At 61.2% G+C, this 112,363-nt stretch carries 111 protein-coding genes, 1 tRNA gene, 1 other RNA gene and 3 pseudogenes (1 of these 116 cut by a window edge); 63 read left to right on the forward strand and 53 right to left on the reverse strand.

The window, feature by feature from the left end:
• Window positions 1-129: 129 nt before the first annotated feature.
• Together R3F00_RS10145 and rnt are read right to left on the reverse strand one after the other, a co-directional pair.
• On the reverse strand, window positions 130-411 hold the full coding sequence (locus tag R3F00_RS10145; protein ID WP_371281673.1) for an FmdB family zinc ribbon protein: 282 nt from the start codon (window positions 409-411) through the stop codon (window positions 130-132).
• Between the two features lie 31 nt (window positions 412-442).
• Window positions 443-1,114 carry a ribonuclease T gene (gene rnt, locus R3F00_RS10150; protein WP_371281674.1) on the reverse strand — a complete coding sequence of 224 codons (672 nt, stop codon included), beginning with the start codon at window positions 1,112-1,114 and terminating at the stop codon, window positions 443-445.
• 251 nt (window positions 1,115-1,365) lie between these two features.
• Between rnt and R3F00_RS10155 the strand changes: the two genes are divergently transcribed.
• Entirely contained in the window at window positions 1,366-2,535 is a 1,170-nt protein-coding gene (locus R3F00_RS10155) for an OprO/OprP family phosphate-selective porin (RefSeq protein WP_371281676.1), read from the forward strand.
• A gap of 100 nt (window positions 2,536-2,635) precedes the next feature.
• On the opposite strand, the gene nth is transcribed toward R3F00_RS10155, so the two are convergent.
• From nth to R3F00_RS10180, 5 genes are all read right to left on the reverse strand, one after another.
• Window positions 2,636-3,271, reverse strand: coding sequence for an endonuclease III (gene nth / locus R3F00_RS10160; RefSeq protein ID WP_371281677.1), 636 nt, complete (start codon window positions 3,269-3,271; stop codon window positions 2,636-2,638).
• Complete coding sequence (locus tag R3F00_RS10165; protein ID WP_371281678.1) at window positions 3,268-3,921, reverse strand: RnfABCDGE type electron transport complex subunit B; 654 nt, start codon at window positions 3,919-3,921, stop codon at window positions 3,268-3,270. The genes nth and R3F00_RS10165 overlap by 4 nt, the downstream gene beginning before the upstream one ends.
• A complete protein-coding gene (locus tag R3F00_RS10170) occupies window positions 3,918-4,487 on the reverse strand; it encodes a hypothetical protein (protein ID WP_371281679.1) in 570 nt (189 codons plus the stop codon). The genes R3F00_RS10165 and R3F00_RS10170 overlap by 4 nt, the downstream gene beginning before the upstream one ends.
• 7 nt (window positions 4,488-4,494) lie before the next feature.
• Entirely contained in the window at window positions 4,495-6,660 is a 2,166-nt protein-coding gene (gene metG / locus R3F00_RS10175; protein ID WP_371281680.1) for a methionine--tRNA ligase, read from the reverse strand.
• 108 nt (window positions 6,661-6,768) lie between these two features.
• Entirely contained in the window at window positions 6,769-7,239 is a 471-nt protein-coding gene (locus R3F00_RS10180; RefSeq protein ID WP_371281681.1) for a hypothetical protein, read from the reverse strand.
• Between the two features lie 159 nt (window positions 7,240-7,398).
• On the opposite strand from R3F00_RS10180, the gene apbC reads away from it, so the two are divergent.
• The 6 genes from apbC (at window position 7,399) to R3F00_RS10210 (ending at window position 11,275) form a co-directional block, all read left to right on the forward strand.
• On the forward strand, window positions 7,399-8,490 hold the full coding sequence (gene apbC / locus R3F00_RS10185; RefSeq protein WP_371281682.1) for an iron-sulfur cluster carrier protein ApbC: 1,092 nt from the start codon (window positions 7,399-7,401) through the stop codon (window positions 8,488-8,490).
• 2 nt (window positions 8,491-8,492) lie between these two features.
• A complete protein-coding gene (locus R3F00_RS10190; protein WP_371281683.1) occupies window positions 8,493-9,107 on the forward strand; it encodes a DUF1287 domain-containing protein in 615 nt (204 codons plus the stop codon).
• 52 nt (window positions 9,108-9,159) lie between these two features.
• Window positions 9,160-9,729: a dCTP deaminase gene (dcd, locus tag R3F00_RS10195; RefSeq protein WP_371281684.1), complete on the forward strand. Its 570-nt coding sequence runs from the start codon at window positions 9,160-9,162 to the stop codon at window positions 9,727-9,729.
• Window positions 9,730-9,830: 101 nt separating this feature from the next.
• Window positions 9,831-10,172 carry a hypothetical protein gene (locus R3F00_RS10200; RefSeq protein WP_371281685.1) on the forward strand — a complete coding sequence of 114 codons (342 nt, stop codon included), beginning with the start codon at window positions 9,831-9,833 and terminating at the stop codon, window positions 10,170-10,172.
• A gap of 13 nt (window positions 10,173-10,185) precedes the next feature.
• A complete protein-coding gene (locus tag R3F00_RS10205) occupies window positions 10,186-10,542 on the forward strand; it encodes a hypothetical protein (RefSeq protein ID WP_371281686.1) in 357 nt (118 codons plus the stop codon).
• Window positions 10,543-10,651: 109 nt separating this feature from the next.
• Entirely contained in the window at window positions 10,652-11,275 is a 624-nt protein-coding gene (locus R3F00_RS10210) for a hypothetical protein (RefSeq protein ID WP_371281687.1), read from the forward strand.
• 12 nt (window positions 11,276-11,287) lie between these two features.
• Here R3F00_RS10210 and pcp read toward each other — a convergent pair whose 3' ends face one another.
• The 10 genes from pcp to R3F00_RS10260 all read right to left on the reverse strand — a co-directional run bounded on the left by pcp (window position 11,288) and on the right by R3F00_RS10260 (window position 21,073).
• The gene (pcp, locus tag R3F00_RS10215; protein ID WP_371281688.1) at window positions 11,288-11,941 is read right to left on the reverse strand and encodes a pyroglutamyl-peptidase I; all 654 of its coding nucleotides are present in this window, start codon (window positions 11,939-11,941) and stop codon (window positions 11,288-11,290) included.
• On the reverse strand, window positions 11,938-12,933 hold the full coding sequence (locus R3F00_RS10220) for a 5-oxoproline transporter, DUF979 family subunit (RefSeq protein WP_371281689.1): 996 nt from the start codon (window positions 12,931-12,933) through the stop codon (window positions 11,938-11,940). Before R3F00_RS10220 ends, pcp begins: the two co-directional genes overlap by 4 nt.
• Window positions 12,930-13,640, reverse strand: coding sequence for a DUF969 domain-containing protein (locus tag R3F00_RS10225; protein ID WP_371281690.1), 711 nt, complete (start codon window positions 13,638-13,640; stop codon window positions 12,930-12,932). The genes R3F00_RS10220 and R3F00_RS10225 overlap by 4 nt, the downstream gene beginning before the upstream one ends.
• A gap of 132 nt (window positions 13,641-13,772) precedes the next feature.
• On the reverse strand, window positions 13,773-14,525 hold the full coding sequence (gene pxpA / locus R3F00_RS10230; RefSeq protein ID WP_371281691.1) for a 5-oxoprolinase subunit PxpA: 753 nt from the start codon (window positions 14,523-14,525) through the stop codon (window positions 13,773-13,775).
• A gap of 12 nt (window positions 14,526-14,537) precedes the next feature.
• Complete coding sequence (locus tag R3F00_RS10235) at window positions 14,538-16,325, reverse strand: DUF885 domain-containing protein (RefSeq protein ID WP_371281692.1); 1,788 nt, start codon at window positions 16,323-16,325, stop codon at window positions 14,538-14,540.
• A gap of 70 nt (window positions 16,326-16,395) precedes the next feature.
• Window positions 16,396-17,346, reverse strand: a complete 951-nt coding sequence (locus R3F00_RS10240) for a biotin-dependent carboxyltransferase family protein (RefSeq protein ID WP_371281693.1) — start codon at window positions 17,344-17,346, stop codon at window positions 16,396-16,398.
• The gene (pxpB, locus tag R3F00_RS10245; RefSeq protein WP_371281694.1) at window positions 17,343-18,038 is read right to left on the reverse strand and encodes a 5-oxoprolinase subunit PxpB; all 696 of its coding nucleotides are present in this window, start codon (window positions 18,036-18,038) and stop codon (window positions 17,343-17,345) included. Before pxpB ends, R3F00_RS10240 begins: the two co-directional genes overlap by 4 nt.
• The gene (locus R3F00_RS10250; protein WP_371281695.1) at window positions 18,035-18,448 is read right to left on the reverse strand and encodes an HIT domain-containing protein; all 414 of its coding nucleotides are present in this window, start codon (window positions 18,446-18,448) and stop codon (window positions 18,035-18,037) included. Before R3F00_RS10250 ends, pxpB begins: the two co-directional genes overlap by 4 nt.
• A complete protein-coding gene (locus R3F00_RS10255) occupies window positions 18,445-19,116 on the reverse strand; it encodes a dienelactone hydrolase family protein (RefSeq protein ID WP_371281696.1) in 672 nt (223 codons plus the stop codon). Before R3F00_RS10255 ends, R3F00_RS10250 begins: the two co-directional genes overlap by 4 nt.
• Window positions 19,109-21,073: a diguanylate cyclase gene (locus R3F00_RS10260; protein ID WP_371281697.1), complete on the reverse strand. Its 1,965-nt coding sequence runs from the start codon at window positions 21,071-21,073 to the stop codon at window positions 19,109-19,111. The genes R3F00_RS10255 and R3F00_RS10260 overlap by 8 nt, the downstream gene beginning before the upstream one ends.
• Before the next feature lie 541 nt (window positions 21,074-21,614).
• Here R3F00_RS10260 and R3F00_RS10265 point away from each other — a divergent pair.
• Window positions 21,615-21,821 carry a transposase gene (locus tag R3F00_RS10265; RefSeq protein WP_371281698.1) on the forward strand — a complete coding sequence of 69 codons (207 nt, stop codon included), beginning with the start codon at window positions 21,615-21,617 and terminating at the stop codon, window positions 21,819-21,821.
• A gap of 229 nt (window positions 21,822-22,050) precedes the next feature.
• On the opposite strand, the gene R3F00_RS10270 is transcribed toward R3F00_RS10265, so the two are convergent.
• The 3 genes from R3F00_RS10270 to R3F00_RS10280 all read right to left on the reverse strand — a co-directional run bounded on the left by R3F00_RS10270 (window position 22,051) and on the right by R3F00_RS10280 (window position 23,312).
• Window positions 22,051-22,527: a hypothetical protein gene (locus R3F00_RS10270; protein ID WP_371281699.1), complete on the reverse strand. Its 477-nt coding sequence runs from the start codon at window positions 22,525-22,527 to the stop codon at window positions 22,051-22,053.
• Between the two features lie 528 nt (window positions 22,528-23,055).
• An RNA gene (ffs, locus tag R3F00_RS10275) (signal recognition particle sRNA small type) lies at window positions 23,056-23,152 on the reverse strand.
• Window positions 23,153-23,219: 67 nt separating this feature from the next.
• Window positions 23,220-23,312 (reverse strand) — tRNA-Ser (locus tag R3F00_RS10280).
• 154 nt (window positions 23,313-23,466) lie between these two features.
• On the opposite strand from R3F00_RS10280, the gene dnaX reads away from it, so the two are divergent.
• The 4 genes from dnaX to R3F00_RS10300 are packed head-to-tail and all read left to right on the forward strand — an operon-like array spanning window position 23,467 to window position 26,390.
• Entirely contained in the window at window positions 23,467-25,110 is a 1,644-nt protein-coding gene (gene dnaX / locus R3F00_RS10285; protein WP_371281700.1) for a DNA polymerase III subunit gamma/tau, read from the forward strand.
• A 1-nt stretch (window position 25,111) separates the two neighbouring features.
• A complete protein-coding gene (locus R3F00_RS10290; protein WP_371281701.1) occupies window positions 25,112-25,435 on the forward strand; it encodes a YbaB/EbfC family nucleoid-associated protein in 324 nt (107 codons plus the stop codon).
• The gene (recR, locus tag R3F00_RS10295; protein ID WP_371281702.1) at window positions 25,432-26,034 is read left to right on the forward strand and encodes a recombination mediator RecR; all 603 of its coding nucleotides are present in this window, start codon (window positions 25,432-25,434) and stop codon (window positions 26,032-26,034) included. The genes R3F00_RS10290 and recR overlap by 4 nt, the downstream gene beginning before the upstream one ends.
• A gap of 11 nt (window positions 26,035-26,045) precedes the next feature.
• Window positions 26,046-26,390, forward strand: coding sequence for a histidine triad nucleotide-binding protein (locus tag R3F00_RS10300; RefSeq protein ID WP_371281703.1), 345 nt, complete (start codon window positions 26,046-26,048; stop codon window positions 26,388-26,390).
• Window positions 26,391-26,434: 44 nt separating this feature from the next.
• Here R3F00_RS10300 and R3F00_RS10305 read toward each other — a convergent pair whose 3' ends face one another.
• The 6 genes and pseudogenes from R3F00_RS10305 to R3F00_RS10330 form a co-directional block, all read right to left on the reverse strand.
• On the reverse strand, window positions 26,435-26,953 hold the full coding sequence (locus tag R3F00_RS10305) for a Slp family lipoprotein (protein WP_371281704.1): 519 nt from the start codon (window positions 26,951-26,953) through the stop codon (window positions 26,435-26,437).
• Between the two features lie 39 nt (window positions 26,954-26,992).
• Entirely contained in the window at window positions 26,993-28,984 is a 1,992-nt protein-coding gene (locus R3F00_RS10310) for a DUF3488 and DUF4129 domain-containing transglutaminase family protein (RefSeq protein WP_371281705.1), read from the reverse strand.
• Window positions 28,971-29,960 (reverse strand): DUF58 domain-containing protein, encoded by a 990-nt coding sequence (locus R3F00_RS10315; protein WP_371281706.1) that lies wholly within the window; start codon window positions 29,958-29,960, stop codon window positions 28,971-28,973. Before R3F00_RS10315 ends, R3F00_RS10310 begins: the two co-directional genes overlap by 14 nt.
• Before the next feature lie 67 nt (window positions 29,961-30,027).
• A pseudogene (locus R3F00_RS10320) lies at window positions 30,028-30,925 on the reverse strand (AAA family ATPase); the annotation flags it as partial.
• Between the two features lie 82 nt (window positions 30,926-31,007).
• Window positions 31,008-31,592, reverse strand: coding sequence for a nucleoside triphosphate pyrophosphatase (locus R3F00_RS10325; protein WP_371281707.1), 585 nt, complete (start codon window positions 31,590-31,592; stop codon window positions 31,008-31,010).
• An 8-nt stretch (window positions 31,593-31,600) separates the two neighbouring features.
• Window positions 31,601-32,047: a hypothetical protein gene (locus tag R3F00_RS10330; RefSeq protein WP_371281708.1), complete on the reverse strand. Its 447-nt coding sequence runs from the start codon at window positions 32,045-32,047 to the stop codon at window positions 31,601-31,603.
• A 187-nt stretch (window positions 32,048-32,234) separates the two neighbouring features.
• Here R3F00_RS10330 and R3F00_RS10335 point away from each other — a divergent pair, with 187 nt between their 5' ends.
• The 14 genes from R3F00_RS10335 to R3F00_RS10400 all read left to right on the forward strand — a co-directional run bounded on the left by R3F00_RS10335 (window position 32,235) and on the right by R3F00_RS10400 (window position 44,016).
• On the forward strand, window positions 32,235-32,750 hold the full coding sequence (locus tag R3F00_RS10335; RefSeq protein ID WP_371281709.1) for a YceD family protein: 516 nt from the start codon (window positions 32,235-32,237) through the stop codon (window positions 32,748-32,750).
• Window positions 32,751-32,843: 93 nt separating this feature from the next.
• A complete protein-coding gene (gene rpmF / locus R3F00_RS10340) occupies window positions 32,844-33,038 on the forward strand; it encodes a 50S ribosomal protein L32 (protein WP_371281710.1) in 195 nt (64 codons plus the stop codon).
• 77 nt (window positions 33,039-33,115) lie between these two features.
• Window positions 33,116-34,084 (forward strand): beta-ketoacyl-ACP synthase III, encoded by a 969-nt coding sequence (locus R3F00_RS10345; protein WP_371281829.1) that lies wholly within the window; start codon window positions 33,116-33,118, stop codon window positions 34,082-34,084.
• Between the two features lie 44 nt (window positions 34,085-34,128).
• Complete coding sequence (locus R3F00_RS10350) at window positions 34,129-34,932, forward strand: serine/threonine protein phosphatase (RefSeq protein WP_371281711.1); 804 nt, start codon at window positions 34,129-34,131, stop codon at window positions 34,930-34,932.
• The gene (gene fabD, locus R3F00_RS10355) at window positions 34,929-35,876 is read left to right on the forward strand and encodes an ACP S-malonyltransferase (protein WP_371281712.1); all 948 of its coding nucleotides are present in this window, start codon (window positions 34,929-34,931) and stop codon (window positions 35,874-35,876) included. The genes R3F00_RS10350 and fabD overlap by 4 nt, the downstream gene beginning before the upstream one ends.
• Before the next feature lie 46 nt (window positions 35,877-35,922).
• Window positions 35,923-36,666 carry a 3-oxoacyl-ACP reductase FabG gene (fabG, locus tag R3F00_RS10360; RefSeq protein WP_371281713.1) on the forward strand — a complete coding sequence of 248 codons (744 nt, stop codon included), beginning with the start codon at window positions 35,923-35,925 and terminating at the stop codon, window positions 36,664-36,666.
• A gap of 277 nt (window positions 36,667-36,943) precedes the next feature.
• A complete protein-coding gene (acpP, locus tag R3F00_RS10365; protein ID WP_092404824.1) occupies window positions 36,944-37,183 on the forward strand; it encodes an acyl carrier protein in 240 nt (79 codons plus the stop codon).
• A 210-nt stretch (window positions 37,184-37,393) separates the two neighbouring features.
• Complete coding sequence (fabF, locus tag R3F00_RS10370; RefSeq protein WP_371281714.1) at window positions 37,394-38,632, forward strand: beta-ketoacyl-ACP synthase II; 1,239 nt, start codon at window positions 37,394-37,396, stop codon at window positions 38,630-38,632.
• A 23-nt stretch (window positions 38,633-38,655) separates the two neighbouring features.
• Window positions 38,656-40,023, forward strand: coding sequence for an aminodeoxychorismate synthase component I (locus tag R3F00_RS10375; protein ID WP_371281715.1), 1,368 nt, complete (start codon window positions 38,656-38,658; stop codon window positions 40,021-40,023).
• A gap of 53 nt (window positions 40,024-40,076) precedes the next feature.
• Window positions 40,077-41,132 carry an endolytic transglycosylase MltG gene (gene mltG / locus R3F00_RS10380; protein ID WP_371281716.1) on the forward strand — a complete coding sequence of 352 codons (1,056 nt, stop codon included), beginning with the start codon at window positions 40,077-40,079 and terminating at the stop codon, window positions 41,130-41,132.
• Window positions 41,129-41,767, forward strand: a complete 639-nt coding sequence (gene tmk / locus R3F00_RS10385; RefSeq protein WP_371281717.1) for a dTMP kinase — start codon at window positions 41,129-41,131, stop codon at window positions 41,765-41,767. The genes mltG and tmk overlap by 4 nt, the downstream gene beginning before the upstream one ends.
• Window positions 41,764-42,729: a DNA polymerase III subunit delta' gene (gene holB, locus R3F00_RS10390; protein WP_371281718.1), complete on the forward strand. Its 966-nt coding sequence runs from the start codon at window positions 41,764-41,766 to the stop codon at window positions 42,727-42,729. Before tmk ends, holB begins: the two co-directional genes overlap by 4 nt.
• A 1-nt stretch (window position 42,730) precedes the next feature.
• Window positions 42,731-43,096 (forward strand): PilZ domain-containing protein, encoded by a 366-nt coding sequence (locus tag R3F00_RS10395; RefSeq protein WP_371281719.1) that lies wholly within the window; start codon window positions 42,731-42,733, stop codon window positions 43,094-43,096.
• Complete coding sequence (locus R3F00_RS10400; protein ID WP_371281830.1) at window positions 43,096-44,016, forward strand: ketopantoate reductase family protein; 921 nt, start codon at window positions 43,096-43,098, stop codon at window positions 44,014-44,016. Before R3F00_RS10395 ends, R3F00_RS10400 begins: the two co-directional genes overlap by 1 nt.
• A gap of 17 nt (window positions 44,017-44,033) precedes the next feature.
• On the opposite strand, the gene R3F00_RS10405 is transcribed toward R3F00_RS10400, so the two are convergent.
• Window positions 44,034-46,088, reverse strand: a complete 2,055-nt coding sequence (locus R3F00_RS10405; RefSeq protein ID WP_371281720.1) for a 3-hydroxyacyl-CoA dehydrogenase NAD-binding domain-containing protein — start codon at window positions 46,086-46,088, stop codon at window positions 44,034-44,036.
• 78 nt (window positions 46,089-46,166) lie between these two features.
• Here R3F00_RS10405 and R3F00_RS10410 point away from each other — a divergent pair, with 78 nt between their 5' ends.
• From R3F00_RS10410 to R3F00_RS10430, 5 genes are all read left to right on the forward strand, one after another.
• Complete coding sequence (locus tag R3F00_RS10410; RefSeq protein ID WP_371281721.1) at window positions 46,167-46,688, forward strand: hypothetical protein; 522 nt, start codon at window positions 46,167-46,169, stop codon at window positions 46,686-46,688.
• A complete protein-coding gene (locus R3F00_RS10415) occupies window positions 46,688-49,285 on the forward strand; it encodes an EAL domain-containing protein (protein WP_371281722.1) in 2,598 nt (865 codons plus the stop codon). Before R3F00_RS10410 ends, R3F00_RS10415 begins: the two co-directional genes overlap by 1 nt.
• A 164-nt stretch (window positions 49,286-49,449) precedes the next feature.
• Window positions 49,450-50,037, forward strand: a complete 588-nt coding sequence (rpoE, locus tag R3F00_RS10420) for an RNA polymerase sigma factor RpoE (RefSeq protein ID WP_371281723.1) — start codon at window positions 49,450-49,452, stop codon at window positions 50,035-50,037.
• A gap of 5 nt (window positions 50,038-50,042) precedes the next feature.
• On the forward strand, window positions 50,043-50,711 hold the full coding sequence (locus R3F00_RS10425; protein WP_371281724.1) for a sigma-E factor negative regulatory protein: 669 nt from the start codon (window positions 50,043-50,045) through the stop codon (window positions 50,709-50,711).
• A gap of 6 nt (window positions 50,712-50,717) precedes the next feature.
• Entirely contained in the window at window positions 50,718-51,743 is a 1,026-nt protein-coding gene (locus R3F00_RS10430; protein WP_371281725.1) for a MucB/RseB C-terminal domain-containing protein, read from the forward strand.
• Window positions 51,744-51,751: 8 nt separating this feature from the next.
• On the opposite strand, the gene R3F00_RS10435 is transcribed toward R3F00_RS10430, so the two are convergent.
• Window positions 51,752-51,895, reverse strand: a complete 144-nt coding sequence (locus tag R3F00_RS10435; RefSeq protein ID WP_371281726.1) for a hypothetical protein — start codon at window positions 51,893-51,895, stop codon at window positions 51,752-51,754.
• Here R3F00_RS10435 and R3F00_RS10440 point away from each other — a divergent pair.
• The 7 genes from R3F00_RS10440 to recO all read left to right on the forward strand — a co-directional run bounded on the left by R3F00_RS10440 (window position 51,894) and on the right by recO (window position 58,911).
• Window positions 51,894-53,291, forward strand: a complete 1,398-nt coding sequence (locus tag R3F00_RS10440) for a DegQ family serine endoprotease (protein WP_371281727.1) — start codon at window positions 51,894-51,896, stop codon at window positions 53,289-53,291. The two genes, R3F00_RS10435 and R3F00_RS10440, sit on opposite strands and share 2 nt — an antisense overlap.
• A gap of 172 nt (window positions 53,292-53,463) precedes the next feature.
• Window positions 53,464-55,257, forward strand: coding sequence for a translation elongation factor 4 (gene lepA / locus R3F00_RS10445; protein WP_371281728.1), 1,794 nt, complete (start codon window positions 53,464-53,466; stop codon window positions 55,255-55,257).
• A 45-nt stretch (window positions 55,258-55,302) separates the two neighbouring features.
• Window positions 55,303-56,199, forward strand: a complete 897-nt coding sequence (gene lepB / locus R3F00_RS10450) for a signal peptidase I (protein WP_371281729.1) — start codon at window positions 55,303-55,305, stop codon at window positions 56,197-56,199.
• A 63-nt stretch (window positions 56,200-56,262) separates the two neighbouring features.
• Window positions 56,263-56,601 carry a DUF4845 domain-containing protein gene (locus tag R3F00_RS10455; protein ID WP_371281730.1) on the forward strand — a complete coding sequence of 113 codons (339 nt, stop codon included), beginning with the start codon at window positions 56,263-56,265 and terminating at the stop codon, window positions 56,599-56,601.
• Window positions 56,594-57,286, forward strand: a complete 693-nt coding sequence (gene rnc / locus R3F00_RS10460) for a ribonuclease III (protein WP_371281732.1) — start codon at window positions 56,594-56,596, stop codon at window positions 57,284-57,286. Before R3F00_RS10455 ends, rnc begins: the two co-directional genes overlap by 8 nt.
• A complete protein-coding gene (era, locus tag R3F00_RS10465; RefSeq protein ID WP_371281733.1) occupies window positions 57,283-58,188 on the forward strand; it encodes a GTPase Era in 906 nt (301 codons plus the stop codon). The genes rnc and era overlap by 4 nt, the downstream gene beginning before the upstream one ends.
• 12 nt (window positions 58,189-58,200) lie before the next feature.
• Window positions 58,201-58,911 (forward strand): DNA repair protein RecO, encoded by a 711-nt coding sequence (gene recO / locus R3F00_RS10470; RefSeq protein WP_371281734.1) that lies wholly within the window; start codon window positions 58,201-58,203, stop codon window positions 58,909-58,911.
• A 164-nt stretch (window positions 58,912-59,075) separates the two neighbouring features.
• Here the strand turns inward: recO and R3F00_RS10475 are convergent, their stop codons facing one another.
• Window positions 59,076-59,771, reverse strand: a complete 696-nt coding sequence (locus R3F00_RS10475; protein WP_371281735.1) for a response regulator — start codon at window positions 59,769-59,771, stop codon at window positions 59,076-59,078.
• 168 nt (window positions 59,772-59,939) lie between these two features.
• On the opposite strand from R3F00_RS10475, the gene rlmD reads away from it, so the two are divergent.
• The 4 genes from rlmD (at window position 59,940) to R3F00_RS10495 (ending at window position 63,644) form a co-directional block, all read left to right on the forward strand.
• Window positions 59,940-61,235 carry a 23S rRNA (uracil(1939)-C(5))-methyltransferase RlmD gene (gene rlmD / locus R3F00_RS10480; RefSeq protein WP_371281737.1) on the forward strand — a complete coding sequence of 432 codons (1,296 nt, stop codon included), beginning with the start codon at window positions 59,940-59,942 and terminating at the stop codon, window positions 61,233-61,235.
• A 101-nt stretch (window positions 61,236-61,336) separates the two neighbouring features.
• Window positions 61,337-62,356: a beta-N-acetylhexosaminidase gene (nagZ, locus tag R3F00_RS10485; protein ID WP_371281738.1), complete on the forward strand. Its 1,020-nt coding sequence runs from the start codon at window positions 61,337-61,339 to the stop codon at window positions 62,354-62,356.
• Complete coding sequence (locus R3F00_RS10490) at window positions 62,353-62,892, forward strand: hypoxanthine-guanine phosphoribosyltransferase (RefSeq protein ID WP_371281739.1); 540 nt, start codon at window positions 62,353-62,355, stop codon at window positions 62,890-62,892. Before nagZ ends, R3F00_RS10490 begins: the two co-directional genes overlap by 4 nt.
• A gap of 8 nt (window positions 62,893-62,900) precedes the next feature.
• Window positions 62,901-63,644 carry an S-methyl-5'-thioinosine phosphorylase gene (locus R3F00_RS10495; protein ID WP_371281831.1) on the forward strand — a complete coding sequence of 248 codons (744 nt, stop codon included), beginning with the start codon at window positions 62,901-62,903 and terminating at the stop codon, window positions 63,642-63,644.
• A gap of 6 nt (window positions 63,645-63,650) precedes the next feature.
• Here R3F00_RS10495 and R3F00_RS10500 read toward each other — a convergent pair whose 3' ends face one another.
• The 5 genes from R3F00_RS10500 to R3F00_RS10520 form a co-directional block, all read right to left on the reverse strand.
• Window positions 63,651-65,414: an ABC transporter transmembrane domain-containing protein gene (locus R3F00_RS10500; RefSeq protein WP_371281740.1), complete on the reverse strand. Its 1,764-nt coding sequence runs from the start codon at window positions 65,412-65,414 to the stop codon at window positions 63,651-63,653.
• A 173-nt stretch (window positions 65,415-65,587) separates the two neighbouring features.
• On the reverse strand, window positions 65,588-66,184 hold the full coding sequence (locus R3F00_RS10505) for a YigZ family protein (RefSeq protein ID WP_371281741.1): 597 nt from the start codon (window positions 66,182-66,184) through the stop codon (window positions 65,588-65,590).
• Entirely contained in the window at window positions 66,181-67,137 is a 957-nt protein-coding gene (locus R3F00_RS10510; RefSeq protein ID WP_371281742.1) for a hypothetical protein, read from the reverse strand. The genes R3F00_RS10505 and R3F00_RS10510 overlap by 4 nt, the downstream gene beginning before the upstream one ends.
• Window positions 67,134-67,685 carry an RNA polymerase sigma factor gene (locus R3F00_RS10515; RefSeq protein WP_371281832.1) on the reverse strand — a complete coding sequence of 184 codons (552 nt, stop codon included), beginning with the start codon at window positions 67,683-67,685 and terminating at the stop codon, window positions 67,134-67,136. The genes R3F00_RS10510 and R3F00_RS10515 overlap by 4 nt, the downstream gene beginning before the upstream one ends.
• A 203-nt stretch (window positions 67,686-67,888) precedes the next feature.
• On the reverse strand, window positions 67,889-68,731 hold the full coding sequence (locus R3F00_RS10520) for a hypothetical protein (protein WP_371281743.1): 843 nt from the start codon (window positions 68,729-68,731) through the stop codon (window positions 67,889-67,891).
• A 158-nt stretch (window positions 68,732-68,889) separates the two neighbouring features.
• Here R3F00_RS10520 and ligA point away from each other — a divergent pair, with 158 nt between their 5' ends.
• Window positions 68,890-71,238, forward strand: a complete 2,349-nt coding sequence (gene ligA, locus R3F00_RS10525; protein WP_371281744.1) for an NAD-dependent DNA ligase LigA — start codon at window positions 68,890-68,892, stop codon at window positions 71,236-71,238.
• Window positions 71,235-72,197, forward strand: a complete 963-nt coding sequence (epmA, locus tag R3F00_RS10530) for an EF-P lysine aminoacylase EpmA (RefSeq protein ID WP_371281745.1) — start codon at window positions 71,235-71,237, stop codon at window positions 72,195-72,197. Before ligA ends, epmA begins: the two co-directional genes overlap by 4 nt.
• A gap of 9 nt (window positions 72,198-72,206) precedes the next feature.
• Here epmA and R3F00_RS10535 read toward each other — a convergent pair whose 3' ends face one another.
• From R3F00_RS10535 to sbcB, 3 genes are all read right to left on the reverse strand, one after another.
• Window positions 72,207-73,355 (reverse strand): MFS transporter, encoded by a 1,149-nt coding sequence (locus tag R3F00_RS10535; protein ID WP_371281833.1) that lies wholly within the window; start codon window positions 73,353-73,355, stop codon window positions 72,207-72,209.
• Between the two features lie 39 nt (window positions 73,356-73,394).
• Window positions 73,395-74,081, reverse strand: coding sequence for a DUF2461 domain-containing protein (locus tag R3F00_RS10540; protein ID WP_371281746.1), 687 nt, complete (start codon window positions 74,079-74,081; stop codon window positions 73,395-73,397).
• 82 nt (window positions 74,082-74,163) lie between these two features.
• Window positions 74,164-75,603: an exodeoxyribonuclease I gene (gene sbcB / locus R3F00_RS10545; protein ID WP_371281747.1), complete on the reverse strand. Its 1,440-nt coding sequence runs from the start codon at window positions 75,601-75,603 to the stop codon at window positions 74,164-74,166.
• A 96-nt stretch (window positions 75,604-75,699) separates the two neighbouring features.
• Between sbcB and orn the strand changes: the two genes are divergently transcribed.
• Complete coding sequence (orn, locus tag R3F00_RS10550; RefSeq protein WP_371281748.1) at window positions 75,700-76,299, forward strand: oligoribonuclease; 600 nt, start codon at window positions 75,700-75,702, stop codon at window positions 76,297-76,299.
• On the opposite strand, the pseudogene R3F00_RS10555 reads toward orn, so the two are convergent.
• Together R3F00_RS10555 and R3F00_RS10560 are read right to left on the reverse strand one after the other, a co-directional pair.
• Window positions 76,248-77,409: pseudogene (locus R3F00_RS10555) on the reverse strand (fatty acid desaturase). The gene orn and the pseudogene R3F00_RS10555 sit on opposite strands and share 52 nt — an antisense overlap.
• Before the next feature lie 17 nt (window positions 77,410-77,426).
• On the reverse strand, window positions 77,427-78,533 hold the full coding sequence (locus tag R3F00_RS10560) for a ferredoxin reductase (protein ID WP_371281749.1): 1,107 nt from the start codon (window positions 78,531-78,533) through the stop codon (window positions 77,427-77,429).
• A 133-nt stretch (window positions 78,534-78,666) separates the two neighbouring features.
• On the opposite strand from R3F00_RS10560, the gene fabR reads away from it, so the two are divergent.
• From fabR to R3F00_RS10575, 3 genes are all read left to right on the forward strand, one after another.
• The gene (fabR, locus tag R3F00_RS10565; protein ID WP_371281750.1) at window positions 78,667-79,335 is read left to right on the forward strand and encodes an HTH-type transcriptional repressor FabR; all 669 of its coding nucleotides are present in this window, start codon (window positions 78,667-78,669) and stop codon (window positions 79,333-79,335) included.
• A 207-nt stretch (window positions 79,336-79,542) separates the two neighbouring features.
• Entirely contained in the window at window positions 79,543-81,102 is a 1,560-nt protein-coding gene (locus R3F00_RS10570) for an SDR family NAD(P)-dependent oxidoreductase (protein WP_371281834.1), read from the forward strand.
• A 109-nt stretch (window positions 81,103-81,211) separates the two neighbouring features.
• The gene (locus R3F00_RS10575; protein ID WP_371281751.1) at window positions 81,212-81,649 is read left to right on the forward strand and encodes a universal stress protein; all 438 of its coding nucleotides are present in this window, start codon (window positions 81,212-81,214) and stop codon (window positions 81,647-81,649) included.
• Window positions 81,650-81,822: 173 nt separating this feature from the next.
• Here the strand turns inward: R3F00_RS10575 and R3F00_RS10580 are convergent, their stop codons facing one another.
• Window positions 81,823-82,398, reverse strand: a complete 576-nt coding sequence (locus R3F00_RS10580; RefSeq protein WP_371281752.1) for a lipocalin family protein — start codon at window positions 82,396-82,398, stop codon at window positions 81,823-81,825.
• Window positions 82,399-82,613: 215 nt separating this feature from the next.
• Between R3F00_RS10580 and R3F00_RS10585 the strand changes: the two genes are divergently transcribed.
• Window positions 82,614-83,711, forward strand: coding sequence for a diguanylate cyclase (locus R3F00_RS10585; protein WP_371281753.1), 1,098 nt, complete (start codon window positions 82,614-82,616; stop codon window positions 83,709-83,711).
• A gap of 123 nt (window positions 83,712-83,834) precedes the next feature.
• The gene (locus R3F00_RS10590) at window positions 83,835-86,021 is read left to right on the forward strand and encodes an FG-GAP-like repeat-containing protein (RefSeq protein WP_371281754.1); all 2,187 of its coding nucleotides are present in this window, start codon (window positions 83,835-83,837) and stop codon (window positions 86,019-86,021) included.
• Here the strand turns inward: R3F00_RS10590 and R3F00_RS10595 are convergent.
• Window positions 86,008-87,762: a cytochrome-c peroxidase gene (locus R3F00_RS10595; protein ID WP_371281755.1), complete on the reverse strand. Its 1,755-nt coding sequence runs from the start codon at window positions 87,760-87,762 to the stop codon at window positions 86,008-86,010. The two genes, R3F00_RS10590 and R3F00_RS10595, sit on opposite strands and share 14 nt — an antisense overlap.
• Window positions 87,763-87,837: 75 nt before the next feature.
• On the opposite strand from R3F00_RS10595, the gene R3F00_RS10600 reads away from it, so the two are divergent.
• On the forward strand, window positions 87,838-89,220 hold the full coding sequence (locus R3F00_RS10600; RefSeq protein ID WP_371281756.1) for an FG-GAP repeat domain-containing protein: 1,383 nt from the start codon (window positions 87,838-87,840) through the stop codon (window positions 89,218-89,220).
• Window positions 89,221-89,518: 298 nt separating this feature from the next.
• Here the strand turns inward: R3F00_RS10600 and R3F00_RS10605 are convergent, their stop codons facing one another.
• From R3F00_RS10605 to R3F00_RS10615, 3 genes are all read right to left on the reverse strand, one after another.
• Window positions 89,519-89,746: a hypothetical protein gene (locus R3F00_RS10605; protein WP_371281757.1), complete on the reverse strand. Its 228-nt coding sequence runs from the start codon at window positions 89,744-89,746 to the stop codon at window positions 89,519-89,521.
• Between the two features lie 217 nt (window positions 89,747-89,963).
• Window positions 89,964-90,920: a transposase gene (locus R3F00_RS10610; protein ID WP_371281758.1), complete on the reverse strand. Its 957-nt coding sequence runs from the start codon at window positions 90,918-90,920 to the stop codon at window positions 89,964-89,966.
• Window positions 90,921-91,399: 479 nt separating this feature from the next.
• Window positions 91,400-92,002 carry a hypothetical protein gene (locus tag R3F00_RS10615; RefSeq protein WP_371281759.1) on the reverse strand — a complete coding sequence of 201 codons (603 nt, stop codon included), beginning with the start codon at window positions 92,000-92,002 and terminating at the stop codon, window positions 91,400-91,402.
• Window positions 92,003-93,034: 1,032 nt separating this feature from the next.
• Between R3F00_RS10615 and R3F00_RS10620 the strand changes: the two genes are divergently transcribed.
• The 5 genes from R3F00_RS10620 (at window position 93,035) to R3F00_RS10640 (ending at window position 98,685) form a co-directional block, all read left to right on the forward strand.
• Window positions 93,035-93,592, forward strand: a complete 558-nt coding sequence (locus R3F00_RS10620) for a YaeQ family protein (protein ID WP_371281760.1) — start codon at window positions 93,035-93,037, stop codon at window positions 93,590-93,592.
• A 7-nt stretch (window positions 93,593-93,599) separates the two neighbouring features.
• A complete protein-coding gene (locus tag R3F00_RS10625; protein ID WP_371281761.1) occupies window positions 93,600-94,778 on the forward strand; it encodes an NAD(P)/FAD-dependent oxidoreductase in 1,179 nt (392 codons plus the stop codon).
• A gap of 19 nt (window positions 94,779-94,797) precedes the next feature.
• Window positions 94,798-96,408: an NAD(P)/FAD-dependent oxidoreductase gene (locus tag R3F00_RS10630; protein WP_371281762.1), complete on the forward strand. Its 1,611-nt coding sequence runs from the start codon at window positions 94,798-94,800 to the stop codon at window positions 96,406-96,408.
• A gap of 440 nt (window positions 96,409-96,848) precedes the next feature.
• Window positions 96,849-98,036, forward strand: coding sequence for an AI-2E family transporter (locus R3F00_RS10635; RefSeq protein ID WP_371281763.1), 1,188 nt, complete (start codon window positions 96,849-96,851; stop codon window positions 98,034-98,036).
• Window positions 98,037-98,169: 133 nt separating this feature from the next.
• Window positions 98,170-98,685 (forward strand): hypothetical protein, encoded by a 516-nt coding sequence (locus R3F00_RS10640; RefSeq protein ID WP_371281764.1) that lies wholly within the window; start codon window positions 98,170-98,172, stop codon window positions 98,683-98,685.
• Window positions 98,686-98,707: 22 nt separating this feature from the next.
• Here R3F00_RS10640 and R3F00_RS10645 read toward each other — a convergent pair whose 3' ends face one another.
• The 6 genes from R3F00_RS10645 to R3F00_RS10670 all read right to left on the reverse strand — a co-directional run bounded on the left by R3F00_RS10645 (window position 98,708) and on the right by R3F00_RS10670 (window position 102,629).
• Complete coding sequence (locus R3F00_RS10645; protein ID WP_371281765.1) at window positions 98,708-99,160, reverse strand: molybdenum cofactor biosynthesis protein MoaE; 453 nt, start codon at window positions 99,158-99,160, stop codon at window positions 98,708-98,710.
• On the reverse strand, window positions 99,157-99,396 hold the full coding sequence (gene moaD / locus R3F00_RS10650; protein ID WP_371281766.1) for a molybdopterin converting factor subunit 1: 240 nt from the start codon (window positions 99,394-99,396) through the stop codon (window positions 99,157-99,159). The genes R3F00_RS10645 and moaD overlap by 4 nt, the downstream gene beginning before the upstream one ends.
• Window positions 99,393-99,884, reverse strand: a complete 492-nt coding sequence (gene moaC / locus R3F00_RS10655; protein ID WP_371281767.1) for a cyclic pyranopterin monophosphate synthase MoaC — start codon at window positions 99,882-99,884, stop codon at window positions 99,393-99,395. Before moaC ends, moaD begins: the two co-directional genes overlap by 4 nt.
• 188 nt (window positions 99,885-100,072) lie before the next feature.
• A complete protein-coding gene (gene moaA, locus R3F00_RS10660; RefSeq protein ID WP_371281768.1) occupies window positions 100,073-101,116 on the reverse strand; it encodes a GTP 3',8-cyclase MoaA in 1,044 nt (347 codons plus the stop codon).
• Complete coding sequence (locus tag R3F00_RS10665; RefSeq protein WP_371281769.1) at window positions 101,116-101,886, reverse strand: MBL fold metallo-hydrolase; 771 nt, start codon at window positions 101,884-101,886, stop codon at window positions 101,116-101,118. Before R3F00_RS10665 ends, moaA begins: the two co-directional genes overlap by 1 nt.
• Window positions 101,883-102,629, reverse strand: coding sequence for a 3-deoxy-D-manno-octulosonic acid kinase (locus R3F00_RS10670; protein ID WP_371281770.1), 747 nt, complete (start codon window positions 102,627-102,629; stop codon window positions 101,883-101,885). Before R3F00_RS10670 ends, R3F00_RS10665 begins: the two co-directional genes overlap by 4 nt.
• A gap of 301 nt (window positions 102,630-102,930) precedes the next feature.
• On the opposite strand from R3F00_RS10670, the gene R3F00_RS10675 reads away from it, so the two are divergent.
• The 3 genes from R3F00_RS10675 (at window position 102,931) to mfd (ending at window position 108,533) form a co-directional block, all read left to right on the forward strand.
• A complete protein-coding gene (locus R3F00_RS10675; RefSeq protein ID WP_371281835.1) occupies window positions 102,931-104,010 on the forward strand; it encodes a glycosyltransferase family 9 protein in 1,080 nt (359 codons plus the stop codon).
• Between the two features lie 78 nt (window positions 104,011-104,088).
• Window positions 104,089-104,751, forward strand: coding sequence for an N-acetyltransferase family protein (locus tag R3F00_RS10680; protein ID WP_371281771.1), 663 nt, complete (start codon window positions 104,089-104,091; stop codon window positions 104,749-104,751).
• Between the two features lie 302 nt (window positions 104,752-105,053).
• Window positions 105,054-108,533: a transcription-repair coupling factor gene (mfd, locus tag R3F00_RS10685; RefSeq protein WP_371281772.1), complete on the forward strand. Its 3,480-nt coding sequence runs from the start codon at window positions 105,054-105,056 to the stop codon at window positions 108,531-108,533.
• 160 nt (window positions 108,534-108,693) lie between these two features.
• Here the strand turns inward: mfd and R3F00_RS10690 are convergent, their stop codons facing one another.
• Entirely contained in the window at window positions 108,694-109,437 is a 744-nt protein-coding gene (locus R3F00_RS10690) for a sulfurtransferase (RefSeq protein ID WP_371281773.1), read from the reverse strand.
• 79 nt (window positions 109,438-109,516) lie between these two features.
• On the opposite strand from R3F00_RS10690, the gene R3F00_RS10695 reads away from it, so the two are divergent.
• The 4 genes from R3F00_RS10695 (at window position 109,517) to R3F00_RS10710 (ending at window position 112,063) form a co-directional block, all read left to right on the forward strand.
• Window positions 109,517-109,681, forward strand: a complete 165-nt coding sequence (locus tag R3F00_RS10695; RefSeq protein ID WP_371281774.1) for a hypothetical protein — start codon at window positions 109,517-109,519, stop codon at window positions 109,679-109,681.
• Window positions 109,682-109,773: 92 nt separating this feature from the next.
• On the forward strand, window positions 109,774-110,625 hold the full coding sequence (locus R3F00_RS10700; RefSeq protein ID WP_371281775.1) for a glutaminyl-peptide cyclotransferase: 852 nt from the start codon (window positions 109,774-109,776) through the stop codon (window positions 110,623-110,625).
• A gap of 440 nt (window positions 110,626-111,065) precedes the next feature.
• Window positions 111,066-111,746: a methyltransferase gene (locus R3F00_RS10705; protein ID WP_371281776.1), complete on the forward strand. Its 681-nt coding sequence runs from the start codon at window positions 111,066-111,068 to the stop codon at window positions 111,744-111,746.
• Window positions 111,737-112,063, forward strand: a complete 327-nt coding sequence (locus tag R3F00_RS10710; protein ID WP_371281777.1) for a YkgJ family cysteine cluster protein — start codon at window positions 111,737-111,739, stop codon at window positions 112,061-112,063. Before R3F00_RS10705 ends, R3F00_RS10710 begins: the two co-directional genes overlap by 10 nt.
• Here the strand turns inward: R3F00_RS10710 and R3F00_RS10715 are convergent.
• Window positions 112,049-112,228 carry an oxidoreductase-like domain-containing protein gene (locus R3F00_RS10715; RefSeq protein WP_371281778.1) on the reverse strand — a complete coding sequence of 60 codons (180 nt, stop codon included), beginning with the start codon at window positions 112,226-112,228 and terminating at the stop codon, window positions 112,049-112,051. The genes R3F00_RS10710 and R3F00_RS10715 overlap by 15 nt on opposite strands.
• A pseudogene (gene trxC, locus R3F00_RS10720) lies at window positions 112,225-112,363 on the reverse strand (thioredoxin TrxC); it runs 301 nt beyond the window's last position. Before trxC ends, R3F00_RS10715 begins: the two are co-directional and overlap by 4 nt.

Genomic DNA, 112,363 nt, shown 5'->3' on the forward strand with positions numbered 1-112,363 from the left:
TCAGGCGTCTTGAGGCCGGCTTCCTTCATTCTCACTGACCGAGAATGTAGATCCTGCTTGTGGAAAAGCTAGGACAAACAGGGTATTAAGACGAGAAGCTCGAAAATGCCACTTGTTTCGACTCCCGCGCTAGTCTCCGCTGATGTAATCCGGACCCTTTCCTACGGTCTTTTCATAGACGCCCTTCCCGGCGCGGCGGTACTGGGTAAAGCCATGCTTGCCAACGTGGGACTCACTGGAGCGGTGGGCCTGCCCGGAGACAATCTCAGGGGCACTGATTACCCGATGAACCGGGGCGTGGCAGTCGGGGCATTGTGACAACGGAGGGTCGGACAAGCGCTGCAATGCTTCAATGCCGTTACGGCATTTGTCACATCCGCTGTCATCCGGGAGGTATTGGTAGATCGGCATGCTGCAAGCATGGGTGCTGCGCAGGCCAGGATCAATCCCGGGCCTGGGCTTGCAGGGGGTCGAGCACTTCCTCAGCCCCGGCAAGATCGCTCAGATGCTTCCAGCGGTTGACGATCTGGCAGAACAGCTCGGCGGTGCGCTCGGTGTCATAGACGGCAGAATGCGCGAGGCCGGGATCCCAGGTTTTTCCCGAGGCTCCTACCGCGCGTGCCAGTACGGTCTGACCAAAAGCCAGGCCGGCCAGCGTCACCGTGTCGAAATTGCTGAATGGATGGAAAGGGTTGCGCTTGTGCCCTGTTCGGCGCACCGCCGCATTGAGAAAGGCCAGGTCGAAGCCCGCGTTGTGACCTACCAGGATGGCGCGCTGACATTCCGCAGCCTTCATTGCCTTCCGGACTGGCGCAAACACGTGATCGAGCGCCGCGCGCTCCTCGAGTGCGTTTCGAAACGGGTGGTCCGGATCGATCCCCGTGATCTCCAGGGCCCTGGGATCGATATTGGCGCCCGGGAAGGCCTCGACATGCGTCGAAACCACAGGCTCGGGATACAGGAATCCCTGGCTATCCATGCCAATGACAACAACGGCGATCTCGAGCAAGGCATCGCGGTCCGCATTGAAACCACCTGTTTCGACATCGACGACCACAGGCAGGAATCCGCGGAATCGCTCGGCGATGCGGTGAACAGAAGTGGGTTCGGACATGGCGAAAGCATAGCCGATCAGCGGCATCGGCACGGCTGCTGATTTCGGAGCCAGGTCGAAGCCCGATGGCAGCCATGCTTGCGCCAGCGAACCGGCAGACCCCGTTATTTGACAAGCGAACGAACGTTCCTGCTGTAACAAATGCGATATGCCGCTGACACGCGGCAGTAACAATCCCGCAATAGGCTGCGCATCGCCGAATCAATTTAACGCCTCCTCAACAATTCAATTCCCTCTAAGAGATTCCAATCATGAAACGACCCGCAACCCGATTGCTCGCAGCCGCGATTTTCGTGACGTTTGCCTCGCAAGCCCATGCTGATATAGCCATCGACGTGATCGGTGGTTCCGAGGTCAGCTTCGAAGGCCTGGTTCAGGCTGATGGAAACTGGTTCGACAATGACGGTGTCAACCTGAATGGTGGTTCTGCCGATGAAGCGTTTGGCTCCAGCAGCGCGACGGGCATGCGTCGCGCCGAACTTGTGCTGAAAGGCAAGGGCACGATGTTCGACTGGGTCATGGGCTATGACGCTTACGCCGACAAGTGGCTGGATGTGAACCTGAAGTACAAGATGGGTTCGATGTACCTGCAGGCAGGCCAGTTCAAGCAGCCGAACAGTCTCGAAGAGCTGAGCAGCACGAAAAACAATGACTTCATTGCCAAGGCGATGAATACCAACACGTTTGGCGTCTCTCGCAGGCTGGGTGTCGCTTTTGGTGATGACCACAAGAACTGGGGTTATGTCGTCAGCGGCTTTACCAGGGAGCTCTCCGAGAACCGCAACTATGGTCCCGGCTACGGCGGCCGCTTCTACTATGCGCCCATCGTCGACAGCGGACAGATCCTCCATTTCGGTATTTCTGCAGTCGACTACGACACGGCCAACGACACGCAGCGCTGGCGCACGCGCCCGGATGCCGATCTTGCCAGCGTGCGTCTGGTCGATACCGGCAACATCCTGAACACCGATCGCAATACCACGCTCGGACTCGAGGGCATGTGGGTCAGCGGGCCGTTCAAGGTCCAGGCCGAATACATGGATACCAACACGTCGCGCACCAGCGCCACGACGGCACCTGACTTCAATACGGATAGCTGGTACGTCTCGGGTGTGTGGAACATCACCGGCGAGACCTGGGGATACAAGGGTGGTCTGCCGAGGACGCCCCTGCCCAACGATCCGGCCAAGGGCATGTGGCAGGTCGGACTGCGCTACGACAGCATCAATCTGAATGACGGGCCGATCAAGGGCGGTGAAGAAGACAACATCACCTTCGGCGTGAACTACTACTGGCGCTCGAACTTCAAGTTCATGGTCAACTATGTGGCCGTTTCCAGCTCGAAGTTCAGCTCCAGCGCAGGCGAAAACGTCAACGACGATCCGAACATCTTCGAAACGCGCCTGCAGTTCTACTGGTAAGTCTCGACAAGTAGTTTGTCGATGTGTCACGGAAGGGCGATGCGCGCTGCGCATCGCCCTTCTTCGTTTCAATCGCGGCTGGTCAGCAGCAGCGGCCCTGTCACACGAGTGTCTTCGCCTTGTAGGCACACAGGTCGCGAATCAGGCATTGCGGGCATTCCGGACGACGTGCCTTGCAGACGTAGCGGCCATGCAGGATCAGCCAGTGATGCGCATCGAGGCGAAACTCCGCGGGCACGTGCCTGACCAGCTTGTCTTCGACCTTGCGCACGTCGTCACCTCGAGCCAGGCCGGTCCGATTGGCGACCCGGAAGATGTGGGTGTCGACCGCGATGGTCGGCTCGCCAAATGCAGTGTTCAACACGACATTCGCTGTTTTCCTGCCAACGCCCGGCAAGGCTTCGAGCGCCTCGCGGTTCCTCGGCACTTCGCCACCATGCTGTTCCACCAGGATCCTGCAGGTCGCGATGACGTTCTTCGCCTTGGCGTTGTAGAGACCAATTGTCGAAATGGCCTGCTTGAGGGACTCCTCGCCAAGTTCCAGCATCGCCTCGGGCGTATTGGCGATCGGGAACAGGCGACGGGTCGCCTTGTTGACGCCGACATCGGTGGCCTGGGCGGAAAGGATTACCGCGACCAGCAGCTCGAAGGGCGTCGAGTAGTCGAGCTCGGTAGTCGGCTTCGGATTGAAATCGCGAAGGCGCGTGAACATCTCGATCACGTTCTCGCGCTTCATTTCGACGCGGGTTTCCTGCTTGCCGCGATCTGCTTCCGGCGCTTCGCCTTGCCACGAGCGATGGCTTCAAGCACATCCGCCCGGCTGATCGGTTCCGCTTTGGCTGCGTCCGCTCGTATTGCCGAATCACGTCGGGCCGCGCGCCCGCTTTCCGCGCGCGCCAGGCGAACGGCTCGATTCTCGAAACGACGCCGCGCCACGCTCGCGCGTTCCAGAATGGCCGTTCTTCCAAGCGGCTCGTTCTGGATGAAGTGCATGTCAATGCAGTCGACCGGGCAGGGTGGAATGCAGAGTTCGCAGCCGGTGCATTCCGCGGTGATGACCGTGTGCATGCGCTTGCCAGCGCCGACAATCGCATCGACCGGACAGGCCTGGATGCACTTGGTACAACCGATGCAGACCTCTTCGTCGATCACGGCAACTGCGGGCGCCGTTTCGAGGCCATAACCGGGATTCAGGGGCCTGGATGCGCGACCGAGCAGGCTCGCCAGCGCATCGACACCGGACTGGCCGCCAGGTGGACATTGATCGATGTCCGCCGCGCCTTCGGCAATCGCATCTGCATAGGGCCGGCAGGCAGGATAGCCACAGCGCGTGCATTGGGTTTGTGGCAACAGCCGATCCAGGCGAGTGGCAAGGGACTGGTTCATGCCGGTGTTGCAGTCAAGGCGATATCCGCATCCTTCTGCTGCCGTGCAAACGGAATGCGCGGCAATTCGCGCCAGGCATGCAGGCATTGCGGGCAGCGCATCCTGTTGTTGACGACGTAGCGGACCAGCCAGGGCATCATCATGGCCAGACTGATGACGATCTGGAGGATCAGATAGGGTGCGGGTGTATCGAACGCCAGGATGGAAATGGTTTGTGCAGTGCAGACGAACAGGAAGGCGAGAAAGATCCAGCGGCGCTGTCGATGATCGAAGCCCGCAGAAGAATCGTGACAGGCAGGGCAACTGGGCCCATGCAGTTCCTCATCGGGCAGCTGCAGCGCTCCGCGACGGTAGTCTGTGAGGACTTCGCGCGAGGACTGAAGATCCAGTGCAGGCACTGCTATCCGGAATCCGCCATATGCCAGGATTCTGAACCAGTCTTGTCGGACGAAATTCTCGTCGAACAGTTGCGCGTCAATATCCCTTGACCGGAGCAGGGCGACAAGCACCAGTCCGTCCAGATAGTCCGGGGTCCAGTCGACGCAGCGGATGGAATGCTCGTTCATTCCGGGCTCAGCGAACGGTTGCACCTGGCTCGGCGCCCAGGTCGACGTCGAGAAGCTTGAGGTCGGCGCCACCCGAACCGGCCGAAAGGATCATGCCTTCGGACATGCCGAATCGCATCTTGCGCGGGGCGAGGTTTGCGATGAACACGACATTGCGGCCGACCAGTTTTTCAGGTTCGGAATAGGCCGCGCGAATTCCGGAAAAAATCTGGCGTTCGCCGAGTGCGCCACCGTCAAGCCTGAAGCGCAGCAGTTTGTCGGAGCCATCCACGAACCCGCACTCAAGGACCCTGCCTATGCGCAGGTCGAGCCTGGCAAAGTCATCGATCGAAATGGTTCCGGCTGCACCGTCCGTTTCGCCCAAAGCCTTGTCCGCTGCCTTGGAGGATGCATTGTGAGGGGTCGTACCTTTCCCGCTTGCGGGCGCCGGTTGTCCCGGTGCTGCAAGCGAATCCTTCGATGCTTCAATCATGGCGGCGATCTGTTTTGGGTCGACCCGGGTTGCAAGGGGCTTGTAGCCTTGAATGGAGTGGTCGCCGAGGCGCTCGGAGATCTCCTCGAAACGTTCAAAGCGGCCACCCGGCAGGGCAAGGAATTCCTCGGTCTGCGACACGAGGACCGGCAGGATCGGTTTCAGCGCGCAGGCAATCGCGCGGAAGAGGTTGATACCGGTCGAAAGTACGATGTGCAATTCCCCTCGACGCGATGCGTCCTTGGCCAGCGCCCACGGCGCTGTCTCGGCAATGTATTCGTTGGCCCTGTCCGCGACCTGCATGATGGTGCTGATCGCTCGATTGAAGTCATCGCGGGCGTAGTTTTGCACGGCGTCCGTCAGTTGGGCTTCTGCCTGCTCCAGAAGGGTCCGGGCCTTGCCTGCAGGATCCTCGGCGTTGGTGGTCGACGCCTCTGTCCAGAAGTCCGCAGCGAGCCGGTTGTCGAAATTCGATTCGAGCAACTTTGCGCATCGACTCGCGATATTGACGAACTTGCCGACGATGTCTGCATTGACGCGCTGACTGAAGTCATCGAGATTCAGGTCAAGATCGACCACGCCGCCCGAGGACTTGGCCGCAAAGTAGTAGCGCAGGTATTCGGGCTTTAGCCCGACATCAAGCCAGGTACGCGCCATGATGAAGGTGCCGCGCGACTTCGACATCTTCTCGCCATTGACGGTCAGATAGCCGTTCACGTGCAGCGCGGTCGGAACGCGCAGGCTCGCTCCGTGCAGGACCGCAGGCCAGAACAGGCCGTGGAAGTTGACGATATCCTTGCCGATGAAGTGATGCATTTCCGCCTGGCTGTCGGCAGCGAGGTATTCGTCGAACGAATAGCCTTTTTCCTGGCAGAGTGCCTTGAAGCTGGCCAGGTAGCCGACCGGCGCATCAAGCCAGACGTAGAAGAACTTGCCGGGCGCGTCGGGGATGGCGAAGCCGAAGTAGGGCGCATCGCGTGAAATATCCCAGTCGCGCAGCCCGCCTTCCGCATTCAGCCACTCGCCGAGCTTGGCGACCACGCCGGAATGGGCGACGGGCTGCCCTTCGGTCAGTTTTCCAGCGAACCAGTCCTGCAGCAGCGAAGTGAACTGGCCCACGCCAAAGAAGAAATGTTCGGAATCGCGCAGCACGGGCTCAGCGCCAGACATCACGGAGCGTGGATTCTTCAGATCGGTCGGCGCATACGTCGCGCCGCAATTCTCGCAATTGTCCCCGTACTGGTCGGCTGTTCCGCATTTCGGGCATTCGCCGCGGATGTAACGATCCGGCAGGAACATGTTCTTGACCGGATCGTAGAGCTGCTGGATGGTCCGTCGCGAAATATGCCCACCGTCGCGCAGGCGTGTGTAGATCATGACCGCCAGCTCGTTGTTTTCCGCAGAATGGGTCGAGTGGTAGTGGTCGAAGTCGATCGCGAAGTCGGCGAAGTCGCGTTCGTGAGAAGCCTGGATGGGCTTGATGAACTCTTCGGGACTCAACCCGGCCTTTTCGGCGGCCAGCATGATCGGGGTTCCATGCGCGTCATCCGCGCAGACGAAATGGACCGTATGGCCATGCATGCGTTGGGCACGCACCCAGATGTCCGCCTGCACATAGCCCAGCAGGTGACCCACGTGTAACGGGCCATTCGCATAGGGCAATGCGTTGGTGACGAGGATCTTCCGTGCGGGTGTGCTCATTCCTGCGGGATTCCACGAAGTACGGGGCGAGGAATTATTGCATGCAACTCTCGGGGCGTGGATCGTCGAGCTGGCCGGGGTTCATTGCAACAGGAACCCCGCGCGCGACTACGGTGATTGCAGGATGCAGCCGTATCCCTCCATCTTGGGTGCGGCCAATCGGCGCGATTTCTTGCACCGACTGGCAATGCGCGAAGGCTCGACGCCACGCGCGATATTTCCAAGAATGGCATTCATGGAAGCGGTCAGTTCGTGCGCTGCCGCCTTGCGTTCATCTGCGCCGAGCCGCGAGTTGAGGCACTGCCTGTACTCTTCGATGTAGTTGTCGCAGTCCGGAAATCCGGTTTTGGCAAACGGCGGGATATCGCTGTCCAGGGGTGGCGGCGCCTTGAGTTCCCTGACCGGTTGAGCCGGTTCCGGTGCAGGATCGGACTGCGCCGTGGCCGGCGTCGGTGCGGGTGCAGGTGCGGGAGGGGGCGAGCCGCCAGCCGTTTCAGGCACTCCGGAAGGTTGACTGCGATTGCAGGCGCCGGCAGTCAGAATGAAGGACAGAAGAATCAGGCAACGCAGTAGTTTCATGAATTTGCTCGAAATTGGCCGGGCCGTTGAACCGTTTGACTGCGCATGCACGCTGGAGTTCGAAAGTCGGGTCCCGGGGTGGTCCATTGTGCAGGAGAGGTTCAAGTCCATCCTCCGAGGTGAGGCATACTAGGCATCTTTGCCAGTTTGATCGAGTCCATGAGCGAAATCAGCGAACAACGGGTCCGGGAAATTCTCTCCGGCGTCATTGATCCGCATTGCGGACAGGATTTGATTTCAGCCGGCGTGGTGCGCGGTGTCGGCATCTCCGGCGACAAGGTCTCGGTGGACATCCAGCTGGGTTATCCGGCCCTTTCATGGCAGGCACAGCTCGGTGAGCTGGCCCGCGATGCGTTGCAGGCGGATCCGGCGATCGATTCGGCCGCTGTAGGGGTCTCTTGCCGCGTGGGCGCCCATCGCGTGCAGGAAGGACTGACGCCATTGCCGGGAATTCGCAACGTGATTGCAGTCGCCTCCGGCAAGGGCGGCGTCGGAAAATCCACGGTTGCCGCCAATCTCGCTCTTGCCCTGCGCGCCGAAGGCGCCAGCGTCGGCATGCTTGATGCCGATATCTACGGGCCCAGCCAGCCGCGCATGTTCGGGCTTTCCGGCAAGCCGGACACCAAGGATGGCAATCGCATAGAACCCAAGATCAACCACGGCATCCAGGTCATGTCGATCGGTTTCCTGATCGAGGAAGACACGCCGATGATCTGGCGTGGCCCGATGGTGACCCAGGCCCTGCAGCAGCTGCTCAGCGACACCAACTGGGTCGATCTGGACTATCTGATCATCGATCTGCCGCCCGGCACCGGTGATATCCAGCTCACGCTGTGCCAGCGCGTGCCGGTTTCTGGTGCGGTCATTGTCACGACGCCGCAGGACATTGCCCTGCTTGATGCGCGCAAGGCTTTGAAAATGTTTGAAAAGGTGAACGTGCCGGTGCTCGGAATCATTGAAAACATGTCGACACATGTGTGCAGCCAATGCGGGCACGAGGAGCATGTTTTTGGCGAGGGGGGCGGTGCGCGCATGGCCGAGCAGTACGATGTGCCGATGCTGGGCTCACTGCCGCTGGATATCCGCATTCGCGAGCAGGCCGACAACGGCACTCCGACCGTGGCCGCACTGCCCGATTCCGATCTGGCCGCCCGCTATCGTGACATTGCCCGCAACGCATCGGCACGCTTGTCGCTGCAGGCGCGGAACAAGTCCATTCAGTTCCCCAAGATCGTGATCCAGAACACCTGAACGTGAGACTTGCAGGCCTGATAGTCCTGGTCGGGACGCTGGTAGACAGCACTCCCGCCCGCGCGCAATCGGAAGTCGAGCGAATGATTGCCGCCGCGCAGGCTCAAGTGGGCGTCACCGTGCGCTATGCGCCCGCCTACGAGAGCCTGGACTTTCCGGGTGGCGACGTGCCGATCGATCGCGGGGTCTGTACCGACGTGCTGATTCGCGCCCTGCGAGCCGTTGACGTGGATCTGCAGGTCGAGGTGAATCGCGACATGCGCTCGGATTTTGCAGCCTATCCCCGCATTTGGGGCCTCCAGCGACCGGATCCGAACATCGATCATCGTCGCGTGCCCAATCTCGAACGCTACCTGACACGCCAAGGCAAGCGCTTGCCGACCAGCGGGGATCCTGCCCGGTTCCGGCCCGGTGATTTCGTTTCATGGCGCCTGGATTCGGGCCAGCCGCATATCGGAATCGTCTCGAATGCGCCAAGTGCCGACGGTCGGCGATACCTGATCATCCACAACATCGGCAACGGTGTGGAGGTCGAGGACGTCCTGTTCGAGTGGAAGATGACCGGGCACTTCCGGTATTTTGCCGGTCCCGCCAGCGCCGCTTCGCCTGATCCGTGATCGCAGCGGCAGATTGCATCCAATTCAAGAAACTTCCCATCGAGAGCACCTTATGAGCATCAAGTCCGACCAGTGGATACGCCGAATGGCTGAACAGCAGCAGATGATCGAGCCTTTCGAACCGGGCCAGGTCAAGCGGGATGCTTCCGGTGGGCGCATGATTTCCTACGGGACCTCGAGCTACGGCTACGACGTGCGCTGTGCCGCCGAGTTCAAGATTTTCACCAACATCAATTCGACCATTGTCGACCCGAAGAATTTCGATTCCGGCAACTTTGTCGATTTCAGCGGAGATGTCTGCATCATTCCGCCGAATTCCTTCGCCCTCGCACGCACGGTCGAGTATTTCCGCATACCACGAAAGGTGCTGACCATTTGCCTGGGCAAGTCGACCTACGCCCGCTGCGGCATCATCGTCAACGTGACGCCGCTGGAACCCGAATGGGAAGGTCATGTCACGCTCGAGTTCTCGAACACGACCCCGCTACCGGCTCGCATCTATGCCAACGAGGGCGTGGCCCAGATGCTGTTCCTCGAATCGGATGAGGAGTGCGAGACCAGCTACAAGGATCGGGGTGGTAAATACATGGGCCAGCAAGGGGTTACACTGCCGCGCACCTGACGGTGGTAGGCTTGCCACCCTGTCTACTTGCGGAGAGTGCATCTATGTGGCTGGTTTCAAGGAATCGAGTCGTTCAGGGCTTGGCGATTGCAGTGTTCGCCATGCTCGTCGGAGCATGTGCCAGGGGCGTCAAGACCGATGCCACGATGGCGCCGGTCAACATTCCGGCGAGCTTTGATGTCACCCTGTTGGCGGCCAAGGAATACCAGTTCGACTATCAGGATGTGCCGCTCACTCAGGAAAGCCTGCGTGCTGCGCTGAATTACCGCAAGGATCAGTCCCTGCCGATGAGCACGGTCCTGCTCAAGCGCGGCGAGAAGCAGAAGGTGACAGACAGGCACATCGCCGAGCTGGCCCAGATTTCGGTAGCTCTGGGTTTCACCGCCTTTGTTCAGGACGACGATGAAATCAACGAGATTCGCACAACCATCAAGGACAACTGAAAAGGTGCACGACATGAATACCCTGATCACCAAGTTCCGCAAGTCGCTGGTCTTCCTCCTGCTCGCGTTCTTTGTCGCCGGCTCGGCCCAGGCGGGCAGCATCAAGGACGGTCGGGTGACGATCAAGCCGGCCAAGGATGACCGCTATCAGGTCGATGGCTACACGTTCGGGAAGGCGGAACTTTTTGGTTATCTGAGTGAACTCAAGGAAACCAAGAACATCACCGGAATCGTGCTGAAGGATGGACACAAGAAGAGCACAACGGCCACCGACGAGCAGCGCCATTCGATTGCCAGCATCGGCAACACCCTTGAGCTCGAAACCTTCACCCAGGATGGCAGCGACATCCAGCCGCTGGTCATGGACTGAAGGATCCGCGCGGCCGGAAGGAATCCGCCAGCTGTACCGTAATCTCCGCAGGCTTCTGCACAGGAGTGCATCACCTCGCCACGCTGCGGCCGTACTGATCGCATTCGCGTTGACGTGGCATGGCCTTGCGCTGGGCGCCAACCCGCTGGCCGAATGGACTGAACGCCTTTTTGGCGGGCCGGCAGGAGGTTCGAGGATAGCGACCGCGCCCGCCGAAGGCGTGGTCGTTCTGGATCTTGACCGGCCGGAACGTGTCCGCGTCGACTCCGATGCGGATCAGCGCGACTTTCCCAAAGGCAGAAGTCGCTACCGCGAGCTGGAGCTGCCGCGCGACTACGCCCATGTGGCCGTTCGTCTTCAAGTGATATCCAGGCCCAATCCGAAAGGCCGTGGCAACACCGCTTTCAAGCCGGTCATCTACGTGCTGGATGACAGCGGCGACGTGCGTGAAACCCGGGATGCGGAACCCTTGCACATCGACATACGACCGTTTCGGCCGACTCGTCTTCTGGCCTGCATTCCACTGGAAAACGTTCGCAGACTGGTTCTTGCAACGCCGCTGTCGGCCAGAGGCCAGTATTTCCAGTCCGCACCGCGGGACAAGATCAAGGCCCCGACCACCGGCGGGTTCTACTACGAGACCAATTCGATCAAGTCCAATCTGCCCTATGTCGACACCGGTGAAGTGATTGTCGAGGTTGCGCGTGCCAGTGCCAAGGGCGAGGGCTGCTGAGTCGGCCCGCAGTCAGTGGGTCGTTCCGCCGGCAACATGCAAGTCCGATTTCGTCAACAGGGCGCATTCGATGGCCGCGCGTATGCCGTCGACCATGGTGGCCAAGGCCATTGCGGGTTGACCCGGGTGACGCTCTGCCTGCTCCGGCAGCCAGGGCACATGGATGAATCCTCCACGTACCGAAGGATATTCGTTGCCAAGCACATGGCAGAGCCAGTAGAAAACCTGATTGCAGACAAAGCTGCCGGCGCTCAGTGACAGCGCACACGGTATGCCGAGCGAATCTAGCCGTGCCTTCATGGCCTTGATGGGCAGGGTAGAAAAGCAGGCCGCAGGACCGTTCTCCAGCACCGGCTTGTCGATCGGTTGCAAGCCGCTGTTGTCGGGGATGCGTGCATCGATCAGATTGATGGCGACACGTTCCAGTGATATTTCCGCGCGACCTCCCGCCTGGCCCAGGGCGACCACAAGCTCCGGCTGGCGACGATCAATCAGTTCCGCCAGTGCGATTGGCGCATCGACAAAGGTGACCGGAAGGATGCCTCCGACAACGGTCCTGCCGGCAATGGATTCGCCGTCGAGGCGGCGCGCGATCTGCATGGACGGATTCGTGGTCTCGGTATCGAAAGGCTCGAAACCGACAAGGAGTACGACGGGACTGCTCATCGAAATACCAGAAAAACCATCAACAGGACATTGACCAGCATCAGGACCAGCGCGGTCGGAATCTGCGAGCGAATCACGCCGTGCTGGTCGGGCAGTTCCAGCAGTACGGCAGGCACGATATTGAAATTCGCCGCCATCGGCGTCAACAGGGTTCCGCAGTAGCCGGTAAGCATGCCGATCGCGCCCAGAATGGCCGGATCGGCATCGTGCCGAATGATCAGCAAGGGCAGGCCGATGCCCGCCATCATGACCGGAAATGCAGCAAAGGCGTTGCCCATGATGATCGTGAAAACGACCATGCCAAAGGCGAACGCAAGCAGACAGGCGACGCGGCTGTCGATCGGAATGACGGCACTGGTGAGCGCGGCTATGGTTTCGCCGACACCGGTTGCCGCGAAGACGCCGCCCAGCGTGGCAAGAATCATCGGCAGCAGAACAGCCCAGCCCAGTGAATCGAGGAGACGTCGTCCCTCGATGATGGCCTGTGCGGGCCGGGCCCCGGTGACACGGATGGCAGCGAGCATGGCGAAAATGCTGGCTAGTCCGAGCGAAGTCAGTGTCAGCGCGCCGGGGTCTAGCAGCGGTGTTCCGTTCCAGGAAAGAAGGTGATGGCCGTCCCAGGAAATGTAGCGGGCCTCGATATAGAAAAGCAGGGTAATCACGGGAATGGCGAGCGCAGGAAGGAACAGGCGATTGCCGAAGCGAGCGGCAGTGCGTTCGCGCCGCTCCCTGTCGCCGGGGGGTTCCGCGCGAAGTCCCAGCTTGTTGAATGCAGCGAGCAGGCCCAGCGCGACCACGCCTGCTCCCATGAGTTGGGCGGGAATTTCATTGCCCTGCTCATGCGCCGCGAGAATCAGGTCGCCCAGGATGAACGGCCCCGAGAGGATCAGCCAGAAGGCAGCCATGACCCAATGCCGTTCGCGCAGGTTGAGCCAGGCGGCCGCGATCAGGAACGCACCGACCAGCCAGTAGAGATACCCGACAAGAATCATTTTCCGGCCTCGCTGACATCCTGACAGGCTCGATCGCGGATCAGCCTTCGCTGCAGCCAGTGCACGCGCACGGAGTGGATGATAAAGGCGGCCAATGCGGTGGGCAGTGCCCACAGGGAAATCGACAGGGGTTCCAGCTCGATGCCGTTGCGGCTGTAGAAACCCTGGATCAGAAGCACGGCGCCAAACGCCATGAAGACATCTTCGCCAAAGAAAAGCCCGACGTTGTCGGTGGCTGCAGCACTGGCCCGAACCGTGTTCCGCTCGTCATCGGTGAGGGGGCCCAGGCTGCGTTCGGCTGCCGCCTCGCTCATCGGGGCGACCAGGGGGCGCACGGTCTGCGCATGTCCCGCGACGTGATTGAGGCCGATCATGCTCAGAAGCTGGCGCAAGCCCAGATAGGAAATCTGGAAGCGGGCCAGGGTCAGCCCGCGGAACCCGGCTATCCAGCTGCGCGCGCGTTCGCGCAGGCCGAAATGCTCGAGCAAGCCGATAGCGGGCAGGGTCAGCAGGAACAGCAGGAGCACACGAATATCGACAAATGTCTTTCCGAGCAGGCCGAGCAGATCGGATATCGAGATTCCGGCGGCCAGTCCGCTGACCAGGCCGGCGATGACAACAACCAGTACCGGGTTGCGGCGCATCGTGAATCCGGCGATGACAACGGCTACACCGAGCAGGGGCCAGTAATTGATATCGGCAGGCATCGCCCAACCTCGTTCGGGGAAATCAACCGGCATGCTAACCCGAACAAATCGCGACGGGCAGGGAATGACCCTGTGCCAGGTCCCGTCTGCGCACGCTGACGCCGGAATTGAACAGGGACTCGCGATTCGGAATCAGTCGAGCTGTGGTGCCTGTATCGTCACATCTGCTTCGACCAGTGCCTGATGCAACCGTCGGGCGAATTCGGCTGCATCGTCGCGGTCACCATGCAGGCAGATCGAATCGGCCTGCAATGCCAGACTGTTCCCGTCCAGAGTGCTGACGCAGTTTCTGAGCACGATGGAGCGAGCCTGCTCGATTGCATCGGCATGCTTGGCGACAACCGAGCCTTGCAAGCTCCGTGGCGCCAGGCTGCCGTCGTCGAGATAGCGACGATCGGCAAAGGCCTCATGCAGGACACGCAGACCCGCCGCTTCCCCGGCTCGTGGCAACTCGCTGCCCGCCAGTCCCACCAGGATCATGCCTGCATCGAAATCGCGCACCGCCTCGGCAACGACACTTGCGAGTTCGGGATCTCGTGCCGCCTGGTTGTACAGGGCACCGTGCGGCTTCATGTGGACCAGGCGAACGCCTTCCTGGCCGGCAATCTCGGCGAGTCGCACCAGCTGTTCGCTGATCAGGGTGCGGATTTCCCGTGCCGTCCAGGTCCGTTCGAGCCTGCCGAAGTGCTCGCGATCGGCAAAGCCCGGATGGGCGCCGGCGGACACCTTGAACTGCCGGCACAGGCGAAGGGTGGAGCGCATGCTGGATTCATCGCCTGCATGCGCGGCGCAGGCGACATTCGCCGAGCTGATGTACGGCATGATCGCCGCATCGTTGCCGCAGCCTTCACCCAGGTCACAGTTGAAATCGATGCGGCGTTGCACCTGCTGCTCCTCTCAGTGTGCGGGTGGTCCAAGAGCTGGCGCCTGCCACAGTCGTGTTTCCGCCGCAGTGTCGAGCATCTGAGCGCGCACCAGCGGAACAGGCGGTCCGCCGTAACTCAGGAATTCGTCATGGAAGGCTTTCCAGCTGTCTCGGCCGGCGCGAGCAGCGGTCCAGTCTTCGCGCAGTTGCATGATCATGAGCTTGCCCAGGGTGTAGTTGAGATAGCCCGGATCGTAAGTGCCGCGAGCGGCCTGCTGGCGAGCGTTGCCAGGATCCTGGTAGGCCTGGTCGCGGAACATCTGTTCGGATTCCTCCAGAGTCATGCCGCCGGTATGCAGGCCAATGGCCGAGAGATAGCGCACGTTGCGCAGCAAGGCATTGGTCAGCTGGCCGATATGGATTTCGGGTGTTGCACCCTCCAGCCCGGCATCGAACATCATCTCCTCGGTGTAATGCGCCCAGCCTTCGGCATAGGCATAGCCGACGAACAGGCGGCCGAAGATCCACTTCGAGCGGTTCGCATGCAGAAACTGCAGGAAGTGGCCCGGCCAGACTTCATGTGCGGAAACGAACAGCAGCGCAGCCTTGCCGGGAACATAGGCATCCTGCTCGGCCTTCGGCCAATCCGGATTCGGCGGTGCGATGTAGTAGACCGATGGCAGGTTGGTCTCATAGGGGCCCGGAATCTCGATATAGGCGAAATTCCAGCGGTTGAAAGGAGGAGCTTCTTCGACCTTTGCCTCCTCGGTGCCCGGAATGGAGACCAGGTCCTTCTCGATCAGGAAACTGCGCAGCCCGGCGAGTTGTTTGCGGGCCCCCTCGACTGCGCCACCTTCGGGCTTGTTGCTGGCCGCCTTCGCCACGCAGTCACTCAGCGACCTGCCTGGGGCATATTCATGGCAGGCGGACTTCAGCGAGGTCAGGTTGCGCGAAAGGTCCGCTTCGCCGGCCGCCTTGAGCTGGTAGATCGGCAGGTCGACGCGCTCGCTCATGCGCAACATCCGACTGAATTTTTCGGCACCGAGGGCAAAATCCCGGGTGGCTTCAGGCTTGAGAGTCGTGAACCAGTCCGCCATCTCGCGAGTGGCCTGGACGGCCTTTTCGTTGGCGCGCTTGAACCGCGCCTGCAACTCGCTGTCGGCAACCTCGGCAAAGATATCCGGCACGTCGCTGGCGAAGAAATGCGAATAGCCAGCGAAGGTATTGATCCCCAGATCGACATAGGTCACCGGCAACGGCGGACGCAAGTTCGTGCGAATCTGTTCAATAGCGCGGGGCAGCGCTTCCAGATAGCTGACGAAGGCCGCCATGCGCTCGGCCAGCGGCGCATAAGGCCGGGTCAGGTACATGCTTGGTGACAGATCCCCGACATAGTAGACCGGGTTGGAGTAGGGGAAACCGGAATCCTCGAGTGCGAAAAGCTGACTGTCGATCCGCGACAGCACGTACTCGCGTTCGAAGCGCTGCTGCTTGTCGAGTACCTCGTCCTTGAAAGCCGCCACGGCATCACGTTGTGCATGCAGCCAACTTGCCTTCTCCGCCAAGGCGCCAGGGCTGTAGTCGGGCAACTTGCCGTCAAATTCATGCTTGCCCGAACTTGCCGCAAAAACCGGGTCGCGCCTGAATGTGCCGTCGATGAAGGTGTCTACTGCAGCCTGCCAGGCGATGCCGGGATCCGGCGCCTCAACTTTGGCTGCTGAAACGGGTTCAGCGGGTTGCGCCGTCGGCGGCGCCGGCTGACAGCCGGCCACGAACAATCCGAACAGGGCGATAGGCAACAGATTGCGAGCGCAGGCCATCGAGCGACTCCATCAATACGGGCCGGTCAGACTAGGCTTTCAGCGGACAAGCTGCAATCCGACCGGATGCTCAGCCGATGCCTTCCATCGCCACCCTGATGCGAGCCAGTCGCTGGCGTTGTTCATGCAAGGCCCGCTGCGCTTCGAGCGGCGTACACGCAACCAGGCGAAACCGCTCTCCGGGCCGGAGCTGGGCCAGCCGGGGCTGGTCGGCGCGGATGGCATGCGCGATGCGCGGGTAGCCGCCATGTGTCTGTGCGTCGGCCATCAGGATGATGGGCTGGCCATCCGGCGGCAACTGCACGGTGCCCGGCATGACCGGTTCCGAGATGCGTTCCCTTTCCGAGGCAATCTCCAGTCGCGTTCCGCTGAGGCGCAGGCCCTGGCGGTTGCTGGCAGCGTCTACCTGCCAGTCGGACTCATGCAGCGCGTCCGTGTTTTTCAGATGGTCGCGGCCTGGCAGGACGCGGATGCGAGCGACACCCTCCAGGTCCAGATCCTCGGCGGGATCGACCCAGCGCGTATCCACATGCAGTTGCCTCACGCCTGCGGTTTTATCCAGGAGCTGCAGTTCGTCGCCGGCACGCAGGCAACGCCCGTGCAGCCCGCCGAATCCGGAACGCAAATCGGTGCTCGCACTTCCGAGTACCGGTGGAACCCGGATTCCGCCAGCAACCGCGAGGTAGGCGCGAGCGCCCTTGCGGCAGGGGCCCAGCGTCAGGACGCTTCCGGCGGGAAGCTCGATGCGTCGCCAGCAGGGAAGAACATGAGTGTCGACACGGGCATCGATGCTGGCACCGCACAGGGCAATTCGTGCAGCCGAATCGAACACCAGCTGCGGCCCGCTGAGGGTGATCTCGATGACCGCAGAGTCTTCCGGATTGCCGAGCAGGATATTCGCCGCACTCGACGAGTAGGGGTCCATGACTCCCGCCTGGCTGACGCCAAGCTTGCGATAACCGACGCGCCCCGCATCCTGCACGCTGGTGGAAAGGCCGGGAGCCAGCACGCGGATGCTCATCGTGCGTCCCGCTCGTCAAGGGTCGCGTCGATGAAGCGAACGCGATCGCCTGGTCCAACAATCGCCGGGGGATCACGCAGGTGATCGAAAAGGCAGAATGCTGTGCGCCCGATGATCTGCCAGCCACCCGGGCCTTCGCGGGGATAGATGCCCGTCTGGACGCCACCGATGCCGACGCTGCCGGCAGCAACCCTGGTTCGAGGAGTTGCCCGACGCGGCGTGGCCAGGCCGGCATCCATGCCGAGCAGGTAGGGAAAACCGGCTGCGAAGCCGAGCATGCCAACGCGATAAATGGCCGCGGCATGGCGACGGATGACCTCGGCCGGCTCAAGCTGGCAGTGTTCCGCGACCGCCTCCAGATCAGGACCGAACTCGCCGCCGTAGCGCACTGGAATCTCGTGCAGGCGGGCATCCAGTCGCTCCCTGGACTGCGCCTGTTGCAAATCCAGTCCATTCAGCCATGACCTGGCCGCCTGGCAGGGGTCGACGTCGCTGGCGAAAGCAAGCGGATCGAAGCAGATCGCCAGACTGGCGAACGCCGGCACGATATCCAGCACCCACGCGGGTGCATGCCGGGCAATCTGATCCGCAAGCGCATGTACTCGCAGGTTGAGATCTTCATCCAGCGTCTCGCCAAGGCGCAAGAGCAGAGCGTCTTCTCCCAGCGCTTCGATCGCGAAGGTCTCGCTCACGCGACTAGCAAAGCTTGCAGCATCGAGACGCGTTCCAGCAGGGACTCGGGCGTGTACGGCCTGCTTTCGACTTTCCCCCAGACAGGTGCGGGCCAGCTCGGGTCGTTCTCGAAGCGCGCGATAACGTGCACATGCAACTGCTCAACGACATTGCCCAGAGCCGCTACGTTCAGTTTGTCGGGCCGGAACGCATCGCGCAGCAGTCTCGATGCACGATCGACCTCGTCACCCAGCACACGGCGCTGGGGCGGTTCCAGATCGATCAGTTCGCGCAAGCCGGGAAGGCGGGGAACGAGAATAATCCAGGGATAGAGACTGTCGTCCATCAGGCGAACGTCGCAAAGCTCGAACCGGGCCAATGGGTGCGAGTCGGCTGCAAGACGCGAATCGAGCACGAAATGCGCTGTCATGAACCGGCTCCGATATTTCGTTCGAGGAAATCCAGGGTTCGCCGGGCTGCAAGCGTGGCGCTGGGCTCATCGTAATCCTTGCGCCGGTCGCAATTGAAGCCGTGACCGGCCGGATACACGAACACTTCGGCTTCCGGAAATGCTTCGCGGTGGCGTTGAACTGCCATCGCAGGGATGGATTGATCGCGTTCGCCAAAATGAAATTGCAGGGCTGCGCGGCTGCCTTCGTCCAGATAGGCGACGTTGCGCGCACCGTAGTAGCTGACGGCAGGCAGGCCGAGGCGGCATGCAGCCAGCAGGGCGACGGTTCCACCCCAGCAGTAGCCGATCACGGCAATTCGACCCGCCGAACCGATGGCGTCGGCTGCGCTGGCCACGTCCGCCATCACCGTATCCAGGTCGAGCCCATCGACCAGTACACGGCCTCGGGCCACTCCCTGCGCGTCATAGTCGAGTTCGACGCCAGTCTCCAGGTGATCAAAGAAAGCCGGTGCAATCGCGCAGTATCCATGCGCGGCAAATCGATCGACCAGGCTGCGAATGTGCGCATTGACGCCGAATATTTCCTGCGCCACAACGATGCCGCCTCTTGGTGCGTGTTCGGGCTGGGCCAGGTAGGCGCCGATGCATTGCATGCCGTCACTGCCGATCGTGATCCGGCTACCCATTGATGAAATCCTCAACCGGCCCGATCACTCGGGAAAAGCTTGCGACCCGATTACGACCCGCGGCCTTTGCTTCGTACATCGCGCGGTCTCCGGCATCGAGCAAGGTGTCTACCCCGGGCTGGGGATTGCCCGGAAGACCCTCGAGGTCGGCCACGCCAATGCTGACGGTCACCGGAATGCCCCGGGTATGCATGCCGGCCAGTGATTCCTGCACATGCTGGCGTATCGATTCGGCCACCGTCTCTGCTTTTTCGGCACGTTCGCCTTCCAGCACCACGACGAACTCCTCCCCGCCAAATCGGCCGAGCAGATCGGCATGCTCCAGCCTGGCCTGAATGGCGGTTACTCCCGCGACGAGAACGCGGTCTCCAAACAGATGGCCCAGTTGATCGTTGACCAGTTTGAAGCAGTCAAAGTCAATCAGGAGAACGGCAAGCGGCCGCTTCGTATCAAGACAGGCGTGCAGCTTCTTTTCCAGCTGTTCACGCAGATGCGCGCGATTGAATACCCCGGTCAGGGAATCCTTGATCGAGGCCTGGTAAAGCGCCGCGGCACGCTCTTCCAGTTGCGAATTGGCTGTTGCCAACGCCCGGGACTGCGCATCGATCTCCTGGCGCTGCACCAGCAACGTACGATTGAGTCGCTTCACCCCGAGAAAGCGCCAGATGGCAAGCAGCAGTGCCACGCCAAGCCCGGTCAGCGCGACCATACCCAACTGACCCTGGACTTCCTGCTTGTCGAGCCGTGCGGTCTGCAGTTCATTGTCCTTCTGCAGCAGGGCGAGATCCTTTTCTGCCTCGGCGCGCGCATGCCGTGCCTTCAGGTCGCTGAGTTGCCTGCTGGCCCGGGTGCCCAGCAACAGCTCGCGCTGCTCGGCATGACGGCGCAGGTAGCGCAGGGCGGTCTCGAGGTCATGTTCGGCGATGGCAATCTTCTCGCGCACCGAATAGGCCTGAACGAGCTGCGGGCGCAGCATGGCGGCTTCGAGTCCGGCGATGGCCTCATCGATCATGCCGCGTGCCCGCAATGAATTGCGCTGAGCCTGGTTGATCTCCGCAAGGTGCAGCAATGAGCGCGCAACGATCTCCCGCTGATTCAGTTCGCGTCCGATTTCCAGCGCAGCTTCCAGCGATTCCGTGGCCTCGATGGGCTGCCCCATGCCCCAGTAGGCGCGACCTGCCTCGAGAAACTCGAATCCCTGGTTGGCACGGTTTCCAAGCGCCGTATGGATGACCAGAGCTTCATTCGCTGCAGCGAGTGCCACCTCATGGTCACCCACGTCATTGAGCAGGCTGGCATAGCTGCCAAGGATCGGCGCATAGGTCTCGGGACTCGTATCGTGGTCCACGCTGTCGAGTGCGCGCTTGAAATAGTCGCGCGAGGTCTGTTCATCCTCGATTTCACGATAGAGCAGGGCAATGTTGCGCAGGCTGGTTTCCAGAGCGTCCCCGATTTGCTCGCGGATTTCGAGGGCCTGGAGCTGGAGCTCGAGCGCGCGCGCAAAGTTTCCACGGTCGCGATAGACGGTCCCCATGTTGGTAAGCATGAGGGCCATCCGGAACGGGTTGCCGTCCTCACCCAGGAGTTCGATCGCACGAATGTTCTGCTCGAGCGCGGCATCCAGATCACCGCGGCGACGGGCGAGCACGGCGAGATAGCCGCGGGCCGCCGATTCATACTCGGTCGAGCGCTCACGCCTGGCCGTGATCAACAAGGACTGGGCAATCTCCTTCGTTGCTGCATAGTCGCTGAGCACCAGAGTCATTTCCGCTTGCTGTTCAAGCGCATGCATGCGGGTAGTCGCTTCTCCGCTCAGCAAGGCAAAGCGTTCCACCCGTCGCCAGGCCAACCGTGCCGGTGCCGACGCGTGCAGAGCCTGCATCAGGTGCGCTTCGATCTGCACAACGACGAGTTCGATCCGTGCTCCGCCCAGCCCTCCCCCGAGGAGCCTGGGCACGACAAGGTTTCGCTGCGCGCACTCGGCGAACTGCTTGGCCGCGATTGCAGCCTCCGGCCGTCGAGCGGCGTCGGAATCAGTGCCCCACGCGGGAGTTTGCGGGAGCAGCATGGCCAACAAACAGACTGCGCGGACTGGCCAATTCATGATTCGGAGTGACGCTTCGGAATAGTGGTCATCAGACCCAGGGGCGGCAGATTCAAGGTTCTATTCGCTGGAGCGAACTGGAACGCGGCGGAAAACCGATCAGTTCGAGCCGATTGTACGGTGAACCCGGGGCAGGCGCGAAACTGGCGTATTCAATGCGTATGGACGCTGACCTGGCGCCGACCGGTTGAAGGTATGCCGTTTTGCCGCGGCGGCAAATTCGGGCAGTCCTGGGGAGCTCAGAATTCGGTGCCCACCCAGGAGATCGGAAGCCGGGATCAACCTTTCGAATCAAATAGCGACTTCGTGAGCAAGGCAGCCGGCATTTCCCTGCAGCCCGAGACGTTTTGTCCGGCCGATGCCGATCAAACTACCGAATCTAAACTGCCGCGCCATGCGCGAGAAGATCGACAGCGACAAGGGTCGTGCGATTCACGCCCATCGGATGGGATTGATCGAACCGGTGTTCGGTCACATCCAGCAACGCGGCCTGAGATGCTTCACGTCGCGCAGTCAATCCAAAGTCGACACCCAATGGAAGCTGTTTTGTATCGTCCACAACGTGGCGAGACTGCTGGTCTACGGGAGGGTGGCCGCGTAAGCGGAAATGCGCGCGCAGAACAGGCCGGAAAACGCCCGATAGACGACGAACAACACCGCCTGAGCGATCCAGGAACGGTGAGCAAGGAAACCCAAAACCCCGAAATGAAAATCCGCCAGCACGGCGGACGCGTTGACGAGCGGAAAGGGGTTTTTCTACAGCTTCAACGCCAGAAATAGGCTGCCGCGTTAGCGGCCGGCTTGATTGACTAGTGAGGCAGCCTAGCAGATCACTTGCAACTGCCGTGAATACGAGGATCGACTATTTTCACTTCTTTCAACTCTAGCGACCAAATCTTCGATTCGAAACCCTTCAAGGCTTCGCCCTCGTTGTATCGACTGCAGTCAAATTCCCCAGAGGCTGCCTTAATGCGAATGGATGCGGCGTCGACAATAATTCCTCGCGCCTTGCACTCAGCTCTGAGTGGAGCCAACCACTCCTTCTCCAAGACGGTACGAAAGTCCTTCAGCGCGGACTTTTCCAAGACGCCTTTCTCAGCGCGACTTGGACTGCCTTCGCCAAATGCTCGAAAGACAGCTCCGCTAGTACAAACCTCGAAAAGAAGGCCTGGCGGATAGCTAGACACCTTGCCTGGTCGCGGATACTCGGAAACTTGAGCGACAGAAACAATAGTTGAAGCGGCAAGACAGCTAGTGCTGCAGATTGAAATTAGGATGCAGCCAATGCCAAGCGCGAATTTTTTCATCTGCCTAACGCCTCCCGGCACTGAGATTGGGGGCAGGTCACGAAGAGCATTCTAATCCCGCAGTCTAACATGGACAACTAAGCAAAAGCTGTAGTTAAGCGCTTAATAGATTCAATGGTTTAGGGTAATCGTGCCGTCTAATTCGACAGCCTAATCTTGAGGCATATCTCGGGATAGAAACTATCAATGAGATTCGTATTATTGATAGATGATTTCAAGGCGAAGCTTGGTACGGGCGTTCCCCAAGATGGCCGGACCGAAAACAGGCCACGGATGGCTGCATGCCGAGAGTCGGCTGAGTTCTGATCTGGAGGGAGTGGCAGCTCCGCAAGCGACACTCCGGCACCCGAGTTGCTTGCTGCCGTTGCTTCCTTCCGGACCTGGCGGGCGAGGTGACGCGCCTTTGCGCTGTCATCGGACAGCGCATGCGTTGCCGAGCGACCGGCCATGGATGGCCGGGCCGGGAATAGCTCCATGGACGGCTGCTTGCCGAACGGCGCTTTTATTCTGATCTGGAGGGAGTGGCAGCTCCGCAAGCGACACTCCGGCACCCGAGTTGCTTGCTGCCGTTGCTTCCTTCCGGACCTGGCGGAGTTCACAAGCTATCGTCGCGAAGGCACCAACGGAGCCACCATAAAACGATTTGGCGCCGCAGCTACACACTGCCGCGCGGCGTACCTTTACCTCAAAACTGGCGGAGAGAGCGGGATTCGAACCCGCGAAGCGGGGTTTAGCCGCTTACACACTTTCCAGGCGTGCTCCTTCAACCACTCGGACACCTCTCCGCAACACGCTGTCCGCCCGAATCCCTTTACACAGCGACTCCGACGGGCGGCGGAGGATACTAGGCATACCCGATTCAGACAAGTTCGCCATGATGGGGTTTGGTCAGATCCCCGATAACTTGGCACAATCGCAGGTCACTTCCCGGAAGCCACCATGTCGTATCAGGTCCTCGCACGCAAATGGCGTCCCCGCCAGTTCTCTGAACTTGTCGGTCAGGAACACGTGGTCCGCGCCCTGTCGCATGCGCTGGACGGCGGCCGGATCCATCATGCGTTTCTGTTCACCGGCACCCGAGGGGTCGGCAAGACCACGATTGCCCGGATTTTCGCCAAATCGCTCAACTGCGAAAGCGGACCGACCTCAACCCCCTGCGGCACCTGCAGCATTTGCAACGAGATCGATTCAGGGCGCTTTGTCGACCTGCTCGAAATCGATGCTGCCAGCAATACGGGAATCGACAATGTCCGCGAATTGATCGACAACGCGCAGTATTCTCCGGCCCGTGGCAGGCACAAGGTGTACCTGATCGATGAGGTGCACATGCTGTCGAAGGCGGCCTTCAATGCCCTGCTCAAGACCCTTGAGGAGCCGCCCGCCCATGTGAAGTTCCTTCTTGCCACGACGGATCCGCAGAAACTCCCGGTTACCGTTCTTTCCCGCTGTATCAAGTTCAACCTGAAGCGGCTCACCTTTGAACAGATCGTCGGTCAGATGCGCCATATTCTCGGGGAAGAGGACGTGGAGTTCGAGGCCGAGGCGATTGACGTGCTTTCGCGCGCCGCGGATGGCTCGTTGCGTGATGGGCTGTCGTTACTGGATCAGGCCATTGCCCACGGCGGCGGCAAGCTCGCGGCAGCGGATGTGCATGCGATGCTGGGAACCGTGGAGCGGGCGCGGGTGCGCGTGCTGCTTGAGGCGCTGGTGGCGCACGACAGCCATCGTCTGTTCGAGGAGATCGATCGAATCGCCGAGCTCGCTCCGGATTTTGGCCAGGTTCTGGATGAGCTCGCCGGCATGCTTCACCGGATTCAGCTGAACCAGCTGGTCGAGGGCATCCAGGTCGACGAAGAGCCGGTGGTTGCCGAACTGGCTGCCCGGATAGATCCTCGCGAAGTGCAGCTCTACTACCAGATTGCGCTGACTGCACGGCGCGACTTGCCGCTGGCGCCTACCCAGCGCGTCGGATTCGACATGGCGTTGCTGCGCATGCTGGCGTTCGCGCCACAGACTTCATCGGGCGGCACCCAGGGTCCGGAACGAAAGTCCAGGCCCGCTGCAGGCCCTGCGCCAGGCGCGAGCAAGCCAGCCGCTGCGAGTCCGGCATCTGCCCGTAGTAATCCCAGCCATGCTCCGCTGCAAGCGGCAGCGGGCAGGGATCAGGTCAGGGAACCGGAGGCGGACGCCGGGCCATTGCGGATCGATGACTGGACCGACTTGCTGAATCGCTCTGACCTGGGTGGACCGGTCGGCCAACTGGCCCTGCACACGATCTTGCTGGGAGTGGAGGGCAACCTGCTGCGCCTGGGCATGAAATCCGCACACGAGGGGTTCATATCCGAGCCTCTGCTTGAGCAGCTCGCAAAGCGCCTGGGCAAGACACTCGGGCGTCCGCTGCGGGTTCGAATCGAAAAAGTGGCGGATGGTGAAGAGAGCCCGGCCGATGCGCTGGCACGGGCCCATGAAACCCGTCGTCAGGAAGCTCGCGAGGGCTTGCAATCCGATCCGGCGGTGCAATCACTGATAGACACGTTTGGTGCGCGAATCATCAGCGATTCGGTGCGCCCATTGGAGAGATGAGATGAAAGGTCCCCTTGCCGGATTGATGCAGCAGGCCCAGCGCATGCAGGAAGACATGAAGCGCGCGCAGGAAGAACTCGCCCAGCTCGAAGTAACTGGCCAGTCCGGTGGCGGGCTGGTCAGCGTCGTCATGAGCGGACGTCACGAAGTCCGTCGGGTCAATATCGATCGGAAGCTGTTCGCCGATGACGCCGAAATGGCCGAGGATCTGGTCGCTGCCGCCTTCAACGACGCCGTTAACAAGGTGGCGTCGGAAAGCCAGGAGCGCATGGGCGGGCTGGCCTCCGGCCTGAATCTTCCACCCGGGTTCAAGATGCCGTTTTGAGTACCGGATCGCCCCTGTTGAGCGACTTGATCGAGGCCTTGCGCTGCCTGCCGGGAGTCGGCGCAAAAAGCGCGCAGCGCATGGCGTTCCATGTGCTTGAGCGCGATCGCCCGGGAGCGAAGCGCCTGGCCGAGCGGCTTGCCCTGGCCGTCGAAAAAGTCGGCAACTGTCGCCGATGCCGAGGATTCAGCGAGCAGGAGATCTGTTCGCTTTGTGACAACCCATCACGAGACAAGTCGCTGCTGTGCATCGTCGAGACGCCGGTGGACCAGATGGTGATCGAGCAGGCAACCGGTTTCCGCGGCTACTACTTCGTATTGCTGGGCCGACTGTCGCCGCTGGACGGGCTGGGGCCGAAGGAGCTCGGGCTGGACGTGCTGGCCGCGCGACTGGCCGAAGGGGAAGTGGAAGAATTGATCGTCGCCACCAATCCGACGGTGGAAGGCGAGGCGACGGCGCACATGATTTCGCAATTGGCGCGTGCTGCCAATGTGCGGGCGAGTCGTCTCGCCCATGGCGTGCCGCTTGGCGGAGAACTCGAGTTCATCGACCGCGGCACGCTGGCGCATGCCTTTGGCGGTCGCCAGTCGCTGCTTTGAGGAGAATCCCCGTGGAAGACACCATTTTTTCCAAGATCATCCGACGCGAGATTCCGGCGGACATCGTGCACGAGGACGACGATGTACTGGGGTTCAGGGACATCAACGCGCAGGCGCCAACGCACGTCCTTTTCATTCCGAAGCGGCCCATCGCGACCCTGAATGATCTGCAGGAAAGCGATGCCGTCCTGATCGGCAAGCTGGTTCTTGCAGCAACGCGCTATGCCCGGGCCGAAGGTCTGGCCGATGATGGCTATCGTTGCGTGATCAACTGCAACGGCCACGGCGGGCAAACCGTATTCCACCTGCACCTGCACCTGCTTGGCGGGCGCCAGATGCACTGGCCGCCGGGCTGAAGGTCAGGCGCGCAGTCTGCCGTCGATAGCCTCCAGTGGGCCGATTACCACGGTCCCCAGAAACCCGCACCCCAGTAGGGCCCGAACGCGCCCCAGTACGGCGTATACGGCCAGGGATCTTCGGTCTGGATGATGATCGGGCGTTTTGGCCAAAGATAGATCGTGTCGGCGGCGACGCGCGGATAGGTGTAGTCGTACTGGCCGACCAGAGCCTTTTCGGTACCCTCGACCGTGCCGGTGACGGTCAGTTCGCGACCCTTGAGGAAAACTTCGGGGTCATAGAATCCTGCTCGACAGGCAACGAAGCGCCCCTCGCTGGAGTCGATCTGACGTGGCCGTGCTCGGGAGTCGAGTTCTCGCGAGAGCAATTCGAAACAGGTTTTGGATTCGCCGGGAGTGACCTTGATGATTTCGCCGCCCCAGCGCACCTGTTCGCCTGTCTGGCCACTACTGGCCGCCTGGCCGGGATTCACGCTCGCGAATTCGCCCTTCAGGGGGACCGGAACGGTGGCGCAGGCCCCCAGCAGGGCCACCATGGGTAGCATGTAGATGAATCGCCGCATGGCACTCTCCTGAATGCTGGGGATAATCATAGCTTATGACTAATCGCCGGAATCTGTCGCGGCCTGATTCTCGGATGGTCCGAGTTTGCCGCTCAGTCGAAATTCCCTGATTTCCCCGGACAGGATCGAAACCTGGCGCGCGTCGGGCTCGGATTGGGCATAACGCAGCTGAACGTATTGGCGCACGATGTGTTCGATCCGATTTCGGTCGTTCGATGCGCCGATTTGTGGCTTGAGCCGGTTCAGCCAGGCGATCGGGCCTTCCTGGGGTTTCGCCGGATATCCATGGCGCGCGATTTTTTGCCGGAATGCCTGCCAGGCGGCGTCCAGCTTGTCGACGGATCGCACCTTGCCGGGCCTCAGGACCCAGCCCGTAGCGATCAGCAGCACCACAACAACCGTGATCACCAGCGCCAGCAGCAGGTCAGATTGCCTTGCCTCGGAAATGCCGATCGGCGAAAGCAGACTTTTCTGGCGCAGTGCATTGAACTGGACGATAGTCTGCGTCCACAGGCGGTTGACCAGATCGAGGCGGTTCCTAATCTCGAGCAGCCAGTCGCCCGCGAACCAGCCTTGCTGGTCCGCAGCAGAGGAAGAACCGGACTCGATGCGGGCAGGGTTGACCGCCGCGGTCGGATCAACACGAACCCAGCCGCGCCCCTCCAGCCATACTTCAGCCCAGGCGTGCGCATCAGAATGGCGGACCAGCAAGTAGTCTCCAGCCACGTTCCACCAGCCGCCCTGATAGCCGGTCACGACACGTGCGGGGATGCCGGCCGCTCGCATCAGAAAAACGAATGCAGAACTGAAGTGTTCGCAATACCCTGCGCGCGTGTCGAACAGAAATTCGTCGACGGAGTTTCTGCCCAGCGGCGGGGCAACCAGCGTATAGGTAAAATTGTCGCGGATGAGATCCAGCGCGCGCCTGACCATCGATTCGGGACGCGGATCGGTTTCGCGCCAGCTCCTGGCCAGGGCAATGGTCTCCGGATTGAATCCGGCCGGCAGCTGCAGGGCGCGCCTGCGATCGAACTCCTCGAGTTCGGGAGCCAGTTGGTACGCGAGTACCGAACGTACCGAATACTGACGCACTTGCGAGACGCGATTGCGCCCGTACAGGGTGCGGTCCTTGCTCATTCGCGCCTGTTCGGGAGCCTCCATTGGCACATCGAGGGCAACCAGCCAGGGTCGATCCGTAGGCTCCAGGGTGATTTCATAGTCGACTTCCGCGGCCAGGGGAACGACCGGTTCAAGGACGCGTTGGGGCCGTCCGTCTTCGCGGCTCCAGGTCCGGCCATCGAAATCCCAGAGCACGATGGCGCGAAAATACCTGGACGGTGGCGCTGGCGGAGCGCCTGTAAAGGTCACACGCAATGCGGGCGAATCGTCGACCAGCAACTCAGTCATCGAACCGGGCGACATGTTGTCGCTGAGACCGGTACGTGCCTCCTGTGGCCCGCCCGGTGTGCCCCACAGCGGCGATCCAAGCCTGGGGATGAACAGGAAGGCAGCCGCTGCCAGCGGCAAACCGAAGCCGAACAGTAGCGCGCCATGGCGCAGTTCGCCGCGCAGCGGCCTGCCCGGATCAAGCGGAGCAGGCTGCAACGCGTTGAGCGAGGCCAGCAGCACTATCAGGCTGGCACAGACCGCCAGGGTGAATCCGATAGTCTGGGTGCCCAGCAGCGCGCTCATGAGGACAAAGGCCGAGAATCCGAGCGCCGCGCGGGCATCGCGCACGCGTTCGCTCTCGAGCAGTTTGAGCATCAGCAGACCGCAAGCCAGAGCACTGCCGGGCTCGCGACCGAAGAAATTGCCGTAGTGCAGGATGATGACCGCAAACAGAGCGACGACCATCGGCACGCGCCACCACGCAGAGATGGGCTTGCTTCCGCGGCTGCGGCTGATCATCCGTAGCGGCGCAATCAGGAGGAATACCGCGGTCAGCCACCATGGCAAGCGCGCCGCATGCGTCAGTACCGCCAGCAAGGCAGTCACGGCGAGCAGGTTGAATTGGCGGTTACTGAGGCGCATCGGGCAACAGGGCCAGCATACGCAGGCAACGCTGGCGATGGCGGGAGCCGATGCCGGGGCCGATGACCTGTCCCGGCACGCACAGGGCGTAGCTGATCATGGCGGCATCCGCGGCCAGAACCCATGCGGTCAGGCGACGAATCCGGGATTCGCGATCGAGTCCCTCCAATGCCGCATAGTCCAGAGTCACGTTGTCATCGACCTGGCTCTCGCTTTCGCGGACGAGCAGGGTGTCGTGCCGTGCGGACGCCTTCCAGGCGATGCGTCGCTGCGGATCTCCGCTGCGGTAGTCACGCAACCCCGAGTAGTCGTCGCCTTCCCCCGGAGTCGAGCGATCGCCCTGGTTGCTCGTGCCCTTGGGCAGCGGCGGCGCATTCGACTCGACCTCGGGATAGACAAGAATCGACACATCCGGATTGACCCAGCTCCAGATCACGAACAGCCCCAGTGGTTGTTCGGTCCAGAGTTTCAGTCGTCCGGGGCGCAACCATCCGCGCTGTCTGGTTGGCAACGGGATGGTCAGACCCTGCGAAGGGCCCGAGTGGATCGCGAATGCGCGATGGACTCCATTCCAGTCGACTTGCAGGGCCGGTCGGGCGCGTCGAGACTCCGCGAAAAGCAAATGCACGGCCACCGCATCACCAGCATGACAGTCCGCTGCATTCATGCCGATCAACTCGAGGCCGGCAAGCGTACGGAAACCCGAAAACATGCTCATCCAGGCGGCACCCGCCAGCAGGCAGGTCAGCAGCAGTGCGGGGTTGTTGGAATAGTTCAGCGCGCCCAACTGCATCACGACGAGGAGAATGCCGAAAACGATGCCAAAACCGGTGGGCAATACGTAGATGCGCCTGCGGTGCAGGATCACCGGCAGCGATTCTGCGGCGCGCAGGCGGGTCAGTGCGGGCAGCCTGCGCTCGGCCACCGCGAGCAGTCGCTGCCGCCAGGACAGACTCGCTGCGCCGTCGGCGCTCATCACACCTTGGTGTTCTCGATCAGGCCTTCGACGAGGGTCGCGCGGCTGGTCCGGGCGCTGGAACCGAGGCTCAGTCGATGAGCGGCGATATACGGGAATACCGCCTGCACGTCTTCCGGAATGACATAGCTGCGACCGCCGAGCAGGGCATGCGCACGGGCGGCAGCAAGCACGGCGAGTCCGGCGCGGGGGGACAGCCCGACCCGGATCTCGGCATGGCGACGGCTCGCTTCCAGCAGGTTCTGCACATAGGCGACCAGGGCCGAGCTGGACAATACGGCTGTAGTTGCCTTGCGCAAGGCAAGAATCTGAGCCGAAGCCAGGCAGGGAGTGAGCTCTTCAAGCAACTGGCGTCGATCCGTCGAGGAGAGCATGGCTCGCTCGGACTCGGCATCCGGATAACCCAGGCTCATGCGCAGCATGAAACGATCAAGCTGGGAATCGGGCAGGGGATAGGTGCCGGCGAAGTCGACCGGATTCTGGGTCGCCACGACAAAGAACGGATTCGGCAGCGCATGCGTGTGGCCGTCGATCGTGACCTGGCCCTCGGCCATGGCTTCCAGCAGCGCACTCTGCGTCTTGGGTGTTGCGCGATTGATCTCGTCGGCAAGCAGCAGCTGGGTGAAAACCGGCCCGCCGTGGAATTTGAACGTGCCCGGATCGCGCTCATAGACGCTGACCCCGATGATGTCGGATGGCAACAGGTCGCTGGTGAACTGGACGCGCTGGAAATCCAGACCGAGAGTGATGGCCAGTGCATGGGCGAGGGTGGTCTTGCCCACTCCCGGCATGTCCTCGATCAGCAGGTGTCCACCCGCGAGCAAGCAGACAAAGGCGAGCCGGACCTGCTCCTTCTTGCCCAGCAGGATGTCATTGACCTGGGCAATGCTGCGCGCAAGCGCATTCCTCAGTTCGGCGTCGAGGAGGTTCTGGTTGGCTGGCGCACGCGTAGCGGAATCCGGCATCAGGTTGGCGCTTTCCTTATGAAGAGTCGTCGGAGGCGATTGCGAGTCTAGCGCCGCTTGTTCGCGAGGTGTGAGTTCTGGATCAGGGTATCTGGAGGCCGCATTGGCGCAGCAACCGGCACAGAATGACAAGCGGCAGACCCACGATAGCGGCCGGGTCTGCGCATTCGACGCGATCAAACAAGGACACGCCCAGTCGCTCCATCTTGAAGCTGCCGGCGCAATCCAGCGGCATGTCCCGACTCACGTAGCGCGAAATCTCGGCGTCATCGAGCGGCCGAAATGCGACACGTGTGATATCCAGACCTTCGTGCAGCGCGATGGTTCCGCTGCGGTTGTCCGCCACGCAGACGGCCGTGTGAAACAGCACGGTCTTTCCGGCGCATTGGCGTAGCTGGGCTTGCGCCCGCTCGATGCTGCCAGGCTTTCCCAGCGCCTGTCCGTCGAGCTCGGCGACCTGGTCCGAACCGATGACGAGGCTGTCGGAATGATGTTCCGCAGCGGAGCAGGCCTTGAGCCGGGCCAGCCTGACGGCCGTGTCGCACGGGCGCTCTCCAGCGACGGGCGATTCGTCCACGTCGGTGGCGAGGCAGGTGAAACCATCCAGCAGACGACGCAGAAGTTCAGCCCGATAGCGGGAACCTGATGCGAGAACAACCGATGGCATGGCGGGAGTCAATGTGGCGACGGGTCCATTTCGGCGCCGGCGGATTCGAGTTCCTGGCGAACCTCGCCAAGGCGCTCGAGCTGGCTGGCCAGCTTGTCCCGCGAACGCACGAGCGCGGCCGCAGCAGTGCGCAACTCGTCCAGCGAGGCATCCGCACCATACTGGCGCAGCCACAGGCGATGCTGGAGCAGATCGTGCAGTGCCGCCTGGACTTCCGGCTCGGCGGTCAGGGTGGCATGCGCCGACAGGCTGATCGAAGGTGGCAGCTGACTGACCAGAGCGGGGATCTCGCGCAAACGGGCACGACATTCCTGCAGCTCGTTTTCGAGGGCATCGGCATGGTCGAGGACGCTGCGCAGGGCGTTGGTTCGCGCGCTCAGATGGCGCTCGCGCAGCCAGACCACGATGACGATCGGGGCCAGCAGCAGGGCGGCAATCAGCAAATAGTTGAGCAATGCGGTTATCTCCTTGAAAGGCCTTGCGCGTCGGCTGCGCCACGTGCCCGGCCCTGGCCCTAGTCTGCCGGTTGGCGGCAACTGCAGCAATTCTCCGCCAAACCGGCTAAAATTCCGCTTCGAGTCAATTGCTTGCGGCACTTTCCGATTTGACATTGGACGGGGTCGCACCTACCATCGCGCGCCCATGTCGAACACCGTGCCAGACATTCTTGATCCCTGGCGCATGGTGCAAGCGCGGCGGGTGTTCGAGGGAACGATTCCCGTCAGGCAACTGGAACGTCTGGCCGGCCTGCTGGCCAGTCCCGATGGCGAGGTCGCCTACAGGGTCGAGTTTGGCAATGACGAATTCGATGTCGCTTTTGCCGACCTGCACGTCGAAGCCGGTTTGTCTCTGGTCTGCCAGCGTACGATGCAGGTCTTCGTGCAAGCCGTCGAGATCGACCAGAAGCTCGGTCTGATCAGGCGTGAGTCCGAAGAAGCCGGATTGCCCGAAGGGTATGAGGCATTGCTGATATCCGATGGGCAATTGCGCCTGATGGATGTAATCGAGGACGAGTTGATGCTCGCCCTGCCATTGGTCGCGCTGAGTCCGGGTGCGCCGCTGGAGGAGTTTCCGCTTGGTGCCGGATCGGCTCCGGACAGCGAGCAGCCGTCGAACCCGTTCGCCGTGCTCGGACAGCTTAAGAATACGAAACACTGAGATTCCCGGTTGCGGCCGCGAGGCCCGGCCGCGATACAATTGATCCATCACACAGCTTGCATGCAAGCCACCGGTTTCATCTGGAGAGTAGTCATGGCAGTCGCCAAAAGTCGTAAATCCCCGTCCAAACGCGGCATGCGCCGTTCGCACGATGCCCTTACCGCCAAGCAATTGGCCACCGATCCGACGTCGGGCGAAGTGCATCTTCGCCACCACGTCACCAAGGACGGCTATTATCGTGGCAAGAAGGTGATCGAGACCAAGTCAGCGGTTGCCGACTCGGAATAACATCGCGGAACTGAAGCTCGGAAACGGCGGACTTCCTCAATGGATCCGCCGTTTCGTTCCATTCGGGAGAAACGGTCCTGTTCTACTCACGCATCGCGGGCACGGGCAGTTATCTGCCGGAGAACATCGTCACCAACAAGGATCTCGAGCAATTTGTCGAGACCAGTGACGAGTGGATTCGCACGCGCACAGGCATCCGTGAGCGCCGAAAGGCGGCCGACGGCGAGACCACTGGCGACCTGGCCTTCCACGCGTCCACGCGTGCGCTCGAGGCCGCTGGCGTGGATGCGTCGGAAATCGACCTGATCGTGCTCGGCACGACCACGCCGGACATCATCTTCCCCTCCACCGCATGTCTCCTGCAGCACCGACTCGGTGCCAACGGCTGTGCCGCGTTTGACGTCAATGCAGCCTGTTCCGGCTTCGTCTATGCGCTCGGCGTGGCGAACTCGTTCATTCGCAGCGGCCAGTCGAAGAAGGCTCTGGTTGTCGGCGCGGAAACCCTGACCCGGATGCTCGACTGGAGCGATCGCGGTACCTGCGTGCTGTTCGGCGATGGTGCCGGAGCGGTCGTCCTGGAAGCCGCCGATGAACCGGGCATCTATACGACGAAGCTGCATGCCGATGGCGGCTACAAGCATCTGCTTTACAACCCTGTCGGCGTCTCCGCCGGCTTCAAGGATGAACCCAACCACGGCGTGCGCGTCATCATGACCGGCAATGAAGTCTTCAAGGTTGCCGTGAAGACCCTGGACCGAATCGTTGGTGAAACGCTGGAAGCGGCCGGAATGGATGAGTCCCAGGTCGACTGGCTGATTCCGCATCAGGCCAATTTGCGCATCATCGAGGCCACGGCCAGGCGGCTGAAGCTTCCGATGGATCGCGTTGTGGTTACCGTGGATCGCCACGGAAACACCTCGTCGGGTTCGGTGCCACTGGCCCTCGACGAAGCCGTACGCTCGGGCAAGGTACAGCGTGGACAGAACATTCTGCTGGAAGCATTCGGTGGCGGCTTCACCTGGGCTTCGGCATTGCTGCGCTACTAGGATCGTGCGGCGACGTTCACGGGTTTCGTGCAAGGAGGTGAGTCATGGCGAAACGGCTGTTCCTGAATGAACGTCAGGTATGGTTGAAGCAATACCGCAGCGGCAACCGGCGCGTTGCACTGGGATTGCTCGACCGGATCGCGCGCGGCCTTTCAATCGAGGCCTTGCGACCGCCACCGCATCACGTTGGCGAGCAGGCGCAAAACAATGAGGCCCGACGTGTTCGCGAGTTGAAGGCCGCCGACGTCAATGTTCCCGAAGTACTCGGTGAAGGGCGTGCGATGCTGTTGCTTGCCGATATAGGCATCTCACTTTCAGGTTGCCTCAAGCAGGCCCGCGGCAATCCAGCCAGACGAGACCATCTGGTTTCATTGGCCATCGATTCCATTGCCGATGTGCACGCAAAAGGGCTCTATCTCGGCAATCCTGTCCCGCGCAACATGACATTTGGCAACGACTGTATCGGCTTCCTCGATTTCGAGGAGGATCCCGGCGAAATCATGTCTCGGGATGTTGCGCAGGCGCGTGACTGGCTGCTGTTCGTGCATGGCACGGCCCGCTTCTATCCGGACGAGCAGGCCGCACTGGCGACGCTGCTCAAGGCGGGGCTTGATCGGTCAAGCCCGGACGTGCGTCAACGCGTCATTGATGCCGGAAGCCGGCTGAGCAGGATTGCCGCCATGTTCTGGCCATTCCAGCGCGGCAATGGCAAGACTCAATCGGCATTGCGAACCTTGCGCCATCTTGCCGGCCACGCGCTGCTCGTTGCGATGGCATTGGCCAGTCTTGCATTGGGAGACGATGATGGTTTTCCGTTGCATATGAACATCATGGGGATTTTCGTGTGAGCTCGAATTCAAGCGCCATCGCCTTTGTCTTTCCCGGACAGGGCTCGCAGTCGGTCGGCATGCTCGCCGATCTCTCCGAACAGCATGCGATCGTCAAGCAGACCTTCGTGGAGGCTTCCGAAGGGGCCGGCACCGATCTGTGGGCGCTCAGCCAGGGCGGTCCGGAAGAGTTGCTCAACCGCACCGAATACACCCAACCGGCCCTGCTCGCGGCCGGGATCGCTGTCTGGCGCGTCTGGCAGGCGTGCGCGGGTGCGACGCCGATCGCGATGGCCGGCCACAGTCTGGGCGAATACAGTGCCCTGGTCGCGGCCGGTGTGCTGAACCTTGCCGATGCGGCCCACCTTGTGCGCATCCGCGGGCAGGCCATGCAGGCGGTCGCGCCAGCGGGAGTTGGCGCCATGGCTGCCGTTATCGGGGCGGAGGAAGCCCTGGTCGAATCCATCTGCCGGGATGTGTCCGGCGATCATGTTGTCGTGCCTGCCAACTACAACTCCCCCGGGCAGATCGTCATTGGCGGGCATGCCGCAGCCGTGGACGCCGCACTGGCCAAGCTTTCCGAGGCCGGCGTGCGCAAGGCGGTCAAGCTCGCCGTCAGCGTGCCATCGCACACGCCCCTGATGCGCGAAGCAGCCAATCGCCTGAGCGAAGCGATGAGTGCCTACGAGTGGCGGGAACCCGCCATTCCGGTCATTCAGAACGTGGATGCGGGCGTGCACGAATCGACGACTGATATCCGCGATGCGCTGACACGACAGCTTTATCTGCCGGTGCGCTGGACGGATTGCATCCAGGCCTTGCTTGCTGCCGGCGCAACACGCATGGCTGAATGTGGCCCCGGCAAGGTGCTGTGCGGACTGAGCCGTCGAATCGACAAGAGCATCGAGATGCGCGCTCTTGGCGAGCCTGCCGAACTGGATGCGGCCCGAGAAGCCTGGAGTTGATCAGTACTCGGACGCCGACTGAGTCAATCGAACAAGGGACCCATCGATGAATGATTCACTTTCGGGCGAAATTGCCCTGGTAACCGGAGCCAGTCGCGGCATCGGTGCAGCGATTGCCGACGAGCTTGCTGCGCGTGGTGCTCGCGTCGTGGGCACGGCAACCCGCGAGGAAGGCGCCACGGCCATCTCCGAGCGGCTGGCATCGCGCGGCGGCAGCGGGCGCGTCCTCGATGTGGATGACAGCGCCGCAGTGGACAGGCTGATCTCTGAAATTTCCGATCAATTCGGCACCGTCAGCATCCTGGTCAACAATGCCGGAATCACGCGCGATCAATTGCTGCTTCGCATGAAAGAGGAAGAATGGCAGGCGGTCCTGAACACCAACCTGAGTTCGGTGTTCAGGACGTCCAAGGCGGTCTTGCGCGGCATGATGAAGGCACGCAAGGGCCGCATCATCAGCGTGGCGTCGGTGATCGGTTCAATCGGCAACGCCGGACAATCCAACTACGCCGCAGCCAAGGCCGGAATTGTTGCATTCTCGAAGTCGCTGGCACGCGAAATCGGATCACGCGGGGTTACCGTCAACGTCGTGGCCCCGGGCTTCATCGATACCGACATGACGCGCGCGCTAGCCGATGAGCAGCGCGCCCAGTTGCTGGGACAAATTGCCCTGCAGCGATTCGGCGAGGCGGAGGACATTGCGCAGGCCGTCGCCTTTCTAGCGTCCCCGGCGGCTGCCTACATCACCGGGGAAACCCTGCACGTCAACGGCGGAATGTATATGGCCTGAACCCCGTTGCGGGTGATTCTGCCCCTCCTGGAGTGACAACGATGCACCCATCCGGCTGTCTGATCGATTCACCGGCCATAGGCGGCTTTGTGTGCCACAAGTACCGGCTGGCGCCGGTTTGCGAGGCGAACGCTAGCAGGTGCCGCCCTGTTCAACTACAATTCGCCGCGCCTCGCGGGAAGATTTCCCGCGTAGCGGAACCCGGACCTAGCGCGTTGCCACCGGCATTCCGCAATCCGAATCACGAAACGAGATCCCATCGGGAGACAAGAGACTTATGAGCACTATCGAAGAACGCGTCAAGAAAATCGTCGTCGAGCAATTGGGCGTCAAGGAAGATGAAGTCACGCCGAATGCGTCTTTCGTCGATGATCTTGGTGCTGATTCCCTCGACACGGTCGAGCTGGTCATGGCTCTCGAAGAGGAATTCGAGTGCGAAATTCCGGACGAGGATGCGGAAAAGATCACGACCGTCCAGCAAGCCGTCGACTACGTCAAGGCGCACGTCAAGTCCTGATGAATGATCGCCGGGGAGTTTGCGAACCGGCCAGATCTTCAGCAGTCGCGTTGCCGTTGCGCGCCCAGACGCGGGCGATCGGGGCGGCCGACTGAACATTGAACGCTACATCCTGCTGCGCCCTCGAGGCGCAGCTTTCATTTTGAGTACAGGCAACGCTACGCATGCGTATGTTACGCGCAGCGCTGCCTGAACTGCGGAACTACGAACATGAGCAAACGTCGCGTCGTCGTCACCGGTCTCGGTATCGTCAGCCCGGTTGGAAACGATCTGGTCACGGCCTGGGACAACATTACCGCTGGCAAGAGCGGTATCGGCCCGATCACCAATTTTGACGCGGACGCGTTTCCGACGCGTATTGCCGGCGAAGTGCGCGATTTTGATCCGGCGACGTGGATACCGCCGAAGGAAGTCAAGAAAATGGACTCCTTCATCCATTATGGCGTCGCCGCGGGCCTGATGGCTCTGAAGGATGCAGGGCTGGAGATCACCGAAGCCAATGCGGAAAGGGCAGGTGCGCTGATAGGTTCGGGAATAGGCGGCATTGCCGGCATCGAGAAGACCACGGTCGCATGGCACGAGGGTGGGCCGCGCAAGATTTCCCCATTTTACGTGCCATCGACCATCATCAACATGGTGGCTGGTCACCTGTCGATCATGACCGGTATCAAGGGCCCGAATTTTTCAGCGGTGTCGGCTTGTGCAACGTCCAATCACAGCATTGGCATGGCCATGCGGCTGATCCAGTACGGTGACGCCGACATCATGGTTGCGGGTGGTGCCGAATATGCCACCGTGCCGACGGCCGTGGGTGGCTTCTGCTCGATGAAGGCGATGTCGACACGCAATGACGATCCGACCCTGGCCAGCAGGCCCTGGGACAAGGACCGCGACGGTTTCGTGCTCGGCGATGGCGCCGGCATCCTCGTGCTAGAGGAATATGAGTCAGCCAGGGCGCGAGGTGCGCGGATCTATTGCGAGCTCGCAGGCAGTGGCAGCAGCAGCGACGCATTCCACATGACCGCGCCGAAGGAAGACGGCGAAGGCGCTGCGCGTTGCATGGTGTCAGCCATGGCTGACGCCGGCGTCAATGCCGACCAGATCGAGTACGTCAATGCGCATGGCACATCGACGCCCCTGGGTGATCTCGCTGAAACGTGGGCACTCAAGAGTGCTCTCGGAGAACACGCCAGGCGCACCATGGTCAGCTCGACCAAATCGATGACCGGGCATCTGCTTGGCGCAGCGGGAGGCGTCGAAGCCATCTTCACGATTCTCGCCCTGCATCACGGCATCATTCCTCCGACCATCAATCTGGATGATCCGGGCGAGGGCTGCGATCTCGACTACGTTCCGAAGGTGGCTCGAGAGAAGAAGATTTCGATCGCCGTTTCCAACGGATTCGGTTTCGGCGGTACCAATGGAACGCTGGTATTCCGACGGATCTGACCAGCGAAATTCCGGGCAGTCCGATGCCAGGACCGACACGCATCATCCGGGTCCTGAAAGGGCGCCGGGATCTGCTGGCTCTCGCTGCAGCACACCCGCAGCGCTATCCCGGCCTGCTTGAGAGTGCGGCAGACGGCACCCTGCAGGCGCGCCACGACATCCTGTTCGGATTTCCGCAATCCTCGCTGCAGCTGGACAGTCAGGGTCGTGTCCGCGATTCAGCCGGGAATATGGACGGCACGAAATTTCTCGACGCGCTGGATTGTGCCTGGCAGCGCGGCACTACAACGGCCGCCGATGGCGATAGCGCATTGCCTTTCCATGGCGGCTGGTTGATCTATCTGGGTTACGAGTTGGCGGGAGAGATAGAGCCGCGACTGAAATTGCCTGCGGCACCCGGAAACCTACCTGTTGCGCTAGCCCTTCATTGTCCGCTCGCAGCCATCGTCGACCACGAAAGCGATCGGACCCATCTGGTAGCGGAAGCAGGGTTTGCTCATCTGCTCGACCAGATGGAAGCCGATATGCAGGATTTTCCCGACCTGCCGGAATCCAGTCTCGAAGTGGCCTCCATCGAAGAAGACGATCCGGAAATCTTCATGCGTGCTGTCGAACGTATTCACGAATACTTGCGCGATGGCGACGTCTTCCAGGTCAACCTTTCTCGGCAGTGGCGAATCGAGCTTGCGCGGACCACGGCGCCTGCCGCGATTTATGAGCGGCTTCGCCGGGCCAATCCCGCACCGTTCGCCGGCTTGCTCCAGTGGAACAACTGGGCGGTAGTCAGTTCGTCGCCGGAACGGCTTGTGCAGACGCGCGGTGACAGGGTACAGACGCGCCCGATTGCGGGAACCCGCCCGCGCCTGCAAGGGGAGGACAGTGCGGCACGAATACGTGAACTGATAGGGCATCCCAAGGAACGCGCGGAGCACGTCATGCTCATCGACCTCGAGCGCAACGATCTCGGCAGGGTGTGCGTACCCGGAAGTGTCGTTGTCGACGAGCTTATGGGTGTCGAGAGCTACGCCCATGTCCATCACATCGTTTCGAACGTGAGTGGCAGGTTGCGACCGGGCACTACGCCGGGTCAGGTCATTCGTGCGGTTTTTCCCGGCGGCACCATAACGGGTTGTCCCAAGGTCCGTTGCATGGAAATCATCGCCGAACTCGAACACTCGGCTCGCGGTGCGTTTACCGGCGCCGTGGGCTATCTCGACAACAACGGGAACCTGGATCTGAATATCCTGATCCGTACCCTGACGGTCGAGGGCCGACATGTCAGCCTGCGTGCGGGGGCCGGCATCGTCGTCGATTCCGACGCGCAGGCGGAGGTCGCCGAGACTCGGGACAAGGCGCGTGGATTGTTGCGCGCATTCGGCATCGATGGCTGAGTCCGTCTTGGGGGCAACCCTGCTACGCTTTGTCGTCAAAACACGGAAATCACATGCAAGAGCTTCGCATGCATGGCCAGGCAGGCAAGGTCCGCTGGCTGTTATCACTGATACTGGTTGCAATGGCCCTGGGCTGCGCGGCAGCCTTGCTGGCGTGGAACGACTATCGTCAATTCGTCGATGCCCCCTTGCTGCTCAAGGAGGCGAAGGTCATCGAGTTTCCGCGTGGCAAGGGATTCAGGGACATCGTCCGTCAATTGCGGCGTGACCGAATCACCGATGGCTCGCCGTTCTACTGGCGCGTGTTGTCGCGCGAGCTGAATGTCGCGTCGAGATTGCATGCGGGCGAGTATTCGCTTGAACCAGGATTGACGCCGCGCGGTCTGATCGAAATGATGGCCGCAGGGAAAGTCGTGCAACATCACTTCACGATCGTGGAGGGCTGGACCTTCAGGCAGCTGCGCCTTGCACTGGCCACTGCGGAAGGAATCGGGCAAACCCTGGGCGGGCTGGACGACGCCAGCATAGCCGCCCGACTGGACATCCCTGACGGCAAACCCGAGGGCTGGTTCCTCCCCGAGACCTATGCATGGGTCAAGGGCGACGATGACTTCGCCATATTGGAACGCTCGCACGCGGCCATGCGCTCGGCGTTGCAGCGACTCTGGCCGGAACGCGACCCGGCAGTTCCACTGGAATCCCCCTATGAAGCGCTTATTCTGGCCTCGATCATCGAGAAGGAATCCGGCGTTGCGGACGAACGGGCGATGATCAGCGGCGTGTTCAGCCGACGCCTGCAAATCGGCATGCGACTGCAGACCGATCCGACAGTGGTCTACGGCTTGGGCGAACAGTACGACGGAAACATCCGTCGACGCGATCTGGAAACGGATACCGCATACAATACCTACACGCGCGATGGTCTCCCGCCTACACCCATAGCACTGCCGGGATTGTCCGCTCTGGAGGCGGCATTGCATCCGGCGGGCGGCAACGCGCTCTATTTCGTAGCGGTCGGCGACGGCAGCGGTCGCCATGAATTTTCCGCTACCCTGAGCGAGCACAACCGCGCGGTTTCAAGGTATCTGAACCGGAGCAGGAATCGATGAGAGGGTGTCTGATCACTCTCGAGGGTGGAGAAGGTGCGGGCAAGAGCACCGTACTCAATGCCTTGAGCGAACACATCGAAGCGGCTGGAATCAAGCTGCTGGTCACCCGCGAACCCGGGGGCACGGCGCTTGGCGAGGCGATCCGCTCGGTTGTTCTTGATGGAGGAATCGACCAGGTGTGCGCAGAAAGTGAACTGCTCCTGATGTTTGCGGCCAGAGCACAACTGGTGCGTGAACGGATCGTGCCTGCCCTGAGCGAAAACACGTGGGTGTTGAGCGACCGCTTTACCGATGCGAGTTTTGCCTACCAGGGGGGCGGGCGTGGTCAACCCGAAGAACGCATCGCCGATCTCGAGAGATGGGCTGCCCAGGGAATACGGCCGGATCTGACCCTGCTGCTTGATGTGCCAGTCGCAGTCGGGCTCGCGCGGGCCCAGATTCGGGGCGAACCTGACCGCATTGAACGCGAACAGGCCGGCTTCTTTGATCGGGTCCGCTCAACGTACCGCGAGCGTGCAAAAAGCGAACCGTCGAGATTCCGCATCATCGATTCCAGTCTCGACGTCGGCAGCGTGACAGCCAGCGCCTGTGCCGCGGTGTCTGAGTTCATTGCAACCAGAAGGAATTCCGCATGAAGCTGCAGGGCTGGCTCGGCGAACACTGGCGCGTGCTTGCCACGCGGCTTCAGCGCAATGAGCTGCCCCACGCCGTGCTGATCTGCGGAGATGCCGGGCTCGGCAAGCGTTCGCTGGCCAACGCGCTCGCCAGCGCTGCCCTGTGCGAAGCACGTCAGGCGGATGGTCATGCCTGCGGTATCTGCAAGTCCTGCCAGCTGCTGACTGCCGGGTCGCACCCGGACCATATCCTGGTCGGGTTCGAGGCGCGTGACGATGGCAAGCTGCGCAGCGAAATTACCGTCGAGCAGATTCGCCAACTTTCTCAGCGGCTTTCATTGTCGACCCAGTATGGTGGTTTGCAGATCGTCATCATCGATCCTGCGGACAAGATGAACACGAGTGCTGCCAACGCGCTCCTCAAGACGCTTGAAGAGCCCTCGGCCAGCACGGTGATCGTACTTGTCAGCGATCATCCAGCTCATCTGTCGGCAACCATTCGCAGCCGCTGCCAGCGCATCGAGTTGAAAGTCCCGGAGCGAGCCCGGGCCATGGAATGGCTCGTGGAACAGGGCATTTCAATCGAGCTCGCTGAACAGGCGCTGGAATCGGCTCTCGGAAATCCGGGCGAAGCCCTGGGCGCCATTAGCAATGAAGTCCTGGGCCTGCGCGGCGAATGCGCCAGAGACCTGCTCGAGTTGAACACGGCAAGGACCAGCGCACTGACCGTTGCCGATGCCTGGGCAGCAGACCGACCGGCCGAACGGCTCTGGCACGCTGCCGTGATCGCACGCGACGAGGCCCTGCGCCTTGCCGATGGCAAGCCGGGCAAACTCGGCTTGACCGGGGCCGGCGAAATACCCAAGCTAGCAGCGTGGTTTGCCGCGGCCAATCGATCGCGCGAACTGCTGAATACGCAATTGCGCAGCGAACTGGTCGTGCTGGACCTGCTGCATGCTTGGCAAATGCCACGGAGACCATGAAATGTCGACACCCCCAGTTGGCGGCATGCCGAGACAGGGAATCCTGTCATTGGCCATCAAGGACAAGGGCGCGCTGTTCAATGCCTACATGCCCTACGTCAAGGGTGGCGGGCTCTTCGTCCCGACGAGCAAGCGCTACAATCCGGGCGATGAAGTGTTCATCCTGCTTTCCCTGATGGACGAGAAGGATCGCTTGCCCGTGGCTGGACGTGTGGTGTGGATTACACCGCCGGGATCCCAGGGCAATCGTACGGCGGGCATCGGCGTCCAGTTCAATGAATCCAGCGACGGTGATGCAGCGCGGACGAAGATCGAGTCCATTCTCGCCGGCATCCTGCTGCAGGAACGACCGACCCATACCATGTGATGCGCGTTCTCGTTCTCGGTGCAGGGGCGACCGGCGGCTATTTCGGCGCCCGCATGCTCCAGTCGGGTGCACAGGTTTCATTTCTCGTCAGGCCGCATCGCGCTGCGCTGCTGGCCCAGAAGGGCTTGCGCGTTGATGCGGCTGGCGGGGAAATCCGGGCCGACGTCGAGGTCTTGACCCAGGTTGAAGCGGACCAGGTCTGGGACCTGGTGCTGCTGTCCTGCAAATCCTATGACCTGCAATCGGCCATCGAGGCTATCGCGCCCGCGGTGAGGCGTGGCGCGCTTGTCCTGCCCCTGCTCAACGGAATCCGGCATCTGGATGCACTCGACCTGGCGTTTGGCCGCGACAGCGTTCTCGGCGGGCTTTGCCATGTCTCTGTCGATCTGAACCCGGATGGATCCATCCGACAAGTGGGCTCGATTGCCCGGCTGACATTCGGCGAACGCGAAGGCACTCCAGCGATCGATCCGAAAATCGCGCGCACGCTGCTGGCAATGCCTTTCGAGGTCGTTCACAGCGCAGAGGTGCTCACCGCAATGTGGCGAAAGTTTGCCTTCCTTTCGGCGCTTGCGGGAATTACCTGCCTGATGCGCGCCAGCATTGGCGAGATCGTGGCAGTCGCAGAGGGCGCAGACCTGATCAATTGGCTGTACCTGGAGTGCGCAGAAGTCGCCCGGCGCAGCGGCCATGCCCCGGGAGACGAGGCCATGGTCGAGGCCATGAATATCCTCACTGCGGCCCATTCACCGCTGAAGGCCTCGATGCTGCGCGATGTCGAGCGAGGCGGAGCGACCGAGGCAGAACATGTGCTCGGTGACATGCTGGCCAGGGCCAATGCGCTTGGCGTTGATGCTCCCTTGCTCAGTGCCGCATGTATCCAGTTGCGCGTGCACGAGGCCCGGTTGGGCAAGCGCTGATAGTGTGGATCGCCCGCTTATTGAGCCGGCGTATTCAGCTCGGGGCTGTCCCAGCCGCTGCGAGGTGCGAATCTCGCACCATGACGCTGCTCGAGCATGAGCAGGCGCTGCTTCAAACCCTCTGCACCCGTATCGCGGATGTACTGGATGGGACCGCCACGGAACGGTGCGAATCCGGTACCGAAAATCACCCCGGCGTCGCACAGATCAGCGTCATCGACGACACCATCATGCACGCAGGCCACTGCTTCGTTGAGCATCGGCAAGATCATCCGGTCTTCGATGTCCTCGGGCGCGGAATAGGATGGGTCGACCTCAGGCTTCACCGGCTTGCCGTTTTCCCACTTGTAGAAACCTTCACCGTCCTTCTTGCCGCGCTTGCCCGAGGCGAGCAGGGATTCCATGCCCTCGGGAATGTCCAGCTTGAGGAATTCCGAAAGCTCCTTGCCGACTGAAGCGGCAACGTCGAGACCAACGGTGTCGGCCAGCTCGATCGGCCCCATCGGCATGCCGAATTTCCTGGCTGCCCTGTCGAGCACCGGGCCTGGAACACCCTCGCCATAAAGGCGCACCGCTTCCAGCATGTACGGCATGAGGATGCGATTGACGAGGAAGCCGGGCGTTCCCTTGACCGGAACCGGCAGCTTGTCGATCGCCTTGCAGAAGGCCATGGCACGGCGTTCATTGTCCTTGTCCAGAGCGTCATGACGCACGATCTCCACGAGCGGCATGAGGGCCACCGGATTGAAATAGTGCAGGCCGAGGAAGCGCCCCGGGTCGGCCACCGCCTTGCGCAATTCGTCCAGAGGTATGCTCGAAGTATTCGAAGCCAGCAAGGCGTCCGCCTTCATGTCGGGTTCGGCCTTTTTGTACAGCGACTCCTTGGCCTCGGCATTCTCGTAGATGGCCTCGATCAGCAAGTCAGCCGTTGCGACACCCTTGCCTTCCACATCCGATTTCAGTCGCGCCTGTGCCGGACCTATCCGGTCAGCGGTCTTCAACTTCTTCGTGAACAACTCTTCGGCCCGCTTCATCGCCGGGTCGATGTATTTCTGCTCGCGATCCTGGAGAGTGACATTGAATCCGCGCAGCGCAGACCAGGCCGCGATATCGCCGCCCATGACACCGGCACCAATCACATGGACATGACTGATTCCATGGTCGACTCCGGCCCCAAGGCCCTTCAGTCGCTCCTGCAGGAAAAAGACCCGGATCAGATTGCGAGCCGTCCCGGTCTTTGCCAGCCTGGCAACGGCCTTCGCTTCATTCTTCAGTCGCTGCGAAAGGCTGCCGCCGCGCCGCCAGGTTTCGATCAGCGAGAACGGAGCAGGGTAGTGATCGGGTCTGGCCTTGGCCGCCGTTTGCTTGCGCATGATCGACGCAAGCACCTGCCGAGCCGGCCAGGTATTGGTCGCCCAGGCCTGCAGACGCTGCTGCATGGAGCGAGTCGGTGGTCTGCGAATGATCTCGCGGGCGCGTTCGAGCAGGGTGTCCGCCGAGGCGACAGCGTCGACCAGTCCTATCGATCGCGCGTGTTGGGCCGAGACGGCGCGTCCGGTAAGCATCAGCTCCAGCGCTTTCGGAGCACCGATCAGGTAGGGCAGGCGAGCGCTCCCTCCCCAGCCAGGAAAAATGCCGAGCTTGACTTCGGGAAGACCGATACGCGTCGACGGATCGCTGCTGGCGACGCGGTAACGGCAGGCCAGGGCCAGTTCGGTACCACCGCCCATGCAATGCCCATGAATGGCGGCAACGGTCGGACACCGCAGCCGGGCCACGCCCTGCAGGACGCGTTGGCCGTAGCTCAGGGCATCGAGAACGGTACCTGCCTTGTCGAAGCTCTCGAATTCCTTGATATCGGCACCGGCGATGAATCCGGCGGCCTTGCCCGAGCGGATGACCAGGCCGCGCGGCGGGTCGAACGAAAGCCTTTCGACGATCTCTTCGAGTTCCTCGAGGACCACGCGGGCAAATGTATTGACCGGGCTGCCGACCCGATCCAGGGTCAGGACGACGATGCCGTCGGCATCCTGTTCGTTGCTCCAGTGCTTGAATCGGAGTCCTTCGAACATGGCAGTATCCTCGCAAAATCGGACTGCTATGATCCGGGCAAGCCGCGCCTCTGGTCAATGCACCCGGTTCAGACTAAGGTGCAGAGCTTCAGGGGAGGGGTTCCGGTCGAGGTCATGCAGGAATCGGCGAGCGTACAAGTCACGCCAAGATTGTTCGAGCAGATACTCAATGCCGAGGGCAACCTGGTCGGCATCGAGACCGCGCAGCTCGGCGATACCCTGGAGCAGTTTCGTCAGCTCGCCATGCGCAGCGGACAATCGGTCTATTTGTGGGATCCCGAAAACGGGATAGCCGCGCTGCGGCAAAGTGAAATGCGCATTCCCGGTTCCAAGCGTCTCAATGATGCGCTGCGCTTTATCCTGCAGAGCATGCAATTCGCGGTCTACCTGCTGATCGACTTTGATGACCAGATCAAACCACCAAACACCGCGCTTCTGCGTCGCTTTGCACGCGTCAGAACCGGCAATCAGCGCAAGATCGTGTTTCTTTCGCGCAGGCTTGCGTTTCCCGAAGAGATCGAGGGCCTGGTCGAGCGCCTGATTGCCGGCGCAGGCTCGAACGAGCGCCCAAGATTGCGCGATGGCCGCTGGGTACGATGATGGCAGCGGAACGTGAAAATGGTGCAGTCCTGATCGTGGCTACGGACCGCGATGACCGGCGCATTCTTTTCGATGCCCTGGATGCCCAGGAGTTCGATGCGATCTATACCGCCAAGGACATTGGCCAGGCACGGACGTTTCTTGATCAGGACCCACAGATCGATCTGGTCCTGCTCGAGTTTATCGGAGCGGCGACGGACGCGGTCTCGTTTTGCAGTGAACTGATCCAGTTTCGTCCGCAAAAGCCCATTCCCGTGATCGGAGTGATCGCCTCGACGCCCGCCGAGCAAGTCTGGAATTGGGAAAACATGCCTCCCGGGGTCGTCGAATGGCTCTCCAGCCCGATCAACCCGGCGGAAGCGCTGGCGCGGATACATGCACGGCTCGGAAATAGCGGAGGAAGCGCAGGCCAGCTGCAGGCCGGCAACGACTCCACACCACATCAATATGCTTTTGACGGAAGTCTCGATGAACTGGCCCTGGTTGATCCCAAGAGCGGTCGCCTGCTCGAGGTCAATCCGACTTTTGTCCAGCGCAGCGGGTATTCGAGGGTCCAGCTGCTGGGCGGTCGCATCGAGAATTTCGACGGAGTCATTGCTCCGGGAATGCGCAGTGAGCTCGGCATGAAACTGGAGCGCGAGGGTCGCATCCAGTACCGCGCACAGAAGCCGCACGCCGATGGCAGTGCCTATCCTGTTGACGTTCATGTGCAGCTTGCCGTGCAGGACGGCCGCGTCGCACATTTCTACACGTTCCGGGAGGTTGGCGAGCTTGGCCGCTACGAACAGGCATTGCAGGTCATTTCGGGACTGACCCAGACCGGCGGCGGAGACGAAGGTATCAATGCAGCGATCCGCAGCCTGGTCGACTGGCTGTCGCTGGATTTCGTCGCTCTGGTGGCATTGCGGCTCGATCAGGCTGGCGAGACCCAGCCGCTCGTGGTGTTCCACCGTTTCAGTCCCGCTGACGACACGCCTGACCCGCTTGCACAGGGGACCGTCAAGAGCGTGCTCGATGGCGAGGAGCTGATCCAGCTTGCAGACGCCTGGCGCCTGAGCTCGGACAACGGATTCGTACGCGAGCGGCGCTTCGAGTGTCTGATCGGACTGCCTCTGTGCGACGAGCGCAAGGTCGCATTGGGCGCCCTGATCGTGGCCAGGCGCGAACCGTTCCAGAAGCTGTCCCCGATGATCGAAGGGCTGCGTGCAGTGGCCTACAGACTTGCCCTCGAGCTTGAATTGCGCAGGACGCGCGAACAAGGACGTGTCCGTGGTTTGCAGGATTCACTGACCGGCTTGCCGAACAGGTTGCTGTTCAACGACCGTCTCGAATCGGTCATCCAGGAGGCCCATCGGACTGGCGAGATGTTCGCGGTTCTATTCGTGGACCTCGACCGCTTCAAGAACATCAATGATTCGCTCGGCCATAGCGTGGGTGATCACGTTCTGGTGGCTGTGGCGCGTCGCCTGCGTTTGTGCGTGCGTGCCTCGGATTCGGTTGCCCGCTATGCCGGCGACGAGTTCACCATGATCTTGCGCCACATCGTGCAGCGCGATGATGTCATGCGGATTGCAGAGAAGATCGTGCGCGTCATGGAAGCGCCGTTGACGCTGCCGGACGGCCTCGAGATCCAGATAACGGCCAGCCTCGGGCTGAGCTTCTATCCCGACGATGCAACGGTCGCGGAGCGCCTGCTCAAGCATGCCGATGTGGCGATGTACACCGCGAAGGGCATGGGCCGAAACAACTATCAGGCCTATGTCGCGGTACCCGAGGAGTCTCACCAGCAGCGCCTCGCGCTCGAGGCAAAGCTGCGTCAGGCGGAGCGCAATGGCGAGTTGCGCGTGTTCTACCAGCCCCAAGTGGATACCGCGACCGAGGATATTGTCGGAATGGAGGCGCTGATCCGCTGGGAGCACCCCGAGCTTGGCATGATCAGTCCCGGCTTCTTCATTCCGCTTGCCGAGGAAACCGGGCTCATCATCCCGATCGGCGAATGGGTCCTGCGTGCGGCCTGCCAGGATGCCCGTCGCTGGCAGCTTCGCTACTCGATGCCGCTTCGGATCAGCGTCAATCTTTCCCCCTTGCAGTTGCGCCAGCCGAATCTGGTTAGCCTGGTGGCTGCGGTTCTCGAAGAGACCGGGGTGCCAGCCAACCTGCTCGATCTGGAAGTCACCGAGAGCATCAGCGTCAAATCCATCCCCAACCTGCTCGAAACCTTGCAGGCCCTGCGTGAGCTGGGCTGCCAGATATCGATCGACGACTTTGGTACGGGGCAATCCTCGCTCGACTACATCAAGCGGTTTCCGGCCGATCGGATCAAGATCGACCAGGCCTTCGTGCGCAATATCGGGCTAGATCCCGATGACGAGGCCATCGTCCGTGCAACCATCGGCATGGCCCACAACCTCAATCGCGGCGTCGTCGCCGAAGGCGTCGAAATCGAAGCCCATCTGGACTTCCTGCGTGATCTCGGTTGCGAGGTGCTACAGGGATATCTTTTCTGCAGGCCCCTGCCTGCGGCCAGTTTCGAGAGCCTGATGTCCGAGCGAGAGCGATTGCATGCGGAATTGCCGGTCAGCCGTAGCGAGCTCTGATTCGGCCCGACCCTTTGCAGAGCTGCGCACAGGAATGGTCAACCCGGCGCCAGACTGGAATTCTCCGGCCCTTACCGGTCATCATTGAGTGTGAAACTATTTCCGGTTGATGGTGTCTAGGACCTTGTGCCTCGAACCCATCGCCGGCAAGGAGATCTGCCCGCATGGGCGAAAGCGAATTGGATCAGGCGCTTGTCGAGCGCGTCCAGAAAGGAGACAAGCGGGCTTTTGATCTGCTGGTGCGCAAGTACCAGCACAAGATCATCAGCCTGGTTACACGCTATGTCTCCGACTGGAGCGAAGCCCAGGACGTGGCCCAGGAAGCCTTCATTCGCGCCTATCGCGCGATAGGGGCGTTTCGGGGCGACAGTGCCTTCTATACCTGGATCTACAAGATTGCGATCAACACGGCGAAGAACTACCTCGTTTCCAAGGGCCGCAGACCGCCTATCGGCGACATAGCCATTGAAGATGCGGTACTGCTGGACGGCGCCTCGCAGTTGCGAGAGCGGGCCACGCCGGAGCGCGAATTGTTGCGCCAGGAAATTGAACAAACCGTGTTTGCCACGGTCGAAGAATTGCCCGAGGAGCTTCGCACCGCCATCACCTTGAGGGAAGTGGACGGTCTGAGCTACGAGGAAATTGCCGAGGCGATGAATTGCCCCATTGGCACCGTGCGTTCCAGAATCTTCCGGGCGCGAGAGGCCATCGATGAAAAGCTGAGACCGTTACTCTCAGAAAACGAGGATTGATCCGAATGAGCCAGGAAATTCGCGAGCAACTGTCCGCCTTGATGGACGGCGAGCTATCCGGGGAGGAAACCAGATTCCTGATGCGCCGCATTGCGCACGATCGGGCGCTCGTTTCATCCTGGTCGAATTTTCATGTGGCCAGGCAGGCTTTGCGCCGCCAGGTCATTGTCCGGTTGCGGCCGGATTTCGCAGACAGCATCCTGGCGCGTCTTGAGGACGAAACGCCAGTGCAGACCAGAAGGGCAGGAACGTGGCTTCGATGGGCCTCGGGTGGCGCCATTGCGGCCTCGGTCGCGGTCGCTGCGCTGGTCCTGAGTGGTCCGCAAGATGCTACGGCACCCTTGTCTGGCGACTCCGTTGCATCGCGCGCCGCTGTTCCGACCCCCGTTTCTCCTGCTGCCACCGCGGCAATCCCGGCGTCGAACCGAATCGCGGATTTCCGTCCACCGATGGCTTCGCCTGTGCTCGATGTACAGCCGGCTTCTGCAAGTACAGCCGGTTTTTCTGCACAGCCCGCACCGATCGACCCGCGTACACAGTCATACCTGGTCAGGCACTACGACGCTACCGGCAGCAATGGGCAACCGGGCATGTTGCCGTACGTCCTGTTGATTGTGCCATCGGCGCCGCAGGCAGCCTCGGCGCCCGCAAATCAGGCAGCGGAGCAGCGCTAGGGCCCGATGCATCCCATCTCTCTGGAAAGAGCGGGCGTCTGCCTGCGTGTCTTGAGATCCGTCTGGAAGTTCGGCGCGAGCCTTGTGCTGAGTGCGGCATGTGCGGGGCCGGGATTTGCCCGGCAACCCGATGCGCAGGCTTTGCTGGCAGAGATGGCCACGGCGATCCAGTCGCTGGACTACCAGGGCTCTTTCCTCTACCAGCATGCGGGACAGATCGACACTCTGCGCGTCGTCCACGCTGGGGGCTCGCGTGAACGTGAACGCCTGGTCAGTCTCAATGGACCGCGTACCGAAATCATCCGCAACGGACCTGATGTCACCTTTGTCCAGCCGGACGGTTCCGCGCTCATCTATCCGAGCAACTCCGGGCGAGGCTTGTTGCCGCTGGTTCCCGGTACCGGGGCCAGGTCGCTCGAGGCAAACTATCGGTTGACTATCGTGGGCACGGACAGAGTCGCCGGATACGATGCGGACGTGGTTGACGTCGAAGCGCGCGATTCCTGGCGCTACGGTTATCGCCTCTGGCTGGACAGGAACTCGCGATTGTTGCTGCGTTCCATGGTGCTGGATAGCGAGCGCCGGATACTTGAGCAATTCATGTTTGTTGCCCTGCAGATTGGTCCCTTGCCCGACGAGACCGAACTGATTCCGTCGCAAAGGGAATTGCTGACAACACGCTCCGCCCAGGCAGATGACTGGGTGCTGCAAAGGAAGTCGGAGTGGGTAGTGACCCAGCCCCCTCCCGGCTTCACCTTCAGTTCGGTCCGTCGGTCGCGACAGCTCGCGGCGGACGCTGTCGAGCATCTGGTCTACAGCGATGGACTCGCGAACATTTCGATCTACCTGGAGCCGAGCCAGGGTGAAATACTGGAGAGTGCGACGCTCAACGAGCGCGGCCCCCTGAACATTCTTGCCGTTACCCGCAACGAATGGCGAATAACCGCGGTTGGAGACGTGCCTGCGACCACGCTGTCGGCGATCGTCGGTTCGCTCAGACGCGATGCAACGCCCCCGCCAGGAGACGAGTAGGGATGCCATCAGTCACGTGCTGCGGCCGGGAACTTTGATCCGGTCAGGCTATTCCAACCCGGTTCCGAAACCCGGCAATACACCTTCGCTAACCCTGTAACGAGGAAGAGGATAATGATCAATTTTTCAGCCACCCGCAGATCGATATTCATGTCGGCCGTCTGCATGGCGATGTTGGCGCTAGCCGGACAAAGCCTCGCGGCGGACCTGCCGGACTTCGTCAGTCTGGTGGAGAAGAACGGTCCCGCCGTCGTCAATGTTCGCGCCACCGAGACTGCCGAAGCCCGGGCCGAGGGCCAGGATCCGGGAGCAGACGCAGAAGATGTGCCGGAGATATTCCGACGCTTCTTCGGCCCGATCCCGCGTGGGCAGCCGCCGGGTGGCGAACGTCGATCGGCAGGTTCGGGCTTCATCGTTTCCGCAGACGGCTACATCCTCACCAACAACCACGTCGTTGGTGATGCGGATCAGGTCACCGTGCGCTTGTCCGACCGCAGGGAACTCGACGCCAAGGTCATTGGAAAGGATGAGCAGACGGACATTGCCTTGCTCAAGATCGAGGCAACCGGGCTGCCCGTCGTCAGCCTCGGGGATTCGACGCAACTCAAGCCGGGGCAATGGGTCGTCGCAGTGGGTTCTCCGTTCGGAATGGACCACACCGTGACCCACGGCATCGTCAGCGCTGTCGGTCGCGGCTACGACCGCAGTCAGCAATACGTGCCGTTTATCCAGACCGATGTCCCGATCAACCCCGGCAACAGTGGCGGCCCTCTTTTCAACCTCGAGGGTCAGGTTGTCGGCATCAATTCCCAGATCTTCTCCAACACCGGTGGCTACATGGGTGTGTCTTTTGCCATTCCGATCTCCGTGGCAATGAACACGATGAACCAGCTCAAGGAGAAGGGCCATGTCTCGCGCGGCATGATCGGCGTGCAGATCCAGAACGTGGATCGCGACTCGGCCAAGGCGCTGGGGCTGCCGCGCAGCGGCGGCGCCCTCGTCAACAGCATCACGGCCGGGGGCGCTGCGGAAAAAGCCGGGGTCCGTATCGGCGATGTCATCCTGTCTTTTGATGGAGCGGAAGTAGTCAGTTCTTCTGACTTGCCACCCCTGGTCGGCCTGACGCCACCGGGAACCCGCTCGGAACTGGAGATCTTCCGCAATGGCAAGACACTGACGGTCCCGGTCACGGTCGGCGAGCTGCCGCAGGACGTCGCTTCGACCGTGGCGGCCGCGCCGAAGACCGCGGCACCGGCCAACAAGCTCGGCATTCTGGTCGAGGACCTCAGTGCAGAACAGCGCAAGCAGCTAGGACTGAAGGACGAAGGCGTCGTGATCACGCGGATTACCGGCAGTTCCGCTCGACGTGCGGCACTGCAGCCCGGCGACATCGTGCTGATGGTGGGGCGTACCTCGATCAAGACCAGTGAAGGCTTCCAGTCGGCGGTGAACGCGCTCAAGCAGGACGATTCGGTCATGCTGCTGATCCGGCGCAACGAGACGACATCCTTCGTCGCGCTGACCGTGCCAAAGGATGGGTCCGAGTAGGTTCGGAAGCGCACCACGGGCAGTGCATTTGTCCCAGGCAGGGCAGGCGCGGGATGAGACCCCCCGCGCCTGCCAATTCGGGAGAATGCTGCAGCGCAGCCAAAACCGGCGCTTTCTGCGATAATCGCCGCCTTTGTGCCGCCCGCCGGGCCGGTGCTCTACGGCAAACCCGATGGACCTTATCCGAAATTTTTCGATCATTGCCCATGTCGACCATGGCAAATCGACGCTCGCTGATCGCATCATCCAGCTCTGTGGAGGATTGCAGGACCGCGAAATGTCCGCCCAGGTGCTCGACTCGAACCCGATCGAGCGGGAGCGCGGAATCACGATCAAGGCGCAGAGCGTCTCGCTGCCGTATACGGCTCGTGACGGCAAGACCTACCAGCTGAACTTTATCGACACCCCGGGCCATGTCGACTTTTCCTATGAGGTAAGTCGCTCGCTTGCCGCCTGCGAGGGTGCCCTGCTGGTGGTCGATGCCGCACAAGGGGTGGAGGCGCAATCGGTAGCCAATTGCTATACGGCTGTCGAACAGGGCCTTACCGTCATCCCAGTCCTCAACAAGATCGACTTGCCAACAGCCGATATTGATCGGGCCAAGGAGGAGATCGAGGCTGTCATCGGCATCGACGCCGAGGACGCGATTGCAATCAGCGCCAAAACCGGTCACAACGTGATCGAAGTACTGGAAGCCATTGTGGCGCGCATTCCGCCGCCTGTGCCGCGCGAGTCGACAAAGCTGCAGGCCCTGATCATCGATTCCTGGTTTGACAACTACCTGGGTGTTGTATCGCTGGTGCGCGTCATGCAAGGCGAGATCAAGCCCAAGGACAAGATCCTCGTCATGTCGACCGGGCGCTGGCACGAGGTCGACCAGGTCGGCGTGTTTACACCCAAGCGCCTGGTCAAGAGCAAACTCAGTGGCGGCGAAGTGGGCTGGGTGAACGCCTCGATCAAGGAGGTGCATGGCGCTCCCGTCGGCGACACGCTGACCCTCAATGCCGATCCGGCATCGAAGCCGCTGCCAGGGTTCCAGAAGGTGCAGCCGCGTGTGTTCGCGGGCCTCTTCCCGGTCAATGCCGAGGACTACCCTTCGCTCAGGGAGGCCCTCGAGAAACTCAAGCTCAACGACGCCGCCCTGCACTTCGAACCCGAGAGCTCCGAGGCCATGGGGTTCGGATTCCGCTGCGGCTTTCTTGGTCTGCTGCACATGGACATCATCCAGGAGCGGCTCGAGCGCGAGTACGATCTGGATCTGATCAGCACGGCACCGACCGTCATCTACGAGGTGCTGCAGACGGATGGCAGCATCCTGTCGCTGGACAACCCGGCCAAGCTACCGGCATCGCAGAATATCGATGAAATCCGTGAGCCCATCATCGTGGCCAACATTCTCACGCCGCCCGATCACATAGGAAGCGTCATCAAGCTTTGCGAAGAGAAACGGGGCGTGCAGAGATCCATCAATTACATGGCGAACCAGGTCCAGATCAGCTACGAGCTGCCGCTGGCCGAGGTCGTTCTGGACTTTTTCGATCGACTCAAGTCGGTCTCGCGCGGCTATGCCTCGATGGACTACCACTTCGAGCGGTTCCAGGTTGCGCCGCTGGTCCGCCTGGATATCCTGATCAATGGCGAGCGGGTGGATGCCCTGAGCTTGATCCTGCATCGCTCTGCGGCGGATCGCAGGGGACGTGAACTGGTCGACAAGATGAAGGATCTCATTCCCCGCCAGCAATTCGACGTGGCAATCCAGGGAGCGATCGGTGCCCAGATCATTGCGCGTTCCACGGTCAAGGCCTTGCGCAAGAATGTTCTGGCGAAGTGCTATGGCGGCGATGTAACGCGCAAGCGCAAGCTGCTCGAGAAACAGAAGGAAGGCAAGAAGCGCATGAAGCAGGTGGGGCGCGTGGATATTCCCCAGGAAGCGTTCCTGGCCGTACTCCAATCAGACAACAAGTAAGCTGCCGAAAGAATCGTGACTTCGGTGCATTTCCCGGGAGTTTGAATGAATTTTGATCTTGCCCTGCTGTTGGTTGTCCTGTCCGCCCTGACCGGCATGATCTGGCTGATCGACAAGATCGCGTTTGCGCCGAATCGCATCAAACGCGCCCAAAGCATCGATGACATATCGGCTCTTTCCGAGGCGGAGAAGAAGGCGCGCGTCCAGGAGGCGCTGCGTGAGCCAGTATTGACCGAATACGCGCGTTCGTTCTTTCCGGTGCTCGTATTGATCCTGATCTTCCGCTCCTTCATTGCCGAGCCGTTCAAGATTCCCTCTGGCTCGATGATGCCGACCTTGCTGGTCGGCGACTTCATCCTGGTCAACAAGTTCGCCTATGGCCTGCGCCTGCCCGTTCTCAACAACCGGATTGTCGAGATTGGGGAACCGCAGCGTGGTGACGTGGTTGTATTTCGCTATCCCGGCTTTCAGTGCGAGCGGGACGGCAAGCCGATTCGCAGCGGCAACCCGTGCTTCGAAGCCTACGCCCCTGTGCCCAAGCAGGACTACATCAAGCGCATAGTCGGCCTGCCCGGCGACGAGATCACCTACCGGAACAAGATCATCTATGTAAACGGTCAGGAAATCCCGCAAACCTACGTCGGCCCCTATATCGGCCCGTCCGAGAACGGCCGGAACCTGAGCGAGGCCCAGGTCAAGGACGAGATGTTGTCGGCCGAAGCCCACCGCATGATGACCATGCCGCACGACTCGGGGCATGAAGGTACCTGGCGCGTGCCCGAAGCCAGCTATTTTGTGATGGGTGACAATCGCGACAGTAGCGCGGATAGTCGATACTGGGGCTTCGTGCCAGAGGCCAACCTGGTGGGTCGGGCCATCGTCATCTGGATGAACTGGGACAACAGCATCGACTACCACCGTATCGGCACGGTCATCAAATAAGCGGAAGGAGGCAGCATGTCCACTCGGTATCGTACACGCGGCATTACATTGATTGGGTTCATCATGCTTTTGTGCGTAGTCGGCTTCTTCGGCTATCTGGGAATGCGCCTCGTGCCCATGTATATCGAATACATGGGCGTTGTTCGTGCCATGAAGCAGCTACAGTCTGAACCGAATTCGAGAAACCTGTCGCCTGAAGAAGTAAGGCGAAATCTGTATTTCAAGTTCAACACCCAATATGTCGATGAGGCTGCCATTCCTCCCCAGGCGATCCAGGTCAAGCGTGAGAACAATGTTTCCACACTGCGTATCAAGTACGAACGCCGTGTACCCTGGATTCACAACATCGAGTTGCTGGCAACCTTCGATAAAAGCGTCAGGCTAGATGGTACGGATGGCTAGCGAATCAATCGCCCTTGGCCACCGCTTCTCCGATTCCTTGCTGCTCGAACAGGCCCTGACCCATCGCAGTGCAGGGCGCCGCAACAACGAGAGACTGGAGTTCCTTGGCGATGCCTTGCTCAACCTGATTGTCGCCGAGGCCATCTACGAACGGTTTCCCAAGGCCAGCGAGGGGGAGATGACCCGCTTGCGGGCATCACTGGTCAACGGTGCTGCGCTCGCCGAACTGGCTCGTGAAGAGGATATCGGAGAGAGCCTCAAGCTGGGGCCGGGCGAGCTCAAGACAGGCGGATTCCGTCGCGACTCGATACTCGCCGATACCTTTGAAGCGCTGATTGCGGCCATCTATCTCGATGCCGGCTGGAACAGCTGCAGGGAGCGCGTAATCCACCTCTTTTCCAGTCGGCTCGAAAATGCGGACGTGAAGACTTCGAAAGATGCCAAGACCACTCTGCAGGAATTGCTGCAGGCGCATGCGCTTGCGCTGCCTGCCTACGAACTGGTCACGACGCATGGCGATGACCACGACAAGGAGTTCGAAGTGGACTGCACCATCAGCGCCCTGGGCCTCAGCACCCTGGGTCGGGGTTCAAGCCGTCGCGCGGCAGAGCAGGCGGCTGCAGACTCGATACTCGCTCAAACACGTACGGCGATCGCCACGAACAACAAGAAGCGCAAGGCATGACTACTGAAATATCGGATTCATTCCGGTTCGGCCAGGTTGCCCTGGTCGGACGACCGAATGTGGGCAAGTCCACCTTGCTCAATGCCTTGATAGGTTCCGAACTCAGCATCGTTTCCCCGAAGCCGCAGACCACGCGTCACCGGATTCTGGGTATCGCCACCCATGAGCACTCGCAGATCGCCTTTCTCGATACGCCGGGTCTGCACCTCGGTGGCAAACGTGCCATCAATCGTCAGCTCAACCGCGTTGCCAGGCAGGTGCCCGAAGAGGCGGATGCAATAGTGCACGTCATCGCGGCTCCGCGCTGGACCGACGAAGACGAGCAGGTATGGGACCTCGTATCGCGCCAGTCCGCACCGTGCCTGCTGGCGGTCAACAAGATCGATCGCGTCACCAACAAGGAAGACCTGTTGCCGTTTGTTGCCGAGATCTCCGCAACCCGCAAGTACACCGGGGTGCACTACATTCGCGCGACGCATGGCAAGGGGCTCAAGGCGCTGCTATCCGATCTGGTCAAGTTGCTTCCCGAGGCGCCTGCGCAGTACGCCGAGGACGAACTGACCGATCGCAGCGAACGCTTCATCGCTGCGGAAATGATTCGCGAGCAACTCATGCTGCGGTTGTCCGAAGAGCTCCCGTATGCCACATCGGTCGAGATCGAACACTTCGAGCAGGTCGGAAACCTTTCCCGTATCGCGGCGGCAATCTGGGTTGAGCGGGAAGGTCAGAAGGCGATTGTCATTGGCGCCGGCGGCGCGCAACTGAAGGCGATTGGAAGTCAGGCTCGCCGACGCATGGAAAAATTGTTTGGCAACAAGGTGTTTCTCGAGCTCTGGGTGAAGGTGCGTGAGAACTGGTCCGACGACGATGCCTCCCTCAAACAGCTTGGCTATACCGGCTGAGTATCCCGGGCCGTGCGTGTTGATGCCCAGCCCGCCTTGATACTGCATGCGCGTGCCTGGCGAGAAACCTCACTGTTGCTCGAATGTCTGACTCCGGAATACGGCCGAGTCGGCCTGGTTGCCAGAGGCGTGCGACGCGAAAAGTCGCGTTTGCCACGCGGCTTGCTGCAGCCCCTGCAGGCCTTGAATCTGAGTTGGCTGGGGAATGGTGAGCTGTTTACGCTGACTCATGCCGAGTCGACTGCCCCACCGTTGCCGATTGCCGGCGAACGCCTCTATTCCTGCATGTATCTGAATGAGCTTGTTCTTCGATTGTGTGCGCGTGGTGATCCGCAACCGGAGTTGTTCGAGCACTATTGCACCTGTCTGAATCGTATCGCGGCAGGAGAACCCGAGGGCTGGACGCTGCGCCGATTCGAGCGTGATCTGATGGTCGCGCTTGGCTACGGTCTGGTTCTGGACCGGGACGTCGACGACGGCTCGGCATTGCAGGCGGACAGGGAATACAGTTACGTGATGGACTCGGGCCCGCGGCAGTGGCGTCCGAATGGTGGCGCCTTGCGAGTCAGCGGAGCGGCGTTGCTTGCCCTGCATGCCGATGAGAGGCCCACACCACAAGCCGAACGGGAATTGCGTCTGCTCATGCGAGCGCTGCTTCAGGATCAGCTCAATGGTGGAAGCCTCAACGCCTGGGAAATCAGGGCAGGCCAGGGAAAAGCCTGATCCGGCAGTCTCTCGAGCCTTGCACGGCTGAACCGCGAATCTGCCTGCACGGTTCATGATCCCGCCGCTTCTGGCTCACGGATCCTCCATGGCCACGCCAATCGCCAGGAATCTGTTCTTGCGCAGTCGAGCTCCTGCCTCAAGCAGCAAAACCAGGCAGGCTGCTAGCCGAGTGAATCGCGCGTTTCGGCGCTGATTGCGAGAAACCTGTCGACCGCGTCGTTTGGCCAACCCTTCTCTTCGTCCAGTACATCACGCAGCGTCCGCACGGCTCCAGCCAGCTTGATCGCTCCGCAGAAACCGGCCGAGGCATCCAGCTTGTGCAGGCGATCCCGCAGGGCAACCGTATCGTTGCTGGCCGCAAGGGCATGGATCTCGCCAGGAATGGCATCAAGCTCAGCAGCAAACAGTTTTCGCAGCGCGTGCATGATGTCCCTCTGGCCACCGTTCTTCGCCATGGCCAGGCCGTCATCCAGCATCTCATCGCGTGCCAAGGCCGTTGCCAATTGACTCTCGATCACGGCGCGCAAATCCTCGAACATGATGGGCTTGATCACGACCGTGGAAAATCCCGCGTCGAGCAAGTCATCAGATCCAGGGCTGGCGTCAGCCGTGGTGGCCACCGCTGGTGATGATCGGGAAGGCCCGCTCCGGGAACGAATGCGTCGCAAGGCGTCCGCTCCGCCCAGTAACGGCATGCGCGAGTCGATCAACATCAAGTCATAGTGTCGCGACGATGCGAGCAGACATGCCTCCATTCCATCCCTGGCAGTTTCAGCGACGTGCCCCATGCGGGAAATGGATTCGGCGAAAAACTCCAGGCTCAGCGCGTTGTCGTCGGCAACCAGTATCCTTGCCATTTTCGAAATTCCCTGTCGATGAATCGGCCCAAGGATCGGTCGTATGCGATCCATGGTCAATCAGCCTTCGCGTGCGGTAGCGGCTGTGACCTTCCTGGGAAGGCGCGGTTCACTGATAACATGCGCACGCGCCAAATCCTGCCAGCCTGAAGGGAAGCCCGATCCAGCATGCAATTCACAGAAGTGGAAGTAGACAGCCTGAATCATGATGGCCGCGGTGTGGCACGGGTCGATGGAAAGGCGGTCTTTGTCGCCGGCGGATTGCCGGGCGAACGCGCCATTGTGCGGATTACCGCGCGCCATCGGAGCTACGACGAGGCCAAAGTCGAGGAGCTACTGACAAGATCCGGTGACCGAATCGAAGCCCGCTGCCCCCACTTTGGAGGTTGCGGCGGATGCGCAATGCAGCACCTGCCTGCGGCAAGGCAGATTGAAGCCAAGGAAAAGATCCTGGCGCAAAATTTCGAACGTATCGGAAAGGTCCGGCCGGATCACTGGCTGACCGCCTTGACCGATCAGGCCTGGGGATATCGGCGCAAGGGCAGGCTGTCGGTGAAGTGGGTGGAAAAAAAGGGCAAGGCCCTGGTTGGATTCAGGGAAGACAATCCACGATTTGTGGCGGATCTCTCGATCTGCCATACGCTTCTGCCCGAGGTAGGGCTGCGCATTGCCGCGCTATCCGAATTGATTGGCTCGATGCATGCGCGTCGGCAGATTGCGCAAATCGAGATCTCGGCCGGTGACGATGCGGTGGCATTGGTGTTCCGGAACCTGATTGCGCTTGAGCAGGACGATCTCGAAAAGCTGATTGCCTTCGGCAAGGAACATGACCTCGCAATTCTGTTGCAGCCCAAGGGCCCGGACAGCGTCCATCCACTCTGGCCAGAACAGATCGATCTGAAATTCGGCATTCACGAATCTGGCGTGGAGTTGTCTTTCAAGCCGCTCGACTTCATCCAGGTAAATGCCGGCATGAACCAGCGCATGGTGGCGCGCGCCATCGAATTGCTGGATGTGCAATCGACCGACAACGTACTGGATCTGTATTGCGGGCTTGGAAATTTCACCCTGCCTGTTGCCCGTCGCGTCGCCCGCGTGACCGGTGTGGAGGGTGATCATGGACTGGTTGCGCGGGCCGCGGAAAACGCCACTCGCAATGGCATCGAGAACGCGGTCTTTCACGCTGCCGATCTCTCACGGAACCAGGCCAGCGTACCCTGGGCCAGGGAACCGTATGACAAGTTGCTACTTGATCCGCCCCGCTCGGGTGCTGCGGAAGTCCTTGAATATCTGCCACGCAAGGGGACCGACCGGATCGTGTATGTTTCATGCCACCCGGGCTCGCTGGCACGCGATGCAGGTACCCTGGTCAACAGGCACGGGTTCCGGCTGGTTCGAGCCGGTGTCATGGACATGTTTCCGCACACCGCACATGTCGAATCAATCGCATTGTTCGAGCGCTGATCGGACGGTAGGATGTGACGCCAGAAGGCCGTCACTCGACACCGACACAATCAGGATCCAATTCAATTCATGTTGACTATCAGACGCGAGGCAGGTGACAGATGTTGATCATCGGCATTCCCGGCAAGACCCTGAGCGACGACGATCGAGTCTGGCTTTCAGCGAAGCAGGTCAGTGGTGTCATTCTGTTCAGCAGGAATTTCTTGAACCGGGATCAGATTACGTCCCTGATCGACGATATCCGGATGGAGCGGCCAGACGATCCCTTTCTGATTTGCGTGGACCAGGAAGGCGGGCCCGTCCAGCGATTCCGTGAGGGATTCACCCGGTTGCCTGCGTTGGCCAGGCTTGGAGAACTCTACACTCGCGACTCGAAACGGGCACTTGCACTGGCCGAAGAACATGCCTGGTTGATGGCCAGCGAAATGCGTGCCATTGATGTCGACCTCAGTTTTGCCCCTGTAGCAGACCTGGCCTGCGGCAATATCGCGATTGGAGAACGTGCGTTCCACGCCGATCCGGCCATTACCTCGGACCTGGTCCAGGCCTATGCGCGCGGCATGCATCTTGCCGGCATGGCCGTTACCCTGAAGCACTTCCCCGGGCACGGCACTGTCATTGCAGACACCCATTTTGATGTCGCGGCCGATTCGCGAACTCTGGAAGACCTGCGTGCCTGCGATCTGGTTCCATTCGTCGACGGAATCGCTGCTGGCGCAGAAGCAGTCATGCTTGCCCACGTGACCTATCCGGAAATCGATGTCTTCGCTGCGGGTTACTCGAAGACCTGGATCGGCGACATCCTTCGCGATGAAATCAAGTTCGGAGGCATCGTCATCGGCGATGACATAGGCATGGCAGCAGCCGAATCGATCGGCGGCATTCCCGCCCGCATAGAGGCGCACCTGGCGGCCGGATGCGATCTTGTGCTTGCATGCAGCCCGTCCATCGTAGACGAGGCCGTGACATCGAGCACACATCTTCCGGCGTGTCCTGCAGCACGTGTCGAAAGCCTTCGCGGCGCGGTGGCGCCGACCTGGGAGGCGCTCGAAGAGAATCCCAAGCGCGATCAGATCATTAAGCGACTCACCGAGTTCATGCCCGAACCGGTGAAGAAATGAGCCGCCCGCAACTCGCCGATGCCCTGAGCAGGGCCGAGCTTGTTCACGATCATGCTGCCCTGCAGGCGGCGATTTCCAGGATGGGTATCGAAATAGGCCAGTTTCTTGCGGGAAATTCGGCCGTCTTCCTCAGCATCATGCAAGGTGGACTGGTGTTCGCCGGTCAACTCGCGACCGAAATCGACGCGCTGCTCGAGTTTGATTATGTGCATGCGACACGGTTTCGCGGCACCACGACAGGCGGCGAGCTGAAGTGGAAGCGCCGGCCGGACACTTCGCTCAAGGAGCGAACCGTCCTGCTCGTCGATGACATCCTCGATGAAGGCCACACGCTCAATGCGATTCGCGAGTGGTGCTATGAAGAGGGAGCAGCCAACGTCTTGCTGGCTGTGCTCTGCGAAAAGCGCCATGGGAGAACCGTTCCCGGTCTGGCCGGTGATTTTGTCGGCGTCCAGGTACCTGATCGGTATGTGTTCGGCTACGGCATGGACTATCACGAACAGGGACGCAACCTGCCCGGGATCTACGCACTTTGAATGCTTCCATTGCACCCGACCTTGCCCTGATCGGCGGCACCGGCTTGTACCGGCTGGCCGGACTTGAAGACGTTGCAGAGCACCGCGTCGATACGCCCTGGGGGAGGCCATCCGATGCAGTCGTCACAGGCAATCTGCATGGCCGACGACTCGCCTTTCTTGCTCGCCACGGCAGCAATCACTCGATTGCACCGCACCAGATAAACTATCGCGCAAACCTCGATGCGCTCAAGCAGCTGGGTGCGAAACGCGTCATCGGCATCAATGCGGTAGGCGGAATCCGCGAAGACATGGGCCCGCGTGTGCTTGCGGTGCCCGATCAGATCATCGACTACACGCATGGACGCATCACGAGCTTTTGCGACGGAAGCGATGTCGCTGTTCGGCACATCGATTTCAGCGAACCCTATTCGGCATCGATGCGGAATGGCTTGATCGAGGCCTGTCGTCGCGCCGAAGTCGCCATTGTCGACGGTGGCTGCTACGGGGCCACTCAGGGCCCGCGACTTGAAACCAGGGCCGAAATCGCGCGCATGAAGCGTGATGGCTGCGACCTGGTCGGCATGACTGGCATGCCCGAGGCAGCGCTGGCTCGAGAACTGGATCTCGACTATGCCTGCCTGGCCCTGGTCGCCAACTGGGCGGCCGGGTGCGGCGATGAAGCCGAGATCAGTCTCGACGAGATCTTCGCCAATCTTGAACAGGCTACGTCGCGGATCCCAATGATCCTTCAGGCCATGCTCGCAGCCTGAACTGATTCACGCTGCAAATTGCAATCGGGCCAATTCGGCATACAGGCCACCCTCGCGCAGAAGCTCCGCATGCGTGCCCTGGGCCACGACGCGACCTCCGTCCAGCACGATAATGCGATCCGCTTTTTGAACCGTCGCAAGCCGGTGCGCAATGACCAGCGTGGTTCGCTTGTTCATGAGCCGCTCCAGCGCATGCTGGACGAGGCGCTCCGACTGCGCGTCCAGGCTGGAGGTCGCTTCATCCAGCAGCAGGATGGGCGCATCCAGGAGCAGGGCGCGCGCTATTGCCACCCGCTGCTGCTGGCCTCCTGACAGCCGCACGCCGCGCTCTCCCAGATAGGTCTGATAGCGCTCGGGCAACGCATCAATGAACTCATGCGATTCGGCTGCCCGCGCCGCCGCCTCGACCGCTGCATCATCGGCATCGGCTCGCCCGAAGCGGATATTGTCGGCTGCACTGGCTCCGAACAGCACAGGATCCTGAGGCACCAGGGCAAAGCATCGGCGCAAGTCGGCAAGATCCAGGGTTTTCAGGTCCTTGCCGTCGATCGTGATGCGTCCGGCTTGCGGATCGTGAAAACGCTGCAACAGCTGGAACAGGGTCGTCTTTCCGGCACCGGACGGACCGACCAGGGCCACGGTCTGGCCCGGTTCGATGCTCAGTGACAGGTCCAGTAGGGCAGGCTTGTCCGGACGCGATGGGTAGTGGAAACCGACATGCTCGAATCGCAGCTCGCCGCGGACAGGCCGGGACAGCGACTCGAAGCGTTCAGGCGAACGGATGCCCGCTTCGGTATCGAGCAACTCGCTTATTCGGCCCAATGCACCGGCGCAGCGGAGCAATTCGCCCCAGACTTCGGTCAACCCGCCGACCGATCCCGCCGCCACGACGGCATACAGGACGAACTGGGCCAGAACGCCGGCGTCCATGTCGCCGGCGATGACCTGGTGCGCGCCCGCCCACAGCACGAGGGTGATGGCACCGAAACTCAGTAGTATCACCAGGGCCGTCAGTACTGCCGTGGTGCCGATTCGCTTGCGTGCGGTAGCAAGGGCATTGAGGACTGCCGTCGTATAGCGTTCGCGCTCGCGTGACTCGCGCGCATAGGCCTGGACCGTGTGAATGGCGTTCAGTGACTCGGAGGCGATGGCGGACGAGTCGGCCATCCGATCCTGGCTTTCGCGTGAGAGTTTCTCGACCCTGCGACCAAGAAACACGATCGGAAGAATCACTGCGGGAATGACCAGTGCGGTGAGACCGGCCAGTCGTGGACTGGTGACGACCAGCATCGTCGTGGAACCGATCAGCATGACCACGCTGCGCAACGACAGTGACAGGGTGGATCCGACCACGGTCTGGACCAGTTCGGTATCCGCTGCCAGTCGCGATACCAGCTCGCCGGAGCGCGTGCGCTCGAAAAAGGCCTGGTCCAGCGTCAGCAGGTGCGCATACAGGCGCGTACGCAAACTGGCTGCGACACGCTCCCCCAGCAGGGTCACGAAAAAATATCGCGAGGCGCCGGCGATGGCCATGATCACGGCGACACCGAACAAGCCGATGAAGCCCGCGTTGAGCAAGCCAGGGTCGGTCTGCCCGAACCCGCGATCAATCATGAATCGTGCCGCGGCCGGCAGGGTTAGGGTGGCCGCCGAGGAGATGGCTAGGAAGAACAACCAGCCCGAGATCAACAGCCGCTGTTCACGGATGTACGGAATCAGTCGACGATAGGCACCCAGTTTCTTCGGTGCGGACAATTCGGTTTCTGGCATTGGATGTTGTTCGCCGGGGTTGGTCCGCACAACGGATGTGACGACGCGGACGCTCGCGCCGCAGGCGGGTGGCTGACGATTGCCCGAGACACGCTCGGAGGTGCGGGTTGCTACCTGAGTGGGACTGCACAAACCCACTTTCAAGGCCCATGCCATGAGCCAGAGCAGCGATCTCAGCTTGTCTCAAGCTCCAGTTCGGCTTTGCCCCTGCTCAGGTTCCGCAGAAAGCCGGCGAATGCCCCGGTGCTTGCCTTCGGCATGCACAGCGTCAGACGAACGCCTTCGGCGTCGAACGACTCGTTGACTGACAGCGCAGAAAACTCCGTCAATCGCGCGCTGAGTATCGGTAGCAGGGCGAATTCGATGCGCACGAATACGCGTATGGTGTCGACGATCTCGACCCGCTGGGCGAGGCGCAGGCATTCCGCAGCACAGCCGCCGTACGCCCTGGCAAGACCGCCCGCACCGAGCTTCGTGCCTCCATACCATCGCGTAACCACGACAGCCGTCTGATCAAAGCCCTGTCCTTCGATGGCCTGGAGGATAGGCCGACCGGCCGTGCCACCCGGTTCACCATCGTCTGAAAACCGATAGGCTGTGCCAATGCGATAGGCCCAGCAGTTGTGGGTTGCGAGCGGATCGCTGATTTCGGAAATGATCGCCATGGCCGCATCCGGATCATCAACCCGCGCGGCTTGAGCAAGAAATCGGCTTTTCCTGATTTCCTGCAGCAGACTGGCTCGAGCTGCAAGGGTATGCAGGACCGTCACTGCTCTAGCTGGCGCAACGCGTCAGGTAACGGCCAATCCGGATATTGCATGCGGAACAGGCGAAGACTTTCAATGGCCTTGCGTCGTTGACCGGTACTGGCAAGGCGTTCGATTTCCTCGAGCCAGGCTTCGGCAGACAGTTGCTCCTGCGCAACCGATGCCTGATCTGCAGATATGGCCGCTGCGGCACTCGATTGCGGTGCAACGGCGCCGCCGCGCGATTCCATCGATTCGCCATTTCCTGCCGCTCCCGCAGCGGAGCTTTTCACTTCTGGCCGCGCCTGCCTGACGCTTGAAAGGGATTCTTCCTGAACAGCCTCCCGATCCGGTGCAAACGCCTCTGCCTCCGCCTTGTCAGGAGCGGCAGAACGGGCTTGCGCCGGGGCCGATTTTTCGGAAGACAGCGAGGCTCCAGGGTTTTCTTGCGCAGTTTTCGTGGCTTGAGGCAGTGGTCGCGCCGCGGGTGCCTGGGGAACCGGGAGTTCGGCAGGACTCGCTGCTGACGTCTTGTCTTCCTTGCTCACGCGGGACATCGCTTCTGGAGCCACCCCGCTGGCATCAAGCGGTATTTCTCCGTCGCGCATGATCAGGTCGGATCGCGTCTTCTTTCGCGACCGCGGTTCGGTGATTGCCTCGACCGGGACCACCCGGGCATCCTGGATCGCCCGCGAGCCTTCCGGCATGCTTTCGTGGGACTGCATCTGCCGGCCGACCTGCCAGGCGATGCCAGCGGCCAGCACGACTCCGGCAGCCGAGCCCAGGGCCAGGGTCCAGCGATGCGCCCGTGGGGTACGCCGGCCATGCACCGCCCGAGCTGCGTCGGCCAGAATGATCCGGTCCAGTCGCCGAGGTGGCTCCGGACGGGACAGGCGGCCGTAGATTGCACCGAACTCGCCTCGGTCCTCGTCGAGCAGGCGCTGCAGCTCCTGTTCCGATGTCAGTCGCTTTTTCACGATTCAAACCTCGCACGGATGCGTGCCAGGGCATAGCGCAGGCGTGATTTCACCGTCTCGCGGCCTACGCCAGTCACTTCTGATATCTCCTCAAGTCCAAGCCCGTTTTCCATACGTAACAAGAAGGTTACGCGCTGTTCTTCAGGTAATTCCTCAAGTGCGATCTGCAAGCGCCGACGCTGCTCGAACTCACTCAACATCCGATCCGGCTGCTCCTCGTCGGGCGCATCCAGCCGGTTGAACACGGCCTCGCTCTCTTCAGCCGATGCCTGTGGGCGAGCACGCCGATAGCGATCGATCAGCAGGTTGTGCGCGATCTGCAGCAACCAGGTCGTGAATTTCGCTTCGACTCGATAGCGTTCGCGCGCCGCCACCGCCCGGCTCCAGGTTTCCTGAAACAGCTCGTCTGCGTCGGCGCGCTGGCGCAAGGATCTGAGCAGAAACCGATACAGGGTGCCGCGATGCCTCTGGTAGAGCTGCTCGAAGGCAAGCAGGTCACCCCCGGCGTACGCGAGCATCAATTCCTCATCCGTTCTTTCCGTCCCCATGGCTGCGAGGTTAAGGCAATCCATGGGAGTCGTCATCAGCATGGTCGCGTTGTTCAACGCATCAAGGTGGGATGCGGGGTTTAACTACCAGGCCAGCCGGCGTCGCCACCCATCAAGTCAGGGGTTGACCCGCTATCGAATCCCCAATCCACAACCCTCAATCCCGCTTTCCCCCATCGGAAAGACTGCTCTGCCCCGATCCGTCATTCAATCTGCTCTCGCGCCCAATTGGCATCCAGCGCTTCCATGGCATCCTGGGGCTTCAGTCTGGCGGCCTTGTCGTAGGCTTCGGCGACCTCATCCTCTCGTTTCTCTCCGTACAGGAGCAGCAGTCCGTTGCCGTATTCGATCCAGGCAATGGGCGATGCCGGCGTCAGCTTGAGCGACCCCTTGAGGTGCTTTTCGGCATCGGACGCGTTGGCGCCATAGGTCAGTTTCGCCAGCATGCCGCCCACCTTGTCGACGATTTCGGCATGGTAGAGGCCAAGAGCTGTCATGGCTTCAGCGTGTTTCGGCGCCAATTTGAGCGTGGCATCCAGTGATTCGCGCACCTTGCCGGCCAGTCCCTGCGCCAGCGCCTTGGCAATCGAGATCGACTGGCTCAGCCGGCCCATGGCATAGGCCCTTCTGTAGTGGCTGTTGGCCAGGGAGGGCAGGGCAATCAATGCTTCGTCGGAAAGGCGTACGAGGTCCTCGTAGCGCTTCGTACGCGCATCTTCGTCGTCAACCAGATAGGCCGCGTGAATACCGGCCGCCTTGATCGCCACCGAAGCGCCGATCGCCTTGAGTGCAACGCCGGCCTCGTAGGCTTGCTGGAATTCACCGCGATGAAAATCACGCCAGGCATCCTGCAGCTGATTGGCGATGGATGCACTGTCCTTGCCCAGCTTCGGATTGGCCTTGAGCAGGCTGGCCACGTATTTTTCATCCGGATAGGGCTCCAGATCTCCCGCGTGCAACCTGGGCCAGGCCTTGGCCAGCTTGTCCCCCGGGTAGTCATAGGACTTGTCCTTGTGCGGAAACGCGGCCCAGTTCTTCTTTGCCATCATGCAATCCTCGAATCGCCAGGCTGCATCCTGCACCTGCACCGCATCCGGCGGCAAGCCGCTAAACTTCAGCAGGGCCGTGAAGTCAGTCCAGCCGGACCACTTCCGTCCCCAGACTCTCGACCTGCGACTTCCCCGTTTTGAAGAACGTCCCGAACATGGCCACCGAACCTGCCCTCCGCGCTGCCGAACTTCGAAAACAGATCGAAGAGGCCAATTACCGCTATCACGTTCTGGATGATGCCCGGATTCCGGATGCGGACTACGACAGCCTGATGCGCGAACTCGAGAGCCTGGAAGCCGCGCATCCCGAACTGGCTGGCGCGGACTCACCCACGCGCCGGGTCGGTGCAAGCCCGTCACGCGAGTTCGCCGAAGTCCGCCACGAACTGCGCATGCTGTCCCTGGCCAATGCCTTCAATGATGAGGAGATCGAGGACTTTGTTCGTCGCGTCGAACAGCGTCTCGACGTCGCGAATCCGCTTTTTTCCGTTGAGCCAAAGTTCGACGGCCTGGCGATCAGCCTGCGCTATGAGGACGGGGTCTTTGTTCAGGGCGCAACTCGCGGCGATGGTGAAACGGGCGAGGACGTGACGGTCAATCTGCGCACGATCAAGGCGATACCGCTGCGACTGCGCGGCAATGACTGGCCGGCGGTGCTGGAGGTGCGTGGCGAGGTCTACATGCCACGCGCCGACTTCGAGCGCTACAACGCGCACGCCCGCGCGCACGGCGGCAAGGTGCTGGCCAATCCGCGCAACGGTGCAGCAGGCTCGCTCAGACAGCTCGACTCATCGATTACGGCGTCGAGACCACTGGCTTTCTATGCCTATGCTCCGGGCGCAGTCGAAGAAGGATCGCTGCCGGATACCCATTCGGCGCTGATGCAGAAATTCCGCGAATGGGGCTTCCCTGTCAGCCACCTGGTCGAGACGGCCCGCGGTGCCCGTGGCTGCCTCGACTACTACCGTCGTATCGGTGAACAGCGCGATGCGTTGCCGTTCGATATCGACGGAGTCGTATACAAGGTCGACGATCTTGAGGCACAGCAGGAACTCGGCTTTGTCGGCCGCACGCCACGCTGGGCTATCGCGCACAAGTTCCCCGCACAGGAGCAGAGCACGCGCCTGCTTGCAATCGATATCAACATAGGTCGCACCGGAGCAGCCACGCCGATAGCGCGACTCGATCCCGTGCAGGTAGCCGGCGTCGTGGTCACCAACGCCACCTTGCACAACGCAGACCAGATCGAGCGGCTCGACGTGCGTGTCGGCGACACGGTCATCGTGCGACGTGCCGGCGACGTGATTCCCGAAGTCGTGCGTGTAATCGAGGATCAGCGGCCAGTCGACACCTCGCCCTGGAAGATGCCGACGCACTGCCCGATCTGCCAGTCCGAACTGATTCGCGAGGAGGGCCAGGTGGTCTGGCGCTGCTCGGGAGAGTTGATCTGCCCGGCTCAGCGCAAGGAGGCCATCATTCATTTCGCGTCGCGTCGCGCAATGGATATCGACGGGCTGGGTGCGCGTCTGATCGAGGATCTTTGCGATCTGGGCTTTGTCGTCTCGATTGCCGATCTGTACAAGCTTCGCCTCGATGACTTCATCGAAATGAAGCGACGCGCGGACGAACGCGATGGCACCACGCCGGAAACCGTCAAGGCGGGCAAGGTTGCCACCAGATGGGCCGAAAACCTGGTCGAAGCCATCGAAGACAGCAAGCAAACCACACTGGAGCGCTTCCTGTTTGCCCTCGGTATCGAGCATGTCGGCGAAAGCACGGCAAAGGCCCTGTCAGCCTGGTTCGGTCGCCTCGAACTCATCCGCCATCTGCCATGGCCATTGCTGAAGCTGGTGCCGGATATCGGTGGTGAGGTCGCACGATCCATTGATGGCTTCTTTGCCCAGGAGGGCAACCAGTCGGCCATCGATGAGCTGCTGATGCGTGGCGTGAGTTTCAAGGACGAACATGATGTTTCGCCAAAACTGCGTCAATCGCTGTCCCCGGCCTTGCTGCTGACCAGCCTCGAAATCCCGAAACTGACCGAGAAGCGATCTGCACAGCTGGCTGCCGCCTTCGACGATCTGTCCGACCTCGTGTCTGCACCGGAACACCCGCTCGTCGCGGCAGGCTTGCCGGCTGAGACGGCCGCCGCATTCCTACGCTGGCGAGAAGTCGCCGCCCATTCGACACTGCTCCAGCGAAGCGTGAAGAGCTGGAATCAACTCCGCGAACTGGCGGGCTCCACCAGCGCAAGCGAAGCGTCATTGCCACTGGACGGGATGACCGTCGTCCTGACCGGATCGCTCTCGAGCATGACCCGCGATGAGGCCGGCGCGAAACTTGAAGCGCTCGGCGCCAGGGTGGCCGGCAGCGTGTCGAAGAAAACGGCCATTGTCGTGGCCGGCGAATCGGCCGGCTCCAAGCTCGACAAGGCTCAGTCGCTCGGCATCGAAATCTGGGATGAGGCACGCCTGCTCGAATTCCTTGCCGGGAATCCGGCTTGAACAACCGGGATCGCCACCAGGCGCTGGTCTTGCGCGCTCGAGTCAACGCGCTGATCCGCAACTTCTTTGCCGAGCGTGACGTGCTCGAAGTCGAAACGCCCGTATTGTCGGTGGCGGCGAACACCGAACCGAATATCGAGAGTTTCAGCACGCAGTTCTCGGGCCACGTCGATGCGGGTTCGCCAGAGCGCTGGCTGCGCACGTCGGCGGAATTCTCCCTCAAGCGCCTGCTCGCCGCGGGAGTCGGCGATTGCTACGAGCTCGGCCGCGTGTTTCGAAATGGCGAGGCGGGCAGGCGGCACAATCCCGAGTTCACGATGCTCGAATGGTATCGCATCGGATGGGACCATCGGCGCCTGATCGACGAGACCGTCGAACTCGTTCGCCAATGCCTGCGCATGGTCGATCGCGAAGCCGGTCTCGCATCGCTGACCTATCGCGAACTATTTCTCGAGGTCCTCGATCTCGATCCGTTCACTGCGTCGATCGACACCCTGCGCGAGCCACTGCATGGCATTGATCTCGACGGGCAAGGCCTTCAGCGCGACGACTGGCTGGATCTGCTGATCACACATCGAATTCAACCCGATTTTCCCGATGACCGGATCACCGTGATACGGGACTGGCCATCCAGCCAGTGCGCGCTCGCAAGAATCCGCGATGGGGAACCCCCTGTTGCCGAACGTTTCGAACTGTATCTTGGCACCCAAGAACTCGCCAACGGTTACCACGAACTGACGGACCCCGCCGAACAGCGCGGCCGCTTCGAGAACGACAACCGCCGCCGTCAGCTGCGTGGCCAGCGCGAACTGCCCATCGACGAGAACCTGTTGATGGCTCTGGAGGGCGGAATGCCGCGCTGCGCCGGGGTGGCCCTCGGTATCGAACGCTTGCTGATGTGCCTCAGCGGGAGTGCTTCCATCGGCGACGTTCTTGCATTCGAGTTCGCCAGATCCTGAGCAATGCAGTCAGGCGGGCGCTTCCTGTCTCCGGGGCCGGATCCAGACCCAGGCCACGACAGCGGCCACGGCTGAGGTTGCCGAGGCGAGAAGGAAGGCGGTGTCTCCGCCGCTGACCTTCCATACAAGCCCCGACAACAGCGCACCCAGCACACCGCCGATACCGGAAGAGAAGCCGTAGAAAATGCCTTGCGCGTGACCGTTCTGCCTGCCAGGAAAGAATTTCACGAGAAACTGCATGCTGGCCGCGAAAAAACCCGCGAAGCTCAGTGCGTGAAGGGTCTGTGCAATGGTCATCAATGCAACGCTGTCCGGCCACAGCGCAATGACCGCCCAACGCAGGCTTGCAGCAACAAGAGATATCAGCAAGACGGTCGAAGCACTCCAGCGTCGGAATATCCACGTGGAGAAGGTGAATACGGCGATCTCGACGATGACGCCGATCGACCAGAACATGCCGAGTGCCGAACTGCTATAGCCATGCTCGTCCAGATAGATCGAGTAAAAGGTGTAGTAGGGCCCGAAAGAAAGCTGCATGAGCAGGGCGACAATGAAGAACGCAATGACCTCGGGCCGACGAAGCCGACTCAGGAAGTTGACGGTATCGGCTTCGGCCTGTGCAGCTGGCGTCCTCCCGTAATCATTCATCATTGCAGAAGCCAGCATGCCGGCGAACAGCGGAAGCATCAGCCACGGTAGAGCGGTGACAGGCAAATGATCGAGGGACACTCCAAACAACGCAACAACCGCAACAAACCCGATCGAGCCCCAGACGCGGATACGCCCGTAGCGTTCGGCTCTGCCTACCAGGTGCGAAAGCGTGATCGATTCGAACTGCGGCATCACGGCGTTGTACATGAAGCAGAACACGCACATCACGACAAACAGCCATGCGAAGTCGAGCTCGAGCGTGAAAGCGGAAAAACTCAGCAAGGTGAGCACGCATCCGATGCGCAGCCAGTGCACGGGATTGGCCGATCGCGCCGCGAGGGTGCTCCAGGTGCTCGGGGCAACGACGCGAGTCGCATACCAGAGACTCATCAGTACGCTGATTGCCGCCACATCCTGCCCTGTGCCCTTGAGGTAGAGACTCCAGTACGGCGTAAACGCTCCAAGCGCCGCGTAGTAAGCGAAATAGAAGCTCGACAGGCGCAGCATCGGTACACGCTGGCTCGTGCTGGCATCGGTTGAGTTCAATCAGAATTCCAGATCGAGACTCGCGCAGAGATAGTCGACCATCGGTGCGATCCGCTTGAATCGATCCACAAGGAAGGGTTTGAGCTCGGTCGATATGGCGATACTGTCGGCGAAGCGCTCGGAGGCAACAAAGTCCTTGCGCTTGATGTCGGCGATCAGCTCATGTTGGGGATCGAATCCGCGTGGCGGACGAATCAGCGTGTCGCCGCCCAGGGTGAAGTGCGAGGAGAATCCTTTCGATCGTGTGGCCTTTTTCCATGCCGCGGGATTGTTGACGATGAATTCGCGAATGCGCTTGATGGACTGCGACTGCGGATGCCACTTGCCGCCACCGACAAAACAGTTACCCTGCTGGAAGTGCATGTAGAACGATGGCGCATCGACTTCCCGAGCGCGCTCGTGGAAAAGGCGCGCGCCAGACCAGGTCTTGTACGGCGTCTTGTCATTGGCGAAACGCGTGTCTCGGTAGATGCGAAACATCGACCCGCCCTGACTGCGCGGATCCGCCACAAAGTGGGGAGAAATCTTCGCAAGCGGCGCCTGCAGGTCGGCGATCAGTTGCAGGAACGGTTGGCGCAAGTCCGCCTCGTAGCGCGCCTTGTTGTCGTTGAACCAGACCCGGTTGTTGTTGGCCTTGAGGTCGCGCAGGAAGCGGAAGGTGGCTTTGGAGAAATAGGGGGTTGCCATAAAGGTCTCGTGTCTTGCGTGTGCCCATGCCATGTTCGCCGGTTCCGGAGGAATCCGGCAAGATTGAGAGTGACGCTGGCCTCTATTGAATCTCCCGCTGCAATTCGCGGCCCCAATCCTCCAGTGCGTCAAGCAAGGGAAGTTTGTCCGCCGAGACGTCGTTGCGCTTTTCGCCAATGACCTGGAAAAACTGCTCCAGGGTCAACCCGGTCAGTGCCGACTCGGTATTCAGGCGACGACAGCGGAATTGCAGCCATTTCGCCGACTCCTCGTCGCTCAGCGATTGTGGCCAGTTGCGCGCACGATAGCGAAACAGCAACTCGGCATAGCGCGGATCCCGAAACCGGATGCCCGAATCGCCCAGAAGCTCGCCGGGCGTCTGGCGAACCTTGCGCAGCAGTGGCTTGTCGGCATCCGGAAGGAATCCCGAATAGAGGGCAAGCTCGGGATCGGCAGCCGGATCAAAGGGTGCCTGTGCCTCGAATACCGCCTGCACCCTCGCAGCCAGGCCCTCTGCAGCGTTGAGGTACCCGAGGTTGCGCAAGGCACGTTCGCTATCCAGGCCGATCCGTTTGCTGTCGATACCCTTGAGCACGCTCATCGGAGCCAGGGCCGGCGAGCGATTGGCGTGCACGAGCTTGAGAGGAATGCGCTCGACATCCTCGGGAAGATCGGCATTGGAGACGAACACCCGGTCCGCGATTTCCTCCGGCTCAAGCTCGAGCATCGGTCGCGGGTCGATATCGAGGTCGTAGACGATGACGGCATTTGACTGCTGCGGGTGCGCCGCCAGCGGGGCAACAATCGCCAGACAACCCCGTGTCGCCGGATACCGTGAAGAAACGTGCACGATTGGCGTTCGATGGGCGAAATCGAGAAGCTGGAAAGCGCGCTGCTTGCGACGCATGTCGAAATGAAAGTCGAACAAGCGGGGTTGCTGCCTGCGAATCAGTCGAGCGAGATCGATGGTCGCCTCGACATCGGACAAGGCGTCGTGGGCACGGTTCTGCTTCAGTTGATTCGCCGAGGCAAGATCTTCCAGCCTGAAGCTGGGTGAACCCTCCTCATGCAGCGGCCACTCGATGCCGTGCGGACGCAGGGCGTAGCACATGCGGACCAGATCAATCAGATCCCAACGCGAATTCCCGGCCCGCCATTCCCGTTCATACGGATCATGGAAATTTCGATAGAGCAGGTTTCGCGTGAACTCGTCGTCGAATCGCAGCGAGTTGTAGCCGACACCGCAGGTGCCAGGCGCAGCAAGCTCCTCATGCACGATAGCGGCAAATTCGGCCTCGATCAGACCCTCGCGCTCGGCCTGTTGAGGCACGATGCCTGTAACCAGACAGGCTTCGGGGTGGGGCAGAAGATCACGCGCCGGCTTGCAGTAGAGCATGACCGGCTCGCCGACAATTTCAAGATCGACACTCGTCCGCATTCCCGCAAACTGGACCGGCCGGTCCCGCCTCGGGTCGATACCCGAGGTTTCATAGTCGTGCCAGAAAAAGGTTGTCGAGGCCATTGTGCACATGCTAACCCGGAGCTCGCCTGATCACTGCATTCCGGCGGGCGCTTGGCCCGCGCAGGGTTCGCGGCAATAATCGGAGCCTGCTCATTCATGGAGATCGCGATGCCGCTGGCAAACGTGTCAAAAGCGCACGAGGACAATCTGATCTGGATCGATCTGGAAATGACCGGACTCGACACCGATAACGATTCCATTCTCGAAATTGCCACCATCGTGACGGACCGCGACCTGAATATTCTTGCCGAGGGTCCCGAGCTGGCCATTCGACATGACGAAGCGCGCCTCAATGCCATGGACGACTGGAATCGCAACCAGCATGGCAAATCAGGGCTCTGGAAGAGGGTGCTCGAATCCGAAACGGACATGGCCCTGGCCGAGGTTCGTACCGTTGAATTCCTCGCTCAATGGGTCCCGGCAGGAAAATCGCCGATGTGCGGCAATTCGATCTGCCAGGATCGACGCTTCATGCATCGCCTGATGCCGCGTCTGGAACGCTTCTTTCACTACCGCAACCTGGACGTGTCGACAATCAAGGAACTGGCGCGGCGCTGGGCGCCCGAGGTCAGCAAGGGGTTCAGCAAGGAATCCGCGCATACCGCACTGAGTGACGTCAGGGATTCGATCGCCGAACTGGCCTACTACCGGCCTTTCCTGGGCAGGTTCGCGCAGGGGCCAGCCGAAAATCGGTGACCCTTGGGGCTGCCGCAGGACTGCAAGGCGGTTTCAGGTGGCCGACAGGGCGGGGCGAGTGGGCAAGGCATGCCGGAAGATGCGGGCAATGACGCTGCCGTACTGGCGCCAGAAGCCACCGGTGTTGTAGTGGATGCCGTAGCGCATGCAGATCTCGCGAACGCGAGGGGCGATTTCGGCATAGCGCGGCGCCGGCATGTCCGGAAACAGGTGATGCTCGATCTGGTGACTCAAGTGTCCCGTGAGCAGATGAAACAGTCGACCGCCTTCAAGATTGCTCGATCCCTGGATCTGGCGCAGGTACCACTGCCCGCGCGTTTCATCGGCAACTTCGCGCACCGAGTAGGTTTGCACTTCGCCGGTGAAGTGTCCGCAGAAGATGATCGCGTTGGTCCAGACATTGCGGATGCCGTTCGCAACCAGATTGCCCAGCAGGACCCGCGGCCACTGCCAGAACGCCAATGCAGGAAACATGACGTAATCCTTGAACAATTGCAGACCTGCCTTGCGCAGGAATGGACGCATGCGACTGCGAAATTCGTCCAGCTTCATCCGGCCCTTCAGGAAGCGACCGATCTTGATATCGTGAACCGCCACACCCCACTGGAAGTTCAGCGCAAGCATCAGGTACCAGAACGGCTGCAGCAGGCAAGACCTTGACCAGCGCTGCTGCTCGCTAAGGCGCAGCATGCCATAGCCGAAATCGTGGTCCTTGCCGATGATGTTGGTGAAGTCGTGATGCTCGACGTTGTGCGAATGCCGCCAGTGATCGCCATCGCAGACGATATCCCACTCATAGGTCAGGGAATTCAACCTGGCGTCGTTCATCCAGTCGTACTGGCCGTGCATGACATTGTGGCCAACCTCCATGTTCTCGAGGATCTTGGCCAGCGCAAGCCCGATCACGCCAGCGACCCAGCTGAACGGCCCGACACCGAACATCAGCAGACCGCGACCGACAATCGCCGAGCCCTGGACGATGCCGCGCACTCGATGGATATGCCGGGCATCCCGTTCGCCAAGGTCATCAAGCACCTCTACCCGAAGCGCATCGAGCTCCGCTTCGAATCGGGCCAGTGCATCTGAATCAAGGCGGGTCTTGCCGGTCATCGTGGCTGTCCTTCGGGTCATGTGGGTTGCCGTGCGAGTTCGACCCCGCCCAACGGAGTCGATATGCACAACTGGATCAGTTCTTCGCCGGGGCCAGAAACCTGGCCCGTTAGCAGGTTGAGTACGGTTCCGCTGCGCTTGCGGCACTGGCAGGTCCGGCAGATGCCGCGCCGGCATCCGAAGCGCGGCCGCAAGCCAGCCGCCTCGGCGCCTTCAAGCAGGCTTTGTCCCGCAAGTACAGTAAACGCTTGTTCAGGGTTGTCGATACGGATGGCGTGCTCGGTGGCCTGTGCATCGACGACGGCCGCACGACGGCCGAAGCTCTCGCTCTGCAATCTGTCGCTGAGGCCTGAGTCCGCATGCATCGACTCGACTACCTGCATGAAGCCGTCCGGACCGCAGACCAGGGTTTCGCGCTCGTCCCAATCAGGGACCAGGCTGCTGACAGCGTCTGCATCCAGTCTGCCCGACTCCTGAGTGTGATGCAGATGCACTCGCAATCCGGGGATGCGCCCGGCCAGCGACCGCAGTTCGGTCTCGAATATCGCTTCGACCGGCGATCGGCTGCAGTAGAGCAGGGCAATGTCGCGTGACTCGCCCTGATCGGCCCAGGCATGCAGCAGGGACATCATTGGCGTGATGCCGCTGCCGGCGGCGACCAGAAGCAGGCTTGAATGGTCACCCCTGGCAGCAAATTGCCCGCAGGCCTGACCCAGTCTCACCACCTGTCCGGGCTGAAGTGCATGCGCAGCCGTCGAAACGGGCCCGTCGTCCTTGCGCTTGATGGTCAGCCGCAGCAACCCGTCTCGGCGCGGCGCGGATGACACGCTGAAGCAGCGGGCATGACTCGCGCCGTCTACATCGAGTTCCAGCAACACGTGCTGGCCGGGCTGAAAGCCTCTGAAATGGCGATTCGGCTTCAGCCAGAGGCTCTTCACGTCCGGCGCTTCGTCGACAACGCGTACGACGCGTGCACGCGGCCCGACCAGGGACCAGAGCGGATTCAGTGCCGATACCAGGCGATCCCAGTCCTCGACGGCATTGAAAGGGGCCAGCAAGGGATGCCGGAGCCATCGCGCCATCGTGGAAAGCGTGTTTTCAAGCGTGGCCGGGAACGCGTTCATTCGGAAACCATTAAATCCAGTGCACATATGTTTACCGAAATCCTCTGGAGTTTCCACTCCAATTCAGAGGCGGCCGGCCAACGGCCTATACTCCGGAGCCTGCCAATGACATCGATTTCGCCCGGAGAGCGCCTTGTCCCCGACCAAGCCAGCTTCCACGCGCAGCGACGCGGAAGCCCCAGTCACCCGCATCGAACGCAAGCAACGCACGCGCCAGCGTCTGATCGAGGCGGCACTGGCATTGATCGGGAAGGGCCGTAGTTTCTCCGCGCTGAGCCTGCGCGAAGTGGCTCGCGAAGCGGGTGTCGTGCCGGCCGCCTTTTATCGGCATTTTCGCGATCTCGACGAGTTGGGCCTGGCCCTGGTCGAGATGGGTGGAGTGACTCTGAGACGCCTGCTGCGCGAAGCACGACGCGATGGCATTCCGCCGACCGACATGCTTCGTGGCTCGGTACTGATCTACAAGCGTTTTGTCGAGGAACGCAGCCTGGTGTTCCGTTTCATTGCCGGCGAACGCGGCGGTGGATCACGCAGCATCCGGGACGCCATACGCACCGAAGAAAGCCATTTTGCCTCGGAAATGGCGCAGGACCTGCGCGCCATCGGCACCTTGCCGGAACTTTCGAGCAGCACACTGCAGATGATCTGCGGTCTGGTCGTGACCACCATGCTGAACGCGGCCTCGGATATCCTCGACCTTGCGCCGGATCAACCGAGGCGTGAGCAGGAACTCATCGAGAACTTCGTGCGGCAGTTGCGCGTGATTTTCCTTGGTGCGGCGCGATGGCGCGAAGAGGTATAGCCGGGTCCGGGCCTCGCGTGAGATCGCCGGTTCTGCAGATCACCGGCGGTGAGTTTGTCGGGGCAGATGGATTCCGGTCATCCAGCCCGCTGTCCCTGACCCGGTAGGACCGGCTTCCCTGTCTGCAGGGACGACGCATGATCGCCTCGCATGCGATCATGCGCAGTCCACCGCCAGCGACCAAACCCCGTGACCCGTGATGACCCGATGCCGGCCGATGCCGGTGATCGTTCCGAGCTGATCGAACGGCTGCGTGACGCAACCGCCACCTTGCTGGCCGTCGCCAACAACTGGAGTTTGCTCGACGAGCTTGCCCCCGAGGATCGCAAACTGCTGCATCAGGCAGTCGCGCGCGTCTACCATCCTGATCCGGTATCGCGTCGCCAGCGCATGAAGGCTGCCGAGCGCGAGCGCGCCGAGCGCAAGGTCGGCAAGGACGACGCGGTTCTGAATGCTACCGGCATCCGCAAGTTGCGCGCCAAGCCGGTATTCACCACGCCCAATGTGTTTCCGCCCGAGAGTCACGAAACCCGGGATACGGAGAGCGAATCCCTGGCCCGGCGCGAATCCATCGACCAGCAGCACTGCTACGTCTGCAAGCAGAAGTACACACTGATCCATCACTTTTACGATCAACTGTGTCCGGACTGCGCGGCCTTCAATTTCGGCAAGCGCACCGAACTGGCTGATCTACGAGGTCGGGTCGCCTTGCTGACCGGCGGACGGGTCAAGATCGGCTACCAGGCCGGGCTGAAACTGCTGCGCGCAGGAGCGGAGCTGATCGTCACGACGCGATTCCCGCGTGACTCGGCGGCCCGCTATGCGCAGGAACCGGACTTCGACGAGTGGGGACATCGGCTCGAAGTGTTCGGTCTGGACTTGCGCCACACACCCAGTGTCGAGGCATTTTGCGCCGAGCTGCTGGCCAGCCGATCGCGGCTGGATTTCATCATCAACAATGCCTGCCAGACAGTTCGCCGTCCACCCGAGTTCTATGCGCACATGATGGAAGGCGAAACCGCGGCAATTGATGACCTTCCCGAGACAATGCGCAGGCTGATCCGCAGCTACGAGGACATGCGCAAGGACGATAGAACCGCAAGTGGGGAAGGGCGCTCGATCCGATCTGGCCAGAGCCCTTCGAGTTCTTCCAATCCCGGCATCACCGCCGCTGCAAGGCTTTCGCAGCTGAGGCTGATGCCCGAGGACTTGCTTGCGCAGCAACATCTGTTTCCCGAAGGGCTTCTGGACAAGGACCTTCAGCAAGTCGACTTGCGCGGACGCAACTCCTGGCGCCTGCTGATGGCTGAAGTCCCATCGATCGAATTGCTCGAGGTCCATCTGGTCAATGCGATTGCGCCGTTCATCATCAACGCACGACTCAAGCCACTGATGCTGCGTACACCGGAACGCGACAAGCACATTGTCAACGTCTCGGCGGTCGAAGGTCAGTTCTACCGCAACTTCAAGACAACCAGGCATCCACATACGAACATGGCCAAGGCGGCACTCAACATGATGACGCGCACTTCGGCGACGGATTACCACAACGATGGCATCCACATGAACAGCGTCGACACCGGCTGGGTCACCGATGAGGATCCGGTGGAGATCGCCGAGCGCAAGATTCTCGAGGAGCGCTTCCATCCGCCGCTCGACATCGTTGACGGCGCGGCTCGAATCGTTGATCCGATCATCCATGGAATCAAGACTGGCGAGCACGTCTGGGGCCAGTTCCTGAAGGATTACAAACCCACAAGCTGGTGAGCAAGCGGAGAAAGGTTGCGCATACGTTGATCTGCGTCAATGGTCGGAGGCTCATCGCTTCGTAGGCTGGTCGAAGACGGAATTTGCCGTTGTCATGGAGTCCAGAGCCATGTTCAAGCACATCCTCATACCCACAGACGGTTCAGAGCTTTCCGCCAAGGCGATCAAGAAAGGCATCAAGTTCGCGTCGGAAATCGGTGCGTCGGTCACCGGCCTGAACGTGGTCCCCAAGCTTCACCTGATCGACTACCAGTTGCAGATCCTCGAAGAGACACGCGAATCCCTCAACGAAGCAACCCAATCACGCGCCAGGGCGATCCTCGATGTACTGAGCAAGGCCGCCAAGGCAGCCGGGGTTGAATGCGACACGAAAATCGCCGTGTCGGATCATCCCCACAAGGCCATCATTGATACTGCCAGGAAGCGGGGTTGTGATCTGATCCTGATGGCCTCCCATGGGCGCCGCGGAGTGGCCGGGGTATTGCTTGGCAGCGAAACGCACAAGGTCTTGACGCACAGCGGCATTGCCGTACTCGTGCTGCGATAGATCGCGCGCTGGAAGCCCGGGCGTTAGGTTCACAATTGAGGCCTGGCCAGCACATTCTCGCTGAAAGGGTGCTGGCCAGCTCTGTCGGCAATGCCGGATAGCATCTTTGGCACCCGATCTCGTATTTGACATAATATGCATTGTGCATCAAACAATGGGCCAGCAAGCCGGGTTCAGTCATGGAAACCGGGCTTGCCGACCTGCTCGGGCACCTGGGCCACACGCAGCAGCTTTGAGCTGTTGTAGCCGTAGCCACGCATCTTCGCGAGCAACTCGGCATAAAGTGCATCCGGCATGACCGCCTGGCGGCCGAAGATCCATCCGAGCCTGCGATCGGGCTGGCCAATCAGCGCCCACGAATAATCCTCGGCAACCTCGAGAATCAGGTAGTCGGCCTTGAACAGCCCGAAGAAGCGGATACGCCAGAACGCGTTGCCGGAATCCGGCTGTACCAGGCCGACCGATTTCAGCGTCTTGACCTTCGCGTCATCGTCGAACGATTTCCGGTAGCGGTAGACGGTGTCGACTTGGCCATTGCTGGCCAGTGTGTAGACATCTTCGCTGGCGACATCGCCACGCTCACCAAAGTAGTCGATCCGCCCGATCACATGCCAGGCGCCCATGTAGCGCTCGAGGTCGACGGTAGCCGAGGAGATCAACGGCGGACGCTGATCGCTGCCCGTGGCGCAGCCAGCCAGCAATGCCGCAAGCAGCACGACGATGGGCGCGGGCGATGGTCGCAGGCGCACGAAGGCTCCCCACACAGTCGAAACAGGACTCCAGTAGTGACGGCTAGGCGTGAAGGGCGCATACACGGCAAATCGGGAAACAGGATTGCCTGCGCGCATACGGAACGACCTCGGTACCGGACCCATGTTGTCCGTGAATGCCATCGGGTTACCCGGAAGCATACTCCCTGCCCCGTTTTTCGCTATTGTCCCGAGAGCCCAAGGGTCCGCCACCGATGCCGAAGCCAGACAGCCGTTCCAGGTTTACGCGAGAACTGGACCAGGAACGCGTCAGGATCCTGTTCGCCAATGTCCGTTTCGGCTACCTCGGTGTGCTCTCGGCAACGGTGATGTTGTACTTCGTGGCCGCTCGATATGCCTCGCCCGGCTGGGCCAACGTCTGGCTGCTCGCAATGATCCTGGGCAATACACCACGCATCATCGTGTCGATCGCGTTTGCTGCAAGGATGAAGTCGAAGGCGATTGCCCACGAGCGCATTCGTGACTGGGAGCGAATCCTCACACTGTGCAGTGCGATCGCCTACCTCGCCTTCGTGTCAGTGATGTTCCTGCCATTCGGCGAGCACGGAGCCGTCGCAGCCGCGCTGTGCGCCTTCGTGTTCATGATCATGGCCACTGGCGGCGTACTGGTACTGAGCACCTCCCTGCCCGGCATCCTGATGTTCCTTAGCATTGTCACGCTGGCCATCGTGGTTCGATTCATCCTGCTTCAGGACGGCACGTTTCTCCTGTTCGCGCTGGTTTTTCTGCTTGGCTATTTGCAGCTTCTGCGGCTGACCATCGGACAACATCGTATTCTTGTGCAGAACATTGCCCTGCGCATCAAGCATGGCGAGTTCGCCCTGATCGATCCCTTGACCGGGCTCGCCAATCGCCATGCGCTCTACGCCCGGATCGACAAGTGGATGGCGGGAGCAAAGCGAAGCGGCACTCCATTTAGCCTTGTTCTCATCGACATCGACTACTTCAAGCGGTTCAATGACCAAGGCGGACACAATGCCGGGGACGACCTGCTGGCGGATGTGGCGAAGATTCTGCAGCAATCAGCACGCGAGGAAGATCTCGTCGTGCGCTACGGCGGCGAGGAGTTCCTGATTGTCCTGCCGCATACGGAAGTCGATGGCGCCACGCACATTGCCGAACGCATCCGTGCCAATGTCGAACAGCAGACAGCGGTCACCGTCAGCGCCGGCGTTGCCGCCTACGAAGAAGGCATGACGTTCGAGCAGTTCGTCCATCACGCCGACGAAGCGCTCTACCGCGCCAAGCGCGAAGGCCGCAATCGTCTTGTGGTCTATCGAGGGGTCTCCTGACCAAAGCAAATCGGGATGCGTGAATTCCCTCTGCATGCAGCGCTGTGATAGAAGGCACTCATGGTCAATGCGCGAACGATTTTGTGGGCATGGGCAGCGTTGCTACTGGCCCCTGCGCCAGCAATGGCACAGAAAGATCCCGCCAACACCGGCACAGTTGCCCCCGAGGCGAACTCGCCGAGCTCCGCACCCGCTCCGCCACCCGGGGAACTCGCACGCATCAAGGCGTTGATCGACGCGGGTCAACCCGCGGCGGCGCGCGCAAGGCTGTTGCCGCTCGTGGACGCACACCCACGCTGGGCGCGCGCCATCGCGCTGCTCGCCTTGACGTACTTCAAGGAGAATCGCTTCGAGGTCGCCGCACCCCTGTTTGCGCGAGCATTGGCGACCGATCCCAGGGAGATTGCCGTCTTGCCCCCATACGGCTGGACCCTCCAGGCGCTGGGTCGTCACGATGAAGCCAAGGCAATATTCGAACAGCTGGTAGCCCGTCTGCCGGATTACCCCTCCGGCCACGCCGGGCTCGCACAGGTCGCCCTCGACCGGAATGACATCGCCACAGCGCGCCAACACTTCGAGATGGCCGCGCGCCTCGCCACGGCACAAGGCGACATGGAACTCACCGAGCGGGCGCGCAAGAAGCTGGAAAGCCTCCCCACTGCGATGCCGCCGCAACCGGTGGAGCCGACCACCCAATCCACCCGTGCGTTCGATTTCAGCGTAGTACCCGACTCGGCAGGAATCGACCTGGAAATGACCAGCGGCGCGAACCCGAGCCGCGAAATCCTCGAGGTCAACGGAGGCGGCATCGCCCTCTTCGACTACGACCGCGATGGCGACCTCGATGTGTTCCTTGCCAACGGAGCAACCATGGCCAGCCCCGAGTCGGGCCCGGGCTCGCGCCTCTACGCCAACCGCGGCGATGGCCAGTTCGACGATGTCACCGCGGCAGTGGGTATTTCGCTGCAGCGTTGGGCAATGGGGGTTGCGGTGGGCGATGTCGACGGTGACGGCTGGGATGACCTTTACGTCACCTGCTACGGCGCCAACGTGTTGTTGCGCAATGAAGCCGCTGCCGACGGCGGTCGCCACTTCCGCGACATCTCGGCCTCTGCCGGCGTTGCCGATTCGCGCTGGTCCACCAGCGCCGCCTTCGCCGACCTAGACAATGACGGCGACCTTGACCTCTTCGTGGTGAACTACCTTGAGTTCGACCCGGCCCACCCACCCGAGCGTGCCGGCAAGGCCTACCGCGGCGTGCCGGTGATGGGCGGACCGACCGGCACGAAGGCGCAACCGGACACACTTTATGAAAACCTCGGCAACGGTCGCTTCCGCGACGTCACCCGGTCCGCCGGCCTTATATCGGCCACCGAACTCGACTACGGACTTGGCTTGCGGATTCTAGACGTCGACAACGACGGTCGGGTCGACATTTTCGTCGGCAACGACTCGACTCCCGACCAGCTCTACCGCAACCTCGGTGGCATGAAGTTCGAGGAAGTTGGCGTGAGCGCCGGCCTCGCGACCAATGGCAACGGCAGGCCGCAGGCCACCATGGGAATCTGCCAGGCCGACGCCGATGGCAACCGCCAACCCGATCTCCTGATAACGGTGTTTTCCGACGACTCGAACACCCTCCATCTCAACCAGGGTGACGGGCTTTTCGCTGACCGCTCGGCTGCCTATGGTGTCGCCGCGATCAGTCGGCCCCTGCTGGGCTGGGGTTGCGGCTTCTATGATTTCGACCTCGACGGCGACGAGGACCTGCTCATCGGAAACGGCCACGTCTACCCCGAAATGGACAATGCCGAGGTATCGGGCACAACGGGCGGACAGGCGCAGCGCCTGCTGCTGCTAGAAAGGCGCGGCGGACGCTTCGAGGCTTCGAGCTGCGCGGCCGAGTGGTGCAGGAAACCGCTCCACGCACGCGCAGTGGCGTTTGGCGACATCGACGGCGACCGCGACACCGATGCCGTGATCACCACCCTCAACGGACCAGTGGTCGTCCTGCGCAACAACATCGCGGCGCGGCGTTCGCTGGTGGTCCGCATCGACGACCCACCGCCCAACCGCCATGGCTATGGCGCGATGGTCGAGGTCGAGGGCCCGGCAGGGATACAACGACGCTGGATCGGGGGCGGCAGCTTCCAGTCGGCCGACGCCCCCGAGGCCTACTTCGGCTTCGGGGATCTGCCGGCAGAAACGAGGGTCACGGTGCGCGTCACCCTGCCCGGCAAACCCCCGCGCGAGTGGCGCAGCGTGGAACTCGACCAGATCTTCGTGGCGAAGTCGGCTACGGCTCCGTAACCGATCCGGCGGCTGTGCTACCTGCCTCAAAGCCGTCGATGAAGATCTCGTTGGCTACGGCGCCGGCAAACGTGTGGAAGCGCAGGAGCGGGCTAACCGCAACGCTGCCACCGCCGCCCGTGTCCTCGACATACCACCTTCCGAACCACTGGACGCCATCGAGACCCGGGTCGTTGGGGATCGCAATGCTCACCGAGCCGTATCCGCCGCCGGCACCGGCACCGGCGAGTACGATCGACTCGAAGGCAAAGGCCCCGGCGACCGGCTGGATCAACCCGGGATCGCTCGTATCGATAACCAGCGAGGCGCTGGCTCCACCGAGCGCGTTTTCCACTGCAACGGTGAAGCTCGGGTTGCCAATCAGCGGTGGCTCGACCGCCAGCATCTGCGGCACCAGGGCTCCACTTCCGGCCAGCCCGCTGCCCACCACCTGTGGCGCACGCATCGACTCGGTATAGAGGATCGGCCGGTCAAACGGCGGGGTGCTTTCAGCCAGGCGCGGATCGGTCAAGGGTCGACGCAGAAACGCGAGCAGGTCGGCCCGCTGCTGAGGCGTCAAGTTGAGCGGGACAAGTTCGTTAGGGGTGAAGTCGCCACCGCGGTCGTAGAAATCGACCACGTCCTCGAGAGTGGCGAAGCGTCCGTTGTGCATGTAAGGGGCGCGCAAGGCAACATTGCGCACCGAGGGCGTGCGCAGCTTGCCCTCGTCGTCGGGATTCCCGGTGACCTCCTGCCGACCGGGGTCGTCGCTCTTCGGGCGGACTCCCGTGTAGTGGAAGTCATGATCGCTCATGATCGCGCCCGCGTGGCAGTTGTCGCACTGGGCCACTCCGACAAACACGGTGCGCCCAGCCAGCTCCTGCGGCGTCAGGCCGTTTCCGGTTTGAATCCACACATCGAGCGGCGCCTGGTTGGTGAACAAGGTCCGCTGGTAGCTCGCCAGTGCCATGGCTATTCGCGACGCGGTAACTCCCGGGCTGCCAAAGGCCTCCTCGAACAACGCCGGGTAGCCGCGGCCTGCGATCCAGTCGAGCAGTTCGGTTGCAACCGCCGGGGACAACGCGAGTGGCGAGATCGTGGCGAGGCGGTCGACCACGTCCGGCCATGCACGTCCGATGTGAGCCATCTCGATATCCGAGAGGGGTGGTGCGAGCGCCTGGTTCTCGAGTGCTCCGCCGGTCGGCAGGACCACCTCGAGGGTAACGGGGTCGACAAACGGACCCTCCGCGCGACCGTCCCAGAACAGCCGCGGCGAATAGGCGGCGTTGACCATGCTCACCGGACGGCGGTTTGTCACCTGGGCGCCGAGACCAAAACTCAGACTGGAGGCGTAAAGTCCGTCGCTCTGGTTGAGGGGAACCCCTGGGGAGCCGAGTATGTCGTCCTCACCCCCGAACAGGCCATCCGGCCCCGGGTGCACTCCACCCGGGCTCACCGAGCGCGGGTCACTGCCGCCCGAGGCTGGAATGTGGCAGGTGCCGCAAGCGACGCTGCGCGTCGACGCAAGCTGCTCTTCCCAGAACAACACCTTGCCGAGCTTGATCTTGGCGGGCGTCTGCGGGTTGCCGGCCGGCACCGGCGGTGGCTGAAGAACCTGCGCGCTGGCCAAGGAAACGATCGCGCACGAGGCGACAGCCAGGATACCGATGCGTCTGACAGCCGTAACGATTACGCGGACCACCCCGGGCACCCTGCCCTCGCATTTCCCCAATCCATCCCGTAAACCTGAACTTCTGGTCATTGCGCCCGCCTCTCTGAATCACCAAGTTGGGTATAGTACCGGTGCCGCGCAGAGACGACAGGAGATATGGTGCCAATGCGATTCAAAGCGAGCCCGATCATCAATGCAGCCGGCAGCCTGCTGCTGGCTGCCCTGGCGTCCGCAAATCCGGCCCTTGCCGGCGAGGACTGGGTCACATTCACCGAGGCGACCAGTACCCGCCTTGTCACCAGCGACCCCAACGTCGGGGCCAACGACATTCGCGAAAAGGACCTCGCCACCGGTGACGTCGACCAGGATGGCGATACCGACCTGGTGGTGGTTCGCAAGATCCCGTTCACCAACCCCGGCGGATTTCGCAACGTCCTGTTCATGAACGAAAAAGGCGTGATGACCGACCGCACAAGTGAGTTCGCCGAGGATTTCCTCGACGCCACCGACGACCGCGATGTTGAACTGGTCGACGTCAACGGCGACGGCTGGCTCGACATAGTCACCGCAGGCACCTTCAATCAGCAACCGCGCATCCTGATCAACCTCGCCCGTGTGGGTGGGGTGTGGCAGGGCTTCGACTATCAGCCAGCACGCCTGCCGGTGTTGCTTTCGGGCACCGGCAACGGCCCGAAGTTCTGCGGCCTCGGCGTGGGCGACCTGACCGGTGACGGCCGACCCGAGCTCTATTTCACGGACTACGCAAACGACCTCGAGGACAAGCTGCTCATCAACGACGGCAATGGCTTCTTCAGCGATGAAACCGCCACTCGCCTGACCTCGGTCATGACCAACTCCACGTTCGGCACCGACGCCGACATCGCCGACATGAACGGCGACGGCTTCAACGACATCATCAAGGACAATGCGACCGGCACCGAAATCGCCGGACCGAACTCGCCTTCGGTGATGATTCTCTACAACGACGGCACCGGCCACTTCAGCGTTTTCGACACCGTCAATGCCGATGCTCCCTACATGGTGGCAGTGGCCGATTTCACCCAGGACGACCGCCTCGACCTCTTCGTGGTCGACGACAGCCAGGACCACTACCTCGTCAACACCGGAAACGATGGCCAGGGCCGCGCCCAATTCGCCACCAGCTCGAGCGCCCCAAGCCCCAACACCACCTTCTTCGGCGGCAACACCGGCTTTGCTGACCTCGACTCCGATGGCGTCCTCGATGTCTTCGTGGCCGACGTCGACACCGACGTGCCGGGTTGCGACGGCCAACTGGTGATCATGAAGGGACAGGGCACCCCGCCTGCGGTGACCTACTTCGATCCCCTCGCCGGCGGCAGTCGCCCCTGGACACCGCAGGGTACCCAGGATGTCGCAGCCTTCCATATCGACAACGACGGCAAACTCGACTTGTGGATCGCGACCTGCACCGGCAACCGCATCTTCATGAGCGACAACCCGGACTTCATCTTTGCGGATGGTTTCGACGATGGCAGTAGCGCGGTATTGTCGGCCAAGGTGCAATAGCAATTGGCGGGCAGCCATCGGATAGTCCTGGTTTAAAGAAACCAGCAGCGCCCAACGGCTGATGCGACGACAAGCAGCCTTACCGAACAAGCAGCCTGCCCCGTTGGCACCGGGACTCGAGTGCCCTCGCCCAAGTCAGGCAAGTAGAGCGGGTCCGAACACTATTAACGCAGGCCAGGGCGGCCTTCGAAGCCGTCTCATCGCAGTTCTTGCGAAGACGATGAACGATGGCAACGTCATTCCTTGCAGATCAGGGATCAATTCCTCCGTGCGCTTTCGTGCCCAGTAATCCGTCCTGTCAAGGATAAATTCTTGCGCAACCTTCCCTGGCAATGGTGCTTCCCAGCATCCCCTTCTTTTGATGAACGGTGAAAGTGCAGTCTCCATAAGTCAGCGTAACAATCCATCCCCCCCCTTCGCCTCGCTCGGCGCTCGTCGTTACAAGGTCTAGTTCTGCAATCTCCACATGCTTTCCAGTACGTCTGGAGATTTCAATGACGTCCGAGCGTGCATCTTCGATTGCCATGTCTCTTTCGTCTCTGGGACTCCATCTGCATCCAAGTGGTAAAACTATGACGAGCAGCAGCACCCAAGCCAATTTCCAGTTTGCGTAGTACACGGCCTTGAACTCCTAACGAATTCCGATATCTAGGCTCCCACAGATTGAGAATGTCGAAGTGAAATTGCCATCAACCACTCGCCGCTGGCATAGCGTGCTGTGGACAATCTAGTTGATGATCGACTCAACTATTGACCCATCCATTAAAACAGCCAACCAGTTTCCTGTGGCACTCGATTGCCTTGCTTTGCTCCAGAGTGAAAAATCGAACACGGAGGAAAAAGGGGCAGGTCTTGTATTTTGAATCGGCCGACTTCTTGATGATGCGGCTGATCATCGAATTGTGCAGTCCGAAGTGATCGCCGATGTCTTTCATGCTGTAGCCCCCACTGCTGTATGCCGCTGCGATGGCAACGTCGCGCTCACGATTGACCTTTGCATAGTGCGTCAGCGGCTTGGGTGGCGGTCGATGCTGTGTAGACGGGATTTCCGACAACGTGGTGTCGTCACCCAGACTGGCCATCATCTTGTCGACAAAGGCGTCATCGCCCAGGTAGACCTGCCGCTTTAGCTCATCCCATGGCGAGCCCGCTCCCTTACCTTCGCTGACAAAGCGTCGATACGCTTCCATGGCCGCCTTGCACCGGGCTCCGAATGCCGACAGCAGCCATTCGATGTTGAGCCAGCCTAGTATTTCAGACCAACCCGCCGTCGCGCGATAGCTGCTCCAGGGCCAGTCACGCGCGGATCGCACCATGCCGGCGCGGACAGGATTCAGGACGACGTAGCGCGCCAGCTCCAGCAGATAGGTCTCCTTCTGCACGAGAATCGCCTTGTAGCGCCCTTGGAACACATGCCCCACGCGGTGGTGCCGACGATTGGAGCGCTGGGTGAATACGCCGTTCAACTGGCGCATGCCCTTGGCAAGCGTCGACTCGCGGGTTTCGATCAGAAGATGGTAGTGGTTGCTCATCAGGCAATAGGCATGACACACCCACCGGAAACGGTCACAGACTTCAGCCAAAATCTCGAGAAACATCGCCCGGTCAGCGTCGTCCAGATAGATATCCTCACGACGGTCGCCGCGTGACGTGAGGTGGTACAACGCGCCGGCAAATTCGATTCGAAGGGGACGGGCCATATCTGAAGACTACCCCTCAAAATCGGGCGGATTCAAGATTCAAGACCTGACCCCTTTCTCCCACGACTCCAAGCCCATTTGACGGCGACCCGGCTCAAAAGGGAGTATCGGAAGCGAATCTTGGGTGTCCCCGTTTGGGCCCGGCTTGCCTGTTAAGGAATACCTGCCATATCGGCTGTCAATCGCCCGAGGTCGGGTTCGAGTTGCCCTTGCCGACCAATAGGCCAATGTGTAAACCCCCGCCTACTGCAACCAACAATGCCCCGGACCCAAAAAAGAACTTTGCAAGCTCAGGAAAAGAACTGGAAATAGGAAGTAAAGTGCAAAGTGCGACGAGAACGCCTACGCTCGCAATTGCAACCCCCTTGTATTTCATGTTCTACCTCGCCCTGTACGTCATGGCTAACCTATAGGCGTCGACGCTTTTCCATCGAACACCTCCAGCGCGATATTTTCCCCGTTTTTTGGTGTGCGAGTAATCAGGGGTGATCCAGGGCGTCCCCGTTATCGCTCCGCTCCGTATATTTCCAGCTCTTTCCAAGAACCAAAGTAGTCGTCGGCAATGAAACCGTGCCATCACTGGAAACCACTGCCGTACCCGCCACCCTAGGGAACCTAACTGCGTCCTCAGTGTAGATCTTGTACGTCCAGTTAATTATTAAATCGCATTGGCCAATATTCCCCCCAACGCCGTCATACAGATCACTTAGCCTAATCTTGTGGCGAAACTCGGACGCAGGCTTGATCTCTATCCAATGCGTTGGAACCTCATCGATATAGATCTTTTCAATCAATTGTTGACATGGCCTTCTGCTTGCTTCATCAAGATCGGGGACTCTCTCAGCGCTAACTCTGACAGCTGATCGATCGCCAAATCCGGGAACGGAACCTGCGTTTACCTGTACCGCTTGGCCGCCCTCAAACCTAACCGTGAATTCCAGTACAACGTCATTTTCGTCAATGAGCATGGTGGTGACAGATGTACGCAGAAGCATGCCTTCAGCCATCACGACACCGATCGGAAATATCCCCAGTAGTACGATCGGCAGGCCCATCAAAAATATCTTGTAAATGTTGTTCATGCTGAAATCTCTATGGGAAGTTACAGTCAACCCTTGGATTTGTTGAGCGCTTGCACCTTTCATGCTGCTTTTGTGTCTTGACCAACTCCCGTTCAAGAAACTGCTTGCAACCTCTCCCGGGGTCTTGCAAAAGCTTCGCCAAGCAGTCGATTTGACACTGCGTCCCGTGAACGTCTGTCTGCGGAAGCGAATCTTGGGTGTCCCCGATTAGATCCTCAGTCTGCCCTAGGCCGCCTGCTTTCTCGCTTTCTCTTCTTGCGCAAATATGTACAGAGCATGTGAAACAATACTATTCCTATCGATATACATACATATGGAATTAGAGCAATAAGCGTACTCATCGAAAAGAATGAGAAATCGCCGTGAACGCTTTCCCTATACCCCGCTTTGACAAACAAGAACACAAGCGCCAGAAGAATCAGGCAAATCGCAAGCACATTTTCGGCGCCATTTCGCACAGCCGCTAACTTCTAACGCGCGTGATCGTACAACTGATCGTACCAAATACATCGAGCGCCATGTCTATCTCCCCTAGTACTGGCATTCCACTTCTTAACCCTTTATAGACTACTGAATCTGCCGAATCTTTGAGTACTTTGAAAACTGCCGCCTTGTGCTTATTCCATACAAGTGAAAAGCCATCTACGTCAACAAATGCTTCAAGAGAACAAGAGGCCAAGCACCTTAATCCGTCGCCAACTACCTCGCAAGATGGCTCAACTTGTTTGTAGGTCTCTGCCGTCGCGGATCGAGTGAACTCCCTGCTGCAATTCGTGTTCTCGCTTGTTTGCATTTGGGTAACCATTCAATCGCCAAGAACCGGGACACCCAGGATTCCGAGATAGCTTGTGCCAGTTGTAGGTGCTTGGGTTCTTCCTCGGCACTGCGGACACTTTCGCTAAGGCCCTGGACTTCCCCAGATCCAGCGGGCGCTCCCGGCCCATGATTCCGCGGGAAGCGCATTCCCCCCCCGCTGCGAGCGCTGCGGACTCGCTACGCATACAATGCCGGCCTTCCTTCAGGGCTCGACCCATGGCATTCAAGGCTACGGTCTACAAAATCGAGTTGCAGATCAGTGACATGGATCGTCATTACTATGCGACGCATCCGCTGACCCTGGCCCGGCATCCGTCGGAAACCGAGCAGCGCCTGATGGTTCGTCTGCTGGCTTTCGCGTTGAACGCCGATGAGCGGCTCGAGTTCGGCAAGGGCCTGAGTACGGACGATGAGCCGGATCTTTGGCTGAAGGAACGCAATGGCGATATCGATCTGTGGATCGATCTTGGCCAGCCGGAGCCCGCGCGCATTCGCAAGGCCTGCGGGCGAGCGCGTCAAGTCGTCGTGATCAGCTACGGTGGTCGCAGCGCGGATATCTGGTGGGACAAGAATGCGGAGGAGCTCAAGCGCTCCAGGAATCTGACGATCATCGATATCGCCGAAGCCACGGTCGAGGCGCTGGCAGCCATCGCCGAGCGCGGGCTGCGCGTGCAATGCCTGATTCAGGATGGCCATATCCAGATCCTGGCCGGTGACAGCGTGATCGGCATCGACCCACAGGTTCGCATGGCGCCGGTTCGCGCCGGGCGTTGATCACCTGATGCAGTCTCTCGACCTCACCATCATTGGCGGCGGTGCGGCCGGGCTGATGTGTGCGCTGACGGCCGGGCGCCGCGGCAAGCGCGTACGCGTCATCGAGCACGCCAATCGGGTCGGCAAGAAGATCCTGATGTCCGGCGGCGGGCGTTGCAATTTCACCAATACCGGCACGACACCGGCCAATTTCCTTTCGGCCAACCCGCACTACTGCAAGTCGGCCCTGGCGCGCTACTCGCCGACTGACTTCATCGACATGGTCGATGCACATCGGATCGCCTGGCACGAGAAGGAACTCGGCCAGCTGTTCTGCGACGAGTCGTCGAAATTGATTGTTCGCATGCTCATGGACGAATGCGCGAGTGCCGGCGTGCAGGTGCAAACCGGCTGCAGCGTGGAGAAGGTGCAGAAAGTCGAGCAGGGATTCCTGATTGAAACTACGCAAGGCAGGATCGAATGCCCTGCCCTGGTCGTGGCGACGGGCGGGTTGTCGATTCCGAGCATGGGTGCGACAGGCTACGGCTACGAGCTCGCACGACAGTTCGGGCACACGGTGCTGGACACGCGCGCCGGACTGGTACCACTGACCCTGAGTGGCAAGCACCAGGACAATCTCAAGGACCTCAGCGGTGTCGCCCTGCCCGTCGAAAGCCGTTGCAACGGCGCGAACTTCCGCGCCGACATGCTGATTACCCACCGAGGACTCAGCGGTCCGGCTATCCTTCAGATTTCTTCGTACTGGCAGCCCGGCGACGACCTGCGAATGAACCTGCTTCCGGACACGAATGCCGGGACCTGGCTGCTTGATCAACAGCGCGAGCGCCCGGCAGCCGAACTCAAGACCGTGCTCGGCGAAAGCCTCCCGCGGCGGCTGGCCCAGCGCCTGTGCGAGATTCGCGTTGGCAGCAAGCCGATGCGGCAGTACCGCAGCGCCGAACTGAAGGCGATCGGTGACGAGCTCAATGCCTGGCCAATCGTAGCCAGTGGCACCGAGGGTTATCGCACCGCCGAAGTCACCCTCGGCGGTGTCGACACACGCGAATTGTCATCGACCACGATGGAGTCGAGGCTTGTCACCGGCCTCTACTTCATCGGTGAGGTGGTCGACGTAACCGGTCACCTGGGCGGCTACAATTTCCAGTGGGCCTGGGCATCCGGGAACGCGGCCGGCCTGGCCGTCTGAATTGATCGAATATCCGGCCATGTTGCGACTGACTGAAATCAAGCTGCCTCTGGATCACCCTGCCGATGCGCTGGCCGATGCGATCTGCCGACGTCTCGGTTTGAAGCCGGACGAGCTGATCGAGCACACGGTGTTCCGGCGCGGTGTGGACGCGCGGCGCAAGTCCGCGATTCACTTCATCTACACAGTGGATATTCGGACGACGCGTGACGACGCTCTGCTCCGGCAATTCGCCAGCGACCCGCATGTAGGTGCAACACCGGACACCGAATACCGCTTTGTTACCCGAAGAGATCCGCGGCCCGCCGGATCGCCGCGCCCGATCGTGATCGGAACCGGACCCTGCGGCATTCTCGCCGCTCTTGTCCTGGCCCAGATGGGTTTGCGACCGCTGATCCTGGAGCGTGGCAAGGCGGTCCGGGAACGCACAAAGGACACCTGGGGATTCTGGCGCCAGCGCGTGCTGGATCCGGAATCCAATGTCCAGTTCGGCGAAGGCGGCGCTGGCACCTTTTCGGACGGGAAGCTCTACAGCCAGATCAAGGATCCGCGCCACCACGGCCGCAAGGTCCTGGCCGAGTTCGTCAAAGCCGGTGCACCGGAGGAAATCCTCTACGTCAGCAAGCCGCATATCGGCACGTTTCGCCTGGTCAAGATGGTCGAACACATGCGTGCGACGATCGAGTCGCTGGACGGCGAGTTTCGCTTTTCGAGCAAGGTCGATGGACTGGACATCGAGGATGGCCGGATCCGCGGCGTGCGACTGGCGGACGGCGAAGAGATCCGCTCCGATCACGTGATCCTGGCAATCGGCCACAGCGCGCGAGACACCTTCGAGATGCTGCACGCGACCGGCGTCTACATCGAGGCCAAGCCATTTTCGATCGGCTGCCGGATCGAACATCCGCAATCCATAATTGATCGCGCCCGCTATGGCCCGAGTGCCGGCCATCCCATGCTCGGTGCGGCCGACTACAAGCTCGTGCATCACGCCAGCAATGGTCGCTCGGTCTACAGTTTCTGCATGTGCCCGGGCGGCACCGTGGTCGCGGCCGCCTCGGAGCCGGGCCGACTGGTGACCAACGGCATGAGCCAGTATTCGCGAGACGAGCGCAATGCGAACAGCGCCATCGTCGTCGGCATTACTCCCGACGACTATCCAGGCAGCCCGCTCGCCGGCATCCGTTTCCAGCGCGCCTGGGAAGAACGCGCCTTCGCACTGGGCGGATCGAGCTACGACGCGCCCGCGCAACGGGTCGGCGATTTCCTGGCTGGTCGTGCCTCGTCGAGTCTGGGCAGCGTACTCCCGTCGTACAAGCCCGGCGTGCAGATGTGCGATCTCGCTACCGCGCTGCCTGATTACGCGTTGCTGGCCATGCGTGAGGCCTTGCCGGCATTCGGCAAGCAGATTCGCGGATTCGACCAGGATGACGCCTTGCTGACCGCAATCGAAACGCGAACCTCCTCGCCGATCCGGATCAGGCGCAATGATGACGACTTTCAGAGTCTCAATACGCGTGGCCTGTATCCGGCTGGCGAAGGCGCCGGCTATGCGGGTGGCATCCTCTCGGCAGCGGTCGATGGCATCAAGGTGGCCGAAGCAGTGGCCCTGTCGATGCTGGAAGGATGAGGGTAAACCTGCGAAGCAAGGCGCGAAAACTGGCGGATCACGAACGCAGGTCTGGTGACTGGCCCCGAATTTCAGCCGAGTTGAGCCTTCTCCCGCCGGGAGAAGGTGGCGCGAAGCGCCGGATGAGGGTTCGGATCTGGCGCGGACCTGCAGTTGTGAACCCCTACTCGGTTCACTCCGCCCGAACCCTCTCTCCAACCCTCTCCCGGCGGGAGAGGGGCTTTTGACGGCTCAACATCGATGCCGATCAGGTGCTATTGGACCCGATCCACTGCTCGCTCGCGATTTGAGGCGCTGTTTACCCGAAATTCACGCTGGCGCCATGAAACATGCTTGATCGGGACTTGAACACCAACCGCACATGAACGCGATTCGCGCCTGTGGCACCAACGGCCCCGATGACGTGCAGAATGCGGAATCCCAAGTCAGCGGATTTCACCATGACGGCCAGTGGCAACGAGGAAGAGGCAAACGGGGGCTCGACGACTTCAGTCGATGACACCGCGCAGAAACCAGCTGCGACAAACCCTGCGAATGCCCCGGCGCCTTCAGGCGCGTCCCTGAATCGTGCCATCCGGGAGTCGCAGCTGGATCTCAACGCGCGCATCCATCGCCTGCTCGGAATCCTGGTCGTCGGTGGCGGTCTCTACACCTGCTATTTCGCTGCCGAACTGATCCTGCCGATCCTTTTGGCCATTTTTCTTGCGCTGCTGCTGAGCCCGCTGATGAAGCGCCTTTCCAGCAGCTGGCTGCCGCGTTGGATTGCGGCCTTGCTGCTGATCCTTATCTCGGTCTCCTCTGTTGTCGGCATTGGCAACGTGCTGTACACGCCCGCTTCCGAGTGGGTCGCGAAGGCACCCAAGGTCATGCGCAATGTCACCCCTAAACTGAAGGCTCTGATGCGACCGATCGCGGAAGCCAACAAGGTCGGTGAGTCGCTCAGCGAAATGGCCGGGGAAGGAAAATCCGGCAACAAGACCGTGGTGGTACAGGCGCCGCCGAAGGCCAGCCTGCTGACGACAACCCCGCGCGTGCTGGCGAGCGTCTTGGCGGTGGTCCTGCTGACCTACTTCTTTCTTCTCTATGGCGACACCGTCTTGCGCCGCACCCTGATGATGCGTTCCACCTGGGAACAGAAACGCATCACGGTTGATATCGTGCGCTCGATCCAGAACGACCTGTCGCGATACTTTCTGACGGTGTGCAGCACCAGCATCCTGCTCGGGATCGCCACCAGCGCCCTGCTCTGGGCACTGGACGTCGAGAACCCGTTCCTCTGGGGTGCGATGGCCGCCTTGCTCAACCTGACGCCGTATGTCGGACCGCTGATCATGGGCGTGCTGCTGAGCATGGTCGGGCTGTCGCAATTTCCTACGCTGGGCATGGCATTTCTGCCCGCTGCCGGCTATCTGGCCCTGCACCTGCTCGAGAGCCAGATGGCCACACCGCTGGCCCTCGGCGAGACCATCAACCTCAATCCCCTGGCCATCATTCTGTGGCTGATGATCTGGGGCTGGATGTGGGGCATTCTCGGCCTGCTTCTGGCCGTGCCCATGCTGGTCTGCCTCAAGATCATCTGCAGCCGGGTCGAAGGCCTGCAGGGCTGGGCGATAATGCTTGAGAAATGATCACCAACCCGTTGTTTAATATGGATATGTATTGTGCATTGCTGGACTTCATGACGCGTTTCTTCGCTGACATGAATCTGAAACGAAACGGGAACATCATCGCAATCTGACTAACCTGCCGGTCCACGAAACCATGCGTCGACTCTTTCTGATGGGCTGCCTGCTGGCATTGCCCGCCTTTTCTGCCCTGGCCAAGCAGCCGTATGTCGAACTCGAAAAGCGATTCAGTGCGGAGCAGATGCGTGCGACCGGGCTCGACACGCTGTCCAGCGAACAACTTCAGCTGCTGAACAGCCTGCTCAGCGATGAAATCAGGGTGTCGGTAGAGGCCGAAGTCGAACAGGCCCGCATGGAATCGGCTGCGGCAGCGACTTCCGGAGATGCCGGAGCTTCGGGGAAATCGGCCAATTTCATCGGCTTGAACGAGGCGCCGATCAGCAGCCGTCTGAAGGGCACCATTTCCGGCTGGGAGCCCGGCACGGTCTTCGAACTCGAGAATGGCCAGCAATGGAAGGTGCTCAAGGGCAAGGTCACCCTGCGCGAACCGCTGCTGGAACCGGAGATCAAGGTGGTACCCGGCTTTGCCGGGCGCTGGTTCCTGCAAGTGGTCGAGGACATGCCCAAGGCGCGCGTCTACCGGATCGACTGAGGGCCGGCCTGCGGGAGCGCGATCAGCGGGGCGGCCCGAGACCGGGATCCACCGGTGAATTGTCCGGGTGCAGCCATCCGGATTCGCCATTCGCGTAGTGTTCGTTCTTCCAGATCGGAACGCGTTGCTTGATCTCGTCGATGATCCAGCGACTGGCCGCGTAGGCGGCATCGCGATGATCGGCACTGACACCGACCCAGACCGCCAGGTCGCCGATTTCGAGGCTGCCGGTTCGATGAATAGCGCGTGCCCCACGCAACTCGAAGCGAGACACAGCCTCGGTCATGATCGCCTCGCCTTCACTGCATGCAAGCGGCGCATAGGCCTGATAGTCCAGCCTTCGCACCTGGCGTCCGTCATTGTGGTCGCGCACCCATCCTTCGAAAATAACGCAGGCGCCTGCGGCGTCATCGTCCAGCGTGCGTTTCTGTGCGACGCCGTCGATCGCTGCGTCTGAAAGGACGAAGCGACTCATCCTCCGGACACCGGGGGCAGGAACGCGATCTCGTCACCTTCCTTCAGGCGATGATTCCAGTCGACGAAATGGCCGTTGACGGCCACGCGCAGGCGTTCGCGCGTCATCTGCAGTTCGTGGCTGGCACGGACTTCATCGTAAAGCGTCGCCGCATCCACCGCCGCGCTCTGGATGTCTTCCTCCGCGCAGCCGGCGCGATCGGCCAGGCTGGCAAAGTACAGCAGGCGGTACTTCATTTGCCCACCTGTGCCTGACGCACTTCGCGCTTGCCACCGGATTTCTCGAGTAGTCGCACGCTGGCGATGACAATCTCGTGGCTGAGCGCCTTGCACATGTCGTAGACCGTCAGCGCGGCCACGCTGGCACCGGTCAGCGCTTCCATCTCGACGCCAGTCTTGTGCGTAATCGCCACTTCACAACGGATGCGGAGCTCGACATCGGAGACAAACTCGGTTTCGAAGCGGCAACGCTCGATCGCCAGCGGATGGCAAAACGGAATCAGTTCGTGGGTGCGCTTTGCGGCCATGGTGCCGGCGATGATGGCGGTATCGAGCACCGGCCCCTTCTTCGTGCGCATGCCCTCGCCCTTCAGGCTGGCTGCAACCTCGGCAGGAAAGAGGACGCGCGCCTCGGCGACCGCAACACGCAGGCTGACGGACTTTCCACCGACATCGACCATGGCAGGTCGGCCGTGTTCGTCGATATGGGTCAGTTCGGCGGGCATGCTGTTTCCACTCCACGATTCATCGAGCTCGGAAGCGACATGAAGTCGATGAGGCTTTGCTTCCCCCGCGGGCGGGAAAAGGTCCCGAAGGGGGATGAGGGCGGTGCTCCCGGATCTCCAGCTCTCGCGCCGGATTGATACGGCTTGTCAGCCGAACAAGTGGTGTCGCGCGGTTTCATATTCGCTCCTCAACCACCAATTTCATACATTTCAACGCGCTCGCGCGAATTCGAACCCGCCGCGCCGCGAATTTCGCTGTAGCGGTCATCGCGCGCCGTCCAGATCGCCGTGATCAGTTGACTCAAATCGGCGTCACTGGCACCTGCGCGCAGCGGGCCGAGCAGATCATGCCCATGGTCGGCAAACAGACAGGTATACAGACGACCATCGGCAGACAGTCGCGCACGCGTGCAATCACCGCAGAAAGGCTCACTGACCGAGCTGATGAATCCGATTTCGCCGGAGCCGTCGACAAACGACCAGCGTTGGGCCACTTCGCCGCCGTAGTTCGCCGGCAACGGCCGGATCGGCCAACGCGCACCAATGCGCTCACGCAGTTCGGCACTTGGCACGACGCGATCCTGATTCCACTCGTTGCAGGTTCCGACATCCATGTATTCGATGAAACGCAGTACATGCCCGGTGCCTCGGAAATGCTCGACCATGTCGAGAACCTGGCCGTCGTTGATGTCGCGCATGACAACGCAATTGAGCTTGAGCGAGGCGAAACCGGCAGCCGTCGCAGCACCAATGGCCGCGAAGACTTCAGCGACTTCGCCGCGCCCGCCGGAAAGCTCCCGATAAGTGGTCTCGTGGAGACTGTCGACGCTGAGCGTGATTCGATCCAGACCAGCGTCTCGCAGGGCGTTGACTGACGCGGGCAGCAGGCTGCCATTGGTGGTCATGGCGATATCGTCGATGCCCTCGATGGCGGACAGCTGACGCACCAGCTCCGGAAGTTCGCGGCGCAGCAAGGGCTCGCCACCGGTCAGTCGCAGCTTGCGCACGCCAAGATTCGCGAACAGGCGAGCCAGCCGCTCGATCTCCTCGAAACGCAACCGGTTCGCCTTGCTCAGGAACTTGTGATCGCGAGGATAATCGTCCTCAGGCATGCAGTACGGGCAGCGGTAGTTGCAGCGGTCGATCACCGAGATGCGCAGATCGCTCAAGACGCGCGCACGCCGATCCCGCGGCAGGCCGTGATCGACGCGCAATGGAATCCGCGCGGCCATCAGACGTTATCCGCCTTCTTCAGCACCACCGACTCATGCGGCCAGGCAAGCTCCACCGCCTCGCCGCGATCTGCAACCCGGTACCCGCGCTCGCGCAGCTTGCCCGCTTCCTCGAGCGAGCCGTAGTGATAAAGCAGCAGGCGCTCGCGCAATTCCGCCGGATATTCGCGCTCGATATCCTCGATGCCGCTGTGCGAGGGATTGCCGTGCAGGACACAATCATGGGCGACGATTTCGCCGGAACCGGCGTGGCAGGAAAGGATTTCGGGGATCGGTCGCGTATCCCCGGTCCAGACCATGCTGGCGCGCAGGGAAAGGCCGAACGATGTCATGGGCGCATGGTGGCGAGTAGGGAAAATGTCGAACCACAGGCCTTCGTGCCAGAACCCGCGGCTGCACGCAATCAGCTGGAAGGCGTCCCAGAAATTCGCGCCGCCCTCGGCCAGCACTTCCGGGTAGTCGGCGACACGCGACTGCAGAATCGGAATCAGCGCGGCATGCGCATACAGGCGAACCCTTCCGCGCATCTCCGTATTGAAATAGGTCGAGAAGAACAGGCGTTCCAGACCGCCGACATGATCCATGTGGGCGTGGGTCAGGTAGATCGCTTTCGGCGCCTTTCCATAGCGGGCCGTGTAGACAGTCAGCGCGTCCGGACCGCAATCGATCATCAGCAGGGGTTGCCCGTCCCGCTCGATGACGGCATTGGCCGAACCGAGTTCGACCGCCTGGGCGTTGCCCACACCGAGGAAGCGCAGGGCCAGGCTCATGCGCGTTGCCCGCGCGCATAGTGGTCGGATAGGCCACGATGATAGGCGGCCAGCATCGGGTGCCAGAATTGCGTCTCGAACTGCGGAAACTGCTTTGCGGCCTGCAACTTGCGAAACGAGCGCAGCAGACGATCGAGGTTGGACTGGCGCCAGTTCATGGCCGGTTTGCGCATTCGGCATCGATCGAAATCGATCAGCCAGACCTTGCCGGCGAAATCGACAAGAAGGTTGTGCGCATTCAGGTCCGCATGCCAGAGACCGTACGCATGAAACGCGGCCAGGGTACGTCCCACGTGGACGGCCAGGGCAGCATCCAGGCGCTGTGCTGCAAGACGCGCCGCCAGCGTAAGGGCGCCGGGAATCTGACGGGTAATGAGGTCGGCCTGGTAGACCAGTCCCTTGCGCGTGTACCTCGCCATCAGCGGCGAAGGAACCGGCAGACCGGCCTCGTGCAATCTGGCAAGCAGGCGAAACTCCCGAAATGCCCGCGTCCGGTTGCGCCCGCTCCAGAGATAGCGCTCCTTGTTGAAGAACGAAACGAGTCCGCCACGCCGATAGTGGCGCAACACGCACGCGCCGAACGGCGTATCAAGGAAATGGACACGGCCGCGGCCGCCCGAATCGGCCGGTGCGGCCTCGGATTCCGAACCGCGCTCGAACCACTTTTCTTCAGCCACGGACATCTGCGCCGCGTCAAACAGAATGGCGCCCGTCTTCGTCGGTTGAACTTGAGCCTTGATCATGACGCCATGGAATTCCGGACATGCCAGCGAGTGCCGACTGAACCGAAGTCTAGCAAGCCGCATGAGGGAACGCGGGTACCGGAAGTTGGGCCAGGAGATTGAGCTGACAGCGTGATGATCCTGCTGCGCGAAGGACGCGGCCAGGAAACGCGCCGAACCCGTGTCTGCAGGAACAAGTTTGGCCCATCCTGACGGACCGCCCAGTCTTGCAGCCTCGCCTGTACCGATCTTGTCTGCGGAAAAGCGATGAATTCCTGCGACAATGCTCGATCGCCCCACTGCAACCGGCCAGCTGACCCGCATGCGTCCACGCATTGATGCCACGCCCCCGAATCCTCCCGAGTCCATTTGCATTCTGCGCACATCGGCGATCGGCGATGTCACCCATGTCGTGCCTCTGGTACATACCTTGCGTACTGTCTGGCCGGACACCCGGATAACCTGGCTGATCGGAAAGCTCGAGCACCGCGTCGTCGGCGACATCGAAGGCGTGGAGTTCATCATCTTCGACAAGGCAGCGCGACGCGAAGGGTTCCGCGCGGTGCGCAGGCAACTTGCCGGAAGGAAGTTCTCCGTGCTCCTGCACATGCAGGTCGCGTTGCGCTCGAACCTGCTCAGTTTGCTGGTCAAGTCACCGCTGCGCATTGGCTATGACCGCGCACGCTCGAAGGATCTCCACGGGTTGTTCATCAACTGCCGGATTGCCTCGCGCAAGGGTGAGCATGTGCTTGATGCGATGGCCAGCTTTCTCGAGCCGCTCGGCATCCGCCAGGAATCCGTTCGCTGGGACATTCCCATTCCGGACGAAGCAGAGGCGTTTGCCGAACACCACTTGCCGAAGGGCAAGCGAATCCTGCTGATCAGCCCGACATCCAGCCACCGCTTGCGCAACTGGCGCCCCGAACGATATGCCGCGGTAGCGGACTACGCGGTCAGTCAGCTCGACTGGCGGGTCGTGTTTTGTGGGGGGCCCAGCGCCTTCGAGCGCGAATTTGCCGACCAGATCCTTTCCCGCATGCAATCGCACAGCGTCGACCTGACCGGAAAGGACACGCTCAAGCAGCTATTGGCCCTGTTGCGACGCGCCGATCTCGTACTGGCTCCGGATTCGGGACCGATGCACATGGCCAATGCCGTGGGAACAGCGGTCCTGGGCCTGCACGCAGCCAGCAATCCGCACCGCTCCGGGCCCTATTCGGACCGTCAATGGTGCGTTGACCGCTACGACGCCGCAGCGCGCAAGTTCAGGCGCAAGCCGGCAGATCAGCTGCCCTGGGGCAGCAAGCTTGAATACCGTGACGTGATGGATCTTATCGAGGTTGAGGATGTCCTGGAAAGGCTAAAAGCTTATTCAAATCATATGGATAGGAAGGAAACTTGATGTCAGTTGTCTGAACGGGGCAGAAACGCTCTGCCGGATTTGATAGTCAACTCCAATTGCTGGCGTCACCCTTGCGCCATGAATACCTATCTCAGATCACTTTGGCGCTGCCGCGACGGGTTTGATGCCTGGCGTCTTTATCAAGGCATGCCTGCAGCACGTTCGCGGACCACGGCGCCCGAATCGGACGCGGCACCTGCCCGGGCCGAAAACGTGGAACTCGCTGCGGGATCCCGTGTGCTGGTCAGGGCTATCCGGCCTGGCGACCTTGACGCCATGCAGCGCGCGTTCAAGCGGTTGACTCCGGGCCAGGTTCGTTCGCGCTTTTTCCATACCCTGACCGAACTGCCTGCTGCCGTGGCCGCCGCCATGTGCGACATTGACCCAGAAAGCACGGTTTCCCTCGTCGCCACCGATCTCGACGGCGCGGAAATTCGCGGGGAAGCGCGGGTGCACATCGATACCGTAACGGAAAGCGCCGAATTCGCCCTGGCGATCGACCCTGCCTTCACCGGCAAGGGGCTGGGACGGGCGCTGTTGTCGCGATTGATCGAGGAATGCCGGGCTCGACAGCTGGACGAGATCTGGGGCGAAACCCAGTCCGACAACGCGGGCATGCTGGCCCTGGCCAGGAGACTGGGCTTCGATCTGCAGCCGGAGTCCGAAGATGCGGCCCTGGTCAGGATGACATTGCCTCTGCGGGCGCAGCAGGCTTCGCCCCAATTGTCCAACGCGGCATGAGACCCGACGGCGCACCCTCCGGTCGCCAGCCAAGGTAAACTGCGCGCCCCGCGCCGGTGGCATCGCGTTGCCGGCGCTGTTTGTCGCGCTCGGCTTGTTGTTGCGCTGCCCTGAAGCGACTGCATGGATGCAGGAAGCAGAAGTCGCTTCTGCGCCTGTTGCGCACGCGACACGTGTACATCCATGTGCTTCGCAATTCGGGAGCCGTTGCCGAGACGACCCGTCCATCAGCGCCAGCGCGCCGCGATCTGCACGCAGACAGGTGTCGTGACGATTGCGCCACTTGATCAACGTTGCCTTCAATGACCCAAACCACCCTGATCCACTCCACGCTGCCGACCGGTCCCAAGCAGCGGCGACAATGGAACAACCCGCACGGCTCCGCTCTCGCCCTGGCCCTCGCCGAAGCCGGTCATCGGCATCCGGGTCTGGTCGTGGTCCTGACTCGCGATACCCACGGCGCGCACGCGCTGGAGTCGGAAATTGGCATCTTTGCTGGTGCCGAGCTTGAAGTGCTTCAGTTTCCCGATTGGGAAACCCTGCCCTACGACCTGTTCGCGCCTCATCCGGATATCGTCTCCCAGCGCGTTGCAACCCTGCATCGACTGCCGAGCCTGAATCGCGGGGTGCTGGTCGTGCCGATCGCGACCCTGATGCAGCGCCTGGCGCCGCGCAGCTATATCAGCGGGTCCAGTCTGGTCCTCGACAGCCGGCAGCATTTCGACCTGGGCGCCGAGCAGCGTCGCCTCTCCGCAGCAGGCTACCGCAACGTGCCGCAAGTGCTCGAACCCGGCGATTTTGCCGTTCGCGGCGCGATCGTCGACATCTTCCCGATGGGCAGCTCGACGCCTTACCGCATCGAGCTGTTCGACGAGGAGATCGATTCCATCCGCACGTTCGACCCCGAGTCGCAGCGCTCGGAAGGCAAGGTTGACAGCGTCCACCTGTTGCCGGCCCGCGAATTCCCCCTGACCGAAGACACCGCGCGCAGTTTCCGCAATACCTTGCGCGAACGCTTCCCGATCGACCCGCGGCGCTGTCCGCTGTACCAGGACATCAAGGAAGGCACGGCGCCTGCCGGCATCGAGTACTACCTGCCGCTGTTCTTTGCCGATTCAGACTTCGGCTCCACCGAAACCCTGTTCGACTATCTCGCGCCGGGCGCCCTGTTCATCGTCGATGACGGCGCCTTGGAGGCGGCCGAACAGTTCTCCAGGCAAACAGCGGACCGCTACGAGCAGCGTGCGCACGATATCGAGCGCCCCATCCTGCCGGTTGCCGAACTCTATCTGTCCGTGCAGGAACTGCGCGAGCATCTGAACCAGCAGCTGCGCATCGATCTCGTGGCGCCGGGAAGCGACGAACGCGCTCTCGATCTCGGCACGCAGCCCGTGCCCATGCTGCCGATCAACCGCAAGGACGAGGCTCCGGCGGCCGAGTTGCAACGCTTCGTCAGCACCTATCCGGGCCGTGTCCTGATCGCAACCGAATCGGCCGGACGCCGCGAAGCCCTGATCGAACAGCTCAGCGCTGCGGGCATGTCGCTGGCTTCGGTGGCGTCGTGGCAGGAGTTTGCGGCTGCTGCATCCACTGACCGCTTCGCCATCACGGTTGCCGCGCTCGAGCAGGGCTTCGCCCTTTCCAGGCCGGCCATCAGCGTCCTCACCGAGCGCGAGCTGCTGGGTGAGCGCGCCCAGCAGAGTCGCCGTCGCAAGCGTGTCGCGCGCGATCCAGAAGCGGTCATCCGCGATCTGACCGAGCTCGCGATCGGTTCGCCGATCGTGCACGTGGATCACGGTGTCGGCCGCTACCAGGGCTTGCTCAAGCTCGATGTCGGCGGCGCGGACGGCGAATTCCTTGCCATCGAATACGCCAAGGGCGACAAGCTTTACGTGCCCGTCTCGCAGCTGCATCTGGTCAGTCGCTATTCGGGAACCTCACCCGAGCTGGCGCCCCTGCACTCGCTGGGCGGCGAAGCCTGGGAACGAGCCAAGCGGCGTGCCGCCGAGAAGGTCCGCGATGTGGCGGCCGAACTACTGGCCATCTACGCCCAGCGCGAAGCGCGTCCCGGTACCGCGCTGGCGATAGACCGACTCATGTACGACCAGTTCGCCTCGGCCTTTCCGTTCGAGGAGACGCCGGACCAGTTGCAGGCGATCGAAGCGGTGATCGGCGATCTGGCCAGGGCGCGGCCGATGGATCGCGTCGTGTGCGGCGATGTCGGCTTCGGCAAGACTGAAGTCGCGTTGCGCGCGGCATTCGTTGCTGCCGTTGCCGGGAGGCAGGTCGGTATCCTCGCGCCCACCACCCTGCTCGCCCAGCAGCACTTCCAGAATTTCCGCGATCGACTGGCCGACTGGCCGATACGTGTCGAAGTACTTTCGCGTTTCAAGTCGAAGAAGGAAACCGGCGAGGCGCTGGCGAAACTTGCCGATGGCCAGATCGACATCGTCATCGGCACGCACAAACTGCTGCAGCCCGATGTCCGCTTCAAGGATCTCGGCCTGCTCATCGTCGACGAAGAGCAGCGCTTCGGTGTGCGCCAGAAGGAAAAACTCAAGAAGCTGCGCGCAGAAGTCGATCTGCTGACCCTGACCGCGACTCCGATTCCGCGCACCCTCAACATGGCCATGGCCGGCTTGCGCGACCTGTCCATCATTGCGACGCCACCGGCGCACCGTCTCGCGGTCAAGACCTTCATCGGCGCCTGGGATCCCGCACTGATCCGCGAAGCCTTCCAGCGCGAACTGCAGCGCGGCGGCCAGGTCTATTTCCTGCACAACGAAGTCGACACGATCGAGAAGATGGCGCGCGAGCTGGAGGCGCTGGTCCCGGATGCGCGTATCCGCATTGCCCACGGCCAGATGCCCGAGCGCGAACTCGAGCAGGTCATGCTGGATTTCTACCGCCAGCGTTTCAATGTGATGGTATGCACCACCATCATCGAGTCCGGCATCGACGTACCCAGCGCAAATACCATCGTGGTCAATCGCGCCGACAAGTTCGGACTGGCCCAGCTGCATCAGCTGCGTGGACGTGTCGGCCGATCCCACCACCGCGCCTATGCGTTCCTGATCGTTCCGGACACGCGCTCGATCACGGCCGATGCCGAGAAGCGGCTCGAAGCGCTGGCGTCGCTGGAAGAACTCGGCGCCGGCTTCACCCTGGCCACGCACGATCTGGAAATCCGTGGTGCCGGCGAACTGCTGGGCGAGGAGCAATCCGGACAGATCGAGGAGATCGGATTCTCGATGTACCGCGACATGCTCGATCGCGCAGTACGCGCGCTCAAGTCCGGCAAGGTGCCCGATTTCGACCTGACCAGCGAACATGAGGCCGAAATCGAACTGAATCTCGCTGCCTTGATTCCCGACGACTATCTGCCGGACGTCAATGCACGGCTGACCCTGTACAAGCGCATTGCCAGTGCCGGCGACGACGAAGCGCTGCGGGATCTGCAAGTCGAGATGATCGACCGGTTCGGCCTGCTGCCCGATGCGATCAGGAATCTGTTCGCGGTAACCGAACTGAAACTGCTGGCTACGCCGCTGGGCATCCGCAAACTCGAGCTCGGCGCCAATGGCGGACGCGTGCTGTTTTCACCGAAACCCGAAATCGACCCGATGACCGTGATCCGCATGATCCAGACCCTGCCCAAGGTTTATGCGCTGGATGGCCAGGACAAGCTCAGGATCAAGCTCAAGCTGGAGGGCGCCAGCGAGCGCATTCGGGTCGCACGCGAAATACTTGCCGCGCTGGCGAAGCGCCAAGTGGAGTCCTGACCGACTCCTAGGGTGTCTGGCCATTGCGCAAATCTGCGCGCCAGAGCAGTTCGAGTGTGCCCCGCTGTCCGCCGGCTTTTGGCTGGTGTTGAAGGCTCTCAAGAAGTTCCCGCGCAAGCCCAGACATTGCCACGCAAGAAGAATGACCGGCGGAATGCGCCTATTCCGGCGTATCGCTCACCAGCGGTTCCAGCGCGCTGTCGAGCGCGATCCGCTCGTCGAAGACGAAACAGCGCCCCTCATAGCCCAGCCCGCCCACCTGCTCGAAGTAGCGAAGAATTCCGCCATCCAGCTGGTACACGTTGGCAATGCCTTCGGCCTGCATCCATAGCGCGGCCTTCTCGCAACGGATTCCGCCGGTGCAGAAGCTGACCACGGTTGCACCCTGCAACTGATCGCGACGTTCGGAGACGGCCGTCGGCAGTTCGGTGAACTTGTCGATGGGCAGGGTCAAGGCGCCGGCAAAGCTGCCGTAGGCCACCTCCTGCCGGTTTCGAGTATCGAGCAGGATCAGGGGATTGCCCTGATCATCCTCGCCGTTCGCGATCCAGCGTGCGAGCTGTTCGGGTTCGACTGCAGGTGCCCTGCCCGTCAATGGCTCCGCGTTGGGCTGGCGGAAGCTGATGATTTCCGATTTGACCTTGACCTTGAGTCGTGCGAACGGTTGCGAGGCACTGTGGCTGCGCTTGATCTCCATGCCGGAGAATCGTGCGTCGGCCAGCAGGCCGGCCAGAAACGACTCTATCCCCAAATCGGGGCCGGCCAGAAACAGGTTCAGGCCCTCGCGGGCGACCAGGATCGTGCCAAGCAGCGCGTTCTCCCCGGCCAGGTCGCGGAGCCCGGTCATGAGATGTTCCGGGTCGTCGATCTCGACAAACCGGTAAGCGGCGATATTCAGGATCATTCGCCAATTTTACGACATCGGGCAGTCGAGCGTTTGCAACTTCGCACTGGTCAGGCAGTCCAATCCGCGCTAAAAGGTCATGCCCCTGCCAAGGGGCAAGATCGAAGCCACCACAATGTGCCAGCGCACAAGCGAGGATGTCATGTCCAAGGGTATGGATTCAAAGAAGCAGACGAAAAAGAAGCCGGAGAAGACGCTCAAGGAAAAGCGTGCCGAGAAGGCCGAAAAGAAGAAGAGCAAATAGGTGATCTGACATTTCGGGTCGCTGCCGGCCGCGTTGCAGGCAGCGACTTCCAGCCCTTCATGCCGCGCCTTCCCGCCGCTACAGGAAAATTGATGGTTCGCCTCGTTCCCCCTCCCTGTTCTGCATTCGACTTTCGAGTGACCCTGCTGACCGTGGCAGGCCTCTGGCTGTCGACTTCGAATGCGCAGGCCGCCGATGTCCCTCTGGTGACCACCGCCGCCATTCCGCCCGTTGTCCTCGAGTACGACATTCTCAATACCTTTCCGCATGACCGTGGCGCATTCACCCAGGGTCTGGTCTATCGCGACGGATTTCTCTACGAGAGCACAGGTTTGAATGGACATTCGAGCCTGCGCAAGGTGAAGCCCGATTCGGGGGAAGTCGTGCAACGGGAGACAGTCGACGCCAAGTATTTCGCTGAAGGCCTGACCGACTGGAAAGACCAGCTGATTCAGATTACCTGGCAATCCGGGCTGGCTCTCACCTACGACCTGAAGACATTCAAGCCCACCGGCAGCTTCACGTACCGGGGCGAAGGCTGGGGCATCACTCAGGACGGCCACAAGCTGATCATGAGCGATGGCACGGCGACGCTGCGCTATCTCGACCCGGAGACCCACGAGCAAACAGGCACCCTGGAAGTCACCTATGAGGGCAAGCCTCTGGCCAACCTCAACGAGCTGGAATTCGTGCGTGGACGCATTCTTGCAAACGTCTGGCAAAGCAATAGTATCGTTGTCATCGACCCTGCCGATGGCCGCGTTACCGCCCAGATCAACTTGCCCGACCTGCTCACTGCCAGCGATCGATCACCTGCCGTGGATGTACTCAACGGGATCGCCTACAACCCGAAAGACGACAGCCTGTTCGTGACTGGCAAATGGTGGCCGAAGGTCTTCGAGATCAGGTTGAAGAAGTCGGACCTGTTCGAGAAGAAACATTAGACCCGCTTCGGTTCGTGACCAGTGGGGTCACTCACCCCTTTGGGTCCCGAATCGACGCCGCCCCATGGCATTGGGCATCCCTGCGAAGGCAGGACGCGCCCGTAGCAGCCAGACGGCTGTTCATCCGGTTCCTCTTGGAGCGTTGCCGTGAAAGCCCGGGATGCGGGTTGCAGCCTCTGCTGAAACGACGCGCCTGAAGTCAGCGCCATTCACGCCCAAACCCTTCCGGGATAGACGCACGCGCTGATGCTGCCTGGTTTCAGCCGACATCACCGGTTGCATGCCGCCGCCGAATTACCGGCGCGACGCACGCAATTGCCGTAGTATGTGCGTGTTGTTTGTCCTTTGAGCGCGTCTCGATCGGCCGATTCCCCGTCGCCGTTACGCCCCTTTCGCGCCGTCATTCCGATCCTTGCCTTGACGCCTCCACGGGAGTGCCCATGCCGGGCTACCGTACCCGCCAGCTGGTCGTCCGGCTTGGCGGCCACGATTTCAGGATTCGTGCGCTCAGCGACTTGCAACAGTTCGCCGATCCGCTCGGTATTGCCGATCGTCTGGGAATTTCCTCTGCGCAATGGAGCCTGTTCGGGCAGGTCTGGCCTTCCGGTCGAGTTCTGGCGGAGGCGATGTGCAGCTTTGAAGTCACTGGCAAGCGCATCCTTGAAATCGGCTGCGGCCTGGGTCTCTCGAGCCTGGTATTGCAACGACGCAAGGCCGACATTACGGCCAGCGACCAGCATCCGCTGGCCCAGTCGTTCCTGGCGCGTAATGCGCGACTGAACCAGCTACCCGAACTGGCTTACTGCGATCTGAACTGGGCTGTTCCCGATCACACCCTCGGCCGCTTCGATCTGATGATCGGCAGCGACATCCTCTACGAACGACGCCACATCGAACAACTGGCCGACGTGCTCAAGCGACATGCCCAGGCTTGTGCGGAGATCGTGTTTACCGACCCCGGTCGAGGCAACAGTGCTCCGTTCACCCGAGCATTGTCTCGAACAGGGCTACAGCGTCACCGAAGTGCGCAGTCGTTTCAACGAAAGCGACCTGCCACCGTTTCGTGGCCGTCTGCTCAGCTATCGACGCTGAGCCAAACCCGGATTCCCGCATGGCCCTGAACATTCATCCCGACGACTCCAAGCTTGACCCGACAGTGTCCTGCTCGAACTGCGAGGCAGTCTGCTGCAGGCTTACCGTGGTGCTCGATGCATCCGACCAGATTTCCGATGAACTGGTGGTGCATGGCGCCAACGGGGTCGACGTCATGGCGCATGCCGCGGACGGCTGGTGCATCGCGCTCGATCGCACAACCATGGGTTGCAGCATCTACGCACAAAGACCCAGGGTCTGCCGCAGGTTCGCCATGGGCGGCGGTTACTGCCGCCTGGAGCGACAGAAATTCAGCGACGCACGCATTCCGCTACGCGTTGCCTGAGTTGCCTCCACGCCGGGATTCCTCCCAGGCTGCCAATTCCTCGCGATAACGCTGCATGGCGTCGTCATAGAGGTCGAACACACAGCGCACGCAGCCCGAACCACAGCAGTCCAGCGGATCCGGCTCGACCGGCCTCTGCGGCTCGGGAAGATCGTGCGTGGTCACGGCAGCTGCTGTCGGGTCCACTGAACGATCTGGGTGCTGCTCATGCCACCACTCTGGCGCGCCAGTTCACGGCCTTGGCGAAAAAGAATCAGGGTCGGAATACTGCGGATCCCGAAACGCGCACCCAGTTGCTGC

It is taken from the genome of Dokdonella sp. (assembly GCF_041395345.1).
GTDB lineage: Bacteria > Pseudomonadota > Gammaproteobacteria > Xanthomonadales > Rhodanobacteraceae > Dokdonella.

What these genes read in the sequence shown, in the direction of transcription:
- moaC (WP_371281767.1), bottom strand. Translation starts at nt 99,884, where the DNA reads ATGCCCGCCGAACTGACCCATATCGACGAACACGGCCGACCTGCCATG.
- R3F00_RS10665 (WP_371281769.1), bottom strand. Translation starts at nt 101,886, where the DNA reads ATGAGCCTGGCCCTGCGCTTCCTCGGTGTGGGCAACGCCCAGGCGGTC.
- R3F00_RS10255 (WP_371281696.1), bottom strand. Translation starts at nt 19,116, where the DNA reads ATGGGTAGCCGGATCACGATCGGCAGTGACGGCATGCAATGCATCGGC.
- R3F00_RS10440 (WP_371281727.1), top strand. Translation starts at nt 51,894, where the DNA reads ATGTCGGCCGTCTGCATGGCGATGTTGGCGCTAGCCGGACAAAGCCTC.
- R3F00_RS10180 (WP_371281681.1), bottom strand. Translation starts at nt 7,239, where the DNA reads ATGAAACTACTGCGTTGCCTGATTCTTCTGTCCTTCATTCTGACTGCC.
- R3F00_RS10270 (WP_371281699.1), bottom strand. Translation starts at nt 22,527, where the DNA reads ATGAAAAAATTCGCGCTTGGCATTGGCTGCATCCTAATTTCAATCTGC.
- R3F00_RS10630 (WP_371281762.1), top strand. Translation starts at nt 94,798, where the DNA reads ATGTTGCGACTGACTGAAATCAAGCTGCCTCTGGATCACCCTGCCGAT.
- R3F00_RS10405 (WP_371281720.1), bottom strand. Translation starts at nt 46,088, where the DNA reads ATGTTCGAAGGACTCCGATTCAAGCACTGGAGCAACGAACAGGATGCC.
- R3F00_RS10165 (WP_371281678.1), bottom strand. Translation starts at nt 3,921, where the DNA reads ATGAACCAGTCCCTTGCCACTCGCCTGGATCGGCTGTTGCCACAAACC.
- R3F00_RS10705 (WP_371281776.1), top strand. Translation starts at nt 111,066, where the DNA reads ATGCCGGGCTACCGTACCCGCCAGCTGGTCGTCCGGCTTGGCGGCCAC.
- moaA (WP_371281768.1), bottom strand. Translation starts at nt 101,116, where the DNA reads ATGGCCGCGCGGATTCCATTGCGCGTCGATCACGGCCTGCCGCGGGAT.
- tmk (WP_371281717.1), top strand. Translation starts at nt 41,129, where the DNA reads ATGAGAGGGTGTCTGATCACTCTCGAGGGTGGAGAAGGTGCGGGCAAG.
- rnc (WP_371281732.1), top strand. Translation starts at nt 56,594, where the DNA reads ATGGCTAGCGAATCAATCGCCCTTGGCCACCGCTTCTCCGATTCCTTG.
- R3F00_RS10325 (WP_371281707.1), bottom strand. Translation starts at nt 31,592, where the DNA reads ATGCCATCGGTTGTTCTCGCATCAGGTTCCCGCTATCGGGCTGAACTT.
- R3F00_RS10540 (WP_371281746.1), bottom strand. Translation starts at nt 74,081, where the DNA reads ATGGCAACCCCCTATTTCTCCAAAGCCACCTTCCGCTTCCTGCGCGAC.
- R3F00_RS10235 (WP_371281692.1), bottom strand. Translation starts at nt 16,325, where the DNA reads ATGGCCTGCGCTCGCAATCTGTTGCCTATCGCCCTGTTCGGATTGTTC.
- rpoE (WP_371281723.1), top strand. Translation starts at nt 49,450, where the DNA reads ATGGGCGAAAGCGAATTGGATCAGGCGCTTGTCGAGCGCGTCCAGAAA.
- R3F00_RS10575 (WP_371281751.1), top strand. Translation starts at nt 81,212, where the DNA reads ATGTTCAAGCACATCCTCATACCCACAGACGGTTCAGAGCTTTCCGCC.
- R3F00_RS10155 (WP_371281676.1), top strand. Translation starts at nt 1,366, where the DNA reads ATGAAACGACCCGCAACCCGATTGCTCGCAGCCGCGATTTTCGTGACG.
- R3F00_RS10670 (WP_371281770.1), bottom strand. Translation starts at nt 102,629, where the DNA reads ATGATCAAGGCTCAAGTTCAACCGACGAAGACGGGCGCCATTCTGTTT.
- R3F00_RS10400 (WP_371281830.1), top strand. Translation starts at nt 43,096, where the DNA reads ATGCGCGTTCTCGTTCTCGGTGCAGGGGCGACCGGCGGCTATTTCGGC.
- R3F00_RS10605 (WP_371281757.1), bottom strand. Translation starts at nt 89,746, where the DNA reads ATGGCAATCGAAGATGCACGCTCGGACGTCATTGAAATCTCCAGACGT.
- R3F00_RS10205 (WP_371281686.1), top strand. Translation starts at nt 10,186, where the DNA reads ATGAATACCCTGATCACCAAGTTCCGCAAGTCGCTGGTCTTCCTCCTG.
- R3F00_RS10700 (WP_371281775.1), top strand. Translation starts at nt 109,774, where the DNA reads ATGGTTCGCCTCGTTCCCCCTCCCTGTTCTGCATTCGACTTTCGAGTG.
- R3F00_RS10170 (WP_371281679.1), bottom strand. Translation starts at nt 4,487, where the DNA reads ATGAACGAGCATTCCATCCGCTGCGTCGACTGGACCCCGGACTATCTG.
- era (WP_371281733.1), top strand. Translation starts at nt 57,283, where the DNA reads ATGACTACTGAAATATCGGATTCATTCCGGTTCGGCCAGGTTGCCCTG.
- R3F00_RS10200 (WP_371281685.1), top strand. Translation starts at nt 9,831, where the DNA reads ATGCTCGTCGGAGCATGTGCCAGGGGCGTCAAGACCGATGCCACGATG.
- R3F00_RS10610 (WP_371281758.1), bottom strand. Translation starts at nt 90,920, where the DNA reads ATGGCCCGTCCCCTTCGAATCGAATTTGCCGGCGCGTTGTACCACCTC.
- R3F00_RS10290 (WP_371281701.1), top strand. Translation starts at nt 25,112, where the DNA reads ATGAAAGGTCCCCTTGCCGGATTGATGCAGCAGGCCCAGCGCATGCAG.
- lepA (WP_371281728.1), top strand. Translation starts at nt 53,464, where the DNA reads ATGGACCTTATCCGAAATTTTTCGATCATTGCCCATGTCGACCATGGC.
- ligA (WP_371281744.1), top strand. Translation starts at nt 68,890, where the DNA reads ATGGCCACCGAACCTGCCCTCCGCGCTGCCGAACTTCGAAAACAGATC.
- R3F00_RS10315 (WP_371281706.1), bottom strand. Translation starts at nt 29,960, where the DNA reads ATGAGCGCCGACGGCGCAGCGAGTCTGTCCTGGCGGCAGCGACTGCTC.
- R3F00_RS10535 (WP_371281833.1), bottom strand. Translation starts at nt 73,355, where the DNA reads ATGCTGCGCCTGTCGAGCTTCTATTTCGCTTACTACGCGGCGCTTGGA.
- nagZ (WP_371281738.1), top strand. Translation starts at nt 61,337, where the DNA reads ATGTTGATCATCGGCATTCCCGGCAAGACCCTGAGCGACGACGATCGA.
- sbcB (WP_371281747.1), bottom strand. Translation starts at nt 75,603, where the DNA reads ATGGCCTCGACAACCTTTTTCTGGCACGACTATGAAACCTCGGGTATC.
- R3F00_RS10375 (WP_371281715.1), top strand. Translation starts at nt 38,656, where the DNA reads ATGCCAGGACCGACACGCATCATCCGGGTCCTGAAAGGGCGCCGGGAT.
- R3F00_RS10225 (WP_371281690.1), bottom strand. Translation starts at nt 13,640, where the DNA reads ATGCCTGCCGATATCAATTACTGGCCCCTGCTCGGTGTAGCCGTTGTC.
- apbC (WP_371281682.1), top strand. Translation starts at nt 7,399, where the DNA reads ATGAGCGAAATCAGCGAACAACGGGTCCGGGAAATTCTCTCCGGCGTC.
- R3F00_RS10220 (WP_371281689.1), bottom strand. Translation starts at nt 12,933, where the DNA reads ATGATTCTTGTCGGGTATCTCTACTGGCTGGTCGGTGCGTTCCTGATC.
- acpP (WP_092404824.1), top strand. Translation starts at nt 36,944, where the DNA reads ATGAGCACTATCGAAGAACGCGTCAAGAAAATCGTCGTCGAGCAATTG.
- lepB (WP_371281729.1), top strand. Translation starts at nt 55,303, where the DNA reads ATGAATTTTGATCTTGCCCTGCTGTTGGTTGTCCTGTCCGCCCTGACC.
- R3F00_RS10560 (WP_371281749.1), bottom strand. Translation starts at nt 78,533, where the DNA reads ATGAACGCGTTCCCGGCCACGCTTGAAAACACGCTTTCCACGATGGCG.
- rlmD (WP_371281737.1), top strand. Translation starts at nt 59,940, where the DNA reads ATGCAATTCACAGAAGTGGAAGTAGACAGCCTGAATCATGATGGCCGC.
- moaD (WP_371281766.1), bottom strand. Translation starts at nt 99,396, where the DNA reads ATGAAGTACCGCCTGCTGTACTTTGCCAGCCTGGCCGATCGCGCCGGC.
- dcd (WP_371281684.1), top strand. Translation starts at nt 9,160, where the DNA reads ATGAGCATCAAGTCCGACCAGTGGATACGCCGAATGGCTGAACAGCAG.
- mfd (WP_371281772.1), top strand. Translation starts at nt 105,054, where the DNA reads ATGACCCAAACCACCCTGATCCACTCCACGCTGCCGACCGGTCCCAAG.
- R3F00_RS10675 (WP_371281835.1), top strand. Translation starts at nt 102,931, where the DNA reads ATGCGTCCACGCATTGATGCCACGCCCCCGAATCCTCCCGAGTCCATT.
- R3F00_RS10430 (WP_371281725.1), top strand. Translation starts at nt 50,718, where the DNA reads ATGCATCCCATCTCTCTGGAAAGAGCGGGCGTCTGCCTGCGTGTCTTG.
- R3F00_RS10515 (WP_371281832.1), bottom strand. Translation starts at nt 67,685, where the DNA reads ATGGGGACGGAAAGAACGGATGAGGAATTGATGCTCGCGTACGCCGGG.
- fabG (WP_371281713.1), top strand. Translation starts at nt 35,923, where the DNA reads ATGAATGATTCACTTTCGGGCGAAATTGCCCTGGTAACCGGAGCCAGT.
- R3F00_RS10690 (WP_371281773.1), bottom strand. Translation starts at nt 109,437, where the DNA reads ATGATCCTGAATATCGCCGCTTACCGGTTTGTCGAGATCGACGACCCG.
- R3F00_RS10620 (WP_371281760.1), top strand. Translation starts at nt 93,035, where the DNA reads ATGGCATTCAAGGCTACGGTCTACAAAATCGAGTTGCAGATCAGTGAC.
- R3F00_RS10595 (WP_371281755.1), bottom strand. Translation starts at nt 87,762, where the DNA reads ATGACCAGAAGTTCAGGTTTACGGGATGGATTGGGGAAATGCGAGGGC.
- R3F00_RS10415 (WP_371281722.1), top strand. Translation starts at nt 46,688, where the DNA reads ATGGCAGCGGAACGTGAAAATGGTGCAGTCCTGATCGTGGCTACGGAC.
- R3F00_RS10645 (WP_371281765.1), bottom strand. Translation starts at nt 99,160, where the DNA reads ATGAGTCGCTTCGTCCTTTCAGACGCAGCGATCGACGGCGTCGCACAG.
- R3F00_RS10145 (WP_371281673.1), bottom strand. Translation starts at nt 411, where the DNA reads ATGCCGATCTACCAATACCTCCCGGATGACAGCGGATGTGACAAATGC.
- R3F00_RS10455 (WP_371281730.1), top strand. Translation starts at nt 56,263, where the DNA reads ATGCTTTTGTGCGTAGTCGGCTTCTTCGGCTATCTGGGAATGCGCCTC.
- R3F00_RS10240 (WP_371281693.1), bottom strand. Translation starts at nt 17,346, where the DNA reads ATGAGCATCCGCGTGCTGGCTCCCGGCCTTTCCACCAGCGTGCAGGAT.
- R3F00_RS10265 (WP_371281698.1), top strand. Translation starts at nt 21,615, where the DNA reads ATGCGCGAGAAGATCGACAGCGACAAGGGTCGTGCGATTCACGCCCAT.
- R3F00_RS10395 (WP_371281719.1), top strand. Translation starts at nt 42,731, where the DNA reads ATGTCGACACCCCCAGTTGGCGGCATGCCGAGACAGGGAATCCTGTCA.
- R3F00_RS10615 (WP_371281759.1), bottom strand. Translation starts at nt 92,002, where the DNA reads ATGAACAACATTTACAAGATATTTTTGATGGGCCTGCCGATCGTACTA.
- R3F00_RS10625 (WP_371281761.1), top strand. Translation starts at nt 93,600, where the DNA reads ATGCAGTCTCTCGACCTCACCATCATTGGCGGCGGTGCGGCCGGGCTG.
- rpmF (WP_371281710.1), top strand. Translation starts at nt 32,844, where the DNA reads ATGGCAGTCGCCAAAAGTCGTAAATCCCCGTCCAAACGCGGCATGCGC.
- R3F00_RS10600 (WP_371281756.1), top strand. Translation starts at nt 87,838, where the DNA reads ATGCGATTCAAAGCGAGCCCGATCATCAATGCAGCCGGCAGCCTGCTG.
- R3F00_RS10635 (WP_371281763.1), top strand. Translation starts at nt 96,849, where the DNA reads ATGACGGCCAGTGGCAACGAGGAAGAGGCAAACGGGGGCTCGACGACT.
- R3F00_RS10695 (WP_371281774.1), top strand. Translation starts at nt 109,517, where the DNA reads ATGCCCCTGCCAAGGGGCAAGATCGAAGCCACCACAATGTGCCAGCGC.
- holB (WP_371281718.1), top strand. Translation starts at nt 41,764, where the DNA reads ATGAAGCTGCAGGGCTGGCTCGGCGAACACTGGCGCGTGCTTGCCACG.
- pcp (WP_371281688.1), bottom strand. Translation starts at nt 11,941, where the DNA reads ATGAGCAGTCCCGTCGTACTCCTTGTCGGTTTCGAGCCTTTCGATACC.
- mltG (WP_371281716.1), top strand. Translation starts at nt 40,077, where the DNA reads ATGCAAGAGCTTCGCATGCATGGCCAGGCAGGCAAGGTCCGCTGGCTG.
- R3F00_RS10350 (WP_371281711.1), top strand. Translation starts at nt 34,129, where the DNA reads ATGGCGAAACGGCTGTTCCTGAATGAACGTCAGGTATGGTTGAAGCAA.
- R3F00_RS10250 (WP_371281695.1), bottom strand. Translation starts at nt 18,448, where the DNA reads ATGACAGCGCATTTCGTGCTCGATTCGCGTCTTGCAGCCGACTCGCAC.
- dnaX (WP_371281700.1), top strand. Translation starts at nt 23,467, where the DNA reads ATGTCGTATCAGGTCCTCGCACGCAAATGGCGTCCCCGCCAGTTCTCT.
- R3F00_RS10475 (WP_371281735.1), bottom strand. Translation starts at nt 59,771, where the DNA reads ATGGCAAGGATACTGGTTGCCGACGACAACGCGCTGAGCCTGGAGTTT.
- R3F00_RS10570 (WP_371281834.1), top strand. Translation starts at nt 79,543, where the DNA reads ATGCCGGCCGATGCCGGTGATCGTTCCGAGCTGATCGAACGGCTGCGT.
- R3F00_RS10435 (WP_371281726.1), bottom strand. Translation starts at nt 51,895, where the DNA reads ATGAATATCGATCTGCGGGTGGCTGAAAAATTGATCATTATCCTCTTC.
- R3F00_RS10520 (WP_371281743.1), bottom strand. Translation starts at nt 68,731, where the DNA reads ATGGCAAAGAAGAACTGGGCCGCGTTTCCGCACAAGGACAAGTCCTAT.
- R3F00_RS10640 (WP_371281764.1), top strand. Translation starts at nt 98,170, where the DNA reads ATGCGTCGACTCTTTCTGATGGGCTGCCTGCTGGCATTGCCCGCCTTT.
- fabF (WP_371281714.1), top strand. Translation starts at nt 37,394, where the DNA reads ATGAGCAAACGTCGCGTCGTCGTCACCGGTCTCGGTATCGTCAGCCCG.
- nth (WP_371281677.1), bottom strand. Translation starts at nt 3,271, where the DNA reads ATGAAGCGCGAGAACGTGATCGAGATGTTCACGCGCCTTCGCGATTTC.
- R3F00_RS10335 (WP_371281709.1), top strand. Translation starts at nt 32,235, where the DNA reads ATGTCGAACACCGTGCCAGACATTCTTGATCCCTGGCGCATGGTGCAA.
- R3F00_RS10425 (WP_371281724.1), top strand. Translation starts at nt 50,043, where the DNA reads ATGAGCCAGGAAATTCGCGAGCAACTGTCCGCCTTGATGGACGGCGAG.
- R3F00_RS10680 (WP_371281771.1), top strand. Translation starts at nt 104,089, where the DNA reads ATGAATACCTATCTCAGATCACTTTGGCGCTGCCGCGACGGGTTTGAT.
- R3F00_RS10590 (WP_371281754.1), top strand. Translation starts at nt 83,835, where the DNA reads ATGGCACAGAAAGATCCCGCCAACACCGGCACAGTTGCCCCCGAGGCG.
- R3F00_RS10310 (WP_371281705.1), bottom strand. Translation starts at nt 28,984, where the DNA reads ATGCGCCTCAGTAACCGCCAATTCAACCTGCTCGCCGTGACTGCCTTG.
- R3F00_RS10585 (WP_371281753.1), top strand. Translation starts at nt 82,614, where the DNA reads ATGCCGAAGCCAGACAGCCGTTCCAGGTTTACGCGAGAACTGGACCAG.
- orn (WP_371281748.1), top strand. Translation starts at nt 75,700, where the DNA reads ATGGAGATCGCGATGCCGCTGGCAAACGTGTCAAAAGCGCACGAGGAC.
- metG (WP_371281680.1), bottom strand. Translation starts at nt 6,660, where the DNA reads ATGAGCACACCCGCACGGAAGATCCTCGTCACCAACGCATTGCCCTAT.
- R3F00_RS10710 (WP_371281777.1), top strand. Translation starts at nt 111,737, where the DNA reads ATGGCCCTGAACATTCATCCCGACGACTCCAAGCTTGACCCGACAGTG.
- R3F00_RS10500 (WP_371281740.1), bottom strand. Translation starts at nt 65,414, where the DNA reads ATGCCAGAAACCGAATTGTCCGCACCGAAGAAACTGGGTGCCTATCGT.
- rnt (WP_371281674.1), bottom strand. Translation starts at nt 1,114, where the DNA reads ATGTCCGAACCCACTTCTGTTCACCGCATCGCCGAGCGATTCCGCGGA.
- R3F00_RS10490 (WP_371281739.1), top strand. Translation starts at nt 62,353, where the DNA reads ATGAGCCGCCCGCAACTCGCCGATGCCCTGAGCAGGGCCGAGCTTGTT.
- R3F00_RS10305 (WP_371281704.1), bottom strand. Translation starts at nt 26,953, where the DNA reads ATGCGGCGATTCATCTACATGCTACCCATGGTGGCCCTGCTGGGGGCC.